Source organism: Fulvivirga marina, from assembly GCF_016775155.1.
In the GTDB taxonomy this organism is placed as follows: Bacteria; Bacteroidota; Bacteroidia; order Cytophagales; family Cyclobacteriaceae; genus Fulvivirga; species Fulvivirga marina.
The window spans coordinates 692,058-807,400 of record NZ_JAEUGD010000066.1; the positions used below are offsets into that span (position 1 = coordinate 692,058).

The following is a 115,343-nucleotide window of genomic DNA, read 5'->3' on the forward strand; positions in this document are numbered from 1 at the left end:
TGCTTGATTATCAATAAGAATGGCCTTATCGGGCCTGAATGCCGTACTCATTTTTAAGACATGCCCGTTTTGTTTCATTTTTTGATGATACTCCAAAGTGTCGATAGGATCCTCTGTGGTACAAACCACCTCCACATTCATTTTACTCAGCAAGTTCTGGCAACTATACTCAGGAGTATTTAAAAGTCCAGATGTTGCCTCATACACGTCGGCAGCAGTACTCTCATTGAGCAGTTTATATTCATCAAAATATCTGGCCAGCTCCAAGTGCGTCCAATGATAAAGTGGATTACGCATGGTATAGGGCACAACTGAAGCCCATTTCCTGAATTTATCTACGTCAGCAGCACCTCCGGTAATATACTTTTCTTCGACTCCCATAGTGCGCATTGCCCGCCATTTGTAATGATCTCCATGTATCCACGCCTCAGCTATATTGTCAAAAACTCTATCATTGGCAATATCTGCAGGAGACAGGTGGCAATGATAATCGATAATGGGCATTTTGCTGGCAAAGTCATGATATAGCTCTTCTGCATAGCGATTTTCCAAAAGGAAACCGGAATGAATGAGTGCCTTTCTGCCATTAACTGATTGTATTGTTGTATTACTTTTCATTTGCCGGTTTACCTATAGTTGCTAATATTCCTCCATCTACATAAATAATCTGACCATTAACGAAGTTACTGGCTTCAGATGCCAGAAAGACGGCCGTTCCTGCCAGGTCTGAAGGTTCTCCCCATCGTCCAGCAGGAGTCCTGTTCACAATGAATTCATTGAACGGATGTCCATCCACACGTATAGGCTCTGTTTGCGCAGTCGCGAAATAGCCAGGCCCTATTCCATTGACCTGTATATTATATTTGGCCCACTCAGTGGCAAGGTTCCTCGTCAGCATTTTCAACCCACCCTTAGCTGCTGCATAAGCAGTTACGCTGTTTCTTCCTAACTCGCTCATCATAGAGCATATATTGATTATTTTTCCTCCACCGCGGGCTATCATTCTGCTTCCTACAAGCTGAGACATGATAAATGCTCCAACCAGATCTACATCAATAACCCTTCTGAAGTCAGCTATGGCCATATCTACAGCCATCTCACGCTTAATAATTCCTGCGTTATTGACCAAGATGTCAATCTCTCCCACTTCCTTTTCTATATTCTCTACCTGATCAGAAGCTAGTTTTTCATCGGTAATATCAAATATGTAACCGGTCGCTTTATACCCTTTACTTTTATAATAGCCAAGGGCATTTTCCAATTTTTCAGGGGTTGTGCTACTAATCACTAGTTCTGCTCCGGCTGACGCCAGCCCCTCAGCCATAGCCATGCCCAAGCCATGAGTACCGCCTGTTACCAAGACAATTTTATTAGTAAGATCAAATAAGTTCATCATTTCTATCTAAGTTCATGAGGTTCGCAAGTATCCATGTCACTATAGTCCAGGTTTTCACCTGCCATTCCCCATATAAAGGAATAATTGGAGGTTCCTACTCCAGAGTGTATGGACCATTCGGGAGAGAGTATCGCCTGATTGTTGTGCATAAAAATATGCCTGGTATTCTGAGGTTCACCCATAAAATGTGAGATAGTTTGCCCCTCTTTCAAATCAAAATAAAAGTAAGCTTCCATTCTCCTGCTATGCGTATGCGCAGGCATGGTGTTCCATACATTGCCCGGCAAAAGTTCGGTCAGCCCCATTTGCAACTGACAGGTTTCCACCACGCTGTTAACGATGAGTTTATTTATTATTCGTTTATTAGAATTGAGATCATCTCCCAGGTGAACTACCTCTGCATCTTTCTTTCCAACTTTACGGGTAGGGCATTCTTTGTGCGCGGGAGCAGAGTTGAGATAGAACAACGGTTGTCCTTCCCCTACCTTAGCAAAAGACACTTCTTTACTTCCTCTCCCCACATATAGGGCTTCTTTTTTCTCCAATTCATATTCCATGCCGTCAACAATAACCAGTCCCTTATCTCCTACATTAATAACCCCCAATTCTCTTCTCTCCAGAAAATAATCAGATTTCAAATGAGAAATAGTTTCCAACTGCACCTTTTCATTGGCAGGCATAGCACCACCAACGATATACCTGTCATACATTGAGTAGGTAAGGTTAATCTGACCTGAAACAAACAGGTCATCAATTAAAAAGTGTTCTCTTAGTTCGCTGGTACCATATCGTCTCGCATCCACCGGGTTTGTAGCGTATCTAAAATCTGAATTAGTCATAATTAAAAGTTAGTGTAATCGATTACTCAAATATATAAAATAATTCCTAAGGTTTTCAAAGTTTGATAAAAAAGTGAAGCTAAAACTGTCCGTAGCCATTTTAAAACAGACAGGACAAGACATAGTTTCTATCAATAGAAAACGGAAACTCAACACTTTAATCATTTATCTATCGATTAAACATTCACTTCCCTCATAATATTTAAAGAGACTATACGCGCCTCAAATGTTAAGAGGGTTTTCTTCTCAAAGTATCCTTATTTGTCAATTAGCAAAAGAGAGCGTAACTACTGGCACAATTACGACAATCATATTATAATTAAATCGATATTAAGCATCATTTTTTAACACATCAAGTATCATCATGCTGAATTTCACCTTTTACTCTACTAATAAAACAGGGCTAAACCAGTGCATTAAGTATCTGAAATTTTAATGACGGTAGCGACTAACATCATGCATGTATCTGGCTTATACTCCATATTGCTATATTGTTCACAGTAAAGTACATGACTAAGCGCCTAAACATTTTTTTGCGAAATTATTTTATTTAATCGATTACAATTCTATATTCAGAAATATATTCAAGGTAAAAACTGCTTTGAGTCCCCCCTAATACAAGTCATATTTATTCAACCTAACCCTTTAACCTATGATGATTTTAAGAAAATCAGTAAAATTCATTATGGCCTTCATTTGTATAGGGCTATTTTTCTGTTCGGGGTATGCAGCCCAAGAAGACGCAGATATTATCGTTGCTAAAGACGGATCCGGGGACTACACCTCCATTCAAGCAGCAATTAACTCAGTACCGGATAACAGTTCTACCAGAACTGTTATTTACATCAAGTCCGGGCTGTATAACACGGAAAAACTCATCATTCCCAGCGAGAAGAAAAATGTAACAATTCAGGGCGAAGACAGGACAAGTACTATTATTAGTTATCACATCTATAACTGTAGTGAAGGAAGTGGTAAGTGTCCGGTAGACGATGCTGCCCTCTGGCCAGCAGAGGTCATCAGAACCTCTGCAACCCTCACCATCAAAGGTGATGGTTTTAAAGCAGAGAATCTTACAATCCAAAACACAGCAGGTCCTGTTGGACAGGCTCAGGCCATTACTGTTCAGGCAGACAAAGTGGTCTTTTTGAATTGTGATCTAAAAAGTTATCAGGATACTATTTATTTCTGGAACGTAGGTAAAAGAGCTTACTTTAACGGGTGTCTGATCGTTGGCAGGACCGACTACATTTACGGAGGTGGCGTCGCCTTTTTCGAAGCGTGTGAGATTAGAAGTTGGGGAGGTGGCTGGATAACTGCCCCATCTACTGCTGAGAGCCAGAAGTATGGATTTGTTTTCTATAAATGCAGTGTAACATATGCAGACAACAGTCCCAGAAATGGTGACGATGGCAACAAAATAGCATTTGGAAGACCATGGCATAATTACCCTAAAGTAGCATGGCTGTACTGTGATATGACTTCTATGATCAATCCGGAAGGGTGGCCTACTACATGGAATATGGATTATGCAGCCACTTCTGACAAACTGGAACTATACGAGTACAAAAATACTGGTGGTGGTGCTGATATGAGTGGCAGAGCTAATTGGGCAGGTATAAGGGCTCTTACGGATGCCGAGGCTGCTTTGTATGAAAGAGCCACAGTTCTGGCTGGTACTGACAACTGGAACCCTTCTCCTCCTGCAGCCACTCTTCAAAAGCACGGAGCAGGCTCTTCAATACAGACAGTCGACCTGGGTAGTACCATTGAAGGTTTTTATTATTCATGGACTAACGCTACTTCAGTAACTGTATCCGGTCTTCCGTCGGGTATTAGTACTACAATCAACACGGGTGATCAAACTGTTACCTTTAGTGGCACTCCTATAGAAGCAGGGATATTCAATTATACTGTATCTACAGTCGGAGGCCTGACTACTGCCTCCCACAGCGGTCAGATCACGGTTAATAATGTTAATTACTATCAACTAAAAAACCGTTCCACCGGCCTGTTACTAGATGGCATGGGCCGAACAAACAATGGAGGCGCCTGCGGGCAATATGCCAATACAACACATGTAAACTCACATTGGAAACTGGTAGACGTTGGCAATGGCTATTACCAATTTGTAAACCGTGGCACGGGAATGATCCTTGATGGTTTAGGGTCAACTACCAACGGTGCTGCATGTGGGCAATGGGCCAACACTACTCATAGAAACTCGCACTGGTCATTACAAAAATATGATGGAGACTATTACAGAATCAAAAACCGATCCTCAGGAATGTTTTTAGATGGTTATGGCCAAAGTGCCAATGGTGCTGATTGTAAGCAATATGCCAATACCAATCACCCGAATGCTCAATGGCTTTTGATACAGGTTAATAATAATGCTTCAAGCACCAGAATGTATGATGCTGCCACCCCTAATGTAAACACTAGTGACTTTCTGGTGTACCCTAATCCTTTTGAAGATAAACTATTCATCAATATTGGTCAGTCAGGTACGCCGTTAAGCCTTGAACTCTACAATATGCAAGGCAAATTGATTAAGTCGATCGATAAACCAGTAGTATCTGATCAATCAGTTACCATTAACATAGCCGAGTATGGCAAACAGTTCATTTTAAAAATGGTAACTGATCAGGGCAGCTTTATCCAGACGGTAATTAAAAAATAATCATGAGATCGAATTACAATATCATTTAGAAGAGGCTGGCTCAAAACCTTATTCGTCATTTCATACTTGATTTGGAAGCTTTTGAAATGCGCAGAAAATAATAAGACGATTCTGAAGCAAGTTCGGAATGACGGTAGAAAAATGACTTTTGAGCCAGCACCTTTCCTCCTTGAACCGGGTCTACTTATTCCCTATCGCAAAAGTTGGCAAAAGCACATCCTGTACTATGGCAAAAGGTAGTTTGTCATCTGAAGAATTGTAAGCACCCCCGGTAAATACTGCTACCATATTGAATTCAGGAAAAATAAAAATATATTGTCCTCCATTGCCAGTGGCAACTTTAGATACTGTTATGTGCTCATTGATATGAAATGGGAGGTTCCACCATAAAAAACCGTAATCAATCCCGGCAATCTTGGTTTTGGCAGTTGTAGATTCTTCTATCCATGCTTCAGATACAATTTGTTCCCCATCCCACCTGCCGTTGTTAATGACCAATTGGCCAATTTTGGCCATATCCCGAGAAGTCATGTATAACCTTTTAGCTGCGGAAATAACATTTTCATCAGATGTATGCCCCCACCTTACATTTTTGATCTGTAATGGGTCAAACAAATATTCTTTAGCAAATTTATCAATAGACATTCCAGATGATCGGGATATGACTTCGACCACCATAACCTGTGCCATCGTACAGTAATTGGAAACCGTTCCAGGGGCATTGATCATAGGCAGGTTCATAAAATATTGCAACCAATCGCTTTTCCTATAAACCTTATCCTCCCTTCCTTTCGAACTTTTATCCCAATCATTACAATCAAGCCCGGTTGACATGGTCAATAGATGCCTGATTGTTATATCGCTTTTTCTTTCATCTCGGTTCTTTTGAGGCACCGGCTGTTTTACATACTTACTAACAGGGTCGTCGATATGATCTATAAAGCCTTCTTTGATCGCAATTCCTGTTAAAACCGACGTGATGCTTTTAGTCACCGACCTCAGATCATGAGTGGTGTTAACTTTATTATTATCAAAATATTCTTCAATAATGATTTCATCATTTTTCACCACTACAATGCTATGAATCTCATGATTCCCTTCCCGAAGTTGATTAAACAGATTTTTAATCTTGGAAGAATCGAACTTTTGCAAAAGCAGGTCACTAATGTGCCACCCGCCATCAAGCTTTTGAGGCTGACCATATCCCCTTTGTGTATAAACAATGACATTAAGAAATGAAAAAAGAATAACTACCAACAAGTTCTTCATAGAGCGCATAACGTTCTCTATGATCATAATGTTATAGGCTTAGGGGATCATTGAGACCTTTTACCAGTACCCCAAGTGTTAAAATCCAGAAACTTTTCAGCCCCTACAAAAGCTGCCTCTGCAGAAGGGAAATGAGCTCTCTTATGGTTCTTTCCCATCACTCCTATTCCTCCAACTTCAATCCTGCCTTTATATATGGTTATAAAAGCTTCATATTGTTCATCAGTATGATCATTTTTCGCCTCAATCACAAAAGTGTAGCCATTCTGCTTAACTGACTTTTCCGTTTTAATATACTCCTCTTTCATTGCACAATTGATCTTGATATTTACTCAAAATTAACCAGATCCCTCCTGTAAATTCAATAACAAAAGTCATTCCGCTATATGATTAATGTCTCTATCTCAGGCTATCCTCATATGTGATAACCACTTTTCATTTTGTCTATTATTTCCTCCGTTTTTGATCCCGATCATAAATATCCACACCAAGGAGAATAAAAATGCCAAAACCAAATCAACAAACTCATTATCAGTAACTTAATAAAAGTCCACCTTTTTGTCTATCTAAATATCCACCTTTTTGTCTGTGTTTTTCTGACTTAGTAATCATGCAGAACAGGCACCTTCGCACAAACCTAATGAAGTGCTCGTTATATGAAGCCAGACTCTAATTGTCAGATTACTACGCCAAAGAAAAAACCTTCCGGTAAAGTAAATAAAGTGTATTGCTTTCCGGCTAGCCACACGGGTACCCTTAAGCCACAACCAGAAAACCTTGCCCGTACCAATGGACGATAATCAGAAGCAGTTTATAGAAGATATACTAGACCTTCTGAACCAACTCGATGAAGGTCTGATGCAATTAGAAGCTACCCCTCAGGCTTCTGCTCCATTGGAGCAGGTCTTTCGTATCATGCATACTGTCAAAGGTGCTGCCAATATGTTTGGCTTTGAGCATATCGGAGAGCTGGCTCATCATCTTGAAACCCTTTTTGACCTTGTCAGAGATGGTCATATGCAAGTTTCTGATGACTTGGTAAGCATTACATTAAACGCTTTTGATAAAGTTCGAGACCTACTTCAAAAAAAGAACCTTAGTAAAATAGAGGATCCAAAAGAACTTAAAAACCACCTGGATAAGGTCAAGCTCTTCCTGGAACGAAATGAAATCGCTGGTAATGCGATAGATTCGGTAAGCAGACTATCGGCACAAACAACCTTTGTCACCTATCTTGTGGAGGTCTATCCGAACATCAAAATTACAGCTGATGGAAATCATCCAATACTATACATTGTCAAGGATATTGAGGCCCTAGGCATGTCCAAAGTAGCTGTTGAGGTTAAAAAAGGTAAAACTATAGATCACTGGAACATGATACTTGCTACAGTATCTACGAAGGAAGAGATTGAAAGTTATTTCCTTTTTGTTGAGCAGGAATGTAAAGTTATTATTTCGCCACTGGCAGCTGGCAATCTACTGGAAACACCGGCTTATGCGGCAAAAATTAATAATTTCCTGGATAGAAAGATCACTAAGAAACAGTTGAATTCTTTCTTTGAGCATATCAACAATCAGGCCCAAAAGCCTGACATGTCTGACAGCAAAGATGAACCTACACCTATCGGATATCAGCAAGCCATAATTAAGGTAAAAAAACACAAAATAGATGACTTACTCAACAAGATCAGTGAACTGGTCATTTTAAAATCGCAATTGCTCAATGTAGCTCATCAAACTCATAATATAGCGCTAAATGATGTTGCAGAGCAAATAGAAAGTGTTGTCGGTCAGTTATTGGGGGTTTCTCTAGACATTAGCCTGATACAGATTGAGACATTGGTTACCCTGTTTAAACGTTTGGTTCGTGACCTTTCCAGGTCATTGGGAAAAAAGGTCAACTTTATTTCCCAGGGTGTGGATACTGAAATGGACAAAGACATTATAGAAACCATGACACAACCGCTCCTGCATATCATACGCAATGCCGTGGACCATGGGATTGAGCCCCCTGATGAACGAAAATCCCAAGGTAAGTCTGAGCATGGCACCATTAAGCTCCATGCTTTCCGCTCAAGTGCCTTTATCAACCTGGTCATCAGTGACGATGGAAAAGGGATTGACAAGGATAAAATCATCAATAAGGCCATTAAATATGGACTCATCAACGGCAAGGCCCAGTTAACTGATGATGAAGCTTTTAATCTTATCTTCCACCCAGGTCTGACCACTGCAAACACCATTTCTGACATTTCAGGAAGAGGCGTCGGAATGGATGTGGTAAAGCAGAAGATCTCTGAACTAAGAGGCAGTATTAAAATATCCAGTTCCACCGGTTCCGGCACCCAGTTTTACATAAAATTACCACTTTCCAGATCAATTATCGACGGTCTTCTTGTAAAAGTTGCCGATACACAATACATCATTCCGATCAATGTTATTGAGCGGATAGATCGTATTCCTACATCATTACTCAATCGGAAAAACAAGATACAAACTGAAGTCATGATTAACGAAAAGCCCGTGCCGGTACTCTCATTACGAGAGCAATATCATTCCGAAAAAGGTGGCCCAAAAACATCAGACGTTATTTCCATCAATGTCAATAGTGTGATCAAAGGCATCGCAGTGGATATGATCGAAGGCATGATGCAGGTGATTTTAAAACCGATGGGTGACATGTATAATGATCAGGACTTTATTTCCGGGAGTGCAATACTTGGGGATGGAGCAGTAGCACTGGTCCTGGACCCGGACAGGCTTTTTTCCAGACATATAAAAAAAGATAGTATATGAATACAGACAAAAAATCTGAAGCATACCTCACCTTTCTGCTGGGGGATGAAAAGTTTGCAGTCCTCGTCAACTATGTACACGAAGTAGTTGAACTCAACAACTACACCCGAGTACCTGACGCCCCGGCGTATATGCTGGGAATTTTTAACCTGAGGGGAACCATCTTACCTCTGCTGGACACCCGCATTAAACTCGGGCTTCCGCAAAAAGAAAAAACCAATAAGACTCGGATACTCATCTTAAATGTTCGCGATAAGGAAGATGCTACTACCTCTATAGGTGCCATAGTAGATGTGGCCAGGGAAGTAGTGGAGATTGAAGACGAAAATATACAAAAACCTGACGATATAGAGGGTTTCAAAAGCACAACTCCTGTTACGGGTATTGTGAATGACCATGGTGATATTACTATGATCATGGATATACATCGTGTATTCTCCGTCGATGAATTAAGCCACATGAACAAAACTATAAACTAGTTCTAACTATAACCAAAGAAAACATGATGAACAAACTTACTATTCGTAATAAGCTGATACTGACTTTAGGTGTACTTGTTCTATTTGTAGGCCTGATCTTTATCATTTCCTATAGTAGAATAAGTGCCATTAATCAAGGTTTTAACCAGGTTTTGGATGGAACAGTGGAACAGCAAAGAAATATTGCTCAATTAAGATATGAGGTTATGAATATGATCCGGAACCAAAGAAAACTAGCCCTATCTTCAGAAATTCAGGAAATGAATGACCTGAAACGAAGAATTGACAATAACGCTTTGACAATTAATGAGCGAATTGAAAAAGTAATTTCCCTGAGCTCAGGCGAATTACTCAACCTTGCACAGGCACTGGATATCAAGATAGATGACCTCATCAAGATCAATATGGATATTGTAGAATTGGGCATGACAAATTCTGAAAATGTAGCCAGAAACCTCTCTACAAAAGAAGGAAGCAATGAATTCACCAAAGCCAACTCTACATTGACCGAGCTGCAAACGTATCTGGCTAATAACGGCACGAAGGAGCAGGTACTTACCGTTGCAGCATTGGATGAGCAATTTCATATGCTTCGCTCATTGGAAAACGAACTCATTCTGTCCACTTCTCCCAGTGCCCGTGAAGTTGTGTTGAAGGAGGCATCAGAAATTGAAAATAGATTTGAGCTTTACCTGGGTCAGTTGAACCGAAACCTGTCAGGGGAAGGAAAGTTAATGCTGGAAAAGTATACCAGACAATATGCGGCTTATTATGACATCCACAAAAAAGCTATGAATATGGCCAATCAGGCTACAAATGGAAAAGCTTTAGAGTTGTCAAAGGGTCAGGCTGATGCCATAGCCGATGAGATCAATATTCTAATAAAGCAGTATTATGATCAGGTAAAACGATTGTTGGAAAATGATAAAATATCCAACAACGAGAAGTACGGTAGCACCATAAGAAGCATGATCATCATTATTGCTGTAACCATCATCTTAAGTGTATTCATGTCTATATGGTTACTTCGCGGTATTACTGGTTCTCTGAATATTGCTACCGATGCAGTAAAGAAAATCGCAGCAGGAAACTTCTCCTCAGATGTGAAAATATCCACGGAAGATGAGATAGGGCTAATGCTCAGAGAATTGCAAGTGATGATCATTAAATTAAGGTCATCCGTAAACCTCGCCAAGCAGGTGGCACTCGGAGATCTGGTGATTGACTTCAAATCCATTGAAAATCATGGAGGCGAGTTGGATGAAGCGTTAGAGCAGATGGTCAACAACCTTCGCAATATTGTGATCACCATCACTAATGGTGCTGATAATGTACTAGCCGCCAGTCAGCAAGTGGCATCTGTTTCGCAACAATTATCACAAGGCTCCCAGGAACAAGCCAGCTCAGCGGAAGAAGTATCATCTTCTATGGAGCAAATGTCAGCTAACATACAGCAAAATACTGAAAACTCAAGAGAAACTGAGAAGATCGCTAATAAGGCTTCTGAAGATATTGAAGCCACTAGTTTATCTGTTTCAGAAACAGTTCAAGCAATCAATAACATCGCAGAAAAAATTGTTATCATCGAAGAAATTGCATCAAAAACTGATCTGTTAGCTCTCAATGCCGCGGTAGAAGCCGCCCGTGCCGGTGAACATGGAAAAGGTTTTGCAGTGGTAGCTGCGGAAGTAAGAAAACTGGCGGAAAGAAGCCAGCAGGCTGCAGCTGAGATCAATGAAATATCATCGCATACCGTCAAACTAGCAGAGGACTCAAAAGGGATGTTGATACAAACCCTTCCTGACATTAATAGAACTGCTGAACTGGTTCAGGAAGTTGCTGCGGCAAGTGTAGAACAAAACTCTGGGGCCAATCAGGTCAACAGAGCCATTCAACAGCTTTCCCAGATCACTCAAAACAATGCTTCCTCATCAGAAGAAATGTCTTCCAATGCTGAAGAACTTAGCACTCAAGCCGAAGAGCTTAAAATTGCTATCAGCTATTTTAAAGTCAGCAACAGTCAATCAGATTTTAATATTTCTGATAAGAAAGGGAATGTATCTACGGTTAACAACAAAAACCATGGCAGCAAACAAGAGGTAAAAGTACAGGGAAACGGTGCCAAAATCGAGCTTGACGAAGGCCCGGCTGATAATGAATTCTCTGAGTTTTAAAAAATTATCATAGCTGTGATACAACCCCATTGGAGTTAACTCACGGTAGAACTTTAACATTTCAAAAAACTGATTATATGAAAACCATACTTGTAGTAGATGATTTTAGTAGCATTCAAATGTTTCTATGCAAAACACTTGAAAAAAAAGGGTATAAAACTATTGGTGCTTCAGATGGAAATGAGGCTTATGAGATACTCTCAGAAAACAAGGTAGACTTGGTACTTTCAGATTATAATATGCCAAATTGTACAGGAATGGAGTTGTTAAATAAGATCAAATCCAATAATGAAACAGAACAAATACCAGTGATATTTCTTACCACTGAAACAAACCCGGAAAAAATGCAGGCAGCCAAACTTGCAGGGCTATTTGCATGGGTAAGGAAACCATACAATGCTGATGCATTTTTTGCTCAGATAGAAAATGCACTTGCTCAGCAACAATTAAACTAAACGGTTTACCTAAACATTCAAACCCATTGCATGCGCCCACTTCTTTATAAGTAGTAGTTTTGTTAGGTTCACAATAGGGCGCATGCTTTTTTATTAAACGTTTTTGTTAAAAAACTTCCACATGTATTCATCTGGTTTTATAAAAATGGATGAAGAAAGCTTTGAAAAACTTAGCACCTTTATCACGCAACAATACGGTATTAAACTCCCTCCAGCAAAAAAAAGTATGCTGGAAAGCAGGCTTAATAAAAAAATAAGAAATTTAGGTTATAACGGCTATAAACCATTTCTAGCCTATATATTTGGCAGAGAAGGAAAAGTAAAGGAACTACCGCATATTGTTGATCTAATTACCACCAATAAAACTGATTTTTTTAGGGAACCTGCTCATTTTGATCACCTTACCCAAGACTTTCTCCCACACTACGTAAGTAACAATAGGCACCGCCCTTTGAGGATATGGTCTGCGGCCTGTTCTTCAGGCAAGGAGCCCTACACCATTTTAATAACTCTTGAGGAGTTCAGAAAGGCTACTGGTCCTCTCGCCTATTCTATATTGGCCAGTGATATCAACACCAGGGTCTTACAATCTGCTTATCAAGGAGTTTACAACCACGAGCAAATTGACATGCTCCCTGACCATTTGAAACGAGCTTACTTTCTTAAAAGTAAGGACCCTGGCAGTTCTCTTGTCCGGATCAAACCTGAATACAGGAAAAAGATCATATATAAGAGGATTAACCTGGTACATGAATATGATATGCCCTACTCCATGAATTTTGATGTCATATTTTGTAGAAATGTACTTATCTATTTTGATAAAGCCACCCAGGAAAAGGTAATTAATCGACTAGCAAAACATCTAAGACCAGGTGGTCTGTTATTTCTGGGGCACAGTGAATCTACGATGGGGATGAAAGTACCTTTTGAACAAGTAAAACCGACCATTTACCGACACATACCATGAGAATATATTACCTGGTCGATGATCAGTTTATTGTTACTTCAGAAGCTACTGAGATACAAGCCATTTTAGGTTCATGCATTTCCATCTGTCTATCCCATGTGGCAGGCATGAACCACTACAGGCCCCTGGTACTCCTGGAATTAAAAATAAAAATCTTAATCAATGATATTTTTCTATTGACACACTACTGGTAAAATCGAAGTTAAAGGAAGGTTGTTCAACTAAAAAACTGATAACCCTTGATACTACATTATGGCATAAAGATATTGGCACTGCGTACAGGAGGTCATTTCAGAAGAAAATTAATATTCAATACAGTACAAGAAAAGTTAAAATGAAGCTACTCAACCAAGTATGAGGTATATCAAAGTATTAGTAATTGATGATTCTGCCCTAGTAAGACAAACCCTGAGCAACATAATTAACTCAGACCCCCAGCTTGAAGTAATTGGTACTGCAGCCGATCCATATTTTGCAGCAAGAAAGATTCGCAATGAAGTACCAGATGTAATTACATTGGACCTTGAGATGCCACGAATGAATGGGCTTACCTTCCTCAAAGCCATGATGGCACAGTACCCTATTCCGGTGGTTATCATTTCAAACCTTACTCAAAAGGGTAGCAGACAAGCTCTAAAAGCCCTGGAACTCGGTGCCGTTGAAATTCTCGCCAAATCAGAGATCAGAAATACCAAAGATCATCTTGAGGAGTCACAAGTACTGATAACTGATGCCATAAAAGCCGCAAATATGGCCCCTGTACGAAGACGACCTCTGACTCAGAATGAAAAAGCACCAGAAACTATAGCTCATCCGCCTTCTTCGACTATACACCATTTTTCAGCGCAGCCTATACATAAGATCATAGCAGTGGGAGCTTCTACCGGAGGTACTGAAGCCATAAGGGAGCTTTTGCAAAATGCCTCAACTGACTCTCCTCCCTATTTGATCGTACAGCATATGCCTGCAGGCTTCACTCAATCATTTGCAAAAAGTCTTGATGCCCGCTGCCCTATCATAGTAAGAGAAGCTGTTGATGGTGAGATCATACAAATCGGTCATGCATACATTTGCCCTGGAGGATTTCATATGACACTCGAATACAACTTTACCAATTACCGGATAAGGATCAAAAATGGCAAACTTGTAAACCGCCACCGTCCTTCTGTGGACGTGCTTTTTGAGTCCATTGCCCAAAGCGCCGGGCTAAATGCTATTGGTATTATCCTGACGGGTATGGGAAACGATGGTGCTACGGGCCTTTTACAAATGAGAAAGCATGGAGCAATAACCATAGCTCAAAATCAATCAACCTGCGTAGTATATGGCATGCCCGGAGAAGCTGTAAAGCTTGGAGCAGCACAATATATCCTACCCTTAGGTGATATTCCAAACAAGCTGAAATCATTCCATTAAAGCTACATGTTCCCTATTCGTCTTAGTTTCTCATTCCATTCCTGAATTCGGAGGGAGAATATGAAGTCAACGTCTTAAAGAAGTTCGAAAAATGCGCTATTTCTTCAAACCCAAGACTAAAGGCTATTTCGGAAATGTTCCATTGGGTTTGCCGAAGGAGGATTTTTGCTTCCTGAGCAAGCCTGCTCTTAATAATATCGGAGGTGGTCTTACCCGTTACTTCTTTCAAAACTTTATTTAGGTGATTAACATGTACATTGAGTGATGCAGCAAATTCATTGGCGGACTTAATCCGAACTCTTTGAGAGGTAGATTCTATTGGAAATTGTCGTTCAAGCAACTCTATGAACAAAGAAGAAATTCTGTTTGAAGCATTATGTGATTTGTCCGAAGGGTTAAGAGGCTGTAATTTTTGGCCGAAGTGGATAAGTTCCAAAAGGTAAGTTCGAAGTAAATCATACTTATATGCATAATCTGAGGATAGTTCTTGCTGCATTTTATTAAAAATGTCATCAACCCTATTATACAACTCTTTATCCATATGGTATACAAAATTAGATGCAGGGTTGAAAATAGGAAGTTCATCTATAAGCGTACCTGTTTTTGACTTAGACAAAAACTCTCCGGTGAACACACAAAAGTATCCCTTTTGATCAGAATTTAACGGATAATATCTATAGGGCACTTTAGGAGTGGCAAAGATCAATGCATAATCTTCAATATCTACCACCCTGTCAGCATACTCAACTTTATTTTGACCATTGACGAGACTAATCTTGTAATATGTGCGCCTATTATAAGGCATTTTAGGCTTAGACGGACTTTTCTTCCACATTTCAGCAATATCAAATACATTGAAGTGTCCAATATCCTGCTCATTGTTTTCTCCAAAGTATTGATCAAGATCCATATCTGGCAATAGTTCTTGATAAAAGTCTTTAATAGAAAGTACTTCCATAGTCTCTTGTAAAAATCAAAGTATAGTAAAAGTATGCTTATAAATACGGAAACTGAGACGGGAAGTCTGAAATCCTGTCTCAGTTCCTGTGGATGATCCTAAAAAATTTCCTGTCAGGCAGCATTCATCTTATCAAAGGTTTCTGCTATCACCTCAGGTGATGCTTTGGCCATGTCCTCACTAAAACCCCAGGTAATTTCCTGCTTACCCTCATAAAGCTGCTGGAATACAGCTTCTACAAAATCACTTACCTGTGGATATGCAGCATGTATTCCTTTACCTCCCAAATCTGTATTTATTGCAGGAGGAATAACCTCAATGGCCTCGATATTACGATCCTTGAGCATATGCCTCAGAGATAGTGTAAATGAGTGAAAAAAAGCTTTAGTAGCGCAATAGACTGGTACCTTCGCAATTTGAACATAAGCTAATCCTGATGTAACGTTGATGACGGTATTGAGCTCTTTAAGCTTTACAAACATGCTCGTTAAATGTAAAGGAGCCATGACGTTAGTTTCAACTTCCAGCTTTGCTTTATCATAAAAATCTGCATCATCAATATGCATCCAGTTCTGGATACCCGCGTTATTGACCAAGACGTTAAGATCAGAGTGTTCCTTGGAAACCCAATTATACAGTTCTTCTCTCCCTGACTGTGTCGATAGGTCGCAAGTGTAGGCTATTACGTTATCGTAGCGATCAGAAACTTCTTTCAACAGTTCCTCTCTCCTTCCACAAATAATAACTGTATTGTTTTCGAGGATAAATCTTTCAGTAAGTCCTAACCCAATACCAGAGCCTCCACCGGTAATCAGTATTTTGTTGTTGGATAAATTCATAATATTTGATTTTTGTTTTTTTTTATGATACAAAGCTCCCTCAGAAGTGGTTGAAGTGGTTTGCTTGTATCAATCCATAATTTGCAAAAATCAAATATTAGAGTCCGATCTTACCTTTTATTTGCTCCAGCATCAGTTTTGGGCTGTATCCGTACCCATTTTTAAACACCACCTCCACGTTCCTGATGTTACCTGGGGCGTTACTAAGGTTACCATCAACGATCACAAAATCAGCACGTTTTCCTTCTTCTATTGACCCAATATTCTGCTTAGATAGCACTTTAGCTCCATTATTCGTCATTATTTGAATTGCCTGCTCAGTAGTAAAACCAGCTTCAATCAGCAACTCAAAGTTGCGCTGATCGCCAAAGCCTGGCAGCACATGTCTTCCTGCATCTACTCCAGCTGTCAAAGTGCCTCCCATCTTGAAAAACTGTCGTTCAAACTGCATAATTCTTCTAAATCTGTGCAACCTTGTGCTATCTGAATCTGACTTGTCTAACTGCTTTCTTCTTGTGTAGTACTGCGCCTTCAAATTCGGAGACATTGCTTCCTCAGTTCTATTATCGGCAAAGGCTCGTTGAGGTATGCTCGCTTCGTAAATAGCTAATGTGGAAGTTAAAAACACACCCTTTTCTACCATCAAACGCTGCAGCGCTACCACACTTTCGCTTGAAATATTAAGATCATCCAAATAGCCTCTGGATCCGTTGCACTTGCCATAAGTCTTATTTTCCCTAAAGTCACTAGTACTATTCAACCCATGTTCTATCCCATCTATCCCCATCTCTGCCGCTTGTGCAAAGGTAACAGAGCATAAATGTCCTGTCACTTTCGCATTGTGTTTGTGTGCTTCGTTGATAACTACTTCTAAATCATGTGGGCTGATGTGCCGATATACTTTAAACCATCGAACACCTCGGTTCGTCCAGTACTTTATTGTGTCTCTGATTTCCTCATCACTATTTGGAATAATCATACCAGTACTGCCTCCGGGTCCGGTAAAATAAGGGCCACTGGTTACTACATCGGGCCCTGCGACTTCTCCAATTTGTATTTTCTCAGCAAGTTCTATATCCTTAAATGGAGAGGCTGCTCCACATGTTTGGATAGTAGTAACACCAGAAGCTAAATATAGCATTGCCCCTGAAATTCCTATAAATGGGTAATCCGGCATATGTAAATGGTTATGAACACCTACTATACCCGGAATAATGGTTTTCCCTTTCACGTCCAATACTGTAGCCTTATCTGGAATTTCAACTTTGGAGCTTGGCCCTATTACCTGAAAGTACCCGTCAACGACAACTACGGTCTGACTTTCCTTGATCCGATCATGGGTTCCATCAATAATATTTGCATTTGTAAGTGCTATTATCCGATCGTCATAAGTAACGTATTGCAAAACACTTTTAGATAGCTCAGGCCTTTTGATACTATCACCCTCCTCATATGATGATAACACTGTTGACTTAACCTCTTTTTTACAACTTAAAATAGTTAGTAATATTACTCCTATCAATATGTATTTAAGAGCCTTCCTGCTTTCCCTCTTCTTGTTTATCAAAACTCTGATCTTTGTTTAATGTCTTATATTTTAAGCCTTTACTAATCCAAACCGATCAATATCTGCTTTTTCAGGACTTAGTGAAGAATCCTCTATGGTCATATGGCCACATTTAATACTCTCAAAATCATTATTCCATTGATTTGCCAACTGAACTCTTATCTGATCATTAAGAGGATAGACCTTGCCTGATGTCAGCGAATCAGTATGTGTTTTTCTAATGTACAGAAACTCATCAACATTTATAATTTTTACAAAAAAGTAACTCCTCAATAAAAATTGAGTATCATTTGCAAATTTCCTGTTGGTAGAATAACCTCCTATTAGATTGAAATCTTCAAGAAACATTGCCGCAGTGGAGTGCAATAACGGAAAACCCGGATGCATTTTTAATGCACCTGACACATCAAGAGGATACCTTATGGCACGAAGCTTCTTATCAATAACATCAAACCTTAATTCATGAGACCCAGCCATACGTACTTCATCATTAAGGGCACCCGCAAGAACCTGCAATCTGTCGGTACAGGAAATATCATCCGAATCCACAAAAGTGATAAGTCCTTCATTGCATTGATTAATTAGTAATTCTCTTACCACATAAGGTCCTACATTGTCTGGTTTAGCACAATAAAAAGACACTTCATGCCCCCATCGCGAAATAATCTGGCTATCCGTTTCTTTATTAAATTCATCAAATGCAACCACAATATTCTGATCGCTATATTCACCCTTAAGTTGATAATTTAAACAGGTATTTAGATCCTCCCTCTTCCCTTTATGAGGTATTACCACATTGATCAACTTACCAGCAACCCTATCAGGGGTATTATACTCTTTAAAAGGGAGTTGCTTTACCATTAATTTATCAGGGTTAACCTGACTATCATAAACCAACTCCATTAAATGATAAGCCCATGTATCAACCTCATTATCCTTAAAATGGCCATAATGAACAGCAAATATTTGTGATGAACAAATGAAGCTTCTCACCGGTCCCTGGTCCTGTCCGTTGATAATCGGAGCACTGTGTCTTTCTACGAGAAACACAACAAAATCATCATCAAAATCAAGCCATTCACTTTCCAACACCTGATCTACATAAGGAAGTAAAGGCCCTTCTAATACAATAACATATTCAAAATTGACCAGCTCTGAGATACTTTGAATAGGTTGTGGTTCTTCAGAAGAGTCTTTTCCAATCCCAATAAGGGCAAAACCATTATCAATGATATATTCAATACTCATAAACTAGTTACAGTCAATTTTAATGTTAAACAACTCTAGTACACCGTCTTTAAGTATAGGGTGGCCATCTATCTCATTTGAAATATTTGAATTATGTATCACTTGTAACCACATAGGCTCTCCACAAAACTGTTTCATAGTAAAATTTTCATCGGGTTTTTCTGCATAGTGCCTGTGTTCTTTATAAAAAACACTTTTCAGGGGTACATTTTCATTCAGCTGCTCAATAAGACTTACAAATGGATTGCTTTCATTGAATGCGTAATAAAAGTTATCTTCATTCAAATCCCACTGCACACCTTCAAGCAAATTGATAACCTCTAATTTTTGTCCGTTAAAGCCACTTTGAATGTTGGCTATAGCTTGCTGATGAAATGCATCATCATTATCTATTCTTGTCGTAATGAGGTATTTAGTTCGCGGTTGTAGTAATTCTCCGATATCTTCTCTAACTGAATCTATGAAGACATCCATACCTTCAATATACTTGGGGAAAATAAATGGATTTGCAGATTGGATATGAACCATACGATTTCGTATTTCATCATTGGTATCACAATCCAAATAGATAAGCCATTTAAAACCTTGAACTGACTGATGTTGAATTGATGGCAGACAAATAGACTCAAATAACTGCATCCTTTTGGAGGTCCACAGTCCATCTCTCACAGTTACCCCCCTTTTATCAGCTTTCCATTTGGTATTTTTCACATTAAACCGTGTGATCAAAAAGTGTTCGAAATCCAAATTCAACAACTATTGGGTTATTAATAGCTTATAACATTTTCTAAAACAGGGTTAACCGGTGAAAACTGCTTTAGGCAAGATGCTATATTCAAGCCCACCTGCTCACCATACAGCCTTTTTTCACCTCCATAAGTCAATACTTTTTGTTCATGAAATATAAGCTGTAAACTAGTTTTAATAAAATCAGCACTCACAGGTGGTACCAGCACATTAGATGGGATAACGTTTACAGTTTCGGGTCTGTCAGTATTCCATCTGTAAGTGGCACACTTAACATTCAAAATATGACTTTCCTCCTGTAGTCCTCCACTATCGGTATAAATGCCGATACATCGATCTGAATTAATAAACTCTATTACCTGGGCATACTCCGGCCAAAGGGGAGTCACCTGCATACCCTCTTTAATTGCCGTTGCAAAGAGACTATCAAATTCATACTGAGCCAGAGCAGCCTTAACAGCATTCGTCATCACAAAAACGATTTTGCCGCCTTCTTTCATATACATGATCAGCCCTTCCAATAGTATTTTTAACTCGGCAGGGCGCATGTTTTCTCTTCTATGAAAATCGACTCTCAGCCATTTTCCTTCGCTCAAAAAAGGGTACTCCTCAAATACCGACTTTTCCGGTTTTACTGATTTAATCGCTTGTACCGCGTCACTACTTAGAGAACCGCTTAACTGTATGGATGACGTGCAGTACCCTTCATTCAGAAGGTTTTGCCTATTAACTTCCTCAGGAGCAAACAACAACTGACAGCCTACCGAAGCAATACGAGTGTCAAATCCTTCAGGAAAGGGAGCATCTTTGATCATTTTCCATTCACATGTACTCTGTATAGCAAGTACTTCTTCTACATCGCTACTCCAATCAACATCAGGATAGTACGAACGCAAACCTGCCTCCACATGAATACTGGTCCCTCCCTCCTGCAAATACCAGAAGACCGGAACAAGACCGGCAGTTGAGGTATCTCCTGATACCACCGGTATAGCCTGTCCATTTAACCTATGTTCTTTTTTTAGCAGATCAAACAACCAATTTATCCTATGCGCCAAAAGTGGAGTTCTTGCGGTAAGAGTGCCCTGAACTTTTAGATAAACAGATATATGATTTGAAAATCCCAGCTCATGCTGAGCACTAATCAGGTTTTGGTCATAGTGTTGACCAACATCTATAGCCAAAAAGGGCACATTGTACTGGTTCATACCATGGATTAAACTGGCCAGCTTAATATAACATGGTTTCGTACCTATGAATATCAAATATAGCGGTGCCTGAGTTTCATTGGCTTGCCTGATTTGTCTACTGACAATCTCTTTATTATAATACGGTTTATTTTCTGTCATTAAAATGTGCTTCTTCAATGAGATCAATATATTTTTTATCTTCTTCCAGACTTCCTTCCACAATCCCTAACCTATAATTGATCAGACAAATTTGAAAGTTTCTTTGCTCATTCTGCTTTTTAAAATCAAACTCAGGTGTTATATATCGCACATCATCACTATGGGTCATATGTAAGACTGTACCTATGGCTACTCTTTCCATCCCCTTTTTTAACTGAAGCCTTGTTATTAGATCAAGGTCCTCCCACCCCCAACCTTCCAGCTCAGAATTATACCCTTCTACATCTGTCAGTGCTTTTTTTGAGGCTATTATTATCCCTGGCCCGCTTCTGCTTTTATCCAACACCCCTTGTCTGTTCATTTCCACCAGAGCCTTATTCCCGTTGGCCCCTTTAAACTCTATGAAGTGACCTATTTCGAGCAATTCACCTGCTTCAGGAAATTCTTCCGGTTCCGGTTTTTCTTCCAGTACCTTTGCTATTGTAGCAAAGGCATTGTTATCAATAATGGTTTTCAATTGCTCAATCTCCAGATCCTGTAAAATAACATCGGTATCGAGTACCATAATTGTAGCCTCAGTTGAATTGAGTATCCCCAAATTCAATGTTAGTGATTTATTAAAACCGGGATATTCGAAATTAATAATACGAACAGGAAAACTCGTATCAGCCTCATTTACCAAATCAAGAACTTGCTGCTTATCTCCTCCGCAATTGATGATTATAAAATTAGCCTCTACACCTTCTGTTTTTAAGAAAACACTATTCTCCTTCAGGCACCGTGAAAGCTCTTTCCTATTCTTCCATGGTATTAGTATATCCAGTTTAAACATTTAATGATTCTTGGTTAAAGATAATAGACCGTGTTTAAGCCATTCGTTTATAAGCTCTATTGACACTCCCTCCTGAATAGCCTCTTCATAAACCAGGCCTTCTTTACCAATTCTCTCAAACAGGTCTTTTCCTCCATTAAGATTATAAATAGCAGGCCAGGCAGGATCATTTAATTTTATATGATTATCTGCAGTATATTGCCAAGGATAAGCGGGATTTACCTTAGTACCCGGAATAAAATCAGGGCATTCCTTACTTACATAATGCGAGACTACACTGTAGTACATTCCCCAATGGGTGCCACTCTCGGTAGAGGGTAATGACATACCGGATAGTTTGGGGGTTTCATCGGGGTTTGTTAGTATTCTTCTGGCTTCCGAGCCCTTATAGTGATGCATGCTCTCCTGAGCAAACTTTACCAGGATATTAGCGCATTGCTCATACGTGAATTTTTCCTCTGCATGTTGAATGCATGCCTGCCTAACGCTCTGTTTTTCTTCCGGCGATGCCTGAAGCACCTCAAGCGCCTTGCTGATACCGTATGCTTCATCCATACGAATGCCATTAGAAGTAACCCATGTAGGCATTACAAAACCGGTAACTCCGTCCTTTATTGTATCTTTTAGACCTCCATAGGCACTTCCGATTACGGGTACGCCACAAGCCATAGCTTCCACCGGAACGTACCCAAAGTTTTCATCCAGGGAATGAGTCGGATGAATCAACAGGTCCAACGCATTATAACAACAAAGTAATTCCTCATCACTAAGCTTAGCAGGAAGCATTATAACCTGATCCTCAATACCAAGTTCGGAGATAAGATCTTCAATATATTGCGGGTATGCATCTGTAACATAATCCAGAATTGGATAATCGACCCAGAAGTTACCTACCACCAAAGCCTTAACCTGCTTGTTATCCAGTTTTTTTGATATCGCTGCAAATAAATGTAAGAACCTGTGCAAATTTTTCTGAGGCAATAAACGGCAGATATGTCCAATCAACACCGTATCCTCCGGGATACCTAGTACATCTTTGGCCAATGATTGATCCATTGGATTGAACAGGTCTTCATTAACCGGAAGCGGCAAATAATAAAAGTTGGGCCGAACTTCCCCACACATGCTTTCAAAAATTGCAACATCAGAATGGCAATTCACAATGATACCATCACATTCTCTAAGGTTAGGCAGCTGCTTATATAGGAAATCCTGATTGAGTATAGCTCCACCATGTGCACAATATATTATAGGACAAGACACCTTTCCTGCAACTTCCCAACCAATGTTCCCTGCAAAATTTAACAAAAGATCTATTTCATTTTCGTCAAGCTGCTGTGCATTTTCGATAAAAACAAGATCAAACTCTTGATTGAGAGCATCTATATAAAACCTACGGGTACGATCCACACTTACCCAGGCATGTTTATCTCCTCCGGTAATCCCTATCTTCTTTTTCAATAGTCAGTATTATTTAATTTTTATACTCCAAAGGCAAGTTTTCTGTCTTGGTTTCACAAAAAAATGCTTCATCTTTAATCAGACAAGCACCTGAAACAGAATCGCCATTCTTAAAATATTCTTTAATCTTTAAAGGGTCTCCATCTTCAAACAATGCAAGGAGTTCTCTATCACATATTGCATAGTTTAAAGCTACTGCTCCCCAGATGTAATCAGAGGCAATATTTTTTCCTAGAGGAACAGGCTCCTTACTGATAACCTGCCTATGAAAATCGTTATGTACACAGATAATATCATGATCAAATAATAATACCGGACCTCCGTCACTGCTAGTTTTTTCAATTGCGTTATACCATTGCGAGTTATGGAAGAAACATCCTTTTTGTACAAACACTATATTTTTTACCTGTCCCTCTTTAACCCTATCCGATAAGTCATTCCTATTAACTTCATGCTGCTCTTCCCTGCTGTTAGTCAGGTTCAAAGCAGACATACTCGATCCATGATTTGAATTATCTACTTCTATCACCAAGGTTTTTGTCTCTTTCAGCGGCACTTTATCAAATCTGTTTTTATCACCTTTCCATATCCCGCTATAACAAACCCAATTGATAAGATCTTCATCCCCATAGGTATCTACCCTATTAAACACCTGTATATTAAAATCATACAAGTTATTATCGGGTTCATTCCGCTTATGCCAAAGGTGATACGCTGTAGCTGACAATTCATTCCAATCAAGCCATTTGTAAATCTTCCATGTCATAAAATTATCTTCACCACCCCACCCAAAAAACTCTTCACACCATCCTCCTATACTTTCAAAGGCTTCACGTTTCATCATCAAAACTCCTCCTGCAAAATTAATGAAGGGCCTGCCTTCTCTCTGCATGCAGTCCGGGAACTTTTCCATAGCCTGTTCGGACTCCTCTTCGGTAAGATCAACAACCTCGGAATAAGGTGAAACAGCATCGTAGTCATCAAGGAGAGAAATTCCTTTAAGGATATCGCTTTGCTTTAATAAGAGATCAGCATCTGTAAAAACAAGACGATCTGTAGTAGCTTTTTCAGCGCCTACATTAAGTGCCCAGCTCTTGTTGAAGGAATGTGGGCTATAGATAAATACTTTTTTTACCCAAGGAAATGGAAGCTGCAAACGCTCTTGGCTACCTTCTTCCACCACTATCACTTCAGCATGCAAATTTTTGATCCACTGAAGTACGGTCAGCAGGTTTTTATGGTGGCCGGAGTGATCGCGATAGGGAATGATAAATGAAAAGCTGGGCGCCACACTTCCGGTCATAGATTACTTATTCAGCATTTTAAAATCTGCTAAAACCTTTTCACTTGGTTCTGGTTCTTTCCTAAGCCAGTCTATCCGGTTTTCTACATTCCATCTATGCATCCAGGAAAAACCCCATTTACCCACATAGGGGTCTTTTTGCTGATACACCGGGTCTTTCATAGCCTCTTCCATGCTTATAATGCTATACCCTCTCCTTTTAAGGAGTTCAACCAGTTGCGGCATGATATCAGCGTGCAGCTCATTGACGTGTCCCAGAAAAATATGAGGGATCTGCCTACCTTGAGTTTTAAGAGCCATATTTTCAAAAAAGTCAAATAAAGTATCCGTATGATGTAAATAAGCCTTGCTTATCTCATTCATTCCTTTCTTATCTCCCTCTTTTTTAGCCTTTTTATACAAACTATTAAAAATATAATCAGAGCTTTCCACTGTCATGGGAGCAATGGTGTACCCCTTTTCTGTTAAGAATTTTTCAAATGAAGCCTTGGATGTTGAGTCTGATCCGGCTGAGTTGAATGGAAAACGAAAGTATTGCAACGGTTTCTCTACCTCATCTAATATCATTCGGGTTATAATCTCCCCTTTCAACACTTCAGATTTAAAATCTTCAAGTTTTGTATCATGGAATGAAGGATGGCTAAAAGTATGATTTCCTAAACTTAATTTATCTCGTCCGGCCCATGCTCTTAACACCTCTGATCTACGATCAATCTCCCCTTTCACGTAAAGGCTCTTTTCATTTACAAAACCAGTTACAGGAACATCGAGTTTATCGAGATGCCCAAGCAATTGATTATTAACATCTTCTATTTCCTCGATAGTATACCCTGACGCACCAGCTACTAACAGATCGTCCAAAGTGATCGCAACTGCCTTACCTTGCCCAGACGCTGAGTGACTAATAATAACAATAGTGATTAATAAAATGTATAGTTTCTTTATCATTTCAAAAGTCATATTTTAAAGAATAATTGGGTTCCATATTTCCCTGTTTTACCGGCAGTTGCCTTTCAACTGCATCAGCTATAGACTCCGGTGTAATATATTTCATACAGCTTTCTCCATACACACATGAGGCCCCGAAATAACACTCACAGGCTTTTTCAGGCTGTATAATTTCTCCCTGATCAAATAAGTCAAACTCATAAGGATTGAAGATGTTATTCATTAAAACCAACTTTCTATTTAAGGCCAAACATAAGTGCATGGCCATTGTAACCTGACTTACAATCAGGTCACATTGAGCAATTAAAGCAATAAACTGCTGCACTGGAAAATTTCCAGGGTACCAGGCTCCAGTCTTTTCATTAAGTCTTGTGTTGTTCTCATGTTCATCTTTCCCCCCCAATAACACACAAAAATATCCTTTGTCCTGAAGGGTTCTAATTAAAGACTCCCAATACTCAAGTGGCCATTGCCTTGTCGGCCATCGTTGTCCGGCCCCGGTATTCAGGCCTATTACAGGTAACGATGTTTCATTTTGCAGTTTCTCTTTCCATTGACTATGGTGTACCGGGTCAATGTCCAGAATATACCTTTCATCAGAATATTCAAGATGACATATAGAGAAGATCTCCTGAATGTAAGAGGCTTTATTTTGCTTTGACAGCTCATCAAATAAACCGGTAAGCAATTTAGCTTTGGCAGCCCGTGTAGCGGGTGCTATGCCGTTTTCCCAGGTAAACCCATACTTTTCATGAGCAGTAACCTGTTTTAAAAGTATGCAGGCCTCTGGTTCTTTGTCCAGATTTACAGCAATGTCATATTGTGTATAAGAGACCTCCATCATTTTTCTGGAGGTCATTGGAATGATATGATCAATCCATGATTTAGGAAGAACCTCTGTATAATCACTTATCCATGTAATATGGCACCCTGGATAAAGTTTTTTATACTTCTGCAAAAGTGGTGTCGTTCTGATAACATCTCCGATAGCTCCAAGTTTAATAATAAGGATTCTTTTGGATATCTTACTATAAGCCTTACAACTGGAACAAACGTGGCCATTCTGCTTATTAGGCAAGCATGGAATATGTCCCTTATAGTATAGACAGTCTCTTTTTACATCCTCCCAATTCATAGAATGTCCTCGCTCTTATTTAAACTTTATCTTTTTCGATATTTAGGTTATAGCACATTAACCTGTTGAAGGTGATTAAAATGCTTTTCTAGTTTCTCATGGATAAACGGATGACTCACCTCAATAAATTTCATAAAAGCTCTGGCTGTATTATCAGCTCCCTCGTTATAGGGAAGAGCAATTTTAACGCGCCCCTTTCCATGATACCATTCGAGGTCATCAATAACTTCATATTCAGGAAAGGCCTTGGATAATAAATCGCGTAATTCTCCCAAAGAGGACTGTAAGAATTTCACCTCTTCACTTTCAAGGTGGAATTCGAGTCCTATTTCCTCTGACTTTGTATCGTAATCCAACAATTCAAAATGGACAGAACGAGGCCAACCTTCTGGTAATACGCGTCGGAAGTGAGGAAATTTGCTTCGCAGAGAAAATTGCTTGGAAGGTGTAAGACCCTCATATGCTGTAATAATCTGTTGAAGATAGTCATTGGTTTTTTCAGATGGCTCAGCCAACTTAAAAACCTCTAATGCTACTAATTGTTCACTTTCCTTTACTTCATCATCAGTAAATGTTAGCGGCTCAATCTGGTTAAAATCAACCGTGAATTTTTTGAGCATCTCCCAGTCCATTGCCTCTCCTTTTGCTTCCCGCTGCATGATTTCCATGAGCAGTGTAACCGAACGTCGGTAATGCCCTATTCCCAAGAATGCTTCACTAAAACAAAGCGCAGGAATATACTTAGGAAATATGCTATTCAACTGATTGATCACTTTAATCATAGCATTGCGATGTGCATCAGACATTTTGAAACCTAGCAAATGTGCAAAAGTTGCCAATTCGATGATGTGACCTGCATAGTACAGGTGGTTTTCAAAATATTCCTTCACAGCCATCACTTCTCTCAACTCGCCTGCGACACTTCCTTCCTCCATCGTATCTTCACTTCCAATAGCTTCTAATGCCTCATCCAGAATAATAGACAAGAGGAAAATCATGTTCAATTGCCCTTCAAGGAAATATGGAGCGATTTCCTGGTAAGGTTCAAAACCTTTAAACCTTGTAGATACCGCGCAAAGGCCCTCTGTAAGATGAAATTTACGACATACGCGGAAAGTACCTGTTACATGCGTGGTAGTAGCCCACTCCATAAGCTCTTCTAAGTCAGCCTGGCGATCTCTGAACGCGAACGGTTCTGGAGTAACTTTGTCTTCAAGAAATGACAGCGCAAACAATAAGTGTCCTAACTCCTCACCTTCGTTATGATTAACATATCGGCTATTCTTTGAAACCTCAGATAGTGTGAGACCTCTTTTCCCAAACTCTTCATCACCTTTTATGCCAGCCATTACAGCATAGGCAAAACTTTGCCAGGGGTGAAAATCTCCTTCAGGAAGGCATTGTAGTATGTGAGGCTTGTTGTCTTCGTTGTAATGAACAAAGTCTTCAAAATAATCTAAAAGATGGTGGTCATTTACTGCGGCATTTCCCCAGCCATTAATGATATGGCATAAATTAGGCAAACTATCGCGCTCCAGAATTTCGTTGAGATTAGCTTTCATCAGTCTTGAAGAAAGATTACTTACCGATTTTGCACTCTCCCAATCCAGTTGTTGCTGCTCTTGTTCAAAATGTTTTCTTGTGTCTTCAAAAATGCGTTGCGCCCTCTCAGAAAGGTCTAAAGGCCACCAAAATTTGCTCATATATTTAGTATAGTATTTCGGGTATAATTTAGTTTGGCAAGCAACTGCGTTTGCTTATAAAGCACGCTTGCCATTGATCTTCGCCATGAGACTTGGCATGTATGTCGATATATTATATAATAATATATCCATAAAATTAATACAGGTGGCTTTTGCCACCTGTATTGTCGAGACTAAATAACTAATTATCTAAGTGCCTCGAATTCGCAGCACCCTTGAGTACAGCATCCGGCAATAATGTAGTCATTACTTTTGAAGCCACCTTTAAGGTTAGCTTGTCCCATTTTTGAAAGCATCATATCCTTTACTTTTTGGATATCCATCTTCTTCTTGCTCATAATAATAATTGTTTTTAGTTAGCAATGGTTTAAAATTAAGTAACGGAACGAATTATAACAATATTAAAACAAAAATTATGAAAGATTTTTTGATCTTTTCATCTAAAAGTAAAATTTTCTATTTGTAATTGCCTATAAATCTGATAGTTACAAATTAGAGCATTTCAATAATTTTCCCTCAAGTTATCTCGTAACAAGCTGACCTGTAGTAGCATTAATTACTGAAGCAATTGACTCCATTTCATGATGAATAAAGAAGTGTCCACCATCATATTCATGAATCTCACAGCCTCCATTTGTATACTGTTTCCACCCTTGCACCTGTGCTTCCGTAAGGTCGTCTTCTTTTCCTGTGAACACGGTAATATCTACATCTGACCGCTTGAAACCTTCAATATCAGGTGTCGTCTCTGCAATTCTGAAATCATTTTTCAGCAATGGCAAAAACAGCTCCAGTAGCTCGGGGTGCTGAAAAAACTCCGGAGGTGTACCTCCCAGCAAAAGTATCTCCTCCTTGAATTGATTTTCATCCATTTTGTGATACATCTTTTCATCCTTCCTTTTCACCTGTATTGCCCCTCTGCCGGAAAAAAATAAATGATTTGGAGATAATCCCAATTCATACTTAAGTCGAACTGTCAGCTCATGAGCCAACAAACTGCCCATACTATGACCCAAAAAGGCAAATGGAGAAAACTTAATTTGAGGTGATACAATTCTATATAGATCATCAACTGCCTCAGCCAGTCCGGCATATAAGTCATCCCCTATTCTTCGGCCCCTACCAGCTAGCTCTACAGGTATAAATTCAATATGGCTCTGTAGATAGGGTTTTAATCCATGATAGATACTTGATGAACCTCCGGCATATGGAAAGGCAAATAATTTTAACTTACTCATTTATAAATTACTATTAATTTAAACAACCGCAGAAAACAAGAAATATTTTCCAGAAAGAGATATTCTTATGATCTGCTATATTAAATTTTGAATTAAATAATCATTAATTCAGGTTTTGAACTAAAACATCCTCTACCTTATAATTATTAGACACAAACGACGGTTTTCCTGTATCCAGCTTCAGAATTTTGTCGGCAACGCTAAAGTAATGGTCATCATGGGTTATTGCGATTACAATTTTGTTGTTCCTTTTCATTTCCGGGATCAACTGTTTATAAAAGAAATTTCTATACTCAGGGTCTTGATCTGCTGCCCATTCATCAAAGAGGTAGATTGGATGATCTTCAAGGTAGCACTGTAAAAGCCCTAGTCTTTTTCGCTGTCCGGCAGAAAGTTTAGTTGTACTAAAATGTCCATTCTCAATGGTCACCTTATCTGACAAGCCCAACAACCTCAGGTACCGATCTATTTCATCTTTTTTATCAGTTAGATCCACATTATATATTTTCTCAAACAAATGCATAGGGCTGAATACCGCAGAATAATACTCCCCTATATTTTTGATCTCCTTTCCGTCTACTAATATTCGCCCGGAATTTCCTATATACAAACCTGTCAAGAGCTTTGCAAAGGTTGTTTTCCCACTTCCATTTCCACCAATTATAAACAGAACTTCTCCTTTCTTAACAGTTAAGTCGATCGGACCGACCCTGAATGGCTTAGAATCAGCCGCCACCTGATACTCAAATGACAACGACTCGATTTTCAACTCTTCTACGAAAGCAGTACGATCTGTAAGTTGAGAAGCTTGCCAGTCATGATTTGCAGGAATTTCAAGAAGAAATTTTTGAATTCTTGTCCAGGCGATCTTAAGCTGCACAATTGAAGGTGCAGCACTTAGCAGTTCGTTGATAGGCCCAATTAAGTAAAGCAGGATAATCACAAAATTGGTGATCACATAATTTTCAATTCCAGGCATTAGGTTAGGTAAGACTATTGCAACAACACCCAACACCAGTATAAGCGACGACTCTCCTATCAGAAAAGCATTAATGAAATTAATCTGGGCCGTGTATATTTTAGTTTTAAAATCTCCAATTGTTTTCTCAATATCGGCGTTATACCCTTTCTTTTTCCCATAGTGCAGAGACAGTTCTTTAAAACCCTCAACCAGTCCGGTGATCTGCCACATGAACTCATCTCGTGTATCTCTAGCTATCTCCAGGTGCCCTTGAGCTCTCCTGCTTACAAAGTAATAAAATGTGGTAATTGAAACAATCAATGTTAGCGTTAGCATAGTAGCCCAAAAGGCAACCGTAGCCATGTAAAAAAATGCCCCTCCTATGGTTATGGTATTTCTGATTATAGTCACTATCATGCCTGTGGAATTACCGACTACCGAGACATCGTCGTTTAATGTAGCATAAACTCTCCCTTTTTTTAGCTTTTCAAAACTCTGATATGAGGTCGAAAATATCTTCGAGATCATTTTCAGCCTGATTTCAAAGATCAGGTTCTGCGTTACCTTTACAATACGTGTCTGTACGTGTTTTCTACCAAAGACATAAATGCTCATGGCTATGAGGAAATAGAATATGAGATATTCCAAATCCATGACATGACGGAGAGAAGAGGTTATAATAAATATGACCACCATGTTGGAGATACCCGTGATAATACTAAAAAGTACTATTTTAGGTAATTCTCTTTTTACTTCATTTGGCTCTGGAAAAAGCTGCGCAATAAAGAACACCAGATAACTGGATATCATGGATGAAATAAGCAAGGTTACCATGGTACTGAAGCTAAAAGGCATCCAAACATTTATTGTATCCCAATTAAGATTCCCCAGCGCTTTGGGAAGCAGGTAGATGGCAATCAGCAAAGGGATGCAAAAGCCTACAGAAGCCATACTGGTTAATACCAGTCTCATATCAGGAACTTTAAATGTCCTTCTACCCTTACTTATGTCTATTGTCATTTTCCCAAAAAACACCAAAAGGATGAGCAGATAAACGCATAAAATAATTGATACAACTGAAAAGGCTTTATCGTTACCATCTCCTTCTGCCAGTACCCTATCTTCATCTGGTTCTTCTCCTTTGAGTATGTGTAATGCCTGATAGGCAATCTCACTCATCAATTCATTGCTTGAATTACTCAGTATGGCTACACCAATGCCCTCTTCCGGCAATAATGATATATGACTGCTATAATTCGGATTTTGCCCATGATGAAATACCCTCTTATCCCCTCTTAGTGATACTTCCCATCCCATAGCATAGTATGAGAGATGTACAGGGGCGACCCTGTCATCCGCTATGTGAGATTCAGCAACAAGCCTGGACAATACATTTGGCTGCAGATCCAATTGAATTTTCAGCCACCTCGCCATATCATCAGCATTAGATATGACATATCCTGCAGCATTATTGCCTCGATAAACAGGAGCATTATAAGCTTTAGGACGGAAAAATGAACTTTTGTATCCAACTGTCATTGCTGACGAATCGTTAGGTGCCCCTATACTGGTATGTTGTAGACCTAGCGGATCAATAACCTCTTTTTGCAAAAAGTCTTCAAAAGTATGTCCTGTAATAGTTTCTATAACCAATGCCAGTACATCGTAGTTGATGGTAGCATACTCAAATTCCTCTCCTGGCTCAAATCTCAATTCCTGGTCTTTAAGAGCCTCTACGGTTCGTAGCAATGCATTTTCATCGTTAGCCTCCGGTATATCGGCTATTGTCTCCCAAGGGATACCACTTGTATGATGAAGCAAATCCCTTATGGTCACGCCAACAGAGCTATCTTCATGATAAAATTGAAGCCATGGCAGATAATCGTCTACCTTATCATCTAATTTAAGTTCTCCTTGATCAACTAACTTTAAAACTCCAAGAGAGGTGAAAGCCTTGCTTAACGACCCAAGCTGAAAAAGACTCTGACTATCTACTTTTTTACCAGTCTGAAGGTCAGCATATCCAAATGACTCAACAAAGGTATCTCCTTTGTTAACCACTATCATGACCATTCCTGGTATATGACCTTTCTCACTTTGCTCCTCCGCCATTACTCTTAACCGGCCCGTGATATCTTGAGCATCAACGGCTAAAGTCATAAACTGGCTTAAAAATATAACCAGACAGATAAATAATTTAAAACAATTTTTCACTTCTATTTTATTAAAGGGTTATATCAAGCTCTTCTCTAATCCTTGCAGCACCAGCTGTATTAAGCAAGGTCCAGTGGCTTGTTTCCAAAGTATGCTCCACTACTTTCCCTGTAGTGAAGCCTTTCCAATCAAACTCCGACTCATTATCCTTTTGCCAGAAAGTCATCTGCTTTGCTTTAAAGTGCGTGATTTGGAAATTCGGTTTAGCATTAATCTCCGGATAGTATTCGCAAAAAAGATTTGCCCTGTATACTGTAATGAAACCTTTCAATTGATTAACCGAAACTTCAATTCCGCAATCCAGAACACTTGAATGTATTTTATCAAACTTACGATGCGGATCAAGACCTACTAAATCCTCAACCTTCAGGCTAATGGTCTCTCCGTACATAAGGCCAAATACTTCTGCAATACCATGTAACAGTTCATCTTCGCTTTTGAATGGGTTTTGTTGCTTTACATAAGGCGCCATAGCATCAAATAAAATTAGATGCTCCACTTTATAGCCCATTTGCACCAACCTTAGCGCCATTTCATAAGCAATGCTACCTCCAAAGGAGTAACCACCAATTATAAATGATCCGTCGTGAGGTTGTTTCAGCAGCTCTTCCAAATACTGAGCAGCCATTTCCTCTACTGTTTCCAGAGCTTTGTCTAAACCTTCAAACCCCTGAGCCTGAAACGCATAAACCGGCTGATCTTTTCCCAGTTTACTAGCCAATGGATAAAAGACCATGGGACTACCTCCCCCACCGTGAACGAGGTATATAGGCCTTTTCGTACCGGACTTATTTATAGGTATAAGTGTAGAAGCTTGTTCCTGAGACTGCCCCTCCATCACCATTTCTATCTTAAGAGCTAACGAACGTATATCGGGACATTCAAATAAAGCGGCAATAGGCATCTGTACATAGAGTACTTTCTTCAATCTCGCCATTAATCTTACAGCCAACAACGAGTGTCCTCCCAGTTGGAAAAAGTTATCATCAATGCTAACCTTTTCACTATCAATACTGAGTAACTCCGCCCAAACATCCACCAAAAGCTGTTGTAGCTTATTTTGCGGCGGAACATAATCATTTTTATCTGTTAGCTCAGGTTTTGGCAATGCCTTCCTATCCACTTTTCCGTTAATAGTAAGAGGAATATGATCCAGTGTAATGAAATGGGCGGGCAACATGTATACTGGCAATTGCTTTTTTAACTGAAGCAGTATTTCACTTTCATCATAATTTTGAGAAGGTACGATATAGGCAACCAGGGATGGGTCGCCCACCACTTTTTCGTATACATCAATTACACATTGCGATATACCGTGCATATCCTGTAGAGCGACTTCTATCTCCCCTAATTCAATTCTAAAGCCTCGTATCTTCACCTGGGTATCTGCCCTGCCGAGATATTCCAATGAACCATCGGCCAACCACCTAACGATGTCACCTGTTTTATATAGCCTGTCACCATCTACAAAGGGATTATCAACAAACTTCTCTCGCGTAAGCTCAGGTTGGTTTAAATATCCGAGAGCAACACCTACTCCACCAAGATACAATTCCCCGGAAATGCCAACTGGCATTAGATCCATATTGCCTCCCATCACATAGGCATATACCCCTGGTAATGGAAAGCCAATAACATTACGTTTAAAGGTCTCCACATTTTGCAGACATACAGCATCTATTGTGGTTTCGGTTGGCCCGTAATGGTTATTGATCTGTGCATTTGGCAAAACACTTTTAATCTGCCTGATGATCGTTGAATTCAAGGATTCTCCTCCAATACAGATCTGCCTCAATTGAGATAAATCCTGTTCATCTGTAAAATACTCAATAAGTCCTGCCAACTGACTGGGAGTACCTTGAAGTACTGTCACTCGCTCCCGACCAATCAGTGATGCCAGCAGAGCAAAATCCTGCACCTGCTCTTCACTGGGTATAACTAAAGTTCCCCCGGCATAAAGGGTCAAAAATATCTCTAGTACAGAAACATCAAAAACAAAATTTGTAGACAGACATGCCGCATCATTTCTGGAAAACGAAAGCAATTTCATCTCCTCTTCAAGTCTGGAAGCCAGACTGGCATGGGTTATCATTACCCCCTTAGGGTTACCCGTTGTTCCTGAAGTATAGATGACATACGCTGTATCTTCAGGGGTAACACCTGTGAGATTTCCCCATACAGTTTCCTTTTCGGACAGGTTTAACTCTCCAATGATAATTTGATCGGCTTCATCAACTGCTTCACGATATTGGTCAGTCAAAAAGATTTTTGCTTGTGTATCTTTCAGAATATACTGAACGCGCTCATCAGGATACTTCTGATCTACAGGCACATAAACACCCCCTACCTTCAAAATACCTAAGATGCCTATGATCATATCAACAGAACGCTGCATTGAAATGACCACCATATCACCTGAAACAATACCTCTGTTTCTTAGCTCTGATGCCAGGTTTGAGGAGGCATTATCTACTGACTTATAGTTAATTCCTTCTGATTCAAAGCGACACGCTATACTTTCAGGATAATTTTTGACTTGCTGATCAAACATTTCCAGGAAAGTATGGCCCCGAGTCTCCCTGATCGGATGAGGATTAAATTCATTGAGGATTCTGTCTTGTTCTTTGCGTGGTAGCAGGGATAGCTCACCCACAGGTTTTTCTGGTGTATTGCTAATTGCCTCCAATAAAGTTTCTAGCTGCTCCAGCATTCTCAAAGCTGTCCCTTCTTCAAAAAGATCCGAGCAATATTCTAGTGTCAACTGTAAACCTTCCGGACTCTCTGCTGCAATCAGGCTTAAATCAAAGAGCGAATTTTCTCGTGACACTCCAATGCTCTGAATGGCACTGCTTTTCTTTACAGACTGATCTGTAGCAGAATTGATCAAGCTAAACATCACCTGAAATACCGGATGCCTGCTGGTATCTCTATGCTTTTCTACCCTCTCTACAATTTTTTCAAAAGGAATATCCTGATGATCATATGCCAGCAGTGTAGTATCCCTAACTTTAGTCAAGAGATCAAGAAAACCAACCTGACCATTTACTCCGGTTCTAAAAGCTAATGTATTGACAAAAAAGCCGATCAAAGGCTCAATCTCTTCATCCTGCCTATTGGCAACAGGACTTCCTATACATATATCACCCTGCCTGGTATATCTATAAAGAAATACTTTAAAAGCAGCCAGTAAAGTCATAAAAAGTGTGGCATTATGCTGTTTGCCAATATTCGAAATTTGATCACTTAATGTGATTGACAGCCGTTTTGATACAAACCCACCCTTTGTACTTTGCATCGCCGGCCTCGTAAAGTCTGTAGGCAGGTTAAGAGGGGATACCCCTTTTAAAGCCTGCTCCCAAAAACCTAATTTCGATTCCAACACAGCACCTTTTAGGCTTTCCCGTTGCTTAATAGCATAGTCAGCGTATTGCATAGGTAGGGGCTTCAAATCTGGCGCTTTATTTTCCTTCCATGATTGATAGAACTGCACTAGCTCTCTCATAAAAATGGGTTGAGACCAACCGTCGAAAGAAATATGGTGAACAACAAGTATCAGAACATGCCCTCCTGTATCCAGGCTGATCAATTTAGCTCTAAGCATAGGATCACGAGCGAGATCAAACGGTTTTCTCACTTCTTCATGGATTGCCTCATTGAGTACCTCTTCGTTAGCTTCCCCATAACTTACCCCCCATGTTTGTGGCTTGAGAATTTGTTGGTATGGTTCGCCCTGATACTCTCTAAAAACTGTTCTTAGCACTTCGTGCCGGTTGACCAGTTCGCTATAGGCATATGCAATTCCCTCCGCAGAAGTACCCTCTTCCAGCTTCATTACTATGGGTATATGATACTGCGTGCTTCCCTCGAGCTTATCAATAAACCAAAGTCGCTCCTGAGAAAACGATAATGGTATCTTTTCCGGTCTTTTGGCCTGAACTGCAACTACTTCCCTCTCAACTTTTTCAAGAGAATTAATATGACATTCCTGCTCTTTTATAGTAGGCTTCAAGAAGATATCTTTCACAGCTATTGTAACCTTCAACTGTGTTTTTATCCTTGAAATTAACCTGATAGCCAAGAGAGAATGTCCTCCGTGTTCAAAGAAGTTAGCATTTATACTGATGGACTGTTCATCTATTTTCAACAATTCGGACCAGATTTTTGCTAATACCTCCTGGACGTCATTTTCCGCAGCCTGAAAGGTGTTTTCAGATATCCTTTGAGGTTCAGGTAATTTTTTCTTATCAATTTTGCCACTTGGCAGCAAGGGAAGTTCTTCGATCCGTACATAGTAATCAGGAACCATATATGATGGTAGGTGTGCCTGCAGGTATTCACGGATATCACTGGTAAGTAATTCCTCTTCACTTACATAGTAACCGACCAGATACTGATTTTCACCCTCTCCTCTAAGTTGCACTATTCCTTCAGCAACACCTTCGAACTCCTTTAACCAGTGCGTGATCTCTCCCAACTCAATACGATAGCCTCGTAGCTTAACCTGCTCATCTATACGACCTAAATATTCCAGGTTCCCATCAGGAAGCCAACGAACCAAATCTCCAGTCTTGTATAGCCTGCTTTCTGATTCTCCATCGTATGGATTATCTACAAACTTCTCTGAGGTCAATTCGGGGTTGTTGTAGTATCCTCGTGCTAAGGCTATTCCTCCAAGACATAGCTCTCCGGGTACTCCTAAACCTGCCAGTTGATTGGCTGTGTCTAAAACATAGGCTTTTACACCTCTCAAGGGTTTTCCTATCGGAACACTTCGAAGGCCTTCATACGAAGATGTTGAATAACCTGTAGCATAGATCGTAGCCTCCGTTGGACCATACAGGTTCTCTAAACGTGTAGATAAACCCAGTCTGTTAAAATAATCAACTGTATTACGGGCCAGTGGCTCCCCGGCTGAAATGATGTAACGCAACGACTCAAGGCCTGTACTTCCTTTCCTTCCTACTTCTTCCAAAAACAGCCCCAACATGGAGGGTACGAAGTTTACATGACTCACCCGATATCGAACAAGGGCGTCTTTTATCACTATAGGATCTGACTCGTCTCCCTGAGGAAGTATAGCCAACGATCCTCCGGATACAAACCAGCCAAACAGTTCAGAGCAGCTCACATCAAAGACCACATTGGTCTTGAGAAGATAACTATCTCCGGCCTCCAGAGGGTATTGATCCTGCATGGTTTCTATGAGGTTGGCTAGAGACCTATGCTCAACCATCACTCCTTTAGGGGTACCCGTTGACCCTGAAGTGTAAATGATGTAAGCCAAATCTTCTATACCTGACTCATGAGCCGGTTTTTCATCCTCGGATGTTGAAGATTCAGACATTAAATGCTGGTAATCAAGTACCGTAACTGCCTCAAAACCGTCATAGAAACTGCCAGTGGTTTTATCAGCTACAAGGTATTGAGCCCCGGTATGATCAAGGATGTACGCCCGGCGTGAATCCGGCTGGGTCCAATCTATGGGAAGATAGGCACATCCTGCTTTGAGTATCCCGAAAATGGTTATTATCAAATCTGATGAACGCTCCATGCTCACCCCTACTATGTCACCAGGACGGACACCTCTGGCATGAAGCTGATGACTCAAGGCATTGGATCGTACCTGCAAATCCTTATATGTGATCTCTTCATCTCTTTCATATAAGGCCACATGATCCGGTGTAAGTAAGGCCTGACGATCAAACTTTTCCATTACCGTTTCATGGATCTCTGGTAAGGGCTGTGCATTATAATGAATGGATTGTAATGACTCCTGCTCTTCAGAATTCATCAGGCTCAGTGAGCTCAACTTCGCTTCTGGATCAGCTACAATTTGCTCCAAAAGAGTGATGTATTGACCTAAAAACTGTTCCATTGTCTCCTTCAAAAACAGATCGGTACAGTAGGTTACCCCTACTTTCAAACCTTGGTCAGGACTTTCGACTATGGAAAGGGTAATATCAAATTTTGATTCAGTTACAAAGGAAACTTCATGGTCAGGTGTAACTGAATTTTGTTTATTGATCTGATGCAGGAACATTACCTGAAAAACAGGATTCCTACTCATGTCACGCGACTTCTCGACACGCTCCACTATTTTTTCAAATGGCACATCCTGATGCTCGTAGGCTGACAGGGTTGTGCTCTTGATGTGTTGAAGAAGCTCTACAAATGTAACTTCATCATCTATTTTGTTTCTAAGTACAAGTGTATTGACAAAAAAACCGATTAGTGGCTCTATTTCTTTATGTCCTCTGTTAGCAACGGGTGTACCAACAACAATGTCATCCTGTCCGGAATAGCGGCTAAGCAATAGCTGAAAAGCACTTAACATAGTCATAAACAATGTCGCTCCGTTCTTTTCGGACAAAGATTTAATTTCAGACAAACGCTCTTTGGGCAAGCTCCTCAATATTGACCTTCCTGCTGTACTAATGGCTGCTGGCCTTGGCAAGTCTGTAGGGAAAGCAAGTGTCTGAAGCCCTTTAAGCTTCTCCTCCCAATATTGCAATTTAGCAGACAACAACTGGCCCTTAAAGTAAGATTGTTGCCAAACTGCATAATCCGCATACTGAATTGTTAGATTGCTTAATTCAGGTTCTTTTTTCTGCACCCATGACTGGTAGAATTCCTGCATCTCATTTTCAAATATCGGGTGCGACCAACCATCTGAAGCAATATGATGAGTTACGACGAGCAGCAAGAAACCCTTGTCAGTTTCCAGCAATTCCCCTCTTATAGGAATTTCCATGGAAAGGTCGAAAGGCCTCTTTTTAAAACCTTCCATATAAGTGGATAACTCCTCTCCTGGTAAATTAACTTTATCCAGCTTCCAGTCTTGCTCCGGTAATACATACTGGAACGGCACACCATCCTGCTCTTTATAGATAGTGCGTAATATCTCATGGCGATTAATCACCGAGCGATATGCATGAGCCACACCATCAGAATCCGCTTTACTCCCCAAAGGGAAAGTTGATGAAATATGATATTGTGTGCTACCTTCCAGCTTATCAATGAACCATAGCCTTTCTTGGGCAAAGGAAAGAGGCAATACCCCATCCCGTTCTGCAGGTTCTATACCTACGGTCTCCTTCTTCTCCAAAAGATCAATATGCGCGGCAAGGTCTCGTATATTAGGGTTTAAAAAGACATCCTTTACTGTAAGTTCAATAGACAGGTTATGGACAATTTGAGACACCAAACGTGTCGCAAGTAATGAATGCCCCCCCATTACAAAGAAGTCATCATCAATACCTATATTGCATTCTTCGACTTTCAAAAGCTCCGCCCAAATAGGTACCAAGGCTTTTTCCGTTATCGAAACTGGTGCTGCATATGCCTCTGCTCCGGATATTTTGGGCACAGGCAGTTTCGATTTATCAATTTTTCCATTCTCAGTTAATGGGAAACGATCAATCTCAACAATTGCAGCCGGCATCATATACCTTGGCAACCTCTCCATGAGATAATCACGAGTCTCATTATCGGTGTAGATATCCGTAGGTACTACATATGCTGCAATTCTTTTATCCCCTGGAATATCTTCTCTAACCATTACCATGCATTGATCAACCCCTGGAGCCATCTGAAGTATGGCCTGAACCTCTCCAAGCTCAACCCGGAAACCTCTTATACTTATCTGATCGTCCTGTCTTCCTGCAAAGAATATATCCCCGTTTTCATCCCAGGAGGCCCGGTCTCCAGTTTTATATATTTTACTTCCACCCCATACCAGTGGATTATCCAGAAATGCTTTTTCAGTAAGTTCTTCATTATTTAAATAGCCAGAGGCCAGTTGCTCTCCTCCCAGGTAAAGATCTCCTTCAACTCCTCCAGGAACAACATTCATGTGCTGATCAAGAATAATAGCATAGGTGTTGTTAATCGGTCTACCAATTGCAGGGGCCTGCTTTTCATCACTTTGAGTGAGTAGATGTGCGGTTGACACCACCGTATTTTCAGTGGGGCCATAATTATTATGCAGTGCATAAGCCAGCCCTGATACATCAAGAGCAGGTAAAGCATCTCCGCCCGTTAGCAGGTGCTTCAGGCTCATAGGCCTTTCTTTTGTATATTTCACAAAGTCTGGCACCAGAGCTGTAGGAAGAAAGCAGTGTGTAATTTGTTTAGACTCAAATACATTAACCAAGTCAATCACTGATAGCGTTGTATTATCATCTATAATATGTAATGTGCCTCCTGTAAGCAGGTATGGCCAAATCTCCCAGGCAGATGCATCAAAACCAACACCCGCCACCACGGTTGAGTGGCTGTGTTCATTATTTCCGAATCTTTCCTTATGCCAATGAATAAGATTTAACAGGGACTTTTCCCTGATCATCACACCTTTTGGCCTGCCTGTAGAACCTGAAGTATAAATTACATATGCCAATTGATCAGGTTTCCGTAATGCCACGGAATAGCTGCATGGTGCAGGTCTCAAATCTGTCTGAAAAAGCTCTATATCAAACGACTCAAAAAACTTTGTGGTACTATCGTTAACAACGGCATAGTTGGCTCCCAGATCATTAAGTACCCATTCTATACGACTGGATGGGTGGTTAGGGTCAAGGGGAATATATGTTCCTCCGGCTTTGGTAACTGCCAATATACTTACAATAAGAGTTAATGACCTGCTCTGACAAATGACCACATAATCATTGCTTTTTACTCCTGCCTCACTCAGTGATTTGGCCAGGTAGTCTGAAGCTACATCCACCTCACGGTATGTCATCGATTCCTTTTCGGAGACAATCGCCACTTTATCAGGATGCTTTTTTACCTGTTTCGCAAACATGTCCAAAAGCCCTGCTCCGCCTAACTCTTGAGTTGGCCCTTTCGACCACTTCATTAACTTATGTTCTTCGGTCTCCCCTACCATCCTGAGCCTGTGAATAGGCGCTTCAGGGCTCTCCAATGCAGAGATAATAAGTTGTGCAAAATGTGCCAGCAGGCTCTTCATGGTTTTCTCACTAAAAAGATCCGTGCAGTAATTAGCACTTAACCTCAGACCTTTTTCATCATTAACTACCGACATCGTTAGATCGAACTTGCTGCTATCTGACGACTGCGAGATAACCTGTATAGGGCCAGATTCCTGAACCTGATCACGGCTAAGGCTGCCTTTATTGGCTTCCTGAAAAACAAACAATATTTGAACAAGCGGATTTCTACTAATATCACGCGAAACACCAAGCCGCTCTATGATCTTCTCAAATGGTAATTCCTGATGCTCATATGCCTCCAATAAGGTAGCCTTGACATGGGCAAGCAACTGTAAGAAGCTCATACCTTCACCCAGATTACACCTTATAGCCAGGGTATTAACAAAAAATCCAATGAGTGACGCTAGTTCTTCCTTAGACCGATTGGCTACAGGTGTTCCTATGCAGATGTCTTTTTTTCCTGTATACCTGCTTAACAATACGCTAAATGCAGCAAAAAGCACCATAAACTGAGTCACTCCTTCTTTAGCAGAAAACTGCCTTAATGCGTCTCGGTATTTATCTGGCATAGGGAGGGTTACTGTTCTACCTTTTGTGCTTTGAATAGGTGGTCGAGGATAATCAGTTTTCAAGCTGAGAGGAGATAACCCCTTTAATCGCTCCTCCCAAAAAAGCATGGTATTCTCTAATACATCGCCTTGCATAAAGGTCCTCTGCCACATGGCATAGTCCGCATACTGAACAGACAATGGTGGAAGTCCTGTTGTATCTCCACTAATCCATTTCCCATAATATGTTTTTAACTCTTGAATAAATATCGGTTGCGACCATCCATCAAAAGCGATGTGGTGCACAACCAGCACAAGCACCTTATGGTCAGATGGTAACTTGATCAACTCTGCTCTAAGCATGCAGTCATTGGAAAGATCAAAGGGCTTCTTACTAACATTATAAATATGCTTTTGAAGATCCTCTTCGGATGACTCGCTAACTGTACAAGGCCAACTGCCCTGCGGTAAGATTTCCTGGTATGGCCCCTGCCCGTCCTCCTTATAAATTGTGCGAAGGGTTTCATGCCTATTGATTAGCTCATTAACAGCATATTTCACGCCTTCCTCCTCAATCCCAGGGGCTAATTTTAAAATAGTAGGGATATGATAATGCGAACTTCCCTCCAAACGGTCAATAAACCACAGCCTCTCCTGAGAAAATGACAGAGGTATCCTTAATACCTCCTGCCTGTCAAAAGGGGTGATGGGATTATCCTGAGGCTTAACAATATCAGCAGATTGCTTTTTTAAAAATTCTTTGATCTCTTCTTTATGTGATCTTAACTGAGCTAAAAAAGATTCATCTGCTACCGTATCATTTTTTAGTGTGTATTTTAGTTTATCCCCCTCAAGAAAGAGTGCAATATTCTTCTCATTGGCTTCGATAAGAAGCCCTACAATTTCTTTCCTACTCATTTAACCTATTATAAGTCGTATACTTTTTCTTCTGATTTGTGATCTTGTGATGATGTTGAAATACTTATCAACTTGCCCAGCTCCACTATGGATGAAAAGTTAAAAAGTTGTTGTAACGATAACTGTATACCAAATGCTTTTTCAATTTGATAGGCCAGTCTAATAACCAAAAGTGAGTGACCTCCAAGCTCGAAAAAGGTCTTCTTCACATCAATATTTTCCTTGGGCATTCCGAGTAAACCATGCCAAATCTCCACCAGCTTTTCTTCTGTTTCATTAGCAGGCCTGTTCAAGGCAACTACCAAATCGAGTGTTGCTGTAGTAAGTTCCTTTTTGTTGATTTTCCCATTGCTATCCAAAGGAAGTTTTTCCAACGGCACAATGAATGCAGGTACCATATAGTCCGGCAGGCTTTTCCTTAGCGATATGAGCAGTTGATCCTCATTATAATGAGATGAAGGGACTACATAGGCAACCAGATTCTTTTGTGACGCTACTTCCTGCAAAATAACCTTACAGGCAATCACCTGTTCTGTTCCCATGATATGCGACTCAATTTCGCCTGGCTCTATGCGGTAACCTCTAAGTTTAATCTGATCATCTTTTCTTCCCATAAAGAGCAGATCTCCCTGTGAAGTCCATTTCACTAAATCTCCTGTTTTGTACCAGGTTTCTTCCTTATTTCCTGTTACAGGGTTGCTAACGAAGCTTTCTCTTGTTTTATCTTGTTGCAAATAACCCTTGGCCACCGGGATACCACCTATATACAATTCTCCTGAAACACCTACTGGTACAAGTTGCCCTCCTTCACTAACCACCATGACCCTGGCGTTAGTTATCGGCTTTCCGATTGGAATGATTTTATTATTTGTTTCTTTAACTTCATGAAATACACAACCAATACTTGCCTCCGTCGGCCCATAAAGGTTAGTTATTCTCACATCAGGGTAGATCTTCTTAAATTGGTTAACTGCTTCTACCTGTATCTCTTCCCCTCCAATTACGATTTCCTTCAAGCTTTTCAGATCATCGCTTACTCCTTGTTCCATCATTTCATGCACTATCTCACTAAATAATGCGGGCACAAAATCAGTCATGGTAATATTAAACCCTGAAACGATTTCTTTGAAATATTTCGCCGAAAGCAATTGATCTTCTGAAGGAATCACTGTTTGCCCCTCGTTCATTAATGGCCAGAAAATCTGCCACACTGAACTATCAAAGATATGCTGTGTGGTACGCAGCACTGATCTAGCAGCGTCCTTACCAAAATACTCATTCATCCAGTAAAGCCTGTTCATTACTCCTCCGTGTGTAACAACCACTCCTTTAGGCCTGCCTGTGGTTCCTGAAGTATGAAACACATACATCGCGTCCTCTTGTTTTGCCGGAAAAGATATATCTTTTTCACTATCATTCAACTGGTCTATATCAACCAAAAGCAGTTGATCGGATACTAACTCACTTTCCCTTAGCCCCTTGGTATTAGTCAGTATAACCTTAGCCTTTAAGGATTCTATGATTTCATCCAACCTGGTTGTGGGCCAATGAATACTCAATGGAGCAAAAGCAGCTCCACATTTCAATACTGCCAAGGCTGAAACCACATAATCCAGACCTCGAGACATAACCACAGGAATATAATCATTCGGCTCTATCCCGCGTTCCAATAGCTGTCTGGCCAGTGTATTAGCTTTGCTATTCAACTCACCATAACTCAACTGTTGATCTTTATAACATGCCGCTATTTTCTCAGGAGACTGCCTGGAGGTAGCTTGAACTATTTCATGTACATTTTCAAAACCATATTCACTCCTCTCATACCTATGTAAAACATTTTGCTCTTCCTGAGTAAGCATACTGATTTGATCTATACACAGTGTAGGTTCCTTTACCACATTTTTGAGAATGTTTTTATAATGATTCATCATTCTCTTCATGGTCTCCTCCTTAAAGAGGTCATCGCAATAGGTGATATACACCCTCAATCCATGGGCCGTGCTGGTAATTGTAAAAGTCAGGTCAAATTTGGACGTATGCTGTCCGACAGACTCCCAAGCCAACTGGATGTCTGACAGCCCTTTTGATTCGCCTTCGGGAGTGTTTTGAAAAACAAAGAGTGTTTGAATAAGTGTACTCCTGCTAATATCCCTTTTGCTCTCAACACGTTCTATAATTTTCTCTATAGGTACATCCTGACGTTGAAATGCCTCCAGCGATGTATTCCTAACCTGTTTCAATAGTTCCTGAAAGGTATCAGTTCCTTTAAATTTACTTCTGAGTGCAACAGTATTAAGGAAAAAACCAATTAGGGACTCCGTTTCCTTGTGCAGCCTGTTGGCAATGGGGCTACCAATTACAATATCGTATTGTCCGGTATATTTATGCAGCAACACACTTAGCGCTGTAAGTAAAAACATGTACTGTGTGGTTTCACTTCTGGCACAAAGGTCATTGATGGATTGGCTTATTTCTACAGGAACCATGCCACTATGCAAAGCTCCGCTTGAACTTTTTACGGTTGGTCGTGGGAAATCAGTGGGTAAATTAAGGGGTTCGTAGCCGGTTAGTTTATTTTCCCAATAGCTTAATTTACTATCAAGGGTATTGTTTTCAAGTTGTTTCCTTTGCCAGCAGGCATAGTCTGCATACTGAAGTTCCAAATCCTTTAAATTGGATTGTCGTTTTTCAACTCTTGACTGATAAAGTTCCATCAATTCTTCATAAAAAATGGGAATGGACCAACCATCAGATGAAATGTGGTGCATTACAATGATGAAGTAATGACTTTCTTCCGTTACCGTGATCAGGGTAGCTCGCAAGGAGATATCTTCCGACAGGTCAAATGGCTTCTTAGTTTCCTCTGCTGCCAGATTCATAATTTCCTCATGGGACTTATCTGGTAAACTCAGTCGGGTTATCGACCATTCTGGCATTTGGTCAAGGATCACCTGGTATGGATTCCCTTCCTCCTCTTTGTACACGGTCCTTAAAATTTCATGCCTGTTGATCACTGAAGTAAAAGCATATTGAAGTGCATCAATATCCAGCTTCCCTTGAATCCTACGTAAAGTTGGCATATGATAGGGTGTAGATCCTTCAAACCGATCAATGAACCAGATTCTTTCCTGAGAACAGGATAATGGCAACTTATCGAAACCATTACGGCTCTCAAGGTTAATCTTTTCGCTTGGTGCCGACAATTCTGACAAACTCAGGAAATCAATAATAGCCTGCTTGTTTTCCCTTATTTCGGCAATTAGTTCAGGGCTAATGGTGTTCTGTTTAGGCTTTTTTATTTGCAGCTTTCCAGCCTCAATGTATGCATATGAGCCACTGTTTTTCAGCTCATTAAGAATATTTAGTACTTTATCGTCCATATTAAATATCTATTGTATCGTATTCATCAGCAGGAGCAGCTTCCTTGTTTATGATGCGAATGTACTTTGCCAGACTTTGTATAGTAGGGTATTGAAAAACAACTCTGACCGGGAATGACACCTCAAACTTGTCCTGTATCATGGATATCATTCGGGTAGCCAGTAAGCTGTGTCCTCCATTTTTGAAAAAGTTGGCAGTGGTACTTATTTGCTGGCTATCAGTACTTAGCAATATAGACCAGGCTTGAACCAGTTCATGCTCAATTTCATCAGTAGGGGCAACATATACATCCTGGTTAATTTTGTTCGGTTCTGGTAATTTTTTCTTATCAATTTTACCGCTCGGCAGTAAGGGTAGTTCTTCGATCCGTACATAGTACTCCGGAACCATATATGATGGCAGGTGTGCTTGCAGGTGTTCACGAATATCCTTGGTAAGTAATTCTTCCTCACTCATATAGTAACCGACCAGATACTGATTTTCTCCCTCTCCTCTAAGTTGCACTATTCCCTCTGCAACACCTTCAAACTCTTTTAACCAATGCGTGATCTCTCCTAACTCAATACGGTAGCCTCGCAGCTTAACCTGCTCATCTATTCGACCTAAATATTCCAGGTTCCCATCAGCAAGCCAACGAACCAAATCTCCCGTCTTGTATAACCTGCTTCCTGATTCTCCGTCGTATGGATTATCTACAAACTTCTCCGAGGTCAGTTCAGGGTTGTTGTAGTATCCTCGTGCCAGGGCTATCCCTCCAAGGCACAGCTCTCCGGGCACTCCTAAACCGGCCAGTTGGCTGGCTGTGTCTAAAACATAGGCTTTTACTCCTCGCAAGGGTTTCCCTATCGGAACACTTCGAAGGTCTTCATATGAAGATGTTGAATAACCTGTAGCATAGATCGTAGCTTCGGTGGGACCATACAAGTTCTCCAAACGTGCCGATAAGCCCAGTCTATTAAAATAATCAACAGTATTACGTGCCAGTGGCTCCCCGGCTGAAATGATATAACGCAACGACTCAAGACCCGCTCCCCCTTTTCTACCTACCTCTTCCAAAAACAGTCCCAACATGGAGGGTACAAAGTTTACATGACTCACCCCGTATCGAACAAGCGCATCTTTTATAACTATAGGGTCTGACTCATCTCCCTGAGGAAGTATAGCCAACGATCCTCCCGATACAAACCACCCGAATAGTTCAGAACAGCTCACATCAAACACAACATTGGTCTTGAGCAGATAACTATCTCCGGCCGCCAGAGGGTATTGATCCTGCATGGTTTCTATGAGGTTGGCTAGAGACCTATGCTCAACCATCACTCCTTTAGGGGTACCCGTTGACCCTGAAGTGTAAATGATGTAAGCCAAATCTTCTATACCTGACTCATGAGCCGGTTTTTCATCCTCGGATGTTGAAGATTCAGACATTAAATGCTGGTAATCAAGTACCGTAACTGCCTCAAAACCGTCATAGAAACTGCCAGTGGTTTTATCAGCTACAAGGTATTGAGCCCCGGTATGATCAAGGATGTACGCCCGGCGTGCATCCGGCTGGGTCCAATCTATGGGAAGATAGGCACATCCTGCTTTGAGTATCCCGAAAATGGTAGTTATCAAATCTGATGAACGCTCCATGCTCACCCCTACTATGTCACCAGGACGGACACCTCTGGCATGAAGCTGATGACTCAAGTCATTGGATCGTACCTGCAAATCCTGATATGTGATCTCTTCATCTCTTTCATATAAGGCCACATGATCCGGTGTAAGTAAGGCCTGACGATCAAACTTTTCCATTACCGTTTCATGGATCTCTGGTAAGGGTTGTGCATTATAATGAATGGATTGTAATGACTGCTGTTCTGCCGAATCCATCAGGCTCAGTGAGCTCAACTTCGCTTCTGGATCAGCTACAATTTGCTCCAAAAGAGTGATGTATTGACCTAAAAACTGCTCTACTGTCTCACGTAAAAACAGATCTGTACTGTAGTTGACAGACAGATTGAAACCCTGAGGTTCCTCCTTAGCTCGAAGTGTAATATCAAACTGTGAAGTAATCTCTTCAAGCTCTTTCAGCTCTCCGATTTGCTTTTTACCGGGTTCAGGGTAATTAGCCAGCGAAAACATGATATTAAACAACACCATTGACGTGGCATCTCTGTCACTTTTCATGTGTTCTACGATTTTGATCAATGGTATATCCTGATGTTCGAAGGCATCAAATACATGATCTGAAACATCTTTTAGCCATTTATCGAATGGAAGGTCATTTTGTATTCCATTTCGAAGCACCAGCGTATTGGTAAAGAAGCCAATAAGTGGCTCAATTTCAGGAAGGTTACGATTGGCAACGGGTGAACCTACAACAACGTCATCCTTTCGGGCATATCTGGCTATTAATAAATTAAATACCGACAATAACAAGATATACAATGAAGTATTCTGCTTAGCTGCTAAACCTTTAAGCCCTTCAGCCAACTGGTCATCAATGTATTGCTCAATAATATCACCATTTCCAGATAACACCTGAGGTCTGTTAAAATCTCCCAACAATGTGGTGGGCTCTGCGTTCTCAAGTTCTTTTTCCCAGAAATCGAGATGCTTATTAAGAAAATCCTCAGTAAGCCTCGACTTCTCCCAAACCGCATAGTCAGCGTATTCGACCTCTAAAGACTTAAGACCAGAAGCGTTATTCTGCGATACTTCAAAGTATAACTGACTCAGTTCATTTCCAAAAATAGCAGTCGACCACCCGTCAAAAACAATATGATGCACTACTACAAGGAAAATATACCTGTCACTGTATTTTATGAGTTTTGCTCTTAATAAAGGTCCCTCAGATAAGTTGAATGGCTCTTGCAATTGTTCCTTTAGTAGGTCATCAAAAGATGCCTTGGAAAACTCACCTCCTTCAATTTCTTCAAATTTCCACTCTTCTTTTTCAAGTACCAACTGGTAAGGTATCCCACCTTTTTCCTTAATTACCGTTCTTAAAGGCTCATGACGGTTGATAAGCTCACTGTATGCTTTGACTAAATGCTCCTTTTCAAGGCCATCTGTTATTTCAATAGAGAATGGAATGTGATAGGCCAGTCCACCTTCTATTTGGTCTATGAACCATAACGCTTCCTGTGAACTGGATAACGGAATTTCATCTAGCTCGGCTCTATTGACTCTTTTTATGGTCAAACCTCTTTTCACAGACTTGGCTACTGCCAGATCCTTTTTTAGAAACGATTTTAACTCTTCTTTCCCCGCCTTGATTTTTTCAAGTAGTGCAGGACTTAGCTGTGTACCTTTAGGTACGTTAACCTTGAGCTCACCCTCTTCATTTAAAAACAATGATATTCCACTTTCGTGAGCTTCCGTTATAATATTTAATGCATCCATTTCTTTATCAGGACTTATATTGATATAACTAAATATAACTTACCGTTTAACGTCAGATCTCAAACGACTCATATTCATCTTCGCCTTCTTCTGCAGGTGCAAATACACCTAAATAATCTGCCAACTCTTCTATGGTTGGATAGACAAAAATTGACTTGATGGTAAGGTTAACACCTAACAATTCCCTTACTGCACTTACCACACGGATTGCCATGAGTGAGTGACCTCCCATTTCGAAAAAGTTTGCATCCACGCTGAGTTCTTCTGTGTCAATACCCAAAAGGCCTGACCATATGTTAACCAGTTGCTGTTCTACTTCATTTTTAGGAGCCTTTCGCTCTTGCTTAAAATCAGGCTTAGGCAGTTTTGCTTTATCTATTTTTCCACTTTCATGCACAGGTAACTTGTCCATGGTTATCAATCGGGACGGAACCATGTAGTTAGGCAACTGCGCCTTAAGGTACTCCCTTGCATCAGCTTCATCATAAGTATCCGATACCACCAGGTAAGCTACAAGGATTTTATTGCCCAGGTCATTATCATGAACAAGTACTACTGATTCATTAACTCCATTAGCCTTATTCAGTATGGACTGTATTTCACCAAGTTCTATCCTGTAGCCCCTTATTTTTACCTGATCATCAATTCTACCCAGGAAAGCTATATTTCCGTCAGGAAGCCATTTAGCCAGATCTCCGGTCTTGTACATTTTACCGGGCTGCGAATCTAATATATCTGCAACAAACTTGTCGTCTGTTAGAACATTATCTCCAAAATATCCTGTAGCCAGACAGACTCCTGCAATGCACAACTCACCGGGGACCCCAACAGGAACTACTTGCTTGTTTTGATCCAAAATGTAGATCTTAGTATTGCTAATAGGTTTACCAATGGGTATTATCTCCTTCTCTTCTTCCACGGGATAGTAAACACAGCCTATACTCGCCTCAGTTGGCCCATACAAGTTTGTGAGTCTTATTTGAGGATATTTCCGAATGAAGAAATTCGTGGTCTCTGGTGTAATGGCCTCTCCCCCTATAACGATATCCTTCAATTTAAAAGGGTTAAACTTATTAGTTCCAGCCTTCATTTGCCTTACCATTTCGTTAAATAGTGAGGGAACAAAATCAGTCATGGTAATCCCATATTCTTCTATAAGCTCATTGAAATACCTCAGATCAAGCATTCTCTCTTCCGATGGGATAACAGTCTGCCCTCCATTAACCAATGGCCACATCAATTGCCAGATAGCACTATCAAAAATGTGCTTTGTTGTTCTTAACACAGATTGCGCCGATGCTTTACCGAAGTAGTCATTCATCCACATAAACCTGTTATAAACACCTTTGTGAGGTACTACCACCGCCTTCGGCATACCTGTAGTTCCCGAGGTATGAAATATATACATAGGGAGCTCTGTTCCGGGCTTTTCCGGCAGGTTACTTTCGGTTTCTTCCAACAAACCCGATTCCACTAAATGAAATCCTTCTTCGATACTTAGCCCGCTCTCATCAACACCCAGGTTGTTTACAAGGGTTACTGGTGCATTTAACTTTGCTATGGCATTTTTTATCCTGGCTTCCGGCCAATAAATACTGAGTGGAGCCGGCGCTGCCTTCAGCTTCCATATAGCAATTACCGACACCAGAAAATCAATGCCTCTTGACATAACAACAGGCACAATACTTCCTTCGCTAATAGCATAGCTCTGTAGGTTATTGGCCAGCGTATTGGCTTTTCCGTTTAATTGTCTGTAAGTCAGAACTGCGTCTTCATGATAAACAGCGTTGGCATCAGGTGTTTCCTCAACCTGCTTCTCAAAAAGGTCCAGAATGGTAGTATTATCGGGGTAAAGCTTTCTGGTCTGATTAAACTCATTTACTACCAATTCATACTCTTTTTCATCTACCAGTTTAATGTCGGAAATGAGAATATCCGGATTACCCGCAACCTGTTCCAAAATTTGTCGGAAGCATTTGGCAAAGCGCTCAATAGTTGATCCATCAAAAAGATCACCTGAGTATTCGAAATTAAAAAGCAATCTGTCTTTTCCCTCGTAACCAGTAAGGCTCAAATCAAACTTATTATGGCCTAATTTTCTTTCTTGTCTCCTTAGTGTAATGCCAGGGATCTGAATAGCAGCTCCACCAAAATTCTGAAGGGAGAACATAACATCAAATAGTGGATGCCTATTGCTTTCTCTGCGAACTTTCAAATCGTTGAGTAGCTCATCAAAAGGATATTGCTGATTATCAAAGGCCTGAAGTGAAATGTTTTTAACACTTTGAACAAACTCAATGAAAGTCATCTTGTCATCAAAACGGCTACGGATAGGCAATGTATTTACAAACATGCCCACCAAGCCTTCTACATCATGATGAGGTCTTCCGGCAGTTGGTGTTCCAATAACCACATCGGTTGTTCTCGCCAACTTACCAAGCAGCAGACTATATGCAGAGAATAGGAACATAAATGAAGTTACATGCTGCTCTTCATTGAATGAGGCTATCTGAGATTGTAATTCCGATTCTATTTCGAAACTGACTTTTCCTCCTGGTTTTTCACGCTCCACCGGCCTTTTATAGTCGCCAGGTAAATCTAACACCGGAAGCTCTCCTTCAAACTGCTCCACCCAAAAAGACTTCTGTGTTTTCCAGCTCCTTTCTCCGGTTTGCTCCTTTTGCCATACTGCGAAATCTTTGTACTGGATTTTTGGTTTTTCCAGCGCTTCACCTGCATATAATGCGGCAAATTCATTGAGTAAGATTCCCTGAGAAATACCATCTGTAGCAATATGATGGATATCAACTAATAAATAATGCAGGGCATCTTCTATCTTGAGCAGTTTAACTCTGAGTAGTGGGGCCTTTGACAGGTCGAAAGGTTTACAAAACTGCTCAAAATATACCTCCAGCTCATTTTCATGAATTTCGGCATGTTCTACTTCAAAATTTACGTTTTGTACCTTTTGATATACCTGATCTCCTTCATGGACAAAAGAGGTGCGCAAAATTTCGTGCCTTTCTACCAGCTGTGAAAAAGCCTTTGATAGTTTTTCCTTATCCAGCTCTCCTTCTACCTTTACAAACTGCGGCAGGTTATAACCCAATGAATCTTTATCATAATTCCATAAGAAATATAGCCTGTTTTGAGCCGCACTTACCGGATATTTTGAGGCCAGCTTTGCCTTAGAGATTACATTTTCCTTTGCAGAGCCTAAAGTATCTTCAATAAACTCACCTAACTGTCTCACAGAGGATCTCTTGAAGAAATCGGTGATCAATACATCAACTGAAAACTCCTTCTTGATCCAGTTTATCATAGTTAATGCCTTTAACGAATCTCCACCCAGCTCGAAAAAGTCATCAAATGGTTTAATAGTCTCTTTGCCAAAAAACCTTTCCCACAATACTATTAACCTCTCCTCAACCGTTGCTGCCTGGTTAATCGGGTTTTCATTGGTATGGTTAGCTTGTTCTTCCCCTCTTTCATTAGCATCATCTGCTTTCTGAAATGCCGTCAGGATGCTTCTGGATATTATAACATGACATTCCAGGCTCGTAAGCATATTCCTGAAAAGTAAGAACCCCTCCTTATTGCTTACGCTATTTACTCCCACCATTCCATTTCCAGCTTTAACAGCCATTCCACTTTCTGACCAGGCATTCCAACCTATACTCTTCACGGTAGGGTATTGATATGCAAGAGCATCTAAAAACAAATTGACTGACACGTACCCCACTTCTCCCACGGGTGCTTTAAAGGCCGCAGCCGAGCTACAATTCAAGAAAAAATCCAACTGATCATGTGCAAACTCTTCAAGCAAGTTAAGTGCTCCAAAAACCTTTGTATTAATCAATGTACTATCTGCCGCTCTGTCGCGGTTTTGAATGATTCCTCCCTTGTCAATACTTCCTGCCGCATGAATTACTCCATTTACCTGACCTATTTGACTAATCTTTTCCTTAAGGGATGAATAAGACGTTTTATCAGCTATGTCCATGGCTATATAATGAACTTGTCCGCCAGCGGTCTCAATCTCCCTGATCCTTTTTATCGTATCATTATCACTTTGTGCCCAATGCTTCGGTTCAGGCAACTCCTTTCTACCAATGAGTATAAACTGAGCGCCATTTGTTTCTTCGGCCATTTGCTGAGCAAGTGCCAGGCCTATTCCTCCTGTACCTCCTGATATCAGATATACACCATTATCCTTAAATACAGGCATTTTATTCTCCGCCTTCAAGGCAAATGGTTTCACTCCCTGCTTAAACCTCATACCTTTTCTATAGGCAACTACTTCACCCGAAGTTACAGGCTCTTTTGAGGCAATAGACAACCACTCTTCTTCTTCTGGAAGGTCTAACTGCATACCCTGAATAGTGGCATATTCTTTAGTAATTATTTTAGTTACTCCTGCTGCCAAAGCATAAAATGGATTGACACTATCTTCCGGGAGCACTTTATATCCTCCAAAAGTAACTGTTAACAGGTCAACCTCTGTTTGTGATTTTCTATCCCCTAATGCCTTAGCCAGATTGATCAAACCATAATAGCATGTTTCTACATGGCTATTGGCATCATTCTCTGCACGATTATCCAAGGCATAAACTATACGAACATCTCCCATATTTGTCTCTTCAAAGAGACGGGTAAAATGGGATGGATCAGCCGGGTTAATCTCAAACTGTCTGTCGGCAATTTGTTGGTAAGTAGCTCCCAGCCGGACATTGTAATTACCCTCAACATGGGATGTCTGCTGTAAACCTTCATTGTAACTAAAGATCCACACAGGCTTTTCATCAGTCTTACGAGTGGCAGACATTGCATCTATTTCCCAAATAAGTTTATGTGTCCACTCTACCGGATTAGGAGATGCTCCACCTCCTTTAGCGATAAGGTCCGATATCATTTTGTAAGAGTCCACATAAAGGGGGTATTCTACTTTGTCAAACTCGTACGTCGGCAGATTAATACGACTACGATTTTCATGCTCATAGAATTTGTTCCAGTCTGGCCTCAGCCCCACTGACCATAGCTTTCCGATGGTTTGCAGCAGGTATCTGTTATCATCAATGACCTGATCGGGTTTACTTATAGTATTAAACACATCATGATCATCCATCCTGTGGTCATGTGACCTGACAAAGGTTGATAAGGAATCTCCCGGGCCAATTTCAATGCAGGCTAGTGAGCTTTCTGTAAGCAGGCTTTCTAATGCCTTGGAGAATTGCACCTCTTCTACAATTTGATTGCTCCAATAGCTTTTGTCTTGCATCTCACCATCAACCAAGAGTCCTGTCACACTAGAAATTACCGGTATTTCCTGTCTGTGAAAAGATGTTTCGTCCAAGGTTTTCCTAAATGGCTCTAAGACAGGTTCCATCATGTACGAATGAAAAGCATGAGATGTATGCAGTACTCTTGAATGTATCCCTTTTTCTTCGAGGCTTAGCCTCAGATCTTCTATGGCCTCTATACTACCTGAAGCCACAGCGTGTGCCGAGCTGTTAGAGGCAGCAATTGAAATATTTTCCCTGCCAGAAAGCCATGATATCAGTTCATCTCTTCCCATTGCCACACTCAGCATCTGACCTTTTTCCTGTTGCTGCATGAGCTCACCTCTTGCAATAACCAACTTCAGAGCATCCTCAAGATCAATTATTCCTGAGATGCACGCAGCAGCATACTCTCCAATGCTGTGGCCTAACAGTACATCAGGCTGATAACCCCAATGCATGAGTTGCTTTGCCACCGCATACTGAATGATAAATATGAGAGGCTGGCTGTTCATGGTCTGATCTACCTCTTCAGGTGAAGACTCAAGTATCTTATAAAAATCTTTGCCGGTGAGCCTTTTGGCTATCTCAAAACTTTGGGTGGCATACTGTCTAAATACTTTTTCCTGCATGAGTTTGATTCCCATCCCCTGATACTGCCCTCCTTGTCCGCTAAACATAAACGCCAGTTTCTTAGCTGATTTTGAAGCTTTTGTTACTTTCAAATCTGCGGGAATTCTCAATTTGGTAATGGCCTCTCGTACAGAATCGGCAACTAATGTCTTACGATATGAAAACTCAGACCTTCCTGTTTGTAAAGTATAGGCGGCATCGGCCAGGTTGGTTTCAGGATACTCCAATAAAAAGTCCCTGAAGTTGGCCATGTTATTATCAAGTGCTTTCTCTGATTTTGCAGAAAACTGAAGTAATTGCAGGTTTCTTGCCGGGGCTGGTGTTTCCTCTTTTCGAGGTGCCTGCTCCAATATCATATGAACATTTGTACCTCCAATACCAAAAGAACTCACACCTGCTCGAAGTGGGTACTTACCTCCATCCCATTTCCTAAGTGCAGTATTAACGTAGAATGGTGATCTGTGGAAATTGATTTTAGAATTGGGTACTTCAAAATTAAGTGAAGGTGGTATCTGCTCATGCTTTAAGGCCATTATAGTCTTTATAATTCCTGCCACACCTGATGCTGCAACGAGGTGCCCGATATTGGTTTTAACAGACCCTAATGCGCAATAGGGCTGATCACTCTCACCATAAACTCGGTTAAGTGCATCCACTTCAATCACATCACCTAAAGCTGTACCTGTACCATGGGTTTCAATGTAAGTAACGCTTTCCTTAGGCACCTTAGCCATTTTCAAAGCCTTCATTATGGCTTCCTGCTGTCCATCAGCACTTGGCGCGGTATAAGATACTTTCTGCGCTCCATCATTATTGATTCCACTCCCCTTGATCACGGCATGAATAGTATCCCCATCTTTCAGGGCATCATCCAATCTTTTTAAGAGCAATACGCCAATACCCTCTCCCGCTACTGTACCGCTGGACTGATGATCAAAAGCACGGCAATGACCATCTTTGGAGTAAATCATACCCTCTTCGTATCGATAACCACGATCCGGGTAATTGGTAATAAATACACCTCCGGCAAGACTCATTTTACACTCTCTCAATAGTAAGCTCATACATGCACGCTGTATGGCCACCAGCGACGTAGAGCAAGTAGTATTCAAATAGAGTGAAGGCCCTTTAAGGTTAAGCTTATAAGAAACCCGGGTGCTTAGATAGGATATATTGCGCAACTGAGATGCTGTAACCTCTTCTACCTCTCCTTCTGTATTAGATAGAATAGCTGCGTTTTCCCAATTGTTGTTAGGTCCGCCTCCGGCAAACAAGCCTATTTTCTCATCATATGTGTGCAAGTCGTAGGCAGCATCCTCCACCGCTTTCCAGCAATGCTGATAAAAGAGTCTGAGCTGGGGATCCATTAGCTTAGCCTCCGCAGCCCGGTATCCAAAAAACTCTGAATCAAAATACTCTGCTCCTGAAAGGTCTCCTCGTGCCCCGATATACCTGGGGTTATCAATCACTTCTTTTGGCACACCTGCCGCCAGGAGTTCTTCTTTCGAAAACTGTTTTATAGACTCCTTTCCATCTTTTAAGTTCTGCCAAAATTCTAATACATCTTTCGCTCCAGGAAATTGACATGACATACCCACAATCGCAATTTCCATTCCGTTATACTTTTGCATACTATAGTTTAGTGCTTAGGTTAATTCAATAGATTCATAATGTCTGACAGTCCTTCCACTTCTTCATCAGTGGCTTGGTCAACGTCATTTTTAGTGCTTACCCCCTCTATCAGGTTAGCCATTCCTTCCAAAGTTGGATATCTAAAGAGATCCACAATATCCAATTTCACCGAAAACTCCCTGTTCATTCTGTCATTGAGCTGAAGTAATTTGAGAGAATCTCCTCCAACCTCAAAAAAGCTTTGATCATTGGGTATAGACACTCTTGATACCTGAAGCATATCTGCCCACAGGGAGGCTAGTCTACTCTCTATTTCTGTAGACGGAGCCCACTTTTTCTCAGAAGTAAGGGCAGGTTTAGGTAGTGCCTTTCTGTCCAGTTTTCCATTAGGTGTCAGTGGCAGTTTGTCCATAAAAATGAAGAACCTGGGTAACATAAACGAAGCTACCTTGTGAGACATAAAGCTCTTTATTTCCTTCTCTGCAAAAGGCTGCCTGCTGTAAGTTGTATAATAGGCGACCAAACAACTGCCCCCTCCCAGCTCATCCACCTGAACCACCGCCTGGCTGATATACTCATGCCTTAGCATTTGGCTTTCTATCTCCTCAAGCTCTACCCTATAGCCATTTACCTTTACCTGTCTATCATTCCGCCCTAAAAATTCGATAGTTCCATCAGGCCTTCTTCTTCCCTGATCTCCAGACCTGTAATATCTACCACCTTCGCCATTAATATCTTCTACAAATGCCTTTTCCGTTGCCTCCTTGTTATTCCAATAACCTAGGGCCAGGTATTCGCTTTTATAAACAATCTCACCGGTCTCAAATACAGCCGCTTCTTTGCCTTGAGAGTTAAGAATAAGTACTTCCGTCTGCTCTACCGGGTACCCTACAGGGACTCCCCTTCTGCCAGACGCTTTGGCCATGTCTTTTGAAATGAAGTTTTGAATCGTAATGGTTGATTCGGTAGGTCCCAGTCCATTGATAAAAATACAATCATTTTTAAAGTTGTTGATGAAAACCTGAAGGTCTTTTGGTAAAACAGCTTCACCTCCCATAACAACCAGTCTGACCGATTGAGGTACAGATTTCCCATTCTCTATGCTATCAAAAACAGACCTAAAAACTGATGGGGTAGAATGATATATGGTAATATCTTCTCTATACACCAGATCACGAAATGCTGAAATGCCATTTGTTTTCAAATTGTATGGGTACAGTGTGGCTCCATTGAGAAGTGCCCCATAAATATCCATTACAGAGGCATCGAAGCAGTAAGTGGACAGTAAAGTCAATCTATCCTGCTCACTAATATGGAGAGCATTGGTATATACTCTGGCAAAATGCAACACATTGCGATGTATTTGCACAACTGCTTTAGGTCTACCCGTAGTGCCTGAAGTGTAAAGCAAGTATGCCTTTGATCTTTTATCCTTATCAAGCCTCAGGTTATTACTCTGCTGCTCATCATCAATAATCTCATCAATATTGATAATCCTAACCTGCTTATTCGAAGCTTTAATTTGCTCTCCTATAGATAACGTTTCATTATCTACCAATAACACCTCAGCCGCACTGTCCTCCAACATATAGCCTATTCTTTCTTGAGGATAAGCCGGGTCCACAGGAATATAGAAAGCATTTGTTTTTACTACTCCAATCATAGAAACTATCATATTAGCTCCCATATTAAAAAGCAGTGCAATGCCTTCATTTTTATTAGTCAGTTGATTAATGCTATGAGCAATCTGATTAGCACGGTTATTTAGTTGCTCATAGGTCAGTGCTACACCTCCCACTTTAATGGCCGTATGATTACCAAACTTCTCTACCTGCCCTTCGAATCTACGGTCAATGGTTGACTCAACGCTTTCCTGAGTAAATGACTCAAAATCCTGAGCTATAACTGGTTTCGTTTCATTAATTCTAAGCGCCTTGGACGACATCAGTTGGTAATCACCAATAGGTGTATCCGGTTTATTAGCAATTTGTACTATCAGTTCTTTTAACTCTGCAGCCAGATAGGCTATCGTTTGAGCTGCAAAAATGCTGGTTTTGTAAACCATGGAAATATTCATTTTCCCCTCGCCTTCAGAAACATAAAAGGTGAGGTCAAACCTGCTGTGTATTCTTGGGGGTACTGCTGCAGATTGATTTGCATCAACCTCAGTATCTAATTCCCGAAGAGGTTCAAATTGTAGATCTCCTATTTCCGTTACTGCTGCCCTGTCAAAATTCAGGTAGTTCACAAACACATCAAACAACGGATTCCTGTTGATGTCTCTATCTATATCAAGGAGTTCCAAAAGATCTTCAAACTGAAAATTCTGATTTTCCTGTGCTTCGAGCATATTTGTCTTCACATCATCGAGAAAATCACTGAAACTTTGTTTCAGTTGAGGGAAGTTTCGCAAAGCGAGTGTATTGAGAAACAGCCCAACCATATCCTGAACATCAGCATGATTTCTATTAATAGAGGGCACCCCTATAACTATGTCATCCTGATTGCACAACCTTGACAAGAATACATTAAGTACGGTCAACACCATAACAAAGTTGGTAGTACCATGCCCTTTAGTCACTTCTGTGATCTGCTCTACGATGTCCTCCTCCAGGCTAATTGTAACAAAATCACCACTATCATTAAGCCCCTGTCTTGCAAAATCGATAGGTAATGCCAATTTTTCAGGAGGTTCTGCAAATTGTCTTTTCCAGTATTGCTGCTGAACCTTGACGATATCACTATATTCTTCGGTTTGCTGCCATTCCGCATAATCTTTATAGTCAGTTCTCAGTGGTGGAAGCTCTTCATCGTACAAGGTCTTCAGATCATTGATCAGAATTCCCTGAGATGCCCCATCGGTTATCAGGTGATGGATATCTACAATAAGGAAATATTCTTCATTAGTCTTCCTAATCAGATCAACCCTGAGCAACGGTGCCTTTGTAAGGTCAAATGAATGAAGACGAGCATGCAGATCTCCCCCTATGATATGTTTATCTGATGAATAGTTAATCTCAAAATCCACTGAGTCATGAATCTTTTGCTTAGGCACTCCATCAATCATATGAAAGGAAGTTCTTAAACTCGCATGCCTGTCTATCAGTTTCTTAAACGCAGATTCAAACTTCTCAAAATCCAGCTCCCCCTTTACAACCAGGAATTGAGGCATATTATAGGCCAGCGTTCCAGAGTTCATTTGATTTAAGAAATATAGTCTTTTCTGCGCCGAACTCAAGGCATAATACTCTTTGGGAGATGCTTTTGGTATCTCCTGAAACACGCTCTTTTCAGCATCTCTTATAAATCCGGCAAGTTGTATAATATTCTGTCTTCTGAATATTTCTCTTAACGATACCTCCACTCCAAATTTTTGGTGAATGCTGTTAGACAGGACAATAGCTTTTAATGAATGTCCACCTAGTTCAAAGAAACTTTTATCTGTACTAATTACAGCCTCATCAATCTTCAGAATCTCTCCCCATATAGCGGCAAGCCCTTGTTCTATACTATCTGCGGGTGCCACATAATTTTCACCCTTACTAAATGATGGCGCAGGTAATGCACTTTTATCCACTTTTCCATTCGGCGTTAGTGGAATACGCTCAATCCTGACAAAATGTACAGGAACCATATAGTCAGGCATCTTATCAACTAAATACTGAATAAACTGCCTGCTGTCGATATCCTCGCCGGCAACATAATAGGCGACAAGCGTATCTTCTTGCAAAACAGTAACTATGGCATCATCTACCAAAGTCATATTCTGTATTTGGGCAGCGATCTCCTCCGGTTCTATTCTGAACCCCCTTATCTTAATCTGGTTGTCTTTTCTTCCCTTATATTCCAGTATCCCATCAGCATTATACTTAACAACATCTCCGGTCTTATATATGCGTTCATTAAAGAAGGCCGCATGACTAAAACTATCCTCATTAATATTTTGCTCCTCAATATATCCTTTTGCCAGATGTGGTCCGGCAATGTACAATTCGCCTTCAAGCCCATTGGGAACCAAATTTTGGTATTTATCCAAAACATAGCATTTCGTATTGGTAATCGGGCGACCAATAGGAACAATTTTATCATTCAGCACTATATCCCGATCCACGGGAAAAGTTGTTGCTATACCTGTAGTCTCCGTCTGACCATACATGTTGATCAACTGTAAGCTCTCTTGAAAGAACTCGTATAATTTGTTCACAAGTGATACAGGCAAAGGCTCACTGGCAGTCAAGATCAGCCTCAATTTATTGTTTAAAAAGCCATCCACTATATCCTTAGATTGCGAATTAAGTACTGTAAGACAGTTTCTCAGATATGATGGTACAAGGTCTATTACACTTACTGATTTTCTGCTTATGATTTCAAACAAAAGCACTGGATTTTCAATCTCCTCTTTTTGAGCCAGTACGAGAGTATGCCCATGGCATAGCGGCATAAAAAGTTGGCGAACCGATGAGGAAAAAGAAAAGGTTGCGGTGTGTAAGAAAACATCGTCAGACTGCAATGCAAGACTATGATACAGAGACTGAACATAGTGCCCAAGTCCCTCATGTAAACATACCACACCTTTAGGCTGACCAGAAGTACCCGAGGTGTAAATTATATAAGCCTCATCCGGAGTACTAACTCCATCAGGGTTCATTGAATCAAAACCTTCTAAAGAAGCTTCATCGACATTAATAATATCAACAGCTCCCTGCGCAGCTTCTGGCAATGATTTGTTTCCAGTGTTAACCACCACATGGACCTGGCTGGATTGCAACATATACTGAATCCTCTCTGGAGGATAGTTTTCATCAATTGCCAAATAGGTCTTACCGGACTTGAGTACTCCAATAATCGCGGCTATCATGCTAAAATCTCTTCGTCCAAATACTGCAATCCTTTTTTCTGTCTTGGAAGATGCTAATAGCTTTTGAGCTATTCTGTTTGCTTCCTGATTCAGTTGCTGAAAGGTCCATGTCAAATCACCATTGATCAGCGCTATTTTATCCGGGTGTTCCTGAACCTTTTGCTCAAACAACTCATTAACCGGCTTTTGAACGAAACTGCTCTTCTCTGCCTCACTGACCTGGATCATCTGTTCCTTTTGAACAGTGGTTAACAGCTCTACATCCTGAAGTCTAAGGTCTGGCGAGCTCACCAGTGTATCAGAAATAATTTCTATATATTCTATAAAGGCACCGATAGTCTCCTTTCTAAACAGATCGGTGCAGTAATGAATGGTAAAGTCGAAGTGGTCTTTAGTTTCAAAACACTCCAAATCAATATCAAACTTTGAAATAGTGCTTTCAGAGGACTCATATTTCCAGTTCTCCTCCCTATTATCCATGTACTCGTTGAAGTAATTCTGGAATACGAAAGCTGCATCATACACAGGGTTTCTTCCCGGTTCTCTTTTAGAAGAGACTTTTTCAACAAGCTCATCAAACTTGTATTCCTGGTGAGCCAGGCCTTCGGATACTTTTTCTTTTACTTCATCAATATACTCTAAGAACGATTTGTGCCCTTCAGGAAAACCTTGAAAAACCAGTGTGTTAACAAAATTGCCAATCACTCCCTGTATTTCATCATGATTTCTGCTGGCTACCTGACTTCCCACCAAAACCTGTTCCTGATTACATGCCTTAGACAGCATAATCTGGTAAATAGACAGGATCAATGTAAACGTCGTGATATTATGTTTTTCACATAACAGTCTCAGCGCCTTTGTTTTATCAGCAGAGAATTGAAAGTTCATAAAACCTCCTCTAAAACTTTGGGCGTCTGGCCTTGGATAATCAAAAGGCAGGTTCAATACAGGTAACTCTCCTCCGAGCTCACTTAGCCAGTAACGCTCCTGGCTTTTATAGGCTTCGCTGGCATGTCTTTTTAACTGCCACTCTGAAAAGTCCTTATACTGTACCTCCAGAGGTTTTAATTCATGTCCCTCATAGATTTCTTTCAGCTCCTTTTCCATGATCATAACAGAAGTACCATCCGCTATGATATGATGAATATCCATGACCAACCAGGCACTATCATTATCCTTTATAAGAGTGGCCTTAAGTATTGGTGCCTGAGCCAGATCAAATGGTTTAATCAGCTTTGGAATAAGCTCAGCTATGTTCTTGTCTCCAGCAGCATCAACAACTTCAATATTAAACTTTACCGTATTATGTACTACCTGCACAGGCTCTCCCTTATCCAATTTAAAGGATGTCCGAAGACTTTCATGCCTTTTTATTAAACTGTTAAAAGCATCCGTTAGTCGGTTTACATCAACATCCTTATCCAGCTTCATCACCTTCGGGATATTATAAACCAATGATGAAGTATCATAGGAATATAAAAAGTAAAGTCGTCTTTGAGCAGATGAAAGCAGGTAAAAATCCCTTTCATCTGCAATAGGGATATTAGTATATTTCAGTTGGTTGGCTTTTTCAATATACTCAACCAATTCTTCCTTCCTGCCCTTGATCTCTTCAAGCAACTCTTTGGTCATCACCCCGGTGGGGGCATTAACCTTGAGCTTGCCATCAACCACAGTTAATTCAATCCGCTTATTCCTTAGTTTCGTTAAAAGATTCTTCACTCCCTGTTTATAAAATTTTTAAATACTAATATTAATCCAGTATAAATTCGTCCCCTTCCGTTACTTCCTGGCCCCCTTTACTTTTCAGCCAAAGTTCATTTTCAATGTAATCCGCTATGCTGAGAATAGTATCTTCCTTGAATATTTCTCGCAGAGGCACTTCAACACTCAAAACCTTAAAGATCTTATTCATCATCAGGCTCGCTTTTAAAGAGTGTCCTCCAAGTTCAAAGAAGCTTTTGTTGGTGCTGATCTGAGAAGCTTCCAAGTCAAGAAGTTCTGACCAAATCTCCACCAATGTTTTCTCCGTTTCAGTCTCTGGTTTTCTAAACTGGTGGTCAATCCTGGTTGCCGGATCCGGCAATGATTTGCGGTCTATTTTACCATTTGGCGTAAGGGGCATTTTTTCAAGCACTACAAAATATGAAGGGATCATATATTTAGGTAACCTTGATTGCAGGTGTTGCCTCATCTGCTCTTCAGGTGATTCACTAAGTGCCTCCTCAGTTGACTGAATATCTTCAATTTGCGTTGCACTGACCTTACCGCCTATTATGCTATGCGTTATACGTTGATCATCATGCAAATCAAAAGCAGACTTTGCTTCAACTTCATCCACTACACCTATGGCACACCAGCCAACCTGCTCTTTTATACTCATGTTCATAACTGCCTGAGACATGAATCCTGCATAAAAATCTCCATTTATAGCTTGTTTAGGAGACACAAAATGTAATGATACTCCTGCTGCATTATGAAGCTTTTCGTTACCGGCAAATAGTTTTTCGCCATCGATATCTCCAAGCCTGTTCCAAACCCCACCTGTATAATCGAGTTGAAACACTCCTGACTGCATCTCATGCACGGCTCGTGGTTTCACTACCATGAATACATCTGTTTTACAAACGTCTCCCAATAATATCTTTGCCTGTACCAGACTGTCTGTTAGCACATCAACGTTTGCCACACTGATTTCTTCTTTCTGAAAATCCCTATAACTCTTTCTTTCGTTGTAAGTCAAAGGTATATAGTCATCATCCGCCGAACCTTCTGCAACGCCGGTGGCGTGCAGAGAAATAGCAGGCATTTGAGAAGCTGTCAATCCGAATAAAGCTGTCAGTTCCTGCTGTTCTACATCCGTAGTCTGTAAGTCTACAGCTACCATAGAAGTCATCAGTAAATTGGCCATATAGCCTGCCTCAATGCGAGCGAAATCTTTTGCTAATCCGCCATACAGAGGCTCAATAGCATCCAGATCTGCTATCAGGTGGATATTGATCCCTTCGGTTATGTTAACCCTGGAACTTACCTGCCTCAGTTCAAAATGCTCTGGATGCAAATAATAACATCCTTTTTCGACACCGTCTATGGCTGCTTCTGTAACCTCAATCCAGGTTTGTACAGGGTACAAACTTCCCGCTGAAGGGTAGAAGTACTTGGGTAACGGCATTTCATTATAAACCTGACCTCTTACAGCTGACAGCAATTGTCCCAAAGTATCTTTTGTAATGGTTTCTTTACCGGCAGCCTTGCCCCCTAATTTTTTCTTTCCTGACAGTTTCAATTCTGTTTGATAGGGTAAAGCATAGTTAACTTCTGTCTTTATATCCTTGAGATTATGCTTTTCCAGTTTAAATACTGACCGCTCTTTTTCGTCATTGATGGTAACTGAAGGATCTGTAACTATACCCACATGATCAACCTGCTGAGAAGATTGCACTTCGCCTGGCACTATATAGGCTATCAGTTCTCTGGACTTGCTCGCTTCCCCTCTTGCAATAGTCAGAGACTCGCTCACTTGTGGATGCTCATTGATAGCTGCCTCTATCTCTCCTAGCTCAATTCGATACCCCTGTATTTTTACCTGAGTATCTTCACGACCAAGAAACTCAATATTGCCATCCGGCAGGTACCTGCCCAGATCACCAGTTTTGTAAAGCCGCTCGCCGGACTCAGGGTGAATGATAAAACTGTTAGCCGTCTTTTGTTCGTCTTTCCAATATCCTTTAGCCAACCCAATACCTCCGATATACAAATCACCCGGCACCAGGTCAGGGCATATGGCGAGTGCCTCATTCAGCACGTAGAATTGCTGATTTAACAATGGCTTGCCATATGGAATACTTTTCCAGCTTTCAACTACCTGTTCAATCGGGTAGTAAATAGACCATATCGAAGCTTCTGTTGCTCCTCCCAGGCTGGTAACTTTGACTTGAGGGCTTAATTTTTTGATACGGTCCGGAAGGTTCACCGGTATCCAGTCTCCACTCATCCATACATTTCTTATCGATGGCAGACCATTATCTCTTCTTTCTGCATAGTCTACAAGCATTTGCATCAGCGTAGGCACTGTATTCCACAGTGTAACACCATATTGATGAATATATCTGTACCATGCTTCGGGATCTTTGAGTTCATCCGGTGCAGGCATAACAAGTGTACCCCCAGCTCCCAGTACTCCGAAAATATCATAAACTGATAAGTCAAAGCTGAGTGATGAAATGGCCAATACCCTATCCTGATCTGTTATACCAAAACGCTGATTCATATCGCAGACTGTATTGGTAGCTCCGCGATGGTCGATAACAACACCTTTGGGCATGCCTGTAGATCCTGATGTGAAAATAACATAAGCCAGATCTTCAGGTTGATTACTCACTTGCGGAGCATCCTGATACTGTTCATTCAACAGACTTTTATTGACATGCAATACCTTGTATCCATCATTAAAGTCTATTTCGTCAGCTACGGCATCCGTAGTAATTACAACTGAAGCCTCACCTTGCTCTAAAAGCAGACGGATACGCTCATGGGGTAGTGAAGCATCTATAGGAAGATAAGCTGCTCCCGCAGACAAAATACTCAAAGAAGCTACCACCTGCTCCCAACCTTTGTGCATCACTATAGCTACAAGTTGATTCGCCTTCGCATCCAGAGAAATCAATCGATGAGCAACATGATTTACCATATGCTCTACCTGAGCATAGGTCAATGTTATTTCATCAGATATAATAGCCTCGGAATGAGCTCTTTCCTTCACTTTAAGTTTGAAGTTATCGTGAAGTAAACAGCCAGGTTCTTCGCCCCATGTATCATTCACGGCTACCTTTCTTTGTTCCTGCTCTTGAGGCAGGTCGATAAGAGATACTTTTTCCCAGCATTTCTCATCCTCAGAAAGCTTGTTGAGTAACTTACCAAAGGCTTCGAACATATCCTGCAACATGCTCTGAGGAAAAACTTCCTCCACACAATCCCAGTTGTACCATAGTCCTTTACTATTTTCTCCAATTTGAAAATCAATCCATACCTGAGGTGTTTGAGAAATGGCATAATTCTCTTTCATCGGATCATTAATCTCACGAATAATGGTCTCTTCTTCAGCAATTTCATCTCTTTGGATACCCAGGGTACTGGTCAGCACTACAGGCATCATAACAGAGTTGCCATGATATTGAGACATCTCTCTTAATACTTCGATACCTCCGAAATATTTATGTTCCAGGTCTGACCACATTCTGTTTTGGAGCTTTTTAAGCTTTTCAGCAAAGGTGGCGTTGCCCCTGTAATCTATCTCAAGTAATGTAAGCGATGTAAAGTCTCCCAGTAATCTGTCAACATCTTCATGGAATAGTATCCTGTTATATAGAGTAAGGTTAAGTATGAAATGACTTGATTTACTCCAATAGTCAAGCACCTTGGCAAAGCAACCAATTAAGAATACAGTAGGTGTTACTCCAAGTGCATTTGCCTTCTCTTGCAGATAATCCCACGCTTTTTTATCTAAATGGCCTGCTCTACGTGCAAACTTTGGTTTCAGTGGTAAGCTTGTTATAGGCTTTACTGGTAGTTCGGGCGCCATAGGCAAGTCGGTAATACGTGCCTTCCAGTATTCTTTTGATTTCAGGTAAAGGGGACCTTTTCTAAAGTTACCCTCGCTCATCATGTAGTCTCTAAAAGAAATATCTACTCTTGCAGGCTCAGCTTTAGGGTTAGCATATAAATATTCGTATTCTGATACGAATTTGGTTAAACTCTCTGCGTCCATAACCAGCCCGTCCGTACCGTAATGAATCTTGTAGGTTTCATCTTCAAAAACAGTAACTCTTACATCAAAAAGCGGCCATTCTTCACCAGAGAACACATGATGTGCCATTTCTTCCCGCCATTTGTAGAACAGTTCCTCTCCCTCTTTTTTATCATACTTTCTCAGATCCAAAACACGTACTTCATAAGGAGGAACATCCTTCAATATTCGTTGCTCACCATTCCCTGTCACTACCATTCTAAGCACTTCGTGGGTGTCAATCAGCTTTCTTAAAACCTGCTGAAACTGATCAATATCCAACTCAGGAACAAAAGTTTCAAAGTAGCCATGAGCTCCAACCTGCCCAAAATTGAAAGTATCTTTTCGACCAATCCAGTAAGCATACTGTACATCTGTCAATGGGAATGGTTCATGTCGGTTATCTTCATCCACGATCAATTCCGGTACGTCGTCCTGTCCCTCCTGTTTCCCTATTTTGTCCGATAAGGCTCCGATAGTAGGGTTTTCAAAAAACTCCTGTAGCTCAATGGTCACTCCAAATTTCTTTTGAAGCTGACTAATAAGTTTTAACACTTTAATAGAATGTCCACCAAGCTTAAAAAAGTCACTCGCCCTATTAATGTCTTTTGCATCAACATCGATTACTGTTGCCCACATTTCTGCCAGTTCCAGTTCCACGGCCGACATTGGCTGGTCATCTCCCTGCCCTACTACCTCTTTTTCAGGTTTAGGGAGTTCTTTTTTATTGACTTTACCTGTAGCTGTAAGCGGTATAGATGGAATCTGCACCAGATAAGCAGGAATCATATATTCAGGTAGAGCTTCTTTAAGATATTCGTTTACACTTTGAGCATCTGCACCTTCTTCACCCACAAAGTATCCAATCAAATAAGGGTCCTGATCCTGACCTTCTTTCTCTACCACTACTATAGCATCGGTTACTTCAGTAGCTTCCTTAATGTAATGTGCAATTTCGTCAAGCTCAACCCTGTAACCACGAATTTTCACCTGATCGTCCTGACGCCCTATAAACTCGATATTGCCGCCTGGCAACCAGCGAGCCATATCTCCTGTTTTATACATATTTACGCCCTCTTCAAAAGGATCAGCAATAAACTTGTCAGTAGTTAGCTCCTCCCTGTTGAGGTAGCGCTTTGCCACGCTGTCTCCTGAAAAATACAATTCACCCGTAACACCTATGGGCTGAAGTTCCCCCTGTTCGTTAAGGATACGGATGTAGGTATTTGCATTAGGTTTACCTATCACCCCCGGATTTCTCTCATTAAGCTGGTTGTTACAGGTACCACCGATTGAAGTCTCCGTCAGCCCATACTCATTAGTTAGTTTAAGTTCAGGTAATAGTTGTTTGCTCCTTTTAATCAGGCTTTTTGAAGGCTTGTCTCCGGCAAGTGCAACAAACCTCAAATGGTCTATCATATCTGACTCGTCCAGCTCGGAAAGTATCAAATCATATACTCCTGAAGTAAAACAACCATTGGTCACTTTATGCTTTTTAAGAGCCTGCAACATTTCTGATGCCCCAACCTCTTTGACATCTGGCATAAGCAGCAAAGTGGCTCCGGACAGTAAAGTAGAATAGAGGTTACACCCAAACCCATCAAAATGGTAAGGAAATACCTGTAATGTAACATCTTCCTGAGTCAGATTGTAATTATCGATTCGCCAGGTAGTATAGTTTACAACACCCTGATGAAGCACATCTACTCCTTTGGGTGTACCCGTAGTACCTGAAGTATATATATAGTAGACGGTATCTTCTTTACTTACCACAACATGTGGTGACTTCCCATCTCCTTTAACTGTATCCGCTTCTATTATTTTTACATCTGCTTCCAGTTTGCTGATTAATATTTTTCTTGTTTCAGAATGGGTCAGAACAATCCTGGCTCCTGAATCTTTAAGAATGAAATCGATCCTGGAACCCGGATCTTCGGGTGATAACGGCAAATAAGGAAGTCCGGCTTTAATACAACCAAACATGGCGCAGATCATTTCAAAAGAGGGACGGAAGTAAAGTGCAACTGCCTGTTTTTCTCCATCCATCTGATCAATAAGCACGGATGCTATATCATTAGCCTTTTGATCAAGATCTGCATAGGTCATCACTCCATCTCCGAAAATCAAGGCATTCTGGTCCGGACATTGTCTTGCCTTCTCTTCGAAAAGAGATTTTAGTGTATGATCACCATTATCAGTTTTGGCGCCACTGAAGTTAGAAAGCAGTATTCTGTTCTCTTCTGCTGATATTACGGTTAAAGACGATATATCTTGTTTGATATCTCTAACCACTTGTCCCAACAGATGATACCAGTGCGTAAGCACCTGACAGACAAGATCCTTACTATACTTTGAGCTATCTGCAACCCAATCAATTCGTAATTTCCCACCTGATACATCTACATTGAAGTATAAGCTTGCCTCTGAAGGTAATTGGTTATAATGCCCATGCAAACCCTTCATGGCTATTATCCAATCGTGCAGTGACTCATTGGAAACCTGCCCTACCGGTATGTTTTGATGTATGAGGGCATTTATCCATTCACCTTTAACCTGATTTAAAAGTTCTCTGAATGAAGCGCCATCCTCAACACTGATAATTAACGGAAGCCACTCAGCCGGCCCTTCTTTTTTATCATTCTGCTCCTTGGGTATCCCTAAAGAAAATGCCGATGCCTCTTGATTATACTTTTTAGCTATGACGAATAGTGATGACAATAAGATAACATATAATGCTTTTTCATTCTCATTGCTGATCTCAAGAAGTGCTGCAGCTACTTCCTGGTTGATCTCCAGACTACCCTCTATGTTATCATTTGAGTTAACCTCACCTCCATCATAAAGCAAGGGAGAGGTAACCATATCTATATTCCGTTTTTCCTGCCAATACTTTGCATTGACTTTATTTTCGGTTAGTGTGTTCATATTCAAAAATGTAATTTAAGCGTCTTTGTAGCTTTGTATAATAACCTTTGTTTTAGAAGTCGAAGTCCATTCCAGACACATCTACCTCTGCTTTTTCATAGATATCACCGATTTCAATATTCGAAACCTTTATCGCTGAGTTTTCTGCCACCTGTTTGGCTATCATTTCAAAGTTTGCACCCATCCTCTGTATGGTGTCTTCTTTGAAGAGCTTTGAACTATAGGTAAGCACCATTTTCAGTCCCGACTCTTCCAGCTGATAGGCGTGAAATGTGATGTCGTTTTGCGAATATTTTACAGGCAGCGGGTAATGACTAATATCTACATTGTCGATACCAATACCTGAAGCCTGATAGTTTTGCAGAAGAAAAACCACGTCATACAGAAAATTCCTGTCAGGTTTTCTCTGTAATTGAAGTTGTTTATAAACCTTCTCCATATCACAGCTTTCGTATTGGTAAATATTAAGCATCAATTCTTTGACGGCTTCTATCAGCTCTGCATAAGTTATGTCTGATGACTGTTTTATTCGAACAGGAAATGCATTAAAAAACAAGCCGGTAGTTCTGCTTACATCGGGGTGGTTTCTGCCTGCCACACCACTACCAATAATGATATCTTCCTGAGTTGAATATTTAGAAAGCAGGATATAGGTGATAGACATCAATTTCACAAATAGTGTTACTGATCTATCATTATGCGACTCATTAAGCTTATGAATGATACTTTTATCTATTTCAAAACTATATTGAGCCCCCTCAAACTCTCTTCCTGCACCTCGGTCAAAATCGGCAGGAAGTTCTAATAGCGGTAATTCCGGAGCAAGATGTTCAAGCCAAAATTTCTCCGCTCCGTCTTTTTCATTCCTTTGAAGATAAGCAATATAGTCTTTCAACTGTACTGGCAATGCCTCAAGCTGCTCTCCTGCATACAGCTGGGTAAATTCATCGGCCAAAACACTAATGGTTACACCATCACAAATGATATGATGTAAATCAAAAATCAGAATTGATTTTTCGTCAGCCACATGAATCAGCCCCACACGGAAAAGACTCTTCTCAGCCAGGTCAAATGGTCTGATCAGCTTACCTATCAGTTGTTCAATTTCATTTCGATCATCTTTTGATTCGAAAACTTCTAGGTTCACTTCACAATTCTCATGTATCTTCTGCATAGGCACCCCTTCTACATTGTGAAACGAGGTCCGCAATGGCTCATGCCTATCGACCAGAGCCTGTGCACATTTTCTGATCTGATCAACATCAGCTTTCCCTTGCAGTAACAATCCATTGGCAATGTTGTATACTGTTCCGATATTCCTGAACTGGCACTGCATAAAAATATTGGTCATTGCCGGGGTCAATGCATGGTACTCGGCCGCAGGTACCTTTTCAATAGCCTGATATGAGTGATCCTCATCCAAAGACTCCAGGTATGCTCTTACAGCACGGATAGTCAGTGCTTTAAACAGTCTTTTTATTTCAACCTTGCGCTTTAGCTTTTTATGAATGTTTGAGGCTACAGCGATCATTTTCAGTGAGTTTCCTCCCAACTCAAAAAAGCTGTCATCCAAACCTACTCTATCCAGACCTAATACATTCATCCATATAGACGCTATCTCTTTTTCCAGTTCTGTTATCGGTTCTATATATTCGGTACTTACCTCAGGTCTTGGAGCACGAGCTATTTCTTTTTCTTCATCTTCTTCTTCGCTTCCTATCACCCATTGCTCTACTCGTTTGTTCAGGTCAGCAGGCGAATGAATAACCGCAAAGCCATCCTGTTCCAGATTAATCGCATATTCCAAGGCAACCCCAGCCTCTTCCGGCGACATCCTGAGTTGATCCACGAGCATATCACTATCCTCCTTACCTCCTGTTACCGGCCAGCTATCCCAACCTACGCTACTCCATGTACAATCACTCTGCATATTTGCCCAAAGAGCAAAGTTTTCAAGAAAATGACTGGTTGCTGCATACTCTGAGAAGCCAAGTCCTCCAAGGGCTGAACTGATCGAAGACATTAACAAACAAAAATCCATGTCCTTACCCTTAAGGGCCTCCCATAAATTAATGGTGCCCAAAACCTTCGCATTATAGTTAGCTCCCGAAGCATGCAAATCAGAGGTCTCGATAGCAGGTGTAAAAGCATCTTCTCCAATAGACCCTGCTGCATGGAAAACACCATTGATCTTCCCATACTCAGCCGATAAGTTTTCAATCACAGCCTTTACCTGAGCGCTGTCAGTAACATCGCATGCTGCGATTGTGACCTTAGCTTTTTGTTGCTTCAATTTTTTAAGGAAAGCAATTCTTTTTCCAATGCCTGAAGCCTGGCCCTGATCTAAAATACTATCCCATTGTTCTTCAGCCGGCAGAGCATTTCTTGAAAGCAATACCACGTGAGCATTATAAGTACTGGTGAGGTATTCAGCTATGGTCAAACCAATATTACCGAGACCTCCTGACACTATATACAGGCCATTCTTTTCAAACTTTGACTTAACCGGTGCTGGTTGTGGAGCCATTAAGTGATAGTCCATCTCCCACCTATGACCATTGCGAAAAGCAACTTGAGGAACCGTGTTTGCCTGACAAAGTTCATTCCATATCTGACTCACCAGTACTTGGATGTTCCGCTCAACAGTACTCACGTCAAGTACCTGGCATGTAACTATGGGCTGCTCCTGAGGTATAGATCTTAAAGGTCCCAGCACGGTCGTGGCCGATGGATTTATACGTTCTCCACCGGTTACATCAAATAAACTTGTAGAAACCCAGTGAAGGGAAACTGGTTGGCTTATACCTTTTTTATGAATAGCTTTTGCCAAGGCAATAGCTGTATTGTAGCCATTATCAAATAGTAATTCATCAACATTAAAGTCTTTGGCTGCGTCACCGATATGCCAAAAACTCACTATTCTATTAGGTTCTTTTACGTCAGTTTTATCAAACACCTGATGGAGGCCCATCCGTCCCTCGTCTTTCTTTACCCGGATTACCTCTACTGACTCCCTCTCACAAACAGCCAGAAACTCCCTGCATAACTCCGAATCATTTGCCAACACGATCCAGGTCTCTCCCTTTTTCGGATTTACATGGGTCTTTTTCAATGGTGTTCTACTCCAGGAAGCATGATAGAACCAGTCTTCTACCTTCTCCTTTTTATATAAATCATTTCCTAAATGTTGTTGTGTGAGCTCTTTTATATCCTTATCAATCCAATACCTGCTTCTTTCAAACGGATAGGTTGGTAACGGCACTTTTGATAACGCTGTCTGATCAGCCAGAGCTTCCCAGTTAACAGTGATCCCATTCTCCCAAAGTTGTCCAAGCAAAGCTGCAAAACTGTTTTGCTCTACTTTAAATATCAGGCATCCCTTATCGCTCTTCAGGTCTTCTTCGCTTACCAGATTCAGACTACCAATGCTATAACATTTTATATCCCCACTACCTGCTAACTCCTGCTCTCCTTTCCCCAGATCCTGGATAAGGGTAACCATTGTATTAGCCGTTATTTCCTGATCATTATTTTGGGCAATCCATTTCAGACATGTAGCTTCAGCATTATTATTGCCTGCTATTGCGTACATCATAGCCTGCATGTAAGTAGCTTTAACAACACTTACATTCACTCTTGCGTCCTTCAGGAATCTGGCAATACTTAAGTGCCAGAACAAGCATGAGGCCTCACTTTGACTGATGAATTCTTTAACCGAAGCAGAAGACTGTATTACCCCTTGAAGCTCCTGATAGGTTTTGTCTATGTATTTACGAACAATGTCAGAATTCTCATATAGCTTTATTGCAGAGTCGCTGTTAAAGTCAAACGCGGTATAATCCAGCATTAACTTCTCAGGTTTGGTGGTAACCCTGGCATAGCGATACTCTTCCAAAGCCAGTTGCCCTAGTAACTCCTCAAGGTTATTAACGGCTATTGATCTTCTGAAAGTCAACTCTTTTCTACCTTCCTGTAATGTGTATGCAACATCAGATAAGGCAAGGTTCTGATTTTTATTCAAATGTTCACGTAGCTGACGCCCCTGCTGAGCCAAAGCGGTTTGAGTTTTTGCACTCAAAACAATTACCTGTTCTCCGGCAGTATTTTGTTTCTTTTCCTGCACATATTCTTCAAGTATAACATGCACGTTGGTACCTCCGATACCCATCGAGCTTACTCCTGCATATACAGGAAACTCGTCTTCGGCCAATGACACTGGCTGCTGAGGGATAAAAAACGGACTGTTGATCAGGTCAAGATTTTCATTAGGTATTTCAAAGTTGATTGTAGCCGGTAATACCCTATGCTTAACAGATAGAACGGTTTTAATAAAACCCGCAACTCCTGCCGCTGCATCCAGGTGGCCGATGTTGGATTTCACCGACCCTGTTCCTATGCTGCCCGCAGGCTGATCTCCAAATACATTTTTAAGTGCCCGCACCTCTACGGAATCTCCTAAAGGTGTGGCAGCACCATGGGTTTCCAGGTAGCGAATATCGGACTTGTCTATTCCGGAAATTTCAATTGCCTCTTTTATCACGTCGGCCTGCCCTTGTACACTGGGTGCTGCATACCCTACTTTCTGTCGGCCATCATTATTAATGGCCGAACTTTTTACTACTCCATGTATATAGTCTCCATCTTCAATGGCATCTTCCAGGGGTTTAAGTGCAACAACGCCTCCTCCATAGCCAAATACAAAACCTGAGGCATTGGCATCAAATGACTTTATCTTGCCATCTGGCGAGAAAAACATGCCGTCGCTGTATAAATGACCACTTTTCTGATATGGGCTTACAGATACACCACCGGCTAGTGCCACCTGACACTCTCCACTGAGTACACTCCTGCAAGCAGCATGTATGGCAACCATAGAAGTAGAGCACGCAGTCTGTATACTATAACTTGGGCCCCTGAAATCGAATAAATAAGACGCCAGGGTTGTCATCAGATCCTTGGTTGAATTCATCCCTGCAGAAAACGGGTCAATATTATCTTTTGGCTGCAAATGGGTCTTCAATTTCCAGTCAAAATTGTCAATAGCTCCTCCGTACAATCCAATAGACCCTTTAAACTTTTGAGGGTTGATGCCGGCATTTTCCAATACCTCATTGATCAGCTCAATAAACAGTCTCACCTGCGGATCCATAAACACAACATCCTGGGCAGACAAACCAAAATAGTTTGCATCAAAATATTCTATTCCCTCGAGATAGCCCTTTGCCCTGACATATTGTGGATTATCCAATAATTCTCTACCTATACCTGCTTTAAGCAGATCTTCCTTTGAAAAATGGGTAATACAGTTTTTACTATTGATCAGGTTATTCCAAAACTCGTCTATGCTCTTTGACATTGGAAATCTACCTGCCATCCCAATGATGGCGACCTCCATTCCTGTTCTTTCCATGATAGATATATTGCTGTTTCCGCTACGGTGAGCGAATTGTTATTTTATTTTAACTCCAGTTCTTTTTCTCCAAACAATCGTTCTGCTACTCTTCCTTTCTCTTTACAAACCTCCAGCAGCTTATTAGAAGCTATGATAGGGTTTGAGTCTTCAGTATATTTTACGGCCATTACGTGGTTGAGCCACGGCTCCTGCCCCATAGCATACACATAAACTTCTTTGCAGTCGAAGCGATCTACGATATCTATTCCCCGCTCGTAGTTAGAGCCTGCCAGCCTTCTGGACTTATCCATATCACTTGGCAATGACTTAGAAAGTAAAGGACCATACAACCAGCTTAAAGGTGCTCCATCGCACTCCATACCTAAAAACAGTACATCAATATGTCCGTAGATCTTCTGTACGTGCTCATAAAGTGCCGGCTCCAGATTGCATGAGTCTGCCGCAAGCATAATTTTCTTTTTGTTAATCTCTATCAACCATGCTGCTTTTGTCCGAATGTTTAAATCTGCATGCTCACCAAAGAAAGGTATAGCTGTTAAAGTTCCTGTTGGGGTATTAATGCTCTCCAATTCATCCAGTTCAATGGTATTGTTAAAGCCCAAATAACTAAGCGTAAGTTTCAATGACGGATCTTGAAGCGCTCCACCACCACTTTTGGGAACTACTATATTTTTCACCTTGTGTCTGATCTGTAACAAGGTCTCTATAAGAATATGATCCTGGTGATTGTGAGTAATAACTACATAATCAATCTGGTCAGGTAAGTCCTCATAGGTATATCTCGAGATATCACTTTCATAGGTATAGCTTAATACAGGGTCGAAGAGTACATTAAAGCCATTTGCTTCTATGAGTATACACGCATGCCCAAAATACCTCCAACGAATGCTATCTCCTTTATAACTCTCATATACGGGAGGTTTTTCTGTGGTAAAAAAGCTTTTAAACAGTTCCGCTTTACCGTTTTGCATACCGATTTTATCTAAAATCTCTTGAAGGGGACGAGGTGTGGTTTTCATTTCAAACAACTCATCAATCAATGCTGAATTAAAGGGCATCTTCAACTCAACGCTCTTATCATCTTCAAGTCTTGGAGTACTCATCACAAAAGGTCTGTCATCTTTATCAATAAGTGACATCATTAGGCTTTGTGCTGAATCATTATAAAATTCACTTTTGAATAACAGAGGCTCTATTAACCTGTAAGATGGTTGGTTGTTGAGATCATATACCAACTCCACATATCCTTTCAGTATATCGGGAACTTGTTTGTAAAGGTCTTGCAAAGAGAACCCCTTTGCAGAAGATAGCAACATTTTATCGAGCTCCACCAACGCATTCGCCAGCTCAAACATCTTTGCTCTCTCTTTTTTAGTTTGTGTAATCAGGTTTTTTATATCCTCAACTCTTCTTTCAGGATAATCGATAAAAGGGCCTCCCAAAAGCGCTGGGTTGGCTACAGCCATCTCATGCAACTCCGGAGATTCGGCATAAGACTCCATAATCTCCATGTGACGATTTTTAATGTTCATAGCTGCAGTGGCCGGTGAAATCAGATGCGACCATGCATACCAGTTATCAATTAAAGGTTCAATTACTACATTCGGTTTTAGATATACTTTATCCATATCTTGGTTTGGAATATTTAATTTGTTGATTACGAAACTTATTTATATGTCTGATTTACTTTTTCTCTTCCTGAGCATCATCAACTTACTGTTGACCTCTTTTGCACTTTTCTTTTCCGCTACTTCTGCTACTTCAGGTTCTCCATCACCTTTATTTGTGAAATGGTCTATGAAAGATGTGATGGTAGGATAGGTATAGTAATCTGTGATCTGCACATCCAGGTCAAGTCTTTTCTTGATCTTGCCATTGATCATTACTATATCCAGCGAAGTAAGTCCAACTTCAAAGAAGTTGCTATTGGGGTTAGTATCAACATCAAGGAATTTGTTAAACTCCTCTCTGATCACTTCTCTAACCTCTTCTTTATCGTGTACCTTGCCTTCACCTTCCTGTTTACCATTACTGCCCCTGTCCATGATGATAAGTCTGCTCAGGTAGTCTACATCCATTCGGGTAGAAATTACCACTTGCGGCTGCTCAACCAACTGAAGCAGGTAGTTAAGGCTTTTCAGGCCTTCTTCTCCGCTGAAGCCACCAACCAGATCATCATCTGTTACCCGCTTGTGGTGCTTCTCCACCTCAACGGCAAGTCCAATGCTCTCCCAGCGATCCCAGTTGACCGCAATAACCTTTTGTGAAGGGTTTTTGGTCTGTACATAGTTGGCAAATGCATCTACAAACAAATTAGATGTACAATAATGGACCTGTCCTACAGCGGAAACAAATGATGTAAGTGCTGAGCTTAACATCACAAAATCAGTAGGGATATCCCGGAGCGCATTGACCAGGTTAACGGCACCTTTTATTTTAGGGCTTAGTAACTTGTAAGCCAGACTTTCATTAACATTCTGGATGGTACAATCATCAGGAGTGGCAGCCAAGTGCATAACACCGTCTATACGTCCGTATTTTTTATAAACGTACTGCATTTGCTGATGTACAGCTACTTTATCTGTTACATCAAAATTGGCCAGTTCATACCTTATACCATTCTTTTCAAGGTCTATCAGTTTTTTTAACCTCTGCTTCAACAGCTCGTTGTTGTGGTTTCCTGCTGACTGAGATACCGCTCCTTTTTGTGCAAGTATTACGCTTGTATTTCTCTCTGCACCTTCCCCCGGAAAGCTTACTATATTTTCATACTGACACTTCTTCAGTTTATCTTTCCATTGCTGAGCACTCATTAGTGGTGAATGGTTTTTCACTCTGTCATCCTCATACTCAAGCCACCCTTCTACAAGCCCCCAAATGAGATTTGTCCAGCTATAGATATAGGTTGACTCAACCAGCCCGAGATAGCCTCCTGACCTCAGCAATCTCTTGAGGTTATCCAGTGCTCCGGAGACCTGTTTGGGTACATGCACAACATTATAACCAAGTATTATATCAAAACTATCTTCACGGAAGCCCTGAGATACCGGGTCTGTTGCGATGTCAAGTACCTGATAATTAATGAAGTCAATGCCTCTTTTCCGGGCTTCAGCCTCTGCTTTGATGAGGTTAGCCCTAGCCACATCAGTAAAGTAGTATTCAACTTTTTCCGGGTCAAGGAGAGGAAGGATATGACTTGTTAACGAGCCAGAACCTGCACCAACTTCCAGGATTCTCAACTTCCTGTTTTGAGGCAAAGTATTAATCAGTTCTGGTAGTAAATTCTCTCCACATAGCTTAAGGTAAAGTTCATCATCTGTAAATGCGGGGATGCCCTGCATTTTTTCTGCTATAATACCTTGTGGTGAGTCCTTATATAAAAATGATACCGGCTCTTTTTGACCTGTCAGTATTTGATCATAGGTACGGGTACACTCGTATACCAGCTCGAATAACCCTGCAAACACCTTATGTTGTATGACAAATTTTTCAAGCAGAGACTCCTCATTACCTTCACTAACTCTGAGAACTTTAATGTTATTACCCTGTACGCTTATCCATTGTTCTGACTCCAGTAGATGGAATAAGTATCCTAATAACTTGTCATACTTAGGCTCAACTTTCAAAGTTTTAGACAGTTGTTCCTTGTTCAGAGTATCTCCTTTGTTAATAGCAGCATTTCGCTGTAAATAAGCCATTGTATTGCTGGCACAAAACGTATTCAGATCTTGCAACACGGTGCCATGCTCTTCGATTTTGAGTATACCCAGCTTCTGTTCCAGCTCCTGTTCCTTTCTCAGAATAAGTGACTGCGACTCATCACTAAGCCCTTTTACCTGCTCACCTTTTTCCTCAGTCTTGAGTTTGCCTTCAAGTATATCTTCCCATTCTTCCCGTTCCGGCAAGGCATTCTTACCTGTCAGAATCAGACTGGTATTTTCCACTTGCCCAAAGTATTTAGCCATTTCTAAACCTATACCTCCAAGACCCCCTACCATTACGTAAACGCCATCTTTCTTTAGCAAGTCCTCTGCTCTTCTTTCCGCCAAACTTTCTGATAATTTGTTAAAAGAAGGCACCCATCTGTCTCCCATACGAAATGCTACCGCCGGGTGAAAATGATCATTATTGATCTCTGCTATTACGGCATCGATATCACTGACTTTTCCATTACTGACCTCCAGATCAATCAGTTGCGTTTTGATGTGATCTGTTTCTACCTCTATGAGTTTAGCTGGGCCATGAAACAAACTGGTATAAGGGTTGGTGTTATCCTTTGCCAGTACTTTAAAAGTACCACTGCCCAGCACTGTAAGCTTAAATGGCCTTTTGAGAGGTGTAAGTGCCTGAGCCAGTTTGTTTAGGCTCAAAAAGCCAAGATCCATAGCCGTACCTAGTATTTCTTCTTCATTGACCTGATCCAACTCGCCAAGTCCTCTACCAAATATTATAGACTCGGGAAGTGTATTATTTTCTTGCAGGAACTTGATCAGCGCTATAAAGTTCTGATTTTGTGCAGGGTCAATGGTAATATGCTCCGGATTTGTAAAATCATTTACCGTTCCAAATTTCACCTGTATCACCTTGGTGTGCTTTGCCAACTCCTCTAAAAAAGACCTTTGTATTTCAACACGTTCGTCCATAAAGGCCAGTACCTGGTTTGATACGTGGGTCTTACCTAGCTTCGGTGCTAATTTCCATGTTGGTGCGTATAGCCAGTCTCTGATCTCTCCACGATTATTAACTTGCTGCACTAATTGATTTTGCATTTCTGGTTCGCCTGATATCAGTTTTTTATAGTCAAACTGAACTTTGTCAAACGGATAAGCGGGAAGCGATACCATTGAGGCACCTGCCTTAACAGGCCATTTGATATCGACACCATTTACCCATAGCTTACCCAGTGCCTGCATGAAATATTCTTGATCATCTACATCAAATGACGAGGGTCTCATGGTAGGCACTATATTCTTTGCTCCACACTTTTTGGCAAAACCTGAAAGTGTATTGCCAGGTCCTACTTCAGCAAACACTATGTTGCCCAAGTCCATTAGCTTTTGAACCCCTGAAGCAAAATTGACTTTATTTCTTAATTGTTTCCACCAGTATTCAGGACTGGTTGCGTCTTCATTTGTTATGAAATCTCCTGTAAAGTTGGAGATGAATGGGATCTCCGGAGTTTTAAGTTTGACATTTTCAAAGGCTGATAAAAACCTGTCTTTTACTTCCTCCATCAAATAGGAGTGAAAAGCGTGGGAGACAGCCAGTTTTCGTCCTTCGTAACCTTCAGCTTCCAATACTTTACGTAATTGCTCAATAGCCTCGTGTGCACCTGTAAAAACGACCTGTGAAGGTGTGTTGACCGCAGCAATATTTACAAACTCATTGGTATAGCCTTCTGCTACGTTTTCGGGCATCATTACACTCAGCATACTTCCCTCATGGGCAGCTTGCATGGCCTTACCTCTTTCTACAACAATCCTTAAGGCTTGCTCGAAATTAAATACCCCTGAAATACAGGCTGCAACATATTCTCCCAAGCTATGCCCTATCATGTAAGATGGCCTTACTCCATATTCCATAAGCTTTTGAGCCAAATGGTATTCCAGACAGAATAGGATTGGCTGAAGATAAGCTGTCTCTGTTAGCCTCAATACGTCTTCTTCGGTAGCTCCCATAACGATGTTCTTCACATCGGCTCCCAAAAGGCCTTCCAGGGTGCTAAATGATTGTGTCAGGTTCTGCCTGAATATCTCGTCCTGACTAAAAAGTCCGTAAGCCATTTTGATATATTGGCTTCCCTGCCCGGGAAACATAAAGACAACTTCGCCTTGGCGAATGGCCTCTTCCCTTTCTACAGAGTTTTGATCGAGAATACTCTGCTTAATAATATTTTTACTGTTTCCTGAGTAGACTACCCGATGTGGAAAGTGCTCACGCTTATGCTGCAGCGTGTAAGCCACATCACCAATTGCAGGAGAGCCATCTTCTTTTAGGAACGACGCCAGGGACTTCTCTAGTTGCTCCAGACTTTCTTGTGACTTGGCGCTCAACGGCAACACACAGAACCCTTCATCATTGCTCTCTGTTTTTACTGCGTTCTTATACTCTTCCAAGACTACATGTGCGTTGGTTCCTCCTATCCCAAATGAACTCACGCCTGCTCTAAGAGGTGTACCATTGGCCTCCAGCAAAAGTAGTCGGTTGTTAACATAAAAGTTTGTCTCATCCAACTTCAATGCCGGATTGGGTTCATTAAAATGCAAGCTTGGAGGCAACACATTATGTTTTAAGCTTAGTACTGCCTTGATAAAACCGGTAACTCCGGCGGCGGCATCAAGGTGTCCAAAATTGGATTTAGCAGAAGTAATAGCACATTTGTAACCATCAGGCAATTGACCAAAAGCTTTTTGAAGCGCTTCCAGTTCTATCGGGTCTCCAAGTTCTGTTGCGGTGCCATGCGCTTCCACAAAGGCAATGGTCTCCGGCGATACCTCACTCATCTGGTGCGCAGTGCGGATGCAATCGCTTTGTCCTGATACACTGGGGGCCGTGTAGCCAATTTTATCATTCCCATCATTGTTAACTGCAGACCCTTTGATAACTGCGTAGATATTATTTTTTGATTCTACAGCATCCGAATACCTCCTAAGCACCACAACTCCGGCTCCTTCTCCTCCCACAGTACCCTGAGCATCGTGTGCGAAAGGTTTACAATGCCCATCAGGAGAACTGATCATCCCTTCCTGATAGAGATACCCCTCGTTTTTGTAATTGGTGATGGAAACACCCCCTGCTATTGCTACATCACATTCGCCATTCAGTAAACTCTGGGCTGCCATATGAATGGCCACAAGGGATGATGAACAAGCAGAACTTAGTGTAATGCTTGGTCCTGTCAGGTTTAGGTTATAGGAAATCCTTGTAGCCATATAATCTTTATCTACCAACTGAGACCCTGCAAAACTTCCATATACTTCGTATTGAGGAGAATTGAAAAACAGGTACTCCCAAAAAGGATTAGCAGAACCGCATAAAAAAAGTCCGGTTTTCTCCTTATGCAGACCTGGTGTATAACCGGCATCTTCCAGACCACGCCAAACCTCCTCGTGCATTACCCTCATTTGAGGATCCATTACTTCTGCTTCTCGTTTGGAATATCCAAAGAAGGCAGGATCAAAGGTCTCTTTTTCAGAAAGAATCCCATAAGCAGGCACATAATCTTCCGATGGTTTTTGTCCATCAAAAAAAGTTATCCCCTCAACTCCTTTTGTTAAATTTTCCCAAAACTCCCTTAGGTTCGCGGACTTTGGAAACCTGCCGGCCATACCGATAACAGCTATTTCCAGTCCGTTTTCATTTATAATTGATGACATAAAATATTTTTTATCGGTTTGACTTTATACCAGGTGCTTAAATTTATCGCTGAGCAAATGTGAAAGGCTTGCCTGCTGAATATCTGCCGGTACGCGTTTGTTGTTTAGTATGGTATTCAGGTGCACCAGGGCCTGTTTCAAATGTTGCTCCGAAGCAACCTCTCTCCCTTCCCTAATACTTTCTTCAATTTTAGCTATCTCCCGATATGGAGCCACTACATCCCGCTGATAATTACTATTTTGAGTATAATAGTTTCTGGTTGCCACTGCTACCCCTTTACAAGCACTGATCTTCATAAGGTATTCATCTTCAGCTACTAACAGATCATTTTTCAGTGTATTCAAATGCTGAATGGTATTGAAGGTATAGGCTTTGAAGGGCTTCTCGCTTTTTTGTGTAAGGTATGTAAGCACTTCTTTCGGCCCGACTTCAACGATGGTAGAAACGCCGGAAGCCTCCAATAAATCCAGTGACTGGAACCACTTTACGGGTGATACCAACTGTCTGGTCAGGTGCCCTTTAACATCGCTGCTATATAGTTTTGCTGTTTCATTGGCAATCACTCTGGATGTTTGGGGTCGAAAGGTGCAGCCGTCCAGTACCTTTTCAAAATCTACGGCAGCCTGCTGCATTAATGGACTATGGAAAGGGCCACTAAGATTTAATGGGTAAACCAGGGCGCCCTTATCTTCCAATGCTTTGGCAATGGTGAATATATCATCCTTAAAGCATGAAATACTACACTGCGTTGAAGTATCATAAGCAGAAGGGTAAACCTTAATACCTCCCTGTCTTAACTGATCGCACACTTGCTCCACTATTTGTGTATCCACATTGATAACCCATAGCATTGTGCCTTTGAGCTGTTCGGCAGCCGAAATAATGCATTCACCGCGCTTTTGCACCAGAGGAATGGCTTCTGAAAAACTCATAATACCATCACAGCATAGTGCTGAATATTCCCCCAGGCTATGCCCTATCATCATATCCGGCTCGATCCCTAGTTCAGCCTGTAGTACTTTGTAAGAGGCATAAGAAATAATAAGCAGGGAAATCTGTGCAAAGTTAAGCTCATTAAGCCTTTGCTTTTGATCGGCATCCTGCCAAACTTTAAATATGTCTGTACCGGCCAGGTCACTGGCTTCCTCAATGGTTTCTTTAAATACAGGGAATTCATTATATAATTCCTTACCCATCCCTGTAAACTGTGACCCAACTCCGGGAAACACAAAGCTGATTTTATTCATTCTATTAAATATTCCGCTTTAAAAAGTTAATTCTTTCTGTTTAATCGCTTCAACCTGTTGGCCTTACCTTGACGAATGGTTTCCGCTCGATCCAACGGCTCCTCTTCAACGGCCAACTCCTCGGGGAAAACGTTCGCAATGAACTTTTCTATGGTTGGGTATTTGAACAAGGCCATTATATCTATCTCTTTTCCTACAACTTCCTCGATCCTGGGTTTAAGCTTAATGACATTTAATGAAGTACCTCCGATATCAAAAAAGCGATCTTCTACACGCACTTCATCTATTTTCAGCACTTCTTTCCAAATGTTTGCTATTTGCTTTTCAAGGGTAGTTTTGGCCATTTTACCATTGACTTTCGCCTGTTCATTCAGGAAGGGAACTTCCTTAAGGGCTTGTATATCAACCTTACCATTATTAGTCAGTGGTAAAACAGGCACATGAGCATAGTAAGAAGGTACCATGTAAGGAGGTAAGCTCTCTTCCAGTTTTTCTCTTACTGACAGAACGTTGGCACTATCTGCCGAAGCACAATAAGCTGAAATGTACTTGTCGTTGTTTTTTTCAAAAACGTCGAGATAAACTTCATTTATTCCAGGCAGTTGTAAGATATGCTTACTGATTTCCTCAAGTTCGACACGGAAACCTCTTATTTTGATTTGGTTGTCGACCCTTCCCAAATACTCTATAGTTCCGTCGCTGTTATATCTGGCCAGATCTCCTGTTCTGTAGACGCGCTGTCCATTGAGGTGTTGTGGCTTAACAAATTTCTCTGCATTAAGTGCTGGTTGGTTAGTATAACCTATGGCCAGCCCGTCACCACCAATACATAGTTCACCTTTGATTCCCCAAGGCAGCAGTTCTCCCAATGCCCCCAGGATGTAGCATGAGGTATTAGCCACTGCTCTTCCGATAACTGAAACGTTGGCCGCATTCATATCGAGATTGCAAGTAGCTCCAATAGATGCCTCTGTTGGGCCATATTCATTATGCAGCTTCACCGACGGAAGCAATTCCTTGCTTCTGTTAATAAGTGCGGGACTAGCTTTTTCACCTGCCAAAACTACAAATCTCATATCCAACTTAGCATCTTGCTGATTAGCTATACCCTCCAGCAAAGCTCCATATAATCCAGGTGTTGCAACCATATTGGTAACTGAGGCCAAATCAGCATGTTTGAAGAGTTGCGCTGCATCCAGACGCTTATCGTCAGACACCAGGATCAACTTACCTCCTGAAAGCAGAGAAGCATATAAATTGGAAGCAAATCCATCAAAATGATAAGACAACAGTTGCAGTGTGTTATCATCTTTACCAAATGCATAGGTCTGAATCCTCCAGTATATGAAGTTCATCACTCCCTTGTTTGGAACCTCCACTCCTTTAGGCTCACCTGTTGTACCGGAGGTATAAATAATATATACCGGATCTTCAGGAGTCTCATTTCTTTCAGGGTTCTCCGGCAGGCTTTCCAGTTCAGCCACCTGAACAGTTAGTGTGTTACCAGGGCCATCTAATGAAAGGTCTGGTTGCTTAAGTAATAATTGGCAACCACTATCTTTTATAATCTGTTCGTTCCGTGTCTGAGGAGCTGCAGGAGATAAAGGCAGGTATGATCCACCCGTCTTTAATACTGCGAGCATTCCTATGACCATTTCAAGAGAGGGATCAAACAGTAATGCGACTCTTGGCTTAGACGTTTTACAAGTTTCTGCAATCCGTACTGCTAAGCTGTTGGCTTTATCATTTAACTCCCTGTAGGTTATTGGGGTATCTTCAAATTGTACAGCAACATGATCGGGATGCTGTTCTGCAACGGACTCAAAATAAGAAATCACTGTTGAGTTCGGATATTTTTGAACAGGTCCACTGGCATTCTCGATTATTCTGGTCTTTTCCTCTTCTCCCAATAATTCGTAACTACTGATCTCCAGAGTAGCACCGGCCAGTATACCCTCAACAATTTTCTTAAAATAACCTGTAAATTTATCTATAGTAGCTTCTTTAAAAAGCTCTTTGGTATATTCCCACCTAAAATGGAACATGCCATCCATTTCATAAGTAGAAAGGATCAGCTCAAAGGCTGCACGATGTTCCAGCGGTATATTTTTTTGCTTCAGGTCATTAAGCTCAAAAGTGGTTTCCTCATAATTTTTGAAGACAAACTCCACATCAAACAGAGGATTTCTCCCTGTCTCTCTTTCCAGTTTCAGCTCATCAATCAGTTCATCCAGGGGAAAATCCTGGTTATCAAAGCATGAGATTGCAATTTTATTGAGCTCCTTTAAAAATGCCTGAAATGTCCATTGCGGCTTCACTTCACTTCTAATTGGCAAGGTATTGATAAACATTCCAATTACATTTTCTAAATCGGGATGACTCCTTCCTGCACTCGGAGAGCCTATAATAATATCCTCCTGATTACACAGTTTGCTCAGAAAAACTTTGTAAGCAGCAAGTAAAAGCACATACAATGTTACCCCTTCCTGTTCTGCCAGCTTTCTTAGCCTCGACGAATCTTCTTTACTCAAAGCAAAATTACTGGTGGCTCCCTCATAGCTTCTCTCTTCCGGCCTGGCATTATCTATAGGCAGGTCAAGCATAGAGGGTTCGTTGGCGTATTGTTCCAACCAAAACTCCTTTTGTCTTGCTATGGCCTCCTGCTGCTCTTCCTGCTGTTGCCATTCGGCAAAGTCAACATACTGTACCGGAAGATCTGGCAATTGATCATCATTGTAAAAGTGAAGGAAATCACTGATCAGGATATTTTGTGAAGAACCATCGGTTATGATGTGATGCATGTCTACCAACAAATAGTTGACTTCCGGTGATTCCTCAAAAAGGGTGATCCTCAAAAGTGGACCTTGTTCCAAATCAAATGGTCTCACAAATGCTTTAAGCACCTCTTCAACGGTAGTATCAGCCCCTGAAACAACTTCCAGTTGGAAAGTATCTGAGTTGTTAACCTTTTGGTATGGTTCTTTATCATGCAGCACAAACGTTGTTCTCAAGCTACTGTGTCTTTCAAACAACTGTCTTGCTGCATTCATAAGCCTGTCTTTATCCAGTTTTCCTTCCAGCTTTACCAGTTTAGGGCTATTGTAGGCAAGCGAGTTCTTATCGAGTTGGTATACAAAATAAAGTCTTCTCTGCACCGCCGAAAGTGCAAACAACTCTTTGTTTTGTGCCTTCGGAATAGGTATATATTCCGATTTATCTGCTTCCAGTCTCTGCTCGATCAAGGTACTAAGACCGGATATATCACTATGATTAAGAAAGTCCTTAATGGAAACTTTGACATGAAGGGCCTTATTGATCCTTCCGATCAGAGTCAGGGCTTTAAGAGAATCTCCGCCAAGATCAAAGAAATCATCATCAACACTAATATCAGGCTTGCCAAAAAAGGAATGCCATAGTTGAAGGAGTACCTCGCTAACACTCCCTAAATGCTCTGTTGACAATTCTACCTCTTCTATATGAGTGTCGTAATCATCGGCCTGCCTATCTGGCAACTGCTCGTAGAAGTCTGACAGTTTATGTCTTGACAACATCAACTCTGTAACTCCGGTATTTATTGATCTTTGCAGCACCTCCCCGGCTTCCTCGGCCGAGATACTGTCTACTATCTCATCAAATCCTTTTGCTCTGAGTACATTAGCAGCCTCATTGGCCATTCCCACATTTCGTACGTGGTTCCAGTTAATGCTTACCACATTATTTCCAAACTGTTCTGAAATCTGTTTTGCGTATGCATTCAAGAACAGGTTGGCAGCCACATACCCTACTTCACCTTCAGGGGCAGCAATAGAGGCAGTGGATGAACAAAAAATAAAGAAGTCCAGTTGATTTTTTTGCAATAAGTGGTTAAGGGTAATAGCCCCTACTGCTTTTGGCAACATTACTTTTAAATCATCTTCTTTCGATCTGTTATAAATGATCCCTCCAAAATCGGCTCCTCCTGCCGCATGTATTACTCCACTGATCGATCCTACATTCTTTTGTGCGTCTCTAATGACCTCCTCCATTTGCTGACTATCGGCAACTTCAGCCTGGTAATAAAACACTTCTGAACCAGCCTCCTCTATAGCCAGTAGAGACTCCATGGCTTTAGCCTTGGGATGACTTGCCCTTTTTTGTGAATCTCCCCAATCTTCTTTAGGCAATAATTCGCTACGTCCGGTAAGGATAAGTTTTACACCACTAACCCGTGATGAGATGTGTCGTGCAAAATTGATTCCCATACCTCCGGTACCTCCTGTGATCAGGTAGGTCTTTCCGTCTTTAAAACTTGCATCTGCTGTTGAGGTTACTGGTAAAGTAACCGGTTTCATACGCTGCACAAACCGGGTCTGATGGCGATAGGCTACAACTACATCGCGACTGTCGGATTTAAACTCGCTCAGAAGTTTCTCTACCAGAGTATCATCCAGTGTTGTTACATCAACATTTCTGCAAGCCAGTTTTTGAAATTCCTTAGAAATAATCCTTATGGCAGCCAAATGAAGTGTTTTTTCCGGAGAGGCTTGCTCGGTTGCAAAAACCTGATGAAGCCTGTTGGTTAAAGAGATAAGGGTAATTTGCTCTTGATTATTTAATTCGTCTATTGACTTGGCAATATTGATCAGCGGATAATAGTGAGCATCTAACTGAGAAACAAAAGACTCCTTCCCTGTTAATTCCACAATGGTCTCATCCATAGACCACATGAATAATATTCTTATGGACGCATCCTTAAAATGACTAAAAAGTACTTTATAATCATCCTGGTTATTAGCTCTTATGGTAAAGTGTAAATCGTCCGTTTTTTCAAATTCTTCTCCTTTCGAAACAACAACAACCTTTGCCCCGCTTATTCTCAGTTTATCAGTTAACGAGTCAGCAGACTCCTCTCCCTCAAATATGATCAGATAGTCATACTCTTGCTGCAATGTATCAGGTCTGTAAGCATCTGCCGTTTCCCAGGCTGGTGTATAAAAGCATTTCCCAAGATCATTTTCTACTGTGTGAACATTTTGGTTCATCCTTTCAGTAATCAGTCTGTAGGCATCTACTTCTGCAGGGAACTGCTGCTGATCAAAAGAATAAACCGGCAGTGATATTTTATGTCTTTCCTGATCCTTATAGAAGGCCTGCCAATTGATATCCGCACCATACTCCCATAGTTTACCCAAACCGGCATATAAATGATCAAGGTCTGTAGAATCATGGTCCTGATGCTTGCTCACTGTAACCACTTTATGCCCCTTATGACGCGACGTATTAGATCTCACAAATACGCTCAATTCTATACCCGGACCAATTTCGATAAAATTGGCATCTCCTTCTGACATTACCGTATCAATCCCGGTCTTGAACTTCACTGTGCTGACCAAATGCTGTATCCAATATTCAGTTGATAATACAGTTCCTGCTTCCTTTTTTTGCCCGTCTACATTGGAGATCAATGGCAGAGTCAGCGGTTGCATGTCTATTGTCTCTAAAACCTTGCGGTAGTCATCCGCTATATGGTTCATATGATGAGAATGGTACGCTGAGGCTCCGGGTATGATCCTGCATGATATTTTTTCACGCTCAAGTACTTTCATTAACTGCTCTACAGCTTCATGCTCTCCGGCCACCACCTGTAGCTCACTACTATTGGCGGTTGCCAGCGTCACTCCTGCATGATCTTTCAGGTACTTGTTCAGTTTCTCTTCGGTTACTGATACGGCCATCATAGCACCGGGAGCTACTGTTTTCATCAATTTTCCCCTTTTGATGATCAGTTGCATAGCGGCTTCCAGGTCAAATGCACCTGCAATGCAAGCCGCTACATACTCTCCCAGGCTGTGGCCAATAACCATGTCCGGCTGAACGCCCCAACTCATCACCGATTTTGCCAGGGCATATTCCACGGCAAACAATATTGGGTGAGTATAGTTAGTTTGGTGGATCAGGTCTGAATCATTTTTTGATTCAGAAAAAAGAATATTTTTCAGCTCTACATCCACATATTTTTGCGCGATCTCGAAGCAGGCATCCAAAGTTTCCCTAAAGACTGGCAGTTCTTGGTAAAGGCTTTTACACATGTTTACATATTCAGCCCCCTGACCAGCAAACATAAAAACAGCCGGTACTGATTTATGTCCGTTGAACAGCGACGGATGCTTCAGCAACTTTTCTGATGAAAGAGCTTCGAGTAGTGATGCTTTATCATGAAACACCACTGATTTGCGATATCTGAGATCTGCTCGCCCTTGATTGTAGGTATAGGCAAGGTCAGATAGGTTGGTCTGCGGGTTACCCTCCAGATATTGTATCAGTTCGGATACATTACGCTTTAATGCGTCTACAGAATGGGCAGAAAGTTTGACCCAATCAATAGTGTTGCAGGCGGTGTTGTCTGACACTTCAGGGCACTCTTCCAATACTATATGGGCATTGGTACCTCCCATTCCAAAAGAGCTCACTCCTGCTCTTCTGGGGGTTGCTCCTTTTTCCCATGGTTTTAAACTGGTATTGACAAAAAACGGTCCCTGATTAAAATCGATCTTTGGGTTTGGTTTTTTATAATGCAAGCTGGCTGGAATACTCTTATTTTTTAAGGAAAGCACCGTTTTGATAAAGCCTGCTACTCCGGCAGCTGTATCAAGATGGCCTATGTTCGTTTTTACCGAACCGATTGCACAGGCTGTTCCGTTTTTTCCAAAGACTTTATTCAGTGCCTCTATTTCGATAGGGTCTCCCAATGGTGTACCTGACCCATGTGCTTCTACCATGTTTATGGTTGCAGGGTCAACTTTAGCCATATTATAGGCTTTAAGAATAGCTTTATACTGCCCATGCTCGCTTGGAGCTGTAAAAGACATTTTCTCAGACCCATCATTGTTAACTGCTGCTCCCCTGATAACGGCATAAATATGGTCTCCATCCTTAAGGGCATCCTTGTAACGTTTCAGAGCAACCACACCCACTCCCTCTCCTCTTATTGTTCCGATTGCCTTTTCATCAAACGCACGGCAATGTCCATCATTAGAACTTACCATACCTTCTTCGTAAAAATAACCTCTTTTGGTGCTATGGCTTAGCGAAACGCCACCGGCAAGGGCTACCTTACATTCCCTCAAAAGTAAACTCATTACTGCGCGTTGAATGGCAACGAGTGAAGTGGAACAGGCTGTATTTAGAAAAAAAGCCGGCCCCTGAAGGTTCAACAAATAGGATACCCGGGCACATAGGTAGGTTATGTCTTTCAGCTGAGAAGCTGTAAAACTGTCTACATAGTTTTGCTCATTAGCAAACATAGCATAGGTCTCCCAATTTAAACTGGGCGACCCTCCGGCAAAAAGACCTATCTTATCCTGGTTCTTTCGGATATCTATCCCTGCATCTTCCAGCGCTTTCCAGCATTCTTCATGAAAAAGCCTGATCTGAGGGTCCATCAGTTGCGCCTCTTCAGGGCGATAACCAAAAAAGTCAGCGTCAAAGTTTCCCTTACTTTCAACGAAAGAGTTGGCTTTCACATAGTTAGGGTGCTTGTATTCCGTTTCAGGAACACCTGCCTCTGCCAATTCTTCATCCGAAAAATAGGTTACAGATTCATAGCCATTTTTCAGGTTATTCCAGAATTCGTTAAGGTTCTTAGCGCCAGGAAACCTACCTGACATACCAATAACAGCTATTTCTATACCACTATAATCTTTCATTATATTTAATTCTCTATGATCACACGGATAGTCATTTTGGCTAAATCATTTTTGTAGCCTGATGACCATTTTCATATCTTTTTAAATTCTTTTTGAGACTGTATCAGTCTTCCATTTCACCCAATATGTTATGCATTGCATCAACCTCCTCGTTTACTTCCTCAATATCTCTGGCGGATTGCTCTTCCTCCGTCTGAAGGTGAGCAACCAGAGATGTTATAGTAGGATGATTAAAAAGCATGGGTACTGAAATTCTACGTTCAAGAGATTCGGTTAACAACGTACTGAGTTTAATAAGCATCAACGAGGTGCCTCCTGATTGAAAAAAATTAAAATTGACTCCAATTTCATCCTCTTTTAATAGCAAAACCTGAGACCATGCTTTTATAATTGTCCTCTCAAGGGACGTTTTCGGCAGTTTTATCTCTTCATAGGCTTTGTCAATCGGGGCTGGCAAACTTTTTCTATCAACTTTGCCACTGGCAATTAGTGGCAGCGACTCCATCCAAATATATTGACCAGGAACCATGTACGGAGGCAATATAGCCTTTAGCGCTTCGCTTATATACTGATAATCCAGTGGGGTATCTGCTTCATAATAGGCTACAAGTCTTTTATTGGCTCCATCGCCATATATACTTACCACAGCTCGCCCTACTCCTTCAATCCTTCTGATCTGACTTTCTATTTCCAATAGCTCTATCCTATTTCCAAATAGCTTAACCTGGTGATCAACTCTACCCAAATACTCGATATTACCATCTTCCCTCCAATAAGCGAGGTCTCCGGTGCGATAGATGCGGGATTCACCCCCAAGATTACTTTCTATGAAACTGGCGGCTGTCAGGTCATCCTGCTTATAGTAACCTATGGCTAACCCTTCACCTGCAAGATAAAGCTCACCTATCACACCTAAAGGCACTTTATTTCCATCAGGGTCAAGAATATGACACCTAAGATTATCTATTGGTTTCCCTATGGGAACTGTGTTCAAAGGTTGATCTAACGGACATTCATAATGGGTAACATGAATGGTGCCTTCAGTAGGTCCGTACATATTTACCAACCGAATACCGGATACCTCCTTAAATTTCGTTCTAAAATACTCAACCAAACCGGGGAGCAACGCCTCGCCACTTGCAATTACCAGTCTTAAGGAATTAAGTGCTCTAAAAGCTGCTTCATCTTTCAACAGGTTAAGAAAGATCTCCATCATGGAGGGCACGAAATGAATAACCGTGATGCTTTCTTTTTTCACAAGGTCAGCTATCAACTCAGGATCTCTTTCCATTCCGGGGGGCATTATGATAAGCGAGGCTCCCGAAATGGACCACCAAAACAACTCCTGAAGGGACACGTCAAACACTAGTGGTGTTTTCTGTACCAGAACATCGGCTTCTGTTAATGGGTAATCTTTTTGGTTCCACAGCATGTTGTTCATCAATGCATGATGGTCTACCATTACTCCTTTGGGCTTACCTGTTGAGCCTGATGTGAAAATGGTATATGCCACGTTGCTACCAGTAATCTTTATCTGCGGTTGCTTTGTGCTACATTTGATAATATCGTTCGCTGCCAAATCCAGATCCACCCATCGACACCCTTCTGGCAAATCTATTTTAAACCTGTCTCTGGACACCACAAGATCAATATCCCCCTCTGAAACAATTTGAGATAATCTACTTTCTGGCTGATCCACCCCTAAAGGGATATAGACAGCTCCGGCTTTCATAATACCATAGATAGCCGGTATTAGCCACAGTTCTCTCTCTAATAGAAATCCAATGCGCGTGCCCTGAGTGACTTGAAGTTCATTATGAAGAAATGTTGCTATTTGATTTGAAAGATCCTCCACTTCCTGATAGGATAGTGACTGGTCCTCAAACTTGACGGCAACATGATCCGGGGTACGTTCAACCTGCCTGGTGAAAAGATCCAGAATAGTCTGATCCGCTCTGTCAATCTCTGTAAGGTTGACCTCTCCAATAACCTTGTTTTCTTTTTCTGGCAATATATTGAGACTCTTTATGGCCTCATCAGGGCACTGAAGGGCTACATCACAAATTTGTTGTATATATTGAGCCCAACGTTCAATAGTAGCCGGTTTAAAAAGGGAGGCATCATATTCCATTTGCCAATCCAGCCTTTCTTCACGTTCTGTTACGGTTATAGTAAGATCAAACTGTGCGGTAACATATTGATCGGTTGACAACGGGCTTACCCTCACACCTTCCATTGTTAATTCAGGAAGATCATAATTTCTGTAAGCAAACATTACATCAAAAAGTGGATTTTTGCTTTGGTCCCTTTCTATGTCAAGTTTTTCAACCAAGGCTTCATATGGATACTGCTGATTCGAAAAACATTGTAACACCTTATTTTTGGTTCTTTTCAAAAGGGATCTGAAACTTTCGTTTGAATCTATTTCCCCTCTGATAACCAGCGTATTGACAAACATTCCAACTAATTTATCCAGTTGCTCATCATTTCTCCCTGAAACAGGTGTTCCAATAGTTATATCCGTACGTCCTGTCAATTTATACAGGAGTATTTCCACAGCACTCAGCAACAGCATGTACAAAGTAGCCCCCTCGTCCTCCAGCAGCTTATTCAAACTGGCTGGCCTATCTGTCACAAAGCGTAGCACCTGTGCCTTTCTGTTACGTCCTATGGATTTGGGATAGTCCGTTCTTAAATTAAGAGGAGTAACTCCTTCTCTAAACTCATTCAACCAGAAATTCTCCTGTGCTTTTAGCTTGTTTTGCCAATACTGACTTTGCTCGTAAACGGCAAAATCCACATACCTCAGGTCTGACCGACTGATGGCTTGCTGATGATAAGCGTCCATCAGTCCCTGAATCAGTATACCCTGGGAAATACCATCGCATATGATGTGATGAGTATCTATTAATAGCCAATGACTAGTTTCATCTATCCTGACCAACCCTCCTCGTACCAGTAGCTCATTCTTTAGATCAAAGGGTCTTTGAAAGCGCTGAACACACTCGTTCAAATTATCACTCTCATAATGGTCTATACCAAATGACACCTGCTCATCAATGTATTGAACGGGCTCTCCATTAACAACCTTGAACTTTGTTTTAAGAGAGTCGTGATTTTCAATAAGTTGTAGGAATGCCTGTTCCAGCCGGGTTTGATCCAGATCCCCTTCAATTTTAAGAATTTGAAGTTGATTATACGCCAAAGAAGATGGCTCCAGTTCAAAGAGGAAATAAAGCCTTTTTTGAGCAGAGGTAAGTGGGTAATGACTACGCACTCCTGCATACTCAATATGCTCCACCGAAGCAGATTTTGAAAGGCTGCTTAGGTAGTTTATAATATCAGCTTTATGCTCTCTGATCTGCCGGATCAGGGACTCATCAGTACCGCCCTCAGGAATACTCACTTTCAGATTACCCCCTTCAACCGTCAGGCCTATGTTATTTTTCTTTAACGTCAGTAATAGCTCTACTACGCCCATATCAAATCACCATCTCCGTTTTCTTGTCATTATTTTCCTGATCATTGATGTCTGCCCATTTCGACAATTCTATAAAAGCGGCCAGAGCCTGAACAGTCTGGTGGTTAAACAGCTCCAGGAATGGTATCTCTATTTCAAACTCTTTATTGATCTTACTAATGAGGGTCAATGCTCTCAATGAATTCCCTCCAAGGGCAAAGAAACTCCTGTCCGTACTAATTTCCGCAGGATCAACAACCAAAATTTCTCCCCATAACTCGCAAAGTTTTTCCTCTATATCACTCTCAGGCTTTACATAACTCCAGTCTCTGATATCAGGAGCTGGTAACGCTTTTCTATCCACTTTACCATTGCTCGTTAATGGTATTTCGCTTAGGGCAATATAGTGCTGCGGCAGCATGTAAGCAGGAATCTTTGTCATCAGGAACTCAACCAGTTCTTTTTCGGTGAGTTCTCTGGTACTCTTATAGTATGCAGACAGTGTTTGCTGCTCTCCTACGCCCTGACTTGTGACTACACATTGCTCAATTTCCGGCTTTGTACTCAGCTGTGCCTCTATCTCTCCCAGCTCTATTCGATAGCCTCTTAGTTTCACCTGATGGTCAATTCTGCCAAGGTATTCAATATTACCATCAGGCAGCCACTTGGCCAGATCCCCTGTTTTATAAACTCTTTCACCCACAGCATCCAAATTTATAAATGCAGCTTCAGTAAGTTCTTTATTGTTGAGGTACCCCTGAGCTAAACCGACACCTGCCAGACACAACTCTCCGGGTACTCCCACAGGGTTTAGCTGCTCAACTTCATTGATTATATAGCATTTGATATTATCAATGGGCTTACCTATAGGGATGTTGCTGAGCGGAGTATCTAATGGACACTCAAAATGAGTAACATCAACTGTAGCTTCAGTAGGGCCATAGAGATTGATTAACCTGCATGCTGCGTGCTTATTATAAACAGTTTGTTTAAAAAGCTCTACATGATTAACGGATAGTGCTTCCCCGCTTACAAAAATTTGCCTTATTGATTTCAGCCTGTTTTGTTCCGAAATACTCTTTATTGTATTCAAAAATGCTTGCAACATTGATGGAACAAAATGGATCGTGGTAATGCCATACTCTTCAATCGTATTGAGTATTTTTTCTGGTTGTTTCTCATCGCCAAGTGGTAATACAACCAGCGCCGCCCCTGTAAATGACCACCAGAATAGTTCCCAAACAGACACGTCAAATGCCAAAGGTGTTTTCTGGATGAGGGTATCGTTGCTATCGATCGAGTAGGCTTTTTGCATCCAGAAAATCCTATTGTACAAGGCCTTATGATCTATCATTACTCCTTTGGGCGTTCCGGTAGAGCCCGAAGTAAATATCACGTAGGCAAGGTCTGTTCCTGACAATGCAACAGGCTCGAAAATTCCTTCATAATCAGTTACATGGTCAGCTATTGTGGTTAAGTCGAGTACGCTTACCATATCAACCAGTTGATCCGCCTCCGGATGGTCAGAAACAAGCATCTTTAACCTGGCTTCACCTACAATTCTCCTGCTTCTTTCCAATGGGTTGTCCAGTGACATAGGTACATAAACTGCCCCTGCCTTGATGATTCCATAGATCAATGGAATAGTCCAAAGGTTCTTATTTGCCAGATACCCTACAAAATCGCCTTTCTTAACATCAAACTCATGCTGTAGGTAAGCAGCTATTTTATCAGAAAGAGTATCAAGCTCTGCATAGGTAAGCGATTCATTAAGGTAATGTACGGCCTGATTGTCCGGATACTGCTTTACAGATAGTTTGAATGGATCCAGGATCAATTCATCTGGTATACCTGCTGCCGTTTGGTTAAACTGCTCCGCTACCCTGCTCTTTTCTTTATCGGTAAGTATGGACACCTCCGAAACCGAAGTCTCATCATGAGCTACCACTTGCCTGATGATGTGCTCTATACAGCTAAAGTAGCTTTGAATGGTCTGCTCAGAAAACAGTTGAGACTTATAGTCGATCGTCAGCTCAAGCTGATTATCATTTTTAATAAAGACCAATGAAAGATCAAAATTGGCATTATTCCTACTTATTTGATAATCAGAAACTTTTAATCCCGGCAGATCAACACTTTTTGTATCCGTATTTTGAAAATCAAAAAGCACATCAAATAACGGATTGCGGGTTATATCTCTTGGTATATCAAGTGCATCCACCAGATCTTCAAACTGAACATCCAGATGTTCATAGTTTTTAAGTATTCTTTCCTTGATGTGTTGCAGGAATTCAGCAAATGTTGACTTTACATCAACTTCACTTCGCAGCACCACTGTATTCACAAAAATACCCATTGACTCCGACAGTTCAGCAGGTCTTGAGTCCAGTACGGGAGAGCCCACTATCAAGTCTTTCTGCCCGCTAACTTTATGAAGGAAAATCAAGAAGGAAGCCATTAGGGTCATCTGCAAAGTAGCCTCATGTTTCCTGCTTAAGGTTTCCAGTGCCTTTACCAGACTTTCATCCATATTGCCAGTGTACCTGCTGCCTTCATAAGTTGGAGCAGACGGTCTTGAATAGTCCAGAGGTAAATTCAATGTCGGAATTTCTCCTTCAAACTGCTCCATCCAATACTGCATGCTCTCCTCTTTGGCGGGTTCATTGGTCTGCCAAAACGCATAATCCTTGTATTGGAACTCACTGAATGCGATTTCATCTCCCTGATATGCTGATATAAACTGATTAATAAGTAAACCCAGTGACATCAGGTCTGTAATGATATGATGCATATCCAGCACCAGATAGTGACGATCTTCATCAACTGATATAACCGCCACTCGCATTAAAGGTCCTTCACTCAGATTATAGGGCTTAATAAACTCATTGATCTTTTCATCGACACTTTCCTGTCCGCATTTTACAGCTTCTATAACAAACTTTGTTTGTTCTTCAATGCGCTGATAATAGCTGCCATTTTCTTCATGGAAAGTAGTACGCAGAATTTCATGTTTATCAATAATTTGCTTAAACGCCCTATCCACCAGTTCAACGTTCAACACTCCTCTGATCTCTTTAGCAGTGGATATATTGTAATTGGTTGATTCTGGAGACAGCTTGTTCAATACGTACATGCGTTCCTGCTGTGCAGACAATGGGTAATTTGTTTGCTGAGGTGCTTTTTTAATACCAGCTTGTCTCTCAGTCAGGGTTTCCAAATGTGCAGCCAGCTCCTTTAGTGTTGGTGTTTTAAAGAGTTGGGCAAGTGGCACTTTGTGACCTGCTACCTTTTCTATCTCAGTTATCAGGAAGGTTGCTCTAAAGGAATCACCTCCTAAGTCAAAGTAATTGTCATTAATGCTTGCTTTATCGATCTTCAGGTTTCTGCACCAAACAGGCATTAAAACCTTTTCCATCTCTGTTGAAGGTTCTTCATATACATTACCTGTATTGATCACTTTACCTGGTTCTGGCAACAGGTTACGATTCAGCTTACCATTTGGCGTTAAAGGGATATCATCAAGAAATATATAATAAGCAGGTAACATATACTCAGGAAGATTGGTGCTCAATTGCTTACGTATATCCTGCACCGGCATTTCGCTGCCTACCAGATAAGCGCAAAGGTATGGTTCTCCATCATCAGACTTCCGAACTACTACGGCAGCACTATCTATGCCCTCAATAGTTGAGAGTACTTGCGATATTTCTCCCAACTCTATTCGGTTCCCTTTAATCTTCACCTGATCATCGATACGCCCGATAAATTCCAATTGGCTGTCTTTGTTTAGCCTTACCAGGTCACCAGTTTTATACAACCTCGAAGAGGTAACAGATTCGTTATAGATGAATTTCTCCTCAGTAAGCTCATTATTTACATATCCTCGAGCCAGTCCCATTCCTCCAATATGTAGTTGTCCGGGGACTCCAAAGGGTACAGGCTGTAGTGCCTCATTCAACACATGAAGCTCAATATTATCTATTGGCCTGCCTATAGGCACTGAAAGCTCCAATGGCTGACCTGTACAGTCATAGTAAGACACATCTACCGTAGCCTCTGTGGGGCCATATAGATTGATCAATTGACATTTGTGATCCTTAAACAGGGCATTAAAAGCTTTTACATGCGAAGGAAGCAGTGCTTCTCCACTGCAGAAAATATACTTTAAGTGCAGCTCTGCTGCGAGACCTTCTTTTTCAACATGATTGAGGAACATCTCAAACATAGAGGGTACAAAGTGAACCACCGAGACCTGTTGTGATATCAGGTGCTCACAGACATCAGAAGGCGACTTCTCTTCATCTTGCACCATGAGTGAAAGGCTTGCGCCTCCAAAAGGCCACCAAAACAGCTCCCAAAGGGATACGTCAAACCCAATAGGGGTTTTTTGAACCAATTGATCAGTGCTGTTCAACGGGTAGTTTTTTTGCATCCAGTGCAACCTGTTCACTAAAGGAAGATGCTCCACCATAACACCCTTGGGTCTGCCCGTAGAACCTGATGTATAGATCATATAAGCCAGGTCAACACCATCTATTTTCTCATTGAGATCAGTCGTATCATACTGGCGATAGGTCTCCTCTTCAATTAAAACAGTTTCCACAGCCTTCAAAGCTTCAGGAAGGTCATCGGTCACCAACACTTTTTTGGCTTTCGAATCTTCCAGTATGTAAAGCATACGTTCAGCCGGTGTATTCACTGGTATGGGAAGGTAAACAGCTCCCATCTTCATGATTGCATAGATGCCGACCATCATCTCCAGAGATCTACCCATGTGAACCCCTACAATATCGCCTTTTCCAACTCCTTCACTTTTAAGCTTTCGTGCCAGTTGGTTTGCTTTATTATTAAGTTCTCCGTAAGTCAGGTTAGAGCCATTAAAGGATAGCGCAACCTGATCCGGTGATTGTCTCACCTGCTTTTCAAAAATTGTGATCACTGACTGCACATCTGGCAATGCTGTCTCCGTGGCGTTAAGTTTTCTGAATATCTCCAGATGAGTTTCAGGAGCCTTTAAGGCTAGTACTTCTTTATCATTAATAACGGATTCTAAAGAAGCTATAAACTGATCAAACATGGCCTGGATAGTATCTTCATCAAAAAGATCCTCAACATAATCCCAAACCAGCTCAAGTCCCCCGCTTAGCTCCGCTGCTGTACAGTCAATAAAAACCTGAGAAGTCTGAGACACTGCCATACCCGCATCACGCTGATCTCCCCAGAATCCCAGGATAGCGTCTTCTTCCGTAGCAACAATATCCCCACCAAACAGTGCACTGGTAAACACGTAAGGCATGATAGCGCTTGTACCCATTTTTCTATGCCTTCTCAGCTCTCTGATGAAATCAATTCCATCATAGAAACGATTATCCAATGACTCCAGCAGCTTGTTCCTAACACTTCCTACCTGATTGCCGAATTGCTCATTGGGATCAATGTTTAAACCCAATATTACCAGTGTAGTGAAATCGCCAACCACACGATCTATATCTTCATGGAAAGGGTAGCGATTAAACAATGTCAGGTTAATCGCCAGATCGGGAGAGTTACTCCAGAATGAAAGGACTCTGGCATATGCAGTACATAACAATACCGATGGTGTACTATGGTAGGCCTTAGAAACGGCTTTTAGCTTATCCCACTCGGCACTGGTAAAGAGTTTCCTCTTTCTGTTAAACCTCGGTCGTGCTATCTCTGAAGGGTTGCATTTATAGGGCAACTCAGGTGCAGTTGGAAAATCATCCAATTGATCCAACCAATATTTTTTAGACTTTACGAATTTCTCTCCTGAGCGTAGCTCATGGAAATTGTTCATATAATCCCTGTAAGTATAGCTTAATTTCGGAAGCTCCACTGAAGGGTCTTTCAGTAACATGCCCCACTCTTTCACAAAGATCATGATGCTGGCAGCATCGCAGATCAGGTGATCAAAACAGAAGAAAAGGTAGTTTCTTTCATCTGAAAGCTTGAACACAGAAATTTCAAATAGCGGCCAAACGGTTTCATCAAACAACCGGTTACCCAGCCTTTGGCGTTCAGCTTCTATGTGTTTAGTCTGTTCTTCATCATTAAAAGACCTTAGATCTTTCACTTGTATATCGTAGTGATCTGTGTTATGGAATTTCTGTGTTCCATCCGGAAGCATGACTACTTTCAGCATCGCATGCCTGTTTAATATGCGGTTGAAGGTGTCATTTAACAGCTTTACATCTACACTCAATTCACTTTCCTGATAGACGTTGGTGGAAATACCCCCCATTTCAAAGTGGTCACTCCGTCCCATCAGATAGGCCATCTGTATGGGTGAAATAGGAAATGGATCGTAAAAACCGTCTGTTGCCTCCACGTCAATTGCTTCTGGCTTTTCTGCCTCTATAGGCACACCTCCTCCTAACAATTCAGCAATTTTTCTCGCTGTTCTCAGTTCAAAAAACGTGGTAACCGGAACATCGTAACCAAACTTTTGCTGCATCAGGGATATTGACGAAATTGCTTTTATGGAGTCTCCTCCCAACTCAAAGAAGTCGTCTTCTACTCCGATACCAGACATACCAAAGGTAGTCTCAAAAGTAGCTATCACATTAGCTTCTACATCACTGGATGGTGCTACATAGGCCGTGTCAATTTCCGGACGCTGCCCTGAGTTAAGCAAACTATCTTCCCGTGTTTCAGTAACATCCGAAAAATTAAGTTCATCGATAAACTGACGGACCTCGGCAAGATCGTAAGCTGAAATAGCTACCCTTGGTTCATCATTGGATAAAATTGTGAACAGGGCATGTAAACCTTCTGCTGGTTTAACTGAAAGTAGCTCTTCAAAGCCTATTTCCTGTCCTTTTATAGAGAATTGGTGGTTTTTAGAAGCCTCTGCAGCTATTCCCGTTCCCTTCCAGTCGTTCCAGTTTACGGTATAAGCATTAATGTTTTTAGATCGCAATGAATGAACATAGGCATCTAAAAACTCATGACCTGCATTATAAGCTACCTGACCAAACTTCAGGCGTGAGAATATATTACCTGTGGATGAAAAGTATAAAGCAAAATCCGGGTTTTCACCTTCGATCAGTCGTTCCAGCATCAGTGCACCCAGCACTTTAGGGTCCAGGTATTGAGCTGAATCTATCGCATTTCTACCCTGAATTATTCCTCCATTGTCAATGCTTCCAGCAATATGGAACAAACCGTTCAACGCTCCAAACAACTGTTGCGCTTCTGCATAAGCCTGTTTCAGCAACTCCTGATCGCAGACATCGGCTTGCTTTATTAACAGCCTGGCACCATTCATCTCGGCCTCCTGCAGTTGTCTGATCTTTTGTTTTATTTCCTCGCAGGTATCTCCTGAGTCGAGAAGTTCATCCCACTGTTCGCTTTTAGGAAAATCCTTTTTATCGATCAATAAGAAATTAGCCGGAGCCATCTGAGAAAATGCTTCAACAATTTGCAGAGACATTCCTCCCAGTCCGCCAGTTAGCAGATAAAAACCCTGACTCTTTACTGACATCTGGTTCCCCGTATCTTTGAGTGCTACAGGAACATATTTCTGAGCGTAGATGTGATCATTTCTATAACTCAATCCCTCTTGGCCTTTGACAAAAGATGTGTTGAGACTCGTCTGCAATAGTCCAGTCTTTTCCTGTTCATTAGTCCCACAGAGGTCTTCCCCTGCAAAGTCGATAACCTGTACATTAATATTAGGGTACTCAACAGGTATCACCCTCGCAGGACCAAGTATAATAGCTTTTTCAGGCTGTACCTTCTGTCCTTCCAATACCGGGTACATATCTGTAGTAATCACTCTGATCAACAGCTTTCCGGAAAAATGCTTAGACCATGCCTGCGAAAAATTCAACAATGAATTGTAACCTATATATAAATCTTTACCGGCATCTGGTGCATAGGAACTCCAGTAGTGATGTACTGTATCAATATCAATACCTTGTTCTTTAACATATTGTACCAGGTGATCAAAATGCTCTGGTTGATCAGGGTTTATAGTAAAGGTATTGTTGTTATGAGCAAAGCTATCTCCCTTTTTCACCCATACAACTTGTTTTACATTTGAATATATGGCCTTTTCAATGGCTTCTGAATATACATCTTCATCTACAAAAACTATAGCGGCAGGCACTTCAATATTTTGCTGAACGTCTGTCTTTGTCTGTTTCCAAACGGGCTTATAGAACCACTCGTCAAGGCCATTCTTTTTAAAGCGCTGTACATCTTTATTCAGTCGGTAAGTTTTATCAATTCGTTCCTGAATATCAGCAGTGGACAGTATTACCTGATTATGTTCGCTATCTGAAATTATGCGTTCAAAAGCATCCAGTATTTCATTATGATCTATAGCTAACGGCTGGTCTGCCTGCTTATCTTCAAATCCCAAAAGGTGATCCCAATTGATAGACAGCCACCTTCCTTTAACCTTATCTTTTACCCAATAACTGAAGGCATCCATAAAGTTATTACCTGCCGCATAGGCTGAGAAAGGTCCCATGAGTGAGGTTAGGGATGAGCTAAAGATGCAAAAATCCAGTTCGTGCTCCTTAAAGACCTCGTACAGGTTGATAGTTCCTTTGATCTTGATATCAAACTGTACCTGAAGAGATGAAGCAGGTACTTCATTAATGATCAAGCCCATAGAATCTCCGGTCATCGTACCTGCTACGTTGATAACTCCGTTGATCTGTCCTACTTCCTTTTCGATCATTTTTACAACTTCTTCTAAAGAAGATTGCTCCGTGATATCAGCAGAGTAGGTATGTATTCTCCCTCCTTTATCTTCAATCTCTCTGATCTGTTGAATTTTTGAGGCCAGGCCGGGTGCGATTTCTTCTACTTTATCCCAATCAGCCCTTGACGGATATTGCGTTCTGCTCACTAATACAATATCGGCCTGATTTTGCTCTGAAAGATATTTTGCATACAAATAGCCTATATTGCTTCTGTTACAAAGACCTCCCAGGATCACTATCACCTTCTTTTCCTCAAAAAGTTGGTCCAGTGCTTTCTTTCGTTTAACCACTGGCTGCTTTCTGTACTGCAATCTCCATTTTCCAGTGCCCCTGAAACCAAGAGTAAGGTCTTTAGGTTGCGATGTTTTTAGTTCTTCGAGTAAAACATCCGTGCCAATCGCCTCTTCATTATCGACATCAATATTAATGCATTTTATGGCATCGAATTCGATCGGAATTACTCTACTAGCTCCATATATAGAAGCAGCTATGGGGTTTAGTGGTTCTGCTCCACTAATCTGATGTACATTTTGGGTCAGTGTATAGATTACAACCTTTTGCTCTTTACCTGCATGTCGGTAGAAGGATTTTGCAAAAGAGGTCAGGCACTGGAATCCTGCTGTTATATGAGAGTCAACCGAAGCTGTTTCTACACCACTAGTACTGATACTCCAAAGGTGAACAACTTTCTCGGGTATAGAGTTATCCGCTTTCAGTTCCTTCAATAGAAAATCATACTGTTTTTCTATCGCAGGGTTGACCTGATAGTGATTTCTCCCTACTCGTTCAAATTTTCTACCTTCGGTAACTTTTATAACCTGTTGATTTTGTACTTCGAGAGAACTAATCAGTTTTTCAGCGTGGGCAGACCCATCACTAAATACCAGCCAGCTGTATATTCCGTCAAACGCCTGTTTGCCTGAGGTATAAACTTTCTCCCATGTCGGTAGGTAAAACCACTCGTCTGCATTTATATTTTTTGAGAGCCCTATGGCAGTAACTGGTACAGGAGCCAACTCAGGTGTTTTCTTTTGATGATCCTTAAACCAATATCTTTTTCTATCAAAGGCATACCCTGGCATAGATATGCGTTGCTTCTCTCCCTTTTTATGTAGTGGGCTCCAGTTAATTTCGAGCCCTTGTAACCATAGACGTTGCAGCTTATTCAGTAAGAATCTATGGTCAGTGACAGCCATAGCTTCCGGTCTGATGAGGTTTGTAGCATAATGTCCCTTATCTAAATCCAGGTAGCGTTGAATGGTTGATGTCAGGTCAGCTCCCGGACCTACCTCTATCATAACAGCATTTGGGAGTTCCAAAGCTTTACTCAAACTATCGGAGAACCTTACTTTTTCACATAACTGCTTCTCCCAATAAGTTGTATTAGTAATTTCCTGTCCTGCCCAATCTCCTGTATTATTGGAGATCAAAGGAATCTCTGTCGGCTGAATTGAAATGCTTTCAAGAACACCTCGAAGTTCAGGAAGCAATGGCGACATCATAGAGCTATGAAGAGCAAATTGCCCCGGAAGCATTAATGAAAGTATCCTGTCTTCTTTTAGTTTGGCTTCCAGCCTGGCAATCTCCCCCTTAGGTCCTGAAAGTACACATGAGTCGCCATTGTCGATGGCTACTTCTATTTGTGGCATCAGGTACTCCTCAATTTTCTCTGTACTTAAAGGAACACTAAGCATACCGCCCGGCATACTTTTCTCCACCAGTTTTCCTCTGGCTACGACAAGGCGTGTTGCCTCTTCAAATGAAATACTGCCGCCTATGGAGGCAGCTACCAGTTCACCGAAACTATAGCCAAGAAGCGCATCAGGCTCTACACCAAACGCAACCAATAGTTTGGCCAGTGCCCGCTCAAATACAAAAGTAGCGACCTGAGCAATTTCAAAGGTGTTGATTTTCTCTTTGGCCTCTGGCTCATTTCCTTTTTGAGGGTAAACAATTGACTTTAGGTCTACATCCAGGTATTTATTCACCTGAGCAAAGCCTTCATCCATCGCTTGCCTGAAAATATCATATTTAAGGTAAAGGTCCAGTCCCATATTGACATACTGGCCTCCCAACCCTTGAAAGACAAATACAATAGACCTTGACACATTGCCTTTTGCTCTTACAATTTTTTTCTCCGTCAATTCTGGAGCTAATGCATTGAAAAGCTCATCCAGGTCTTTACTCACCACAGCACGCCTGTACTCATATGACCCGCGCCCAATCTGAGTAGTGTATGCCAAATCTGAAAGGGAGAGGCTTCCATTTCTTTCTTTGACAAACTGACGAAGCTGATCGGTTTGTTTTATTAATGACTGCTCCGACTTGGCTGATAATAGAACCACGGACTCTTCCTCATCCTTATACTCCGGTTTTTGACTATCATATTCTTCCAATATAATGTGAGCATTGGTACCACCAATTCCAAACGAGCTTACTGCCGCTCGTCTTGGTCCTGTGCCTGCTTCCCAGACAGTAAGTTTATCATTTACCCGGAAAGGGCTATTTTCAAAGTCTATCTTTTCGTTTGGCTCACTAAAATTAATGCTGGGTGGTATCTCTCTGTTTTTCAAAGACAACACAGTTTTTATAAAACCGGCTACTCCGGCAGCAGCATCCAGATGTCCTGCATTAGATTTAATAGAACCTATACCACAATATTTCTCTCCATTAAAGTGATAAGCCTTCTTCAAACTTTCTACCTCTACAGGGTCTCCAAGCTGAGTACCTGAGCCATGGGTCTCGATATAATTAATGGTAGTTGGGTCTACTTCTGAAATAGCCAAAGCACTTTGAATTACAGCAGACTGACCTTCTACACTAGGTGCAGAATAACCCGCCTTGGCATTACCGTCATTATTAATGGCAGATCCTTTAATGACCGCCATGATCTGGTCTCCGTCGCTAATGGCATCATCAAGACGCTTCAGTACAACCACACCTACCCCATCGCTTCCCATGAAACCAGTACCATTTTGATCAAAGGGCCTGCAATGTCCATCAGGGGAAATAATCATCCCTTCCTGGGCAAGCATACCGTATTTACGGGGCAGTTCTAAAGATGGAAATAAAGTACTAACACCTCCGGCCAGTGCCATATCACATTCACCAGCTAATAATGACTGAACGGCCATGTGTATGGCTACAAGAGAGGTAGAGCAGGCAGTCTGCACGGTCATTGCAGGACCTTTCAGGTCAAGTTTATATGCTACCCGGGTGGCCAGGTACTCACGGGCGTTAAGACCTGATATTTCAAATATTTCAGAAAAATTTTTGAACTCAGGCAGAAAGTTAGCAACCCAGAAAGGGTTAAATCCAGCTCCTGCAAATAGCCCGGTAACCGGTTTATTGGCACCTCCATACCCGGCATCTTCGAGTGCATGGTATACGCATTCATGAAATAATCTCAATTGCGGATCCATGAAGTTTGCCTCTCTGTCGGTATAGTCAAAAAACGAGGCATCAAACAGCTCTACATCTTCTAATACACCTTTCGCCTTCACATATTTAGGATCGTTGATCAAATCCTCACTTATGCCATTGGCTCTGAGTTCTTCATCTGAAAAGAAGCTAATCAGCTCCTTACCCTCACGGAGGTTGGTCCACAGTTCATTCAGATCTTTTGAGCCAGGAAAACGACCTGACATACCCACTACTGCTATTTCTAAACCTGTATAGTTCTCTTTATTATCCATTTAATGTTCTGAATTCGATAGGTAAGAATTAATTGCTCCTTCTGTTATTTCTTGTTCAGTAATGCTCTTCTTTGTCTTAACTTGTTTGGCGCAGTTCTTTCATTTGCCTGAGGTTTTTCTGCTTCTTTTTTGGCTAAACCATTCAACATTTTAGCAAGTTCATGAACAGTAGACTTCTCGAAGAGGGTGATCACGTTGACCTTAGAACCAAAGGCATCACTTAACTTATTAGCTATTCTGGTAAGGTCAAATGACTTTGCTCCGAGATCAAACAGATTGTCATAAATGCCGATTTCGTCGATCTTCAGTGCTTCTCGGCATATTTCAGTGACTTTGAGCTCTATCGCCGAAGTGGGTTGTACAAAGTTACTACCCAGTTTTGGCCTGTTGTAAGAAGTCTTCGGCAATGCCAGGACATCAACTTTACCATTGCTGGTAAGTGGAATGCTGTCAATCTGCACAAAGTGAGACGGGATCATGTATTCCGGCAACTCTCTTCTCAGGAATGTTCTGAGTTCAGAAACATTAGGTTCTATATTGGATACCAGATATGCAGTGAGCGTTTCGCCTCCTTCTTCTGTCTCTTCTTTCACTACAATGGCCTCATCAATTTCAAATGCTTTGGCATACTCAATTTCTTCAAGAACTTTTCTTACATGCTTTTCGGTTGACCCGAATGCTGTGATCTCTTCCATACATTCTTCACGCGTGGCCTGGCCCAGGCGAACATCCCAGCTCAATGGTGCGGTATAGAAGTTAAAACCTCTCTCTTTTATGTGGGTGTATATACCTATATCATTAATGAGACAATTAGAAGAGCAGAAACCGGTATCTTTTGGCTGTATCCAGCCCTTGCTTAGCAGGTAGCTTCTAATATCACTGATCGGTGTATTGTAGTACCGGAAAAAGTCTACAAACTGTACTCCTTCCAGTTTATCATTCACACTCACGTTAAGTAATCTAGAGTACTTGTTGTCTTTTGAGTGGAATTGATTTCTAAATATTGTCAATTGCTTTTCGATATCATCTTCCTCAAATACCCTTGCCTCAAATATACCCTCAAGCCTCATGTCATATATCTGCCCTCTTGACAAACCTGATATTATATACTTAATCCCATATTCATTCGCCAACTGTACACCAAAAGTATTGATGGCATGCCAGCAACCATGACACGAACTACAGCTTTGCCTCAAGCTTTCTGCAAATACTTTCTTCATATTATCAGAAGAAATAGTAAAATGCTTGATGCCCAATTTCTCTGTAGTTTTCTCTATATTTTTAAAGGCAGTTTGTGAAATATAACCATTATCAAAGGTATAGGTCATCACTTTCAGACCGTAGTCTATAAGCTTATACAGAACATAGGTACTGTCCTTACCACCACTATAAAGCAGCAGGCAGTCATACTCCTGACTGTTGCTTTTCATCTCTGCTGCTACTGCCTCAAAGTCTTCCTCTTTTCTAAAGTAGCTCTCTATTTGTGTTCTGTAGTGATCAAATTCATTACAGATATTGCAAACGCCTTTGTCATCATATTCTATCCCTGGATAATTTTCCGGCAATAAGCAGCTAGTACACCTGTGCAACTCTCTTAACTTTTCAGTAGCATTTGCTATACTAAAATCAGGTTCCTTCTCTTCAGTGTTCTGACCATATTGCAAAAGCTTATTTTCAATCTCGCCAAGCTCTATTCTGTAGCCGTTTAATTTGATCTGTTTGTCATCTCTACCCAAAAATTCGAGATTTCCGCCGGACAGTACCCGGGCAAGGTCTCCTGTCTTGTATAGTTTATCTTCACCTGCTCCAAATGGGCTTTGCACGAAACGGGAGGCAGTCATCTCCTCATTATTCACATACCCATCAGCAACTCCTGCACCTCCTATGTAAATCTCTCCGGTCTGTCCACAAACAACAGGTTGCATCTGCTCATTCAACACATATATTTGATTATTTACAGATGCATGACCGATCGGAACTGACTTTCTCACATCGGTTTTCGGATCATATTTATGAATCATACAACCTACAGTACCTTCTGTAGGTCCGTACTCGTTATACATTTCAATCTCACCATGAAACAGGTCATGGATTTGCCTTGCAAGGCTTGTTTTGAAGTCTTCTCCCCCTACTATAAATCTCTTTATCCTCGATGATTTTCCATTTTGCTCTTTCTTCTGCTCCATCTTCTCTTTGAGCAACCTTAGATGTGAAGGCGTTAGTTTTATCACATCACATTGGTTCTCTTCATATACCCTTTCAATGAGAAAATCATTATTATCGGCATGGTATACTACTATTGAATTTCCTGAGACCAACGGCACAAAGATCGATGTAAGTGTAAGGTCAAAGGCTGGTGATGTAAATAATGGGAAACTTACAGATTCTTCCTTTACATAATTTTGGATCGAACCTAGTATATAGTTTTTAAAACCACTGCTCTTAACTTTAACTCCTTTGGGCTGCCCAGTGGTACCTGAAGTATAAATTATATAAGCAATATCATCAGGATTGCTTTCTACTGCTTTAAATGTGGAAGACTCCAGTGCTTTAAGAGACACACATACTACTTCCAGATTAAGTTGTAAATAATTGGCTTTGGATAGATTTTTCAAATCAGTCAATACCATCCTGGCTCCGCTATTGGCAATAATGTACTTAACACGATCGTCTGGCGTATTTGGAGCGATAGGTAAGAAAGTGGCGTTTAGTTTCAGGCAGGCAAGCATGGCTGTCACCACTTCAACAGAGGTATCAAAATATAAAACAACAGTATCCTGAGCTTTGATGCCTTTCTCCTGCAGCATTTCAGCCAATGCCCCGACTTTACCATCCAGCTCAGAGTAGCTGATCATGCCACTATCACCTTTAATAGCGGGTTTTATAGCTCTGTTACTGACCTGTTCTTCATACTTTCTGATCAAAGATACAGGCTCCCACTCCTTTTGTACCGTATCACCATCGATCTGTTGGATATTGCTCAAAACCTGATAGATTTCGGCTACTTTCTTGTCAGGGTTTTTAATGATAAAGTCAACTATTGAAATGAAGTATGCTTCAATTCGTTGCAGAGATTCCTCAGTAAATGAGTGCTCATTATAGGTAAAAGTTACCTGAATATTCTTAAACATGGATATTACTACAGAAAGCAGGTAATGCGTCTGATAATCCATATAATGGTCAGTAATTTTTAATGCACTGGTATTTTCAGTAAGTGACTGATCGAGCGGGTAATTTTCTATTACCACAATAGAGTCGAAGAATCCCTGCTTTGCTCCTTGTACGTATTCACCTATACCTGTAAGTGAAGACATCTCGTAAGGAGCTCTTTGGTTTAACGAAGCCTGTACATCACTAAGAACCTGAGCAATGGACTTATTACCGTTGTTTTCAACAACTAACGGTAATGTATTAATGTATAGTCCTACCGTGTTTTCTATACCCTTTATTGTGTTAGGCCTGGTAGACACCGTCGTTCCTATTGTAACATCCTCATTGTTAAACTGAGCCAGTAATAAAGCCCACACAGAGTACAATACCGTGGCACTGGTAACCTTCTCTTGCCTTGAAAACTCTTTCAGCCTCTCAACAATATTATCATCAAAGTCAAAAATGTGTTTTCTGGTCAGTGATTCTCCAGACTTACTAACTACTTTGTTATGATTTGCAAATGGAATTTCAGGTTTGCCGGCAAAAGTTTGCAGATAATCCTTCCAAAACGACTCTTCATTTGAAGAATCTAATTTTTTCCACCATTGAATGTATTCTTTAAACTTGGACTTAGACGCAAATTGAACTTGTTCACCTTTGCTCAAGGCCTGGTATGCTTCAAAAAACTCTCGAAGTATTACTCCGGTACTCCATCCATCGTATAAAATATGATGGTTGCTTACCAATATTCTATATTCGTCAGATTTTACCTTGATCAGTTTTACTCTAAATGGTACTTCATTGAGATTAAACCCCTGGTTAAGATCATCTTTTCTTAATACTGCAATTTTGGCATCTAATTCTTCCCCTTCTGTTTCAGTGAGGTCAACCACTTCGAGTTTTAGTTCAGATTGTTTGAGAACCGCCATCACTGGTTTCTTCAAACCTTCCCATCTAAATACTGTCCTGAGTATTTCATTTGATTTCTGAATTTCACTCCATGCCTTTTCGAATATTTCAGGATCCAAAGTTTCTCCCTCAACTCTTAGGTAAAGCTGTTCTGCATACTGGCGAGATTCCTTGGGATTGCTCAAATAATGCACCAGCAATCCTTCTTGAAAAGGTGTTACTTCTAAAAGGTCTTCAATGTTTTGTTTATCTAATTTCATTATTAGTTGCTCGTTTTAATGTTTTTAAGCAGTATTTACTCTGATGAATAATTACATATGTGTGGACATAATCCACTCGCTACTTGCACCTCAGCATTCGAAAACTATCTCGAAAACAAACTGTGCAGGCTAATAAAAGAATTGTGATATATCAGTGGTTATCTTTCGTCCTTTAATATCCTTACAGGATTTACCAAGGCCACTTTGAATACATGATGCCCCATAGATAGTGCTGATATCAAAATAGTAATCAGTATCGGGTACATAAAAAACCAAATACCAATATCAACACGGGTGGCAAAATTATCCAACCAGCTATCTGCGATATACAAACTTACTGGTAAAGCAATGAGCATGGTCACTCCAATTTGCTTTAGGAAATGCAATACAAAGAGCTTTGTTATCTCCCGCATACCTGCACCGTTAACTTTTCGAATGGCTACCTCTCTTGTACGTTTCCTTGTTTCGTTTGAAGCCAACCCAAGAAGTCCAACGCCAGACATAAGTATGGCAAGTAATGCGAATAGTTCAATTAGGTTTGCAAACTGAATGTCCGATTCAAATTGTTGCTTATAAAAAGTATCTGCGTAAAACAGATCAAGAACTCTATCTGGAAAATTGGCTTTATATGTACGCTCTATCAACTGAGCAACCTCTCTTACATTCTTGCCCGGTGACGCTTTAATAGATGTATTATATGCAAGACCATCATTGCGTAGAGACACAAAAACACATGGTTGTACGGCATTTTTTATTGACTCATGGTGGTAGTCTTCAACAATTCCTACGATTTTGAAGGTCCTATACTCTTCATGCCATGGTAAAACAACCGTCTTATTGAGCAGGTTGTTATAATCTCCTGTATAAAGTTCCTTTGCCAAAGTTTCATTGATCATGATACTTTCAATATCCGCATCTCTATCATCATCAAAAGCACGTCCTGCCTTAAGTTCAACACCATATACATTTAGATATTGTGAGGTGATAGTTTGTGCATAGCAAAAAATTGCATTTTCAGCAGGATCATCCTGTAACCTTACAGAAACGTCACGGGTGTATTTAACACCGGGAATAAATTCAGAAAAGCCCACATTCTCTATCAGTGAACTGGCCATCAGGTCAGACCTGAATTTATTCAAAGTACTCCTGCTATCCTCATAACCCATTCTGGGTGTATTGAGTACAACCACATCTTTATTTTCGAAACCCAGATCAACCTGATTGATATAGTTAAGTTGCCTGTTAATAGTCAGAGCCCCAGATATCAACACAAAAGAAATTGCAAATTGAAGCATAGAGAGTGCTTTGCCGAAATTCTTATTTTTCTTGCTTCTGAAATATTCGCCTTTTAAGTACTTAAGCGGGTTGAGAGAGGTAAAAACCAATGCTGGTATTAATCCTGAAAATATAAATGAAAGTAATATCACACCTCCCAGCAAGAAGTAATAGTTAGGGTTTGACCAGTCTATGGAAAAATTGAAATCCAATGCCTGGGTTTCTGCAAATCTTGAAAATATCAGTGTGAGGATTATTGCCAGTGCTATTCCTGAAAAGTTTAGAATAAGCGATTCAATAGCGTATTTTCTCAATACGTTGAATTTAGAGGCACCATGCAACTTTCGAACAAACACATCTCCAATTCGCTCAGCATTTATTGAATTAGTAAGGCTAACGTAGTTAAAGCCTGAGATAAGGAGGACAAAAGCAGCAACAATAACTAAAATATAAATATTTGTCATATTCCCATTGGCCTGATGTTCAAAATCCACATCAGATCTTAAGTGGATATCGCTGAGTTTCATCAAATCCATTTTCCAGGAATACTCAACGCTACTCTGCTCATCGGACACCTGCGAGAACTCATCACTAAAAGCTTGCAACTTAGCCTCAAAACTCTCTATATCAACACCAGGCTCCAGTAATAAATATGTATGGTAGGCGTAACCTGCCCAATTTTCAGCCATTCGTTCAAAATTAGGTCTCACAACAAGCATATCATGTTGCAGATGTGTAGTTGGGGGCAGGTCTTTATAAACGCCTTTAATTTCACAAGACCGCCCCAAAACAGTAATCATTTTATTGATAGGATCTTCCTCTCCAAAATATTTTCTCGCTAGAGACTCCGACATAAATATATCAAG

Annotated in this window: 43 protein-coding genes (2 of these 43 cut by a window edge); 8 read left to right on the forward strand and 35 right to left on the reverse strand. The window is 41.0% G+C overall.

Going from position 1 to position 115,343, the window contains the following annotated elements; all coding sequences use genetic code 11:
* The 3 genes in view from uxaC to kduI are tightly spaced (at most 2 nt apart) and all read right to left on the reverse strand, a layout consistent with a single transcriptional unit that may run on beyond the window.
* On the reverse strand, nucleotides 1–618 hold the start of the coding sequence (uxaC, locus tag JMN32_RS23380; protein WP_202858806.1) for a glucuronate isomerase. The gene continues 819 nt to the left of window position 1, outside the view; only the first 618 of its 1,437 coding nucleotides appear in the window; the start codon lies at nucleotides 616–618; the stop codon falls past the left edge of the window.
* Nucleotides 608–1,396 carry a gluconate 5-dehydrogenase gene (locus JMN32_RS23385; RefSeq protein ID WP_202858807.1) on the reverse strand — a complete coding sequence of 263 codons (789 nt, stop codon included), beginning with the start codon at nucleotides 1,394–1,396 and terminating at the stop codon, nucleotides 608–610. Before JMN32_RS23385 ends, uxaC begins: the two co-directional genes overlap by 11 nt.
* A gap of 2 nt (nucleotides 1,397–1,398) precedes the next feature.
* Complete coding sequence (gene kduI, locus JMN32_RS23390) at nucleotides 1,399–2,235, reverse strand: 5-dehydro-4-deoxy-D-glucuronate isomerase (protein WP_202858808.1); 837 nt, start codon at nucleotides 2,233–2,235, stop codon at nucleotides 1,399–1,401.
* A 652-nt stretch (nucleotides 2,236–2,887) separates the two neighbouring features.
* On the opposite strand from kduI, the gene JMN32_RS23395 reads away from it, so the two are divergent.
* Complete coding sequence (locus JMN32_RS23395) at nucleotides 2,888–4,918, forward strand: pectinesterase family protein (protein WP_202858809.1); 2,031 nt, start codon at nucleotides 2,888–2,890, stop codon at nucleotides 4,916–4,918.
* 180 nt (nucleotides 4,919–5,098) lie between these two features.
* Here JMN32_RS23395 and JMN32_RS23400 read toward each other — a convergent pair whose 3' ends face one another.
* Together JMN32_RS23400 and JMN32_RS23405 are read right to left on the reverse strand one after the other, a co-directional pair.
* Complete coding sequence (locus JMN32_RS23400; RefSeq protein ID WP_202858810.1) at nucleotides 5,099–6,214, reverse strand: serine hydrolase domain-containing protein; 1,116 nt, start codon at nucleotides 6,212–6,214, stop codon at nucleotides 5,099–5,101.
* 20 nt (nucleotides 6,215–6,234) lie between these two features.
* Nucleotides 6,235–6,495: a hypothetical protein gene (locus JMN32_RS23405; RefSeq protein ID WP_202858811.1), complete on the reverse strand. Its 261-nt coding sequence runs from the start codon at nucleotides 6,493–6,495 to the stop codon at nucleotides 6,235–6,237.
* Between the two features lie 481 nt (nucleotides 6,496–6,976).
* Here JMN32_RS23405 and JMN32_RS23410 point away from each other — a divergent pair, with 481 nt between their 5' ends.
* From JMN32_RS23410 to JMN32_RS23440, 7 genes are all read left to right on the forward strand, one after another.
* Nucleotides 6,977–8,983, forward strand: coding sequence for a chemotaxis protein CheA (locus tag JMN32_RS23410; RefSeq protein ID WP_202858812.1), 2,007 nt, complete (start codon nucleotides 6,977–6,979; stop codon nucleotides 8,981–8,983).
* Nucleotides 8,980–9,462 carry a chemotaxis protein CheW gene (locus JMN32_RS23415; protein ID WP_202858813.1) on the forward strand — a complete coding sequence of 161 codons (483 nt, stop codon included), beginning with the start codon at nucleotides 8,980–8,982 and terminating at the stop codon, nucleotides 9,460–9,462. Before JMN32_RS23410 ends, JMN32_RS23415 begins: the two co-directional genes overlap by 4 nt.
* Nucleotides 9,463–9,485: 23 nt before the next feature.
* Nucleotides 9,486–11,636, forward strand: coding sequence for a HAMP domain-containing methyl-accepting chemotaxis protein (locus JMN32_RS23420; RefSeq protein ID WP_202858814.1), 2,151 nt, complete (start codon nucleotides 9,486–9,488; stop codon nucleotides 11,634–11,636).
* A 77-nt stretch (nucleotides 11,637–11,713) separates the two neighbouring features.
* Nucleotides 11,714–12,091 (forward strand): response regulator, encoded by a 378-nt coding sequence (locus tag JMN32_RS23425; protein WP_202858815.1) that lies wholly within the window; start codon nucleotides 11,714–11,716, stop codon nucleotides 12,089–12,091.
* 121 nt (nucleotides 12,092–12,212) lie between these two features.
* Nucleotides 12,213–13,058, forward strand: a complete 846-nt coding sequence (locus JMN32_RS23430; protein WP_202858816.1) for a CheR family methyltransferase — start codon at nucleotides 12,213–12,215, stop codon at nucleotides 13,056–13,058.
* Nucleotides 13,055–13,252: a hypothetical protein gene (locus tag JMN32_RS23435; RefSeq protein ID WP_202858817.1), complete on the forward strand. Its 198-nt coding sequence runs from the start codon at nucleotides 13,055–13,057 to the stop codon at nucleotides 13,250–13,252. Before JMN32_RS23430 ends, JMN32_RS23435 begins: the two co-directional genes overlap by 4 nt.
* A gap of 160 nt (nucleotides 13,253–13,412) precedes the next feature.
* On the forward strand, nucleotides 13,413–14,474 hold the full coding sequence (locus JMN32_RS23440) for a protein-glutamate methylesterase/protein-glutamine glutaminase (RefSeq protein ID WP_202858818.1): 1,062 nt from the start codon (nucleotides 13,413–13,415) through the stop codon (nucleotides 14,472–14,474).
* Between the two features lie 22 nt (nucleotides 14,475–14,496).
* Here JMN32_RS23440 and JMN32_RS23445 read toward each other — a convergent pair whose 3' ends face one another.
* From JMN32_RS23445 to JMN32_RS23590, 30 genes are all read right to left on the reverse strand, one after another.
* Entirely contained in the window at nucleotides 14,497–15,432 is a 936-nt protein-coding gene (locus JMN32_RS23445; RefSeq protein ID WP_202858819.1) for a helix-turn-helix domain-containing protein, read from the reverse strand.
* A gap of 113 nt (nucleotides 15,433–15,545) precedes the next feature.
* Complete coding sequence (locus JMN32_RS23450) at nucleotides 15,546–16,271, reverse strand: SDR family oxidoreductase (RefSeq protein WP_202858820.1); 726 nt, start codon at nucleotides 16,269–16,271, stop codon at nucleotides 15,546–15,548.
* A 97-nt stretch (nucleotides 16,272–16,368) separates the two neighbouring features.
* On the reverse strand, nucleotides 16,369–17,838 hold the full coding sequence (locus JMN32_RS23455; RefSeq protein WP_238354599.1) for an amidohydrolase family protein: 1,470 nt from the start codon (nucleotides 17,836–17,838) through the stop codon (nucleotides 16,369–16,371).
* Between the two features lie 30 nt (nucleotides 17,839–17,868).
* Nucleotides 17,869–19,086 (reverse strand): glycosyltransferase, encoded by a 1,218-nt coding sequence (locus JMN32_RS23460; RefSeq protein WP_202858821.1) that lies wholly within the window; start codon nucleotides 19,084–19,086, stop codon nucleotides 17,869–17,871.
* A gap of 3 nt (nucleotides 19,087–19,089) precedes the next feature.
* Nucleotides 19,090–19,839: a glycosyltransferase gene (locus JMN32_RS23465; protein ID WP_202858822.1), complete on the reverse strand. Its 750-nt coding sequence runs from the start codon at nucleotides 19,837–19,839 to the stop codon at nucleotides 19,090–19,092.
* 14 nt (nucleotides 19,840–19,853) lie between these two features.
* On the reverse strand, nucleotides 19,854–21,182 hold the full coding sequence (locus JMN32_RS23470; RefSeq protein WP_202858823.1) for a UDP-N-acetylglucosamine 2-epimerase: 1,329 nt from the start codon (nucleotides 21,180–21,182) through the stop codon (nucleotides 19,854–19,856).
* On the reverse strand, nucleotides 21,169–22,014 hold the full coding sequence (locus tag JMN32_RS23475) for a glycosyltransferase family 2 protein (RefSeq protein ID WP_202858824.1): 846 nt from the start codon (nucleotides 22,012–22,014) through the stop codon (nucleotides 21,169–21,171). Before JMN32_RS23475 ends, JMN32_RS23470 begins: the two co-directional genes overlap by 14 nt.
* On the reverse strand, nucleotides 22,015–23,475 hold the full coding sequence (locus tag JMN32_RS23480; protein WP_202858825.1) for a glycosyltransferase family 4 protein: 1,461 nt from the start codon (nucleotides 23,473–23,475) through the stop codon (nucleotides 22,015–22,017). It lies immediately after the preceding gene.
* Nucleotides 23,476–23,488: 13 nt separating this feature from the next.
* Nucleotides 23,489–24,778, reverse strand: coding sequence for a glycosyltransferase family 2 protein (locus tag JMN32_RS23485; protein WP_202858826.1), 1,290 nt, complete (start codon nucleotides 24,776–24,778; stop codon nucleotides 23,489–23,491).
* 3 nt (nucleotides 24,779–24,781) lie between these two features.
* A complete protein-coding gene (locus tag JMN32_RS23490; protein WP_202858827.1) occupies nucleotides 24,782–25,726 on the reverse strand; it encodes a polysaccharide deacetylase family protein in 945 nt (314 codons plus the stop codon).
* Nucleotide 25,727: 1 nt separating this feature from the next.
* On the reverse strand, nucleotides 25,728–26,861 hold the full coding sequence (locus JMN32_RS23495; protein ID WP_202858828.1) for a glycosyltransferase family 9 protein: 1,134 nt from the start codon (nucleotides 26,859–26,861) through the stop codon (nucleotides 25,728–25,730).
* Nucleotides 26,862–26,908: 47 nt separating this feature from the next.
* A complete protein-coding gene (locus tag JMN32_RS23500) occupies nucleotides 26,909–28,564 on the reverse strand; it encodes a hypothetical protein (RefSeq protein WP_202858829.1) in 1,656 nt (551 codons plus the stop codon).
* A gap of 185 nt (nucleotides 28,565–28,749) precedes the next feature.
* The gene (locus tag JMN32_RS23505; protein ID WP_202858830.1) at nucleotides 28,750–28,902 is read right to left on the reverse strand and encodes a hypothetical protein; all 153 of its coding nucleotides are present in this window, start codon (nucleotides 28,900–28,902) and stop codon (nucleotides 28,750–28,752) included.
* Nucleotides 28,903–29,085: 183 nt separating this feature from the next.
* Complete coding sequence (locus JMN32_RS23510; RefSeq protein WP_202858831.1) at nucleotides 29,086–29,802, reverse strand: thioesterase II family protein; 717 nt, start codon at nucleotides 29,800–29,802, stop codon at nucleotides 29,086–29,088.
* Between the two features lie 103 nt (nucleotides 29,803–29,905).
* The gene (locus JMN32_RS23515; protein ID WP_202858832.1) at nucleotides 29,906–32,923 is read right to left on the reverse strand and encodes a cyclic peptide export ABC transporter; all 3,018 of its coding nucleotides are present in this window, start codon (nucleotides 32,921–32,923) and stop codon (nucleotides 29,906–29,908) included.
* 64 nt (nucleotides 32,924–32,987) lie between these two features.
* Complete coding sequence (locus JMN32_RS23520; RefSeq protein ID WP_202858833.1) at nucleotides 32,988–43,391, reverse strand: non-ribosomal peptide synthetase; 10,404 nt, start codon at nucleotides 43,389–43,391, stop codon at nucleotides 32,988–32,990.
* Between the two features lie 8 nt (nucleotides 43,392–43,399).
* On the reverse strand, nucleotides 43,400–46,771 hold the full coding sequence (locus JMN32_RS23525; RefSeq protein ID WP_202858834.1) for a non-ribosomal peptide synthetase: 3,372 nt from the start codon (nucleotides 46,769–46,771) through the stop codon (nucleotides 43,400–43,402).
* Nucleotide 46,772: 1 nt separating this feature from the next.
* The gene (locus tag JMN32_RS23530) at nucleotides 46,773–50,162 is read right to left on the reverse strand and encodes a non-ribosomal peptide synthetase (protein WP_202858835.1); all 3,390 of its coding nucleotides are present in this window, start codon (nucleotides 50,160–50,162) and stop codon (nucleotides 46,773–46,775) included.
* A 52-nt stretch (nucleotides 50,163–50,214) separates the two neighbouring features.
* A complete protein-coding gene (locus JMN32_RS23535; protein ID WP_202858836.1) occupies nucleotides 50,215–57,705 on the reverse strand; it encodes a non-ribosomal peptide synthetase/type I polyketide synthase in 7,491 nt (2,496 codons plus the stop codon).
* A 20-nt stretch (nucleotides 57,706–57,725) separates the two neighbouring features.
* Complete coding sequence (locus tag JMN32_RS23540; RefSeq protein WP_202858837.1) at nucleotides 57,726–64,286, reverse strand: non-ribosomal peptide synthetase; 6,561 nt, start codon at nucleotides 64,284–64,286, stop codon at nucleotides 57,726–57,728.
* 31 nt (nucleotides 64,287–64,317) lie between these two features.
* The gene (locus JMN32_RS23545; RefSeq protein ID WP_202858838.1) at nucleotides 64,318–71,274 is read right to left on the reverse strand and encodes a non-ribosomal peptide synthetase; all 6,957 of its coding nucleotides are present in this window, start codon (nucleotides 71,272–71,274) and stop codon (nucleotides 64,318–64,320) included.
* Nucleotides 71,275–71,326: 52 nt separating this feature from the next.
* Nucleotides 71,327–76,684: an SDR family NAD(P)-dependent oxidoreductase gene (locus JMN32_RS23550; RefSeq protein WP_202858839.1), complete on the reverse strand. Its 5,358-nt coding sequence runs from the start codon at nucleotides 76,682–76,684 to the stop codon at nucleotides 71,327–71,329.
* Between the two features lie 44 nt (nucleotides 76,685–76,728).
* The gene (locus JMN32_RS23555; RefSeq protein WP_202858840.1) at nucleotides 76,729–78,315 is read right to left on the reverse strand and encodes an MBL fold metallo-hydrolase; all 1,587 of its coding nucleotides are present in this window, start codon (nucleotides 78,313–78,315) and stop codon (nucleotides 76,729–76,731) included.
* Nucleotides 78,316–78,357: 42 nt separating this feature from the next.
* On the reverse strand, nucleotides 78,358–84,063 hold the full coding sequence (locus JMN32_RS23560; RefSeq protein WP_202858841.1) for a type I polyketide synthase: 5,706 nt from the start codon (nucleotides 84,061–84,063) through the stop codon (nucleotides 78,358–78,360).
* Between the two features lie 24 nt (nucleotides 84,064–84,087).
* Nucleotides 84,088–85,311 (reverse strand): ACP S-malonyltransferase, encoded by a 1,224-nt coding sequence (locus JMN32_RS23565; RefSeq protein ID WP_202858842.1) that lies wholly within the window; start codon nucleotides 85,309–85,311, stop codon nucleotides 84,088–84,090.
* 26 nt (nucleotides 85,312–85,337) lie between these two features.
* Nucleotides 85,338–92,996, reverse strand: a complete 7,659-nt coding sequence (locus tag JMN32_RS23570; protein ID WP_202858843.1) for a non-ribosomal peptide synthetase/type I polyketide synthase — start codon at nucleotides 92,994–92,996, stop codon at nucleotides 85,338–85,340.
* Nucleotides 92,997–93,099: 103 nt separating this feature from the next.
* Nucleotides 93,100–96,477, reverse strand: a complete 3,378-nt coding sequence (locus JMN32_RS23575) for a non-ribosomal peptide synthetase (protein WP_202858844.1) — start codon at nucleotides 96,475–96,477, stop codon at nucleotides 93,100–93,102.
* A gap of 1 nt (nucleotide 96,478) precedes the next feature.
* Nucleotides 96,479–108,883, reverse strand: a complete 12,405-nt coding sequence (locus JMN32_RS23580) for a non-ribosomal peptide synthetase/type I polyketide synthase (RefSeq protein ID WP_202858845.1) — start codon at nucleotides 108,881–108,883, stop codon at nucleotides 96,479–96,481.
* A 44-nt stretch (nucleotides 108,884–108,927) separates the two neighbouring features.
* A complete protein-coding gene (locus JMN32_RS23585; protein WP_202858846.1) occupies nucleotides 108,928–113,202 on the reverse strand; it encodes a non-ribosomal peptide synthetase in 4,275 nt (1,424 codons plus the stop codon).
* A 158-nt stretch (nucleotides 113,203–113,360) separates the two neighbouring features.
* On the reverse strand, nucleotides 113,361–115,343 hold the 3' portion of the coding sequence (locus tag JMN32_RS23590; protein WP_202858847.1) for an ABC transporter permease. The gene runs 414 nt beyond the window's last position; only the last 1,983 of its 2,397 coding nucleotides appear in the window; its start codon lies off the right edge, out of view; the stop codon is at nucleotides 113,361–113,363.

Excerpts from the sequence above, each read along its gene's own strand:
- JMN32_RS23505 (WP_202858830.1), bottom strand. The coding sequence starts at position 28,902 with ATGAGCAAGAAGAAGATGGATATCCAAAAAGTAAAGGATATGATGCTT.
- JMN32_RS23445 (WP_202858819.1), bottom strand. The coding sequence starts at position 15,432 with ATGGAAGTACTTTCTATTAAAGACTTTTATCAAGAACTATTGCCAGAT.
- JMN32_RS23420 (WP_202858814.1), top strand. The coding sequence starts at position 9,486 with ATGATGAACAAACTTACTATTCGTAATAAGCTGATACTGACTTTAGGT.
- JMN32_RS23490 (WP_202858827.1), bottom strand. The coding sequence starts at position 25,726 with ATGATAAAGAAACTATACATTTTATTAATCACTATTGTTATTATTAGT.
- JMN32_RS23525 (WP_202858834.1), bottom strand. The coding sequence starts at position 46,771 with ATGGACGATAAAGTACTAAATATTCTTAATGAGCTGAAAAACAGTGGC.
- JMN32_RS23575 (WP_202858844.1), bottom strand. The coding sequence starts at position 96,477 with ATGGGCGTAGTAGAGCTATTACTGACGTTAAAGAAAAATAACATAGGC.
- JMN32_RS23385 (WP_202858807.1), bottom strand. The coding sequence starts at position 1,396 with ATGATGAACTTATTTGATCTTACTAATAAAATTGTCTTGGTAACAGGC.
- JMN32_RS23555 (WP_202858840.1), bottom strand. The coding sequence starts at position 78,315 with ATGGATAAAGTATATCTAAAACCGAATGTAGTAATTGAACCTTTAATT.
- JMN32_RS23470 (WP_202858823.1), bottom strand. The coding sequence starts at position 21,182 with ATGACAGAAAATAAACCGTATTATAATAAAGAGATTGTCAGTAGACAA.
- JMN32_RS23585 (WP_202858846.1), bottom strand. The coding sequence starts at position 113,202 with ATGAAATTAGATAAACAAAACATTGAAGACCTTTTAGAAGTAACACCT.
- JMN32_RS23565 (WP_202858842.1), bottom strand. The coding sequence starts at position 85,311 with ATGAATAAAATCAGCTTTGTGTTTCCCGGAGTTGGGTCACAGTTTACA.
- JMN32_RS23400 (WP_202858810.1), bottom strand. The coding sequence starts at position 6,214 with ATGATCATAGAGAACGTTATGCGCTCTATGAAGAACTTGTTGGTAGTT.
- JMN32_RS23475 (WP_202858824.1), bottom strand. The coding sequence starts at position 22,014 with ATGTTTAAACTGGATATACTAATACCATGGAAGAATAGGAAAGAGCTT.
- JMN32_RS23560 (WP_202858841.1), bottom strand. The coding sequence starts at position 84,063 with ATGTCATCAATTATAAATGAAAACGGACTGGAAATAGCTGTTATCGGT.
- JMN32_RS23535 (WP_202858836.1), bottom strand. The coding sequence starts at position 57,705 with ATGCAAAAGTATAACGGAATGGAAATTGCGATTGTGGGTATGTCATGT.
- kduI (WP_202858808.1), bottom strand. The coding sequence starts at position 2,235 with ATGACTAATTCAGATTTTAGATACGCTACAAACCCGGTGGATGCGAGA.
- JMN32_RS23410 (WP_202858812.1), top strand. The coding sequence starts at position 6,977 with ATGGACGATAATCAGAAGCAGTTTATAGAAGATATACTAGACCTTCTG.
- JMN32_RS23515 (WP_202858832.1), bottom strand. The coding sequence starts at position 32,923 with ATGACTTTAGCCGTTGATGCTCAAGATATCACGGGCCGGTTAAGAGTA.
- JMN32_RS23530 (WP_202858835.1), bottom strand. The coding sequence starts at position 50,162 with ATGGATGCATTAAATATTATAACGGAAGCTCACGAAAGTGGAATATCA.
- JMN32_RS23430 (WP_202858816.1), top strand. The coding sequence starts at position 12,213 with ATGTATTCATCTGGTTTTATAAAAATGGATGAAGAAAGCTTTGAAAAA.
- JMN32_RS23460 (WP_202858821.1), bottom strand. The coding sequence starts at position 19,086 with ATGAGTATTGAATATATCATTGATAATGGTTTTGCCCTTATTGGGATT.
- JMN32_RS23440 (WP_202858818.1), top strand. The coding sequence starts at position 13,413 with ATGAGGTATATCAAAGTATTAGTAATTGATGATTCTGCCCTAGTAAGA.
- JMN32_RS23405 (WP_202858811.1), bottom strand. The coding sequence starts at position 6,495 with ATGAAAGAGGAGTATATTAAAACGGAAAAGTCAGTTAAGCAGAATGGC.
- JMN32_RS23570 (WP_202858843.1), bottom strand. The coding sequence starts at position 92,996 with ATGAAAGATTATAGTGGTATAGAAATAGCTGTTATTGGTATGTCAGGT.
- JMN32_RS23500 (WP_202858829.1), bottom strand. The coding sequence starts at position 28,564 with ATGAGCAAATTTTGGTGGCCTTTAGACCTTTCTGAGAGGGCGCAACGC.
- JMN32_RS23425 (WP_202858815.1), top strand. The coding sequence starts at position 11,714 with ATGAAAACCATACTTGTAGTAGATGATTTTAGTAGCATTCAAATGTTT.
- JMN32_RS23395 (WP_202858809.1), top strand. The coding sequence starts at position 2,888 with ATGATGATTTTAAGAAAATCAGTAAAATTCATTATGGCCTTCATTTGT.
- JMN32_RS23545 (WP_202858838.1), bottom strand. The coding sequence starts at position 71,274 with ATGAACACACTAACCGAAAATAAAGTCAATGCAAAGTATTGGCAGGAA.
- JMN32_RS23510 (WP_202858831.1), bottom strand. The coding sequence starts at position 29,802 with ATGAGTAAGTTAAAATTATTTGCCTTTCCATATGCCGGAGGTTCATCA.
- JMN32_RS23520 (WP_202858833.1), bottom strand. The coding sequence starts at position 43,391 with ATGAGTAGGAAAGAAATTGTAGGGCTTCTTATCGAAGCCAATGAGAAG.
- JMN32_RS23415 (WP_202858813.1), top strand. The coding sequence starts at position 8,980 with ATGAATACAGACAAAAAATCTGAAGCATACCTCACCTTTCTGCTGGGG.
- JMN32_RS23495 (WP_202858828.1), bottom strand. The coding sequence starts at position 26,861 with ATGAATTGGGAGGATGTAAAAAGAGACTGTCTATACTATAAGGGACAT.
- JMN32_RS23550 (WP_202858839.1), bottom strand. The coding sequence starts at position 76,684 with ATGGAAAGAACAGGAATGGAGGTCGCCATCATTGGGATGGCAGGTAGA.
- JMN32_RS23580 (WP_202858845.1), bottom strand. The coding sequence starts at position 108,883 with ATGGATAATAAAGAGAACTATACAGGTTTAGAAATAGCAGTAGTGGGT.
- JMN32_RS23435 (WP_202858817.1), top strand. The coding sequence starts at position 13,055 with ATGAGAATATATTACCTGGTCGATGATCAGTTTATTGTTACTTCAGAA.
- JMN32_RS23485 (WP_202858826.1), bottom strand. The coding sequence starts at position 24,778 with ATGACCGGAAGTGTGGCGCCCAGCTTTTCATTTATCATTCCCTATCGC.
- JMN32_RS23450 (WP_202858820.1), bottom strand. The coding sequence starts at position 16,271 with ATGAATTTATCCAACAACAAAATACTGATTACCGGTGGAGGCTCTGGT.